104 protein-coding genes, 5 pseudogenes and 2 riboswitches (2 of these 111 running past the window's edge) are annotated in these 115343 nt (G+C 36.8%); of the genes and pseudogenes, 31 read left to right on the top strand and 78 right to left on the bottom strand.

What is annotated here, in order from left to right; all coding sequences use genetic code 11:
- The 21 genes from DFR56_RS02740 to DFR56_RS02635 all read right to left on the bottom strand — a co-directional run.
- Window positions 1-631 carry the 5' portion of a PucR family transcriptional regulator gene (locus DFR56_RS02740; protein WP_110393867.1) on the bottom strand. The gene continues 614 nt to the left of window position 1, outside the view, so the window shows 631 of its 1245 coding nt (coding positions 1-631); the start codon lies at window positions 629-631; the stop codon falls past the left edge of the window.
- A gap of 293 nt (window positions 632-924) precedes the next feature.
- On the bottom strand, window positions 925-2043 hold the full coding sequence (locus tag DFR56_RS02735; RefSeq protein ID WP_110393866.1) for a CamS family sex pheromone protein: 1119 nt from the start codon (window positions 2041-2043) through the stop codon (window positions 925-927).
- Entirely contained in the window at window positions 2040-4052 is a 2013-nt protein-coding gene (gene ligA, locus DFR56_RS02730) for an NAD-dependent DNA ligase LigA (RefSeq protein ID WP_110393865.1), read from the bottom strand. Before ligA ends, DFR56_RS02735 begins: the two co-directional genes overlap by 4 nt.
- A 12-nt stretch (window positions 4053-4064) precedes the next feature.
- Window positions 4065-6314, bottom strand: a complete 2250-nt coding sequence (pcrA, locus tag DFR56_RS02725) for a DNA helicase PcrA (protein ID WP_242694430.1) — start codon at window positions 6312-6314, stop codon at window positions 4065-4067.
- A gap of 34 nt (window positions 6315-6348) precedes the next feature.
- Window positions 6349-7044, bottom strand: coding sequence for a heptaprenylglyceryl phosphate synthase (gene pcrB / locus DFR56_RS02720; RefSeq protein ID WP_110393863.1), 696 nt, complete (start codon window positions 7042-7044; stop codon window positions 6349-6351).
- Window positions 7045-7692: 648 nt separating this feature from the next.
- The gene (locus DFR56_RS02715) at window positions 7693-7986 is read right to left on the bottom strand and encodes a YerC/YecD family TrpR-related protein (RefSeq protein ID WP_110393862.1); all 294 of its coding nucleotides are present in this window, start codon (window positions 7984-7986) and stop codon (window positions 7693-7695) included.
- A gap of 12 nt (window positions 7987-7998) precedes the next feature.
- Window positions 7999-9048, bottom strand: a complete 1050-nt coding sequence (locus tag DFR56_RS02710; protein ID WP_110393861.1) for a DUF3048 domain-containing protein — start codon at window positions 9046-9048, stop codon at window positions 7999-8001.
- Window positions 9049-9072: 24 nt separating this feature from the next.
- A complete protein-coding gene (locus DFR56_RS02705) occupies window positions 9073-10815 on the bottom strand; it encodes an adenine deaminase C-terminal domain-containing protein (protein WP_110393860.1) in 1743 nt (580 codons plus the stop codon).
- Window positions 10816-11619: 804 nt separating this feature from the next.
- On the bottom strand, window positions 11620-12048 hold the full coding sequence (locus DFR56_RS02695) for a hypothetical protein (protein WP_110393858.1): 429 nt from the start codon (window positions 12046-12048) through the stop codon (window positions 11620-11622).
- 402 nt (window positions 12049-12450) lie between these two features.
- A complete protein-coding gene (locus tag DFR56_RS02690; protein WP_242694429.1) occupies window positions 12451-12603 on the bottom strand; it encodes a hypothetical protein in 153 nt (50 codons plus the stop codon).
- Window positions 12604-13005: 402 nt separating this feature from the next.
- Window positions 13006-14259, bottom strand: coding sequence for a phosphoribosylamine--glycine ligase (gene purD, locus DFR56_RS02685; protein ID WP_110393857.1), 1254 nt, complete (start codon window positions 14257-14259; stop codon window positions 13006-13008).
- Between the two features lie 21 nt (window positions 14260-14280).
- Window positions 14281-15813 carry a bifunctional phosphoribosylaminoimidazolecarboxamide formyltransferase/IMP cyclohydrolase gene (gene purH, locus DFR56_RS02680; RefSeq protein WP_110393856.1) on the bottom strand — a complete coding sequence of 511 codons (1533 nt, stop codon included), beginning with the start codon at window positions 15811-15813 and terminating at the stop codon, window positions 14281-14283.
- 173 nt (window positions 15814-15986) lie between these two features.
- Window positions 15987-16559 (bottom strand): phosphoribosylglycinamide formyltransferase, encoded by a 573-nt coding sequence (gene purN / locus DFR56_RS02675; RefSeq protein WP_110393855.1) that lies wholly within the window; start codon window positions 16557-16559, stop codon window positions 15987-15989.
- Entirely contained in the window at window positions 16556-17572 is a 1017-nt protein-coding gene (gene purM, locus DFR56_RS02670; RefSeq protein WP_110393854.1) for a phosphoribosylformylglycinamidine cyclo-ligase, read from the bottom strand. The genes purN and purM overlap by 4 nt, the downstream gene beginning before the upstream one ends.
- Before the next feature lie 500 nt (window positions 17573-18072).
- Entirely contained in the window at window positions 18073-19449 is a 1377-nt protein-coding gene (gene purF, locus DFR56_RS02665; RefSeq protein WP_110393853.1) for an amidophosphoribosyltransferase, read from the bottom strand.
- 16 nt (window positions 19450-19465) lie between these two features.
- A complete protein-coding gene (gene purL, locus DFR56_RS02660) occupies window positions 19466-21676 on the bottom strand; it encodes a phosphoribosylformylglycinamidine synthase subunit PurL (protein WP_110393852.1) in 2211 nt (736 codons plus the stop codon).
- Window positions 21677-22202: 526 nt separating this feature from the next.
- Window positions 22203-23501: an adenylosuccinate lyase gene (purB, locus tag DFR56_RS02655; RefSeq protein WP_110393851.1), complete on the bottom strand. Its 1299-nt coding sequence runs from the start codon at window positions 23499-23501 to the stop codon at window positions 22203-22205.
- Window positions 23494-24621 (bottom strand): 5-(carboxyamino)imidazole ribonucleotide synthase, encoded by a 1128-nt coding sequence (gene purK / locus DFR56_RS02650; protein WP_110393957.1) that lies wholly within the window; start codon window positions 24619-24621, stop codon window positions 23494-23496. The genes purB and purK overlap by 8 nt, the downstream gene beginning before the upstream one ends.
- A 4-nt stretch (window positions 24622-24625) precedes the next feature.
- A complete protein-coding gene (gene purE / locus DFR56_RS02645; RefSeq protein ID WP_110393850.1) occupies window positions 24626-25117 on the bottom strand; it encodes a 5-(carboxyamino)imidazole ribonucleotide mutase in 492 nt (163 codons plus the stop codon).
- Between the two features lie 392 nt (window positions 25118-25509).
- Window positions 25510-25610: riboswitch (purine riboswitch) on the bottom strand.
- A 70-nt stretch (window positions 25611-25680) separates the two neighbouring features.
- Window positions 25681-26379, bottom strand: coding sequence for a DUF2179 domain-containing protein (locus tag DFR56_RS02640; protein WP_110393849.1), 699 nt, complete (start codon window positions 26377-26379; stop codon window positions 25681-25683).
- Between the two features lie 309 nt (window positions 26380-26688).
- Window positions 26689-27396: an MOSC domain-containing protein gene (locus tag DFR56_RS02635; RefSeq protein ID WP_110393848.1), complete on the bottom strand. Its 708-nt coding sequence runs from the start codon at window positions 27394-27396 to the stop codon at window positions 26689-26691.
- Window positions 27397-27513: 117 nt separating this feature from the next.
- Between DFR56_RS02635 and DFR56_RS02630 the strand changes: the two genes are divergently transcribed.
- Window positions 27514-28695, top strand: coding sequence for an MFS transporter (locus DFR56_RS02630; RefSeq protein WP_110393847.1), 1182 nt, complete (start codon window positions 27514-27516; stop codon window positions 28693-28695).
- A gap of 532 nt (window positions 28696-29227) precedes the next feature.
- On the opposite strand, the gene DFR56_RS02625 is transcribed toward DFR56_RS02630, so the two are convergent.
- From DFR56_RS02625 to DFR56_RS02610, 5 genes and pseudogenes are all read right to left on the bottom strand, one after another.
- Window positions 29228-30559, bottom strand: coding sequence for an NCS2 family permease (locus DFR56_RS02625; protein WP_110393846.1), 1332 nt, complete (start codon window positions 30557-30559; stop codon window positions 29228-29230).
- Between the two features lie 192 nt (window positions 30560-30751).
- Window positions 30752-30852, bottom strand: a riboswitch (purine riboswitch).
- A 96-nt stretch (window positions 30853-30948) separates the two neighbouring features.
- A complete protein-coding gene (locus tag DFR56_RS22775; RefSeq protein ID WP_158525474.1) occupies window positions 30949-31110 on the bottom strand; it encodes a hypothetical protein in 162 nt (53 codons plus the stop codon).
- Window positions 31110-33065, bottom strand: a pseudogene (locus DFR56_RS02620) (aconitate hydratase). The gene DFR56_RS22775 and the pseudogene DFR56_RS02620 overlap by 1 nt, the downstream one beginning before the upstream one ends.
- Before the next feature lie 1091 nt (window positions 33066-34156).
- A complete protein-coding gene (locus DFR56_RS02615; protein WP_146214236.1) occupies window positions 34157-34996 on the bottom strand; it encodes an alpha/beta fold hydrolase in 840 nt (279 codons plus the stop codon).
- A 611-nt stretch (window positions 34997-35607) separates the two neighbouring features.
- Window positions 35608-36411 (bottom strand): helix-turn-helix domain-containing protein, encoded by an 804-nt coding sequence (locus DFR56_RS02610; protein WP_244916401.1) that lies wholly within the window; start codon window positions 36409-36411, stop codon window positions 35608-35610.
- A 164-nt stretch (window positions 36412-36575) separates the two neighbouring features.
- Here DFR56_RS02610 and DFR56_RS02605 point away from each other — a divergent pair, with 164 nt between their 5' ends.
- Complete coding sequence (locus DFR56_RS02605; protein WP_110393844.1) at window positions 36576-37025, top strand: SRPBCC domain-containing protein; 450 nt, start codon at window positions 36576-36578, stop codon at window positions 37023-37025.
- A 366-nt stretch (window positions 37026-37391) separates the two neighbouring features.
- On the opposite strand, the pseudogene DFR56_RS23930 reads toward DFR56_RS02605, so the two are convergent.
- A pseudogene (locus tag DFR56_RS23930) lies at window positions 37392-37525 on the bottom strand (IS3-like element ISDha7 family transposase); the annotation flags it as partial.
- Between the two features lie 673 nt (window positions 37526-38198).
- Between DFR56_RS23930 and DFR56_RS02600 the strand changes: the two are divergent.
- Window positions 38199-38693, top strand: a complete 495-nt coding sequence (locus tag DFR56_RS02600; RefSeq protein WP_110393843.1) for a small multi-drug export protein — start codon at window positions 38199-38201, stop codon at window positions 38691-38693.
- A 713-nt stretch (window positions 38694-39406) separates the two neighbouring features.
- Window positions 39407-39787: a hypothetical protein gene (locus DFR56_RS02595; protein ID WP_110393842.1), complete on the top strand. Its 381-nt coding sequence runs from the start codon at window positions 39407-39409 to the stop codon at window positions 39785-39787.
- Window positions 39788-40445: 658 nt separating this feature from the next.
- On the opposite strand, the gene DFR56_RS02590 is transcribed toward DFR56_RS02595, so the two are convergent.
- Window positions 40446-41309, bottom strand: coding sequence for a LysR family transcriptional regulator (locus tag DFR56_RS02590; RefSeq protein ID WP_110393841.1), 864 nt, complete (start codon window positions 41307-41309; stop codon window positions 40446-40448).
- Between the two features lie 112 nt (window positions 41310-41421).
- Between DFR56_RS02590 and DFR56_RS02585 the strand changes: the two genes are divergently transcribed.
- Window positions 41422-42408, top strand: a complete 987-nt coding sequence (locus DFR56_RS02585) for an AEC family transporter (protein WP_158525473.1) — start codon at window positions 41422-41424, stop codon at window positions 42406-42408.
- Window positions 42409-42602: 194 nt separating this feature from the next.
- Here DFR56_RS02585 and DFR56_RS02580 read toward each other — a convergent pair whose 3' ends face one another.
- From DFR56_RS02580 to DFR56_RS02570, 3 genes are all read right to left on the bottom strand, one after another.
- Entirely contained in the window at window positions 42603-43097 is a 495-nt protein-coding gene (locus DFR56_RS02580; RefSeq protein ID WP_110393839.1) for a DUF3830 family protein, read from the bottom strand.
- A 388-nt stretch (window positions 43098-43485) separates the two neighbouring features.
- Window positions 43486-43986 (bottom strand): hypothetical protein, encoded by a 501-nt coding sequence (locus DFR56_RS02575; RefSeq protein ID WP_146214235.1) that lies wholly within the window; start codon window positions 43984-43986, stop codon window positions 43486-43488.
- Window positions 43987-44441: 455 nt separating this feature from the next.
- Entirely contained in the window at window positions 44442-45335 is an 894-nt protein-coding gene (locus DFR56_RS02570; RefSeq protein ID WP_158525472.1) for a DNA-3-methyladenine glycosylase family protein, read from the bottom strand.
- Window positions 45336-45592: 257 nt separating this feature from the next.
- Between DFR56_RS02570 and DFR56_RS02565 the strand changes: the two genes are divergently transcribed.
- Window positions 45593-46162, top strand: a complete 570-nt coding sequence (locus tag DFR56_RS02565; RefSeq protein WP_110393836.1) for a bifunctional transcriptional activator/DNA repair enzyme AdaA — start codon at window positions 45593-45595, stop codon at window positions 46160-46162.
- A complete protein-coding gene (locus tag DFR56_RS23665) occupies window positions 46155-46670 on the top strand; it encodes a methylated-DNA--[protein]-cysteine S-methyltransferase (protein ID WP_110393835.1) in 516 nt (171 codons plus the stop codon). Before DFR56_RS02565 ends, DFR56_RS23665 begins: the two co-directional genes overlap by 8 nt.
- 349 nt (window positions 46671-47019) lie before the next feature.
- Here DFR56_RS23665 and DFR56_RS23390 read toward each other — a convergent pair.
- From DFR56_RS23390 to DFR56_RS02485, 13 genes and pseudogenes are all read right to left on the bottom strand, one after another.
- Window positions 47020-47412 (bottom strand): annotated as a pseudogene (locus tag DFR56_RS23390) (amidohydrolase family protein).
- Between the two features lie 358 nt (window positions 47413-47770).
- Window positions 47771-47953 carry a hypothetical protein gene (locus DFR56_RS02545; protein WP_110393832.1) on the bottom strand — a complete coding sequence of 61 codons (183 nt, stop codon included), beginning with the start codon at window positions 47951-47953 and terminating at the stop codon, window positions 47771-47773.
- Between the two features lie 15 nt (window positions 47954-47968).
- Window positions 47969-48793 carry a carbohydrate ABC transporter permease gene (locus DFR56_RS02540; RefSeq protein WP_211320593.1) on the bottom strand — a complete coding sequence of 275 codons (825 nt, stop codon included), beginning with the start codon at window positions 48791-48793 and terminating at the stop codon, window positions 47969-47971.
- Between the two features lie 12 nt (window positions 48794-48805).
- Window positions 48806-49726, bottom strand: a complete 921-nt coding sequence (locus DFR56_RS02535; RefSeq protein WP_110393830.1) for a carbohydrate ABC transporter permease — start codon at window positions 49724-49726, stop codon at window positions 48806-48808.
- A gap of 79 nt (window positions 49727-49805) precedes the next feature.
- Window positions 49806-51089 carry an extracellular solute-binding protein gene (locus DFR56_RS02530; RefSeq protein ID WP_158525471.1) on the bottom strand — a complete coding sequence of 428 codons (1284 nt, stop codon included), beginning with the start codon at window positions 51087-51089 and terminating at the stop codon, window positions 49806-49808.
- A gap of 344 nt (window positions 51090-51433) precedes the next feature.
- The gene (locus DFR56_RS02525; RefSeq protein WP_158525470.1) at window positions 51434-51979 is read right to left on the bottom strand and encodes a PIG-L family deacetylase; all 546 of its coding nucleotides are present in this window, start codon (window positions 51977-51979) and stop codon (window positions 51434-51436) included.
- On the bottom strand, window positions 51957-52118 hold the full coding sequence (locus tag DFR56_RS23660; protein WP_158525469.1) for a PIG-L deacetylase family protein: 162 nt from the start codon (window positions 52116-52118) through the stop codon (window positions 51957-51959). Before DFR56_RS23660 ends, DFR56_RS02525 begins: the two co-directional genes overlap by 23 nt.
- A 42-nt stretch (window positions 52119-52160) precedes the next feature.
- Entirely contained in the window at window positions 52161-52346 is a 186-nt protein-coding gene (locus DFR56_RS23385) for a DUF1806 family protein (RefSeq protein WP_372442849.1), read from the bottom strand.
- A gap of 240 nt (window positions 52347-52586) precedes the next feature.
- Entirely contained in the window at window positions 52587-53876 is a 1290-nt protein-coding gene (locus DFR56_RS02510; RefSeq protein WP_110393826.1) for a family 4 glycosyl hydrolase, read from the bottom strand.
- A gap of 197 nt (window positions 53877-54073) precedes the next feature.
- Window positions 54074-54260: pseudogene (locus DFR56_RS23925) on the bottom strand (IS5/IS1182 family transposase); the annotation flags it as partial.
- 239 nt (window positions 54261-54499) lie between these two features.
- Window positions 54500-54715 carry an NAD(P)/FAD-dependent oxidoreductase gene (locus tag DFR56_RS02500; protein WP_146214233.1) on the bottom strand — a complete coding sequence of 72 codons (216 nt, stop codon included), beginning with the start codon at window positions 54713-54715 and terminating at the stop codon, window positions 54500-54502.
- Window positions 54716-54775: 60 nt separating this feature from the next.
- A complete protein-coding gene (locus tag DFR56_RS22570; protein WP_146214232.1) occupies window positions 54776-54994 on the bottom strand; it encodes an NAD(P)/FAD-dependent oxidoreductase in 219 nt (72 codons plus the stop codon).
- Between the two features lie 582 nt (window positions 54995-55576).
- Entirely contained in the window at window positions 55577-55807 is a 231-nt protein-coding gene (locus DFR56_RS02485) for a hypothetical protein (RefSeq protein WP_110393821.1), read from the bottom strand.
- Between the two features lie 60 nt (window positions 55808-55867).
- Here DFR56_RS02485 and DFR56_RS02480 point away from each other — a divergent pair, with 60 nt between their 5' ends.
- From DFR56_RS02480 to DFR56_RS23275, 9 genes and pseudogenes are all read left to right on the top strand, one after another.
- On the top strand, window positions 55868-56401 hold the full coding sequence (locus DFR56_RS02480; protein WP_110393820.1) for a TetR/AcrR family transcriptional regulator: 534 nt from the start codon (window positions 55868-55870) through the stop codon (window positions 56399-56401).
- Window positions 56402-56895: 494 nt separating this feature from the next.
- Window positions 56896-57195 (top strand): SIP domain-containing protein, encoded by a 300-nt coding sequence (locus tag DFR56_RS23920; RefSeq protein WP_207518607.1) that lies wholly within the window; start codon window positions 56896-56898, stop codon window positions 57193-57195.
- A gap of 101 nt (window positions 57196-57296) precedes the next feature.
- Window positions 57297-58709 (top strand): DHA2 family efflux MFS transporter permease subunit, encoded by a 1413-nt coding sequence (locus tag DFR56_RS02470; RefSeq protein WP_158525468.1) that lies wholly within the window; start codon window positions 57297-57299, stop codon window positions 58707-58709.
- A gap of 486 nt (window positions 58710-59195) precedes the next feature.
- Window positions 59196-59368: pseudogene (locus DFR56_RS23810) on the top strand (antirestriction protein ArdA); the annotation flags it as partial.
- A 250-nt stretch (window positions 59369-59618) separates the two neighbouring features.
- Window positions 59619-60398 carry an ABC transporter ATP-binding protein gene (locus DFR56_RS02460; RefSeq protein WP_110393817.1) on the top strand — a complete coding sequence of 260 codons (780 nt, stop codon included), beginning with the start codon at window positions 59619-59621 and terminating at the stop codon, window positions 60396-60398.
- On the top strand, window positions 60388-62553 hold the full coding sequence (locus DFR56_RS02455) for an ABC transporter permease (protein ID WP_110393816.1): 2166 nt from the start codon (window positions 60388-60390) through the stop codon (window positions 62551-62553). The genes DFR56_RS02460 and DFR56_RS02455 overlap by 11 nt, the downstream gene beginning before the upstream one ends.
- A gap of 36 nt (window positions 62554-62589) precedes the next feature.
- Entirely contained in the window at window positions 62590-63255 is a 666-nt protein-coding gene (locus DFR56_RS02450; RefSeq protein WP_110393815.1) for a response regulator transcription factor, read from the top strand.
- A gap of 8 nt (window positions 63256-63263) precedes the next feature.
- On the top strand, window positions 63264-64301 hold the full coding sequence (locus DFR56_RS02445; RefSeq protein WP_110393814.1) for a sensor histidine kinase: 1038 nt from the start codon (window positions 63264-63266) through the stop codon (window positions 64299-64301).
- A 473-nt stretch (window positions 64302-64774) separates the two neighbouring features.
- On the top strand, window positions 64775-65098 hold the full coding sequence (locus tag DFR56_RS23275) for an MFS transporter (RefSeq protein WP_211320592.1): 324 nt from the start codon (window positions 64775-64777) through the stop codon (window positions 65096-65098).
- Window positions 65099-65758: 660 nt separating this feature from the next.
- Here the strand turns inward: DFR56_RS23275 and glyA are convergent.
- Complete coding sequence (glyA, locus tag DFR56_RS02435) at window positions 65759-67003, bottom strand: serine hydroxymethyltransferase (RefSeq protein ID WP_110393955.1); 1245 nt, start codon at window positions 67001-67003, stop codon at window positions 65759-65761.
- 231 nt (window positions 67004-67234) lie between these two features.
- On the opposite strand from glyA, the gene pdxR reads away from it, so the two are divergent.
- The gene (pdxR, locus tag DFR56_RS02430; RefSeq protein ID WP_110393813.1) at window positions 67235-68668 is read left to right on the top strand and encodes a MocR-like pyridoxine biosynthesis transcription factor PdxR; all 1434 of its coding nucleotides are present in this window, start codon (window positions 67235-67237) and stop codon (window positions 68666-68668) included.
- Window positions 68669-69000: 332 nt separating this feature from the next.
- Here the strand turns inward: pdxR and DFR56_RS02425 are convergent, their stop codons facing one another.
- A complete protein-coding gene (locus DFR56_RS02425; protein ID WP_170124485.1) occupies window positions 69001-70227 on the bottom strand; it encodes a benzoate/H(+) symporter BenE family transporter in 1227 nt (408 codons plus the stop codon).
- An 804-nt stretch (window positions 70228-71031) separates the two neighbouring features.
- Here DFR56_RS02425 and ppsA point away from each other — a divergent pair.
- Together ppsA and DFR56_RS02415 are read left to right on the top strand one after the other, a co-directional pair.
- Window positions 71032-73647, top strand: a complete 2616-nt coding sequence (gene ppsA / locus DFR56_RS02420) for a phosphoenolpyruvate synthase (protein ID WP_110393812.1) — start codon at window positions 71032-71034, stop codon at window positions 73645-73647.
- A 439-nt stretch (window positions 73648-74086) separates the two neighbouring features.
- Window positions 74087-75049, top strand: a complete 963-nt coding sequence (locus DFR56_RS02415; RefSeq protein ID WP_110393811.1) for an arsenic resistance protein — start codon at window positions 74087-74089, stop codon at window positions 75047-75049.
- 279 nt (window positions 75050-75328) lie between these two features.
- Here the strand turns inward: DFR56_RS02415 and DFR56_RS02410 are convergent, their stop codons facing one another.
- The 6 genes from DFR56_RS02410 to DFR56_RS02385 all read right to left on the bottom strand — a co-directional run bounded on the left by DFR56_RS02410 (window position 75329) and on the right by DFR56_RS02385 (window position 80375).
- A complete protein-coding gene (locus tag DFR56_RS02410; protein ID WP_110393810.1) occupies window positions 75329-75679 on the bottom strand; it encodes a DUF2200 domain-containing protein in 351 nt (116 codons plus the stop codon).
- 241 nt (window positions 75680-75920) lie between these two features.
- Complete coding sequence (locus DFR56_RS02405) at window positions 75921-76322, bottom strand: nuclear transport factor 2 family protein (RefSeq protein ID WP_110393809.1); 402 nt, start codon at window positions 76320-76322, stop codon at window positions 75921-75923.
- A 586-nt stretch (window positions 76323-76908) separates the two neighbouring features.
- Window positions 76909-78072: an MFS transporter gene (locus DFR56_RS02400; protein WP_110393808.1), complete on the bottom strand. Its 1164-nt coding sequence runs from the start codon at window positions 78070-78072 to the stop codon at window positions 76909-76911.
- A gap of 91 nt (window positions 78073-78163) precedes the next feature.
- Window positions 78164-78691, bottom strand: a complete 528-nt coding sequence (locus tag DFR56_RS02395; RefSeq protein ID WP_110393807.1) for a TetR/AcrR family transcriptional regulator — start codon at window positions 78689-78691, stop codon at window positions 78164-78166.
- 424 nt (window positions 78692-79115) lie between these two features.
- Window positions 79116-79286 (bottom strand): hypothetical protein, encoded by a 171-nt coding sequence (locus DFR56_RS22765; RefSeq protein ID WP_158525466.1) that lies wholly within the window; start codon window positions 79284-79286, stop codon window positions 79116-79118.
- A gap of 678 nt (window positions 79287-79964) precedes the next feature.
- Window positions 79965-80375 carry a carboxymuconolactone decarboxylase family protein gene (locus DFR56_RS02385; RefSeq protein ID WP_110393806.1) on the bottom strand — a complete coding sequence of 137 codons (411 nt, stop codon included), beginning with the start codon at window positions 80373-80375 and terminating at the stop codon, window positions 79965-79967.
- 517 nt (window positions 80376-80892) lie between these two features.
- Here DFR56_RS02385 and DFR56_RS02380 point away from each other — a divergent pair.
- The 3 genes from DFR56_RS02380 (at window position 80893) to DFR56_RS02370 (ending at window position 82460) form a co-directional block, all read left to right on the top strand.
- A complete protein-coding gene (locus DFR56_RS02380; RefSeq protein WP_110393805.1) occupies window positions 80893-81294 on the top strand; it encodes an SRPBCC family protein in 402 nt (133 codons plus the stop codon).
- A gap of 40 nt (window positions 81295-81334) precedes the next feature.
- Window positions 81335-81481 carry a helix-turn-helix domain-containing protein gene (locus DFR56_RS02375; protein WP_110393804.1) on the top strand — a complete coding sequence of 49 codons (147 nt, stop codon included), beginning with the start codon at window positions 81335-81337 and terminating at the stop codon, window positions 81479-81481.
- 247 nt (window positions 81482-81728) lie between these two features.
- Window positions 81729-82460, top strand: a complete 732-nt coding sequence (locus tag DFR56_RS02370; protein ID WP_110393803.1) for a GNAT family N-acetyltransferase — start codon at window positions 81729-81731, stop codon at window positions 82458-82460.
- 272 nt (window positions 82461-82732) lie between these two features.
- Here the strand turns inward: DFR56_RS02370 and DFR56_RS23915 are convergent, their stop codons facing one another.
- The 7 genes from DFR56_RS23915 to DFR56_RS02335 form a co-directional block, all read right to left on the bottom strand.
- The gene (locus tag DFR56_RS23915; RefSeq protein WP_372442848.1) at window positions 82733-82849 is read right to left on the bottom strand and encodes a metal-sensing transcriptional repressor; all 117 of its coding nucleotides are present in this window, start codon (window positions 82847-82849) and stop codon (window positions 82733-82735) included.
- 164 nt (window positions 82850-83013) lie between these two features.
- Complete coding sequence (locus DFR56_RS02360; protein ID WP_110393801.1) at window positions 83014-83898, bottom strand: EamA family transporter; 885 nt, start codon at window positions 83896-83898, stop codon at window positions 83014-83016.
- A gap of 322 nt (window positions 83899-84220) precedes the next feature.
- Window positions 84221-84919: a helix-turn-helix domain-containing protein gene (locus DFR56_RS02355; protein ID WP_110393800.1), complete on the bottom strand. Its 699-nt coding sequence runs from the start codon at window positions 84917-84919 to the stop codon at window positions 84221-84223.
- 378 nt (window positions 84920-85297) lie between these two features.
- Window positions 85298-85804 (bottom strand): ferritin, encoded by a 507-nt coding sequence (locus tag DFR56_RS02350; RefSeq protein WP_110393799.1) that lies wholly within the window; start codon window positions 85802-85804, stop codon window positions 85298-85300.
- Window positions 85805-86444: 640 nt separating this feature from the next.
- Entirely contained in the window at window positions 86445-87170 is a 726-nt protein-coding gene (locus DFR56_RS02345; RefSeq protein WP_110393798.1) for a CPBP family intramembrane glutamic endopeptidase, read from the bottom strand.
- 111 nt (window positions 87171-87281) lie between these two features.
- Window positions 87282-88091, bottom strand: a complete 810-nt coding sequence (locus DFR56_RS02340; protein WP_110393797.1) for a MerR family transcriptional regulator — start codon at window positions 88089-88091, stop codon at window positions 87282-87284.
- Between the two features lie 63 nt (window positions 88092-88154).
- Complete coding sequence (locus DFR56_RS02335) at window positions 88155-88715, bottom strand: XRE family transcriptional regulator (RefSeq protein WP_110393796.1); 561 nt, start codon at window positions 88713-88715, stop codon at window positions 88155-88157.
- A 165-nt stretch (window positions 88716-88880) separates the two neighbouring features.
- On the opposite strand from DFR56_RS02335, the gene DFR56_RS02330 reads away from it, so the two are divergent.
- Window positions 88881-89762 carry a DMT family transporter gene (locus DFR56_RS02330; RefSeq protein ID WP_110393795.1) on the top strand — a complete coding sequence of 294 codons (882 nt, stop codon included), beginning with the start codon at window positions 88881-88883 and terminating at the stop codon, window positions 89760-89762.
- 481 nt (window positions 89763-90243) lie between these two features.
- Here DFR56_RS02330 and DFR56_RS02325 read toward each other — a convergent pair whose 3' ends face one another.
- From DFR56_RS02325 to DFR56_RS02300, 6 genes are all read right to left on the bottom strand, one after another.
- Window positions 90244-90990 (bottom strand): MerR family transcriptional regulator, encoded by a 747-nt coding sequence (locus tag DFR56_RS02325; RefSeq protein WP_110393794.1) that lies wholly within the window; start codon window positions 90988-90990, stop codon window positions 90244-90246.
- 67 nt (window positions 90991-91057) lie between these two features.
- Complete coding sequence (locus tag DFR56_RS23910; protein ID WP_110393793.1) at window positions 91058-91432, bottom strand: ABC transporter permease; 375 nt, start codon at window positions 91430-91432, stop codon at window positions 91058-91060.
- Entirely contained in the window at window positions 91381-91809 is a 429-nt protein-coding gene (locus DFR56_RS02315; protein WP_110393792.1) for an ABC transporter permease, read from the bottom strand. Before DFR56_RS02315 ends, DFR56_RS23910 begins: the two co-directional genes overlap by 52 nt.
- Window positions 91809-92342 (bottom strand): AAA family ATPase, encoded by a 534-nt coding sequence (locus tag DFR56_RS02310; protein ID WP_110393791.1) that lies wholly within the window; start codon window positions 92340-92342, stop codon window positions 91809-91811. The genes DFR56_RS02315 and DFR56_RS02310 overlap by 1 nt, the downstream gene beginning before the upstream one ends.
- Window positions 92339-92764, bottom strand: coding sequence for an ATP-binding cassette domain-containing protein (locus DFR56_RS02305; protein ID WP_110393790.1), 426 nt, complete (start codon window positions 92762-92764; stop codon window positions 92339-92341). The genes DFR56_RS02310 and DFR56_RS02305 overlap by 4 nt, the downstream gene beginning before the upstream one ends.
- 307 nt (window positions 92765-93071) lie before the next feature.
- Window positions 93072-93872, bottom strand: a complete 801-nt coding sequence (locus tag DFR56_RS02300) for a sulfite exporter TauE/SafE family protein (protein WP_110393789.1) — start codon at window positions 93870-93872, stop codon at window positions 93072-93074.
- Window positions 93873-95612: 1740 nt separating this feature from the next.
- Between DFR56_RS02300 and DFR56_RS02295 the strand changes: the two genes are divergently transcribed.
- On the top strand, window positions 95613-95852 hold the full coding sequence (locus tag DFR56_RS02295; RefSeq protein WP_110393788.1) for a hypothetical protein: 240 nt from the start codon (window positions 95613-95615) through the stop codon (window positions 95850-95852).
- Between the two features lie 100 nt (window positions 95853-95952).
- Window positions 95953-96768: a lipid II flippase Amj family protein gene (locus DFR56_RS02290; RefSeq protein ID WP_110393787.1), complete on the top strand. Its 816-nt coding sequence runs from the start codon at window positions 95953-95955 to the stop codon at window positions 96766-96768.
- A 339-nt stretch (window positions 96769-97107) separates the two neighbouring features.
- On the opposite strand, the gene DFR56_RS02285 is transcribed toward DFR56_RS02290, so the two are convergent.
- Window positions 97108-97944, bottom strand: coding sequence for a MerR family transcriptional regulator (locus DFR56_RS02285; RefSeq protein ID WP_110393786.1), 837 nt, complete (start codon window positions 97942-97944; stop codon window positions 97108-97110).
- A gap of 318 nt (window positions 97945-98262) precedes the next feature.
- Here DFR56_RS02285 and DFR56_RS02280 point away from each other — a divergent pair, with 318 nt between their 5' ends.
- Window positions 98263-99597: an MATE family efflux transporter gene (locus DFR56_RS02280; RefSeq protein ID WP_110393785.1), complete on the top strand. Its 1335-nt coding sequence runs from the start codon at window positions 98263-98265 to the stop codon at window positions 99595-99597.
- Between the two features lie 238 nt (window positions 99598-99835).
- Here DFR56_RS02280 and DFR56_RS02275 read toward each other — a convergent pair whose 3' ends face one another.
- A complete protein-coding gene (locus tag DFR56_RS02275) occupies window positions 99836-100705 on the bottom strand; it encodes a LysR family transcriptional regulator (RefSeq protein WP_110393784.1) in 870 nt (289 codons plus the stop codon).
- Between the two features lie 91 nt (window positions 100706-100796).
- On the opposite strand from DFR56_RS02275, the gene DFR56_RS02270 reads away from it, so the two are divergent.
- On the top strand, window positions 100797-101984 hold the full coding sequence (locus DFR56_RS02270; RefSeq protein WP_211320591.1) for an MFS transporter: 1188 nt from the start codon (window positions 100797-100799) through the stop codon (window positions 101982-101984).
- A 584-nt stretch (window positions 101985-102568) separates the two neighbouring features.
- On the opposite strand, the gene DFR56_RS02260 is transcribed toward DFR56_RS02270, so the two are convergent.
- On the bottom strand, window positions 102569-103102 hold the full coding sequence (locus tag DFR56_RS02260; RefSeq protein WP_158525464.1) for a winged helix-turn-helix transcriptional regulator: 534 nt from the start codon (window positions 103100-103102) through the stop codon (window positions 102569-102571).
- A gap of 29 nt (window positions 103103-103131) precedes the next feature.
- Window positions 103132-103485, bottom strand: coding sequence for a VOC family protein (locus DFR56_RS02255; RefSeq protein ID WP_110393781.1), 354 nt, complete (start codon window positions 103483-103485; stop codon window positions 103132-103134).
- A gap of 235 nt (window positions 103486-103720) precedes the next feature.
- Between DFR56_RS02255 and DFR56_RS02250 the strand changes: the two genes are divergently transcribed.
- Entirely contained in the window at window positions 103721-103948 is a 228-nt protein-coding gene (locus DFR56_RS02250; protein WP_110393780.1) for a hypothetical protein, read from the top strand.
- A gap of 58 nt (window positions 103949-104006) precedes the next feature.
- On the opposite strand, the gene DFR56_RS02245 is transcribed toward DFR56_RS02250, so the two are convergent.
- The 6 genes from DFR56_RS02245 to DFR56_RS02220 form a co-directional block, all read right to left on the bottom strand.
- Window positions 104007-104765, bottom strand: a complete 759-nt coding sequence (locus DFR56_RS02245) for an ABC transporter permease (protein ID WP_110393779.1) — start codon at window positions 104763-104765, stop codon at window positions 104007-104009.
- Window positions 104762-105511: an ABC transporter permease gene (locus tag DFR56_RS02240; RefSeq protein WP_110393778.1), complete on the bottom strand. Its 750-nt coding sequence runs from the start codon at window positions 105509-105511 to the stop codon at window positions 104762-104764. Before DFR56_RS02240 ends, DFR56_RS02245 begins: the two co-directional genes overlap by 4 nt.
- Window positions 105508-106230, bottom strand: coding sequence for an ABC transporter ATP-binding protein (locus DFR56_RS02235; protein WP_425326633.1), 723 nt, complete (start codon window positions 106228-106230; stop codon window positions 105508-105510). The genes DFR56_RS02240 and DFR56_RS02235 overlap by 4 nt, the downstream gene beginning before the upstream one ends.
- A gap of 83 nt (window positions 106231-106313) precedes the next feature.
- Window positions 106314-107324, bottom strand: a complete 1011-nt coding sequence (locus DFR56_RS02230; protein WP_110393776.1) for a HAMP domain-containing sensor histidine kinase — start codon at window positions 107322-107324, stop codon at window positions 106314-106316.
- The gene (locus DFR56_RS02225; RefSeq protein ID WP_110393775.1) at window positions 107321-107998 is read right to left on the bottom strand and encodes a response regulator transcription factor; all 678 of its coding nucleotides are present in this window, start codon (window positions 107996-107998) and stop codon (window positions 107321-107323) included. Before DFR56_RS02225 ends, DFR56_RS02230 begins: the two co-directional genes overlap by 4 nt.
- A gap of 521 nt (window positions 107999-108519) precedes the next feature.
- Window positions 108520-108963 (bottom strand): Lrp/AsnC family transcriptional regulator, encoded by a 444-nt coding sequence (locus tag DFR56_RS02220; protein WP_110393774.1) that lies wholly within the window; start codon window positions 108961-108963, stop codon window positions 108520-108522.
- A 144-nt stretch (window positions 108964-109107) separates the two neighbouring features.
- On the opposite strand from DFR56_RS02220, the gene DFR56_RS02215 reads away from it, so the two are divergent.
- Together DFR56_RS02215 and DFR56_RS02210 are read left to right on the top strand one after the other, a co-directional pair.
- On the top strand, window positions 109108-110145 hold the full coding sequence (locus DFR56_RS02215) for an oxidoreductase (RefSeq protein WP_110393773.1): 1038 nt from the start codon (window positions 109108-109110) through the stop codon (window positions 110143-110145).
- Window positions 110146-110776: 631 nt separating this feature from the next.
- Window positions 110777-111553: a class I SAM-dependent methyltransferase gene (locus DFR56_RS02210; protein ID WP_110393772.1), complete on the top strand. Its 777-nt coding sequence runs from the start codon at window positions 110777-110779 to the stop codon at window positions 111551-111553.
- A 70-nt stretch (window positions 111554-111623) separates the two neighbouring features.
- Here DFR56_RS02210 and DFR56_RS02205 read toward each other — a convergent pair whose 3' ends face one another.
- On the bottom strand, window positions 111624-111872 hold the full coding sequence (locus DFR56_RS02205; RefSeq protein WP_110393771.1) for a hypothetical protein: 249 nt from the start codon (window positions 111870-111872) through the stop codon (window positions 111624-111626).
- 311 nt (window positions 111873-112183) lie between these two features.
- Window positions 112184-112783 carry a TetR family transcriptional regulator gene (locus DFR56_RS02200; RefSeq protein WP_110393770.1) on the bottom strand — a complete coding sequence of 200 codons (600 nt, stop codon included), beginning with the start codon at window positions 112781-112783 and terminating at the stop codon, window positions 112184-112186.
- A 119-nt stretch (window positions 112784-112902) separates the two neighbouring features.
- On the opposite strand from DFR56_RS02200, the gene DFR56_RS02195 reads away from it, so the two are divergent.
- Window positions 112903-113871 carry a quinone oxidoreductase family protein gene (locus DFR56_RS02195; RefSeq protein WP_110393769.1) on the top strand — a complete coding sequence of 323 codons (969 nt, stop codon included), beginning with the start codon at window positions 112903-112905 and terminating at the stop codon, window positions 113869-113871.
- A 360-nt stretch (window positions 113872-114231) separates the two neighbouring features.
- Here DFR56_RS02195 and DFR56_RS02190 read toward each other — a convergent pair whose 3' ends face one another.
- Window positions 114232-115343, bottom strand: partial view of a DUF6179 domain-containing protein gene (locus tag DFR56_RS02190; RefSeq protein WP_244916400.1) — the 3' portion only. 328 nt of this gene lie beyond the right edge of the window; only the last 1112 of its 1440 coding nucleotides appear in the window; its start codon lies off the right edge, out of view; it ends in the stop codon at window positions 114232-114234.

Below are 115343 nucleotides of genomic sequence, written 5' to 3'. Positions count from 1 at the left end.
CTTTAAAAATCTTTTTCATTTTTTTAAGCAAAAATAAGTAATTTGGATCTTTTACCGAAGCGGCAAAAACGGTAAATTCATTTGGTAATGTATAAGAGACAAGATTAGCTTCTTGGATGATTTCAGCTTTGTTTATAAAGTCATTATTAAGTAATTTCCAAATAACTGATTGTTGGTCATGTTGAACTTCATGCTCTTTTTCATGAATTAATTTTCCTAAATGAGGTGCAATTTTAGTTAAAAAGGAGAAATCTTTTTCTCTAAAAATTTCGTTTGCCTCATAAATCCATAAATATCCGTATAACCGATCTTTGTATTTTAAACTAATGACAACTCGTTGATAAAATCCGATATCTTCCATCGCCTGTAAACGAATTGGTTTGTCTTTTTTTTGTAGTTTTTCTACTATGCCTTCCTTTTTCAATCGTTCGATAATGAATAAAGGACAACGCTTCGTTAAAATTGTTTTTTGCTGAACCGGGTCAAATGAAAATTCATTTGGTGAGCTATATGCAATGAGCTCAAAATGTTTGTTTTCAATAATGATTGCTTTTTGAAACAGACTGCTCAATTGCTCTACTAACTGATGTACATCGCCAGACTGAAAGACTTCTTGCTCAGTTATATCCATCCTCTTCTCCCCTAAATTATTTTCTTTTTACGCCTTGACTTCTTCTTGCTTACGATTGTACTAAGTAAACAAAGGCATGTCTACATAACAGGATTAATTTAGGGAAGAAAATTTCAGTTATATATCAAGTATAAAATGGTTATATGCCTCTTTCAATATTTGTGTCGCATAATAAATTAGTTAATCTATTGTGGAATACCCACAATAGAAATGAGAGAAAATGGAAGGGGACCAAGGGGAATTCAACAAATAAAAGAAAAAACCTGCTATTTTTATCATAACAGGTATGTTCATTATTGAAAAATATGCACTTTTGGATCATCCATTCCGGCATGACGATAAATTAAACTTTCTGTGCCATCACTAGATGTCACCGTTACCTCAATATCATAATGGTTCGGGAAAATTTCTTTTACTAACCCGTACGCATATTGGGTAAAACCAACGATTTCTCCTTTTCCATAAAATTCAATCGGCACTTCAATAGATAAACTTGTTAAATTTTTATCTATATAAAAACCATCACCAGCTACACCGACATAATTTGGAAAATACTCAGCTATTTTTTCACTAAACAATTTCACCTTTTGATAGTCTTCATTATAAGTGTCTTTCGCCCTTTCTGAAGGAAATAGAACATGTTCCTCGTTAATTGTTTCCCATTTATCGATCGAACTATTTCCTTTTCCGACAACTGTTTTTGCAACAAAGTTTCCAGGCACGGGAGAAGATTGTTCTTCTTCCCTAAAGAGGGCGAACATGATTTGCACATCATTTAATCCATCAATTTCTCTCATTTCTTTTAAAATTTTCTCAGCAATTTTCTTTCCTTCTGCCAACATTTCATCTTTCGGGATTTTTTCATAATAATATGGTCCACCAATTTCAGTTTGAAATCTATATACTGACTTTAATGAAATCCCAATCGACACACCGACAAGATCAACTTTATTATCTTTTTTTTCCAAGAAATTTTGTTCTAAAATATGAGAAAAAACTCTTGGGTTATCTCTATGTGCTTTGATTTGCTCATCTTTTCCCCCGCCTTCTTTTACTTTTGGGTTTAATGAATCGATTAAGGAATAGATAAAGTCAGTATTTAAATATTGCCCTTCTTCAAATACATACTTTTTCGGATCAAAAACGGTTGTGGAGTGCCGTCGTAATCCTTGCTCCAATTCGTCAATGTCAACCCGATTTGTTACTTGGTTCGTTATGGCACCCCTTGCTTCACTCGGGCGATACGGTAATAAAATTTTATACTGATCTTCTGATAATGAATAATTTGGGATGATAGAAATTTCTGTATCTCCCTCATTTTCTTCTGGTTGAATAATATCGTCTTGCTTTTGATTTGTACAACTCGAAAGAACAAGGAGTGCACATCCGATTATAACGAGAACTTTTTTCATTTTGACACTCCTTTTACCGCATTTTGCAAGTCTTCTTCATTCCAGATCATGATTCCAAGCTTTGTCGCTTGTTCATATTTTGATCCGGCCGCTTCACCTGCAATGACTAAATCCGTATTTTTACTAACACTACCTGTTACTTTCCCACCATTTGTCTCAATAATTTCTTTTGCCTCTCTACGGGTAAATTGCTCCAATTTCCCTGTTAACACAACAGTTTTATTAGCAAAGATAGCTGTTTTATCTTCAGATCTCTTTGCCCCAGCGAAAGCCATGTTCACACCAAGATCTTCTAAATTTTCAAGTAGTTCTTGTACTTTTTCCTGGGCAAAATAATGGACAATTGCATCCGCCATTTTTTCGCCTATTTCATTGACTTCAACAAGGTCTTCATAGGAAGCATGTTGTAACTTTTCCATTGTTTCAAATTCACTAGCTAAAACTTGGGCAGCTTTTGCACCGATGTGACGAATGCCTAAACCGAATAATAGCTTTTCTAATGAATTTTGCTTTGAAACTTCAATTGCATTCAATAAATTTGTGACGGATTTTTCTCCCATGCGCTCAAGAGGAAGAAGTTCTTCTTTTTTCAATCGGTATAAATCGTCGATTGAATCAACTAATTGTTCACGAAAAAGTTGCTCAACTACTTTTTCTCCTAATCCATCGATATTCATTGCATCACGAGAAACGAAATGAATAAGTCCCTCTTTTAATTGGGCAGGACAATTCGGGTTCAGACACCGAAGCGCTACTTCCTCATCTAAATGAACAAGTTCTGTCTCACATGCTGGACAAATCTTAGGCATTTCATATGGTACTTCATTACCAGTACGCTCTTCCGTTATGACGCGGACAACTTTTGGGATAATATCACCAGCTTTTTTAAGTATGACAGTATCTCCTATGCGAATATCAAGTGCCCGGATTTGATCTGCATTATGAAGTGTTGCCCGACTCACTGTTGAGCCATCAATAAATACTGGTTCCAAAATTGCTGTCGGTGTGACAACCCCGGTTCTTCCGACACTTAATTCCACATCGACTAGTGTCGTGACCGCTTCTGTTGCCGGAAATTTATATGCTATTGCCCATCTTGGTGTGCGAGCTGTAAACCCTAATTGCTCTTGTTGTTCAAGGTCATCGACTTTAATGACGATCCCATCAATATCATACGGTAAATTCCGCCTATTTTCAGTCCAGTAAGCAACATAATCAATCACTTCATCAATCGAAGTGCATGTTCTATATTCCTTGTTAATCTTGAATCCCTGATCTTGTAAAAAGGCTAGTCTTTCACTATGGGACGTAATTTCGTCCACTTCCCACTGTCCATAACCGAATAGAAATAAATCTAAATTTCTCGAAGCAGCTATTTTCGGATCGAGTTGTCTCAATGAACCAGCTGCCGCATTTCGCGGATTGGCAAAAATCATTTCTCCCGACTGTTCCCGTGCTTTATTTAATTGCACAAATGATGTTTGTGGCATATATGCTTCCCCGCGAACTTCAATTGTGCGGGTTTCCTTAATCGAAAGAGGTACACTACGAACAGTACGTAAATTACTCGTAATATCCTCGCCAATTCTTCCATCACCACGAGTAGAACCGAGTACAAAGCGCCCATGTTCATAAGTGAGCGCAACGGCTAACCCATCGATTTTTAATTCACAAACATAGGCTACCTTTTCACTTCCAAGCCCATTTGTCACGCGGCGATGAAAATCACGAAGCTCCCCTTCGTCAAATGCATTTCCGAGGCTTAACATCGGTACTTCATGCTCTACCTTTTTAAATGCATCAAGTGGTTCTGCTCCCACACGTTTAGTCGGTGAATGTTCAGTCACTAGCTCTGGAAATGTGTCTTCAAGTTGTAGTAACTCATTGTAAAGCCTATCATATTCTGCATCTGGTACACTCGGATTATCAAGTACATGATATTCATGTGCATATTTATTGATTCGTTCCATTAAAGCTGCCATTTTCTTTTTCGCTTCTTGTTTATCCATGTTAACACCTTCTTATTGTTTCGTAATCGGTGCAAATTTTGCTAATAACCGTTTAATCCCTGTTGGAGCTGGAAAAGCGACATCCAGTTCAATCGCATCTCCTGACCCTTGAACTTTTACGACCGTTCCAACACCCCATTTATTATGAAGTGCTTTATCTCCCGCTCTCCAACCAACATTTTCGGCACCAGTTGTTGAGATCTTTTCTGTTTTTCGTCGAGATGCTTTTCTATCCGGGCGAAATGTTGGAGTGCCAATGGACGCAGAATTTGCTTCCCTCTCATCAAGAAATGATCCGAACATCGAACGTTTCACCTGGTCGATTCCCTCAATCAATTCTTCAGGAATTTCATGAATAAATCGACTAACTGGATTCATATTTGTTCGTCCGTACAATGTTCGCATGGATGCATGGGTTAAAAATAATTCTTTTTCTGCTCTTGTAATGCCGACATATGCAAGACGTCTTTCTTCTTCCATTTCATCTTCATCAGCAAGTGAGCGACTGTGCGGGAAAATATTTTCTTCCATCCCGATTAAAAAGACGACTGGAAATTCTAAACCTTTTGCTGAATGAAGGGTCATTAACGTTATTTTTTCTTCTGCATCGATCGCTGCTTCATCCATTGAATCGATATCAGCAATTAAGGCTAAATCAGTTAAAAAGGCGACAAGTGATCTGTCATCTTCATTCGTTTTCTCAAAGTCTTTCGTTACAGTCATAAATTCAGCGATATTTTCAAGTCTACTTTCTGCTTCAATCGTTTTCTCCGCTTTTAATATTTGTTCGTATTCTGTTTGTTCTAATACCATTTCCACCATATCTGTCGCTGTTAAAAATTCTTGTTGTTTGATTAAGTTCTCCATCTGATCTTGGAATCTAATCAGTGCTTGTGCCGCCCTTTTTGGCACTCCCGTCATTTCAATTTCTTTAATCGCTTGAAAAAAGGATAAGTCATGTTTAAGTGCATAGTCGCGGAGACGTTCAATGGATGTTGCACCAATCCCACGTTTTGGCACATTGACGATACGCTCAAAACTAATATCATCATCTGGGTTTGTGATAAGTCGTAAATACGCGATAATATCTTTAATTTCTTTACGGTCATAGAACTTTAGGCCACCGATCATTTGATACGAAATATTTGCTTTCATTAACATATCTTCAATCGATCGTGATTGCGCATTTGTTCGATATAAAACCGCAACATCATTCGCCGTATAGGAGCCGTTTTCAAGTAAATCTTGCACCTTTTCTGTGACATAAAGTGCTTCTTCTCTTTCGGTTGCTCCTTGAAAGTACGTAATTTTACTCCCATCCTCATTTTCTGTCCATAATTTTTTCGGCTTTCTCCCTTTATTATGGTTGATCACATGATTTGCCGCTTCCAGAATCGATTTGGTGGAACGATAATTCTGCTCTAGAAAAATCGTTCTTGCAGCAGGGTAATCTTTTTCAAACGATAAAATATTCTCGATATTAGCCCCACGCCAACGATAAATGGACTGATCCGAATCTCCAACAACACATAGATTTTGATAACGGCTTGCTAGTTGTTTTACTAAATAGTATTGGGCATGGTTTGTATCTTGATACTCATCAACATGAATATATTGGAAGCGCCGTTGATAATAGTTTAGCACCTCTGGGACTCGCTTAAATAAATGAATCGTCTCCATGATTAAATCATCAAAATCGAGGGCATGGTTTTTACGAAGCATTTTTTGATAGGCTACATAAATCGACGCCACTTGCCTTTCAAAAAAGTTGTTTGCTTGATCTGTCAATACTTCTGGTGTAATAAGTTCATTTTTTGCATGACTAACTTGCCCGATCATCGCCCGTGGATCGTATTGTTTTGGGTCAATATTTAACTGTTTTAATACTTGTTTCATGACGGTTAACTGATCACTACTATCAATGATCGTAAAATTCCGATTATAACCAATCCGTTCAATATCACGACGCAAAATTCGGACACACATCGAATGAAAGGTTGATACCCACATATATTCACTTTCAGGACCAACTAATTTTTTGACCCGATCTTTCATTTCTCGCGCTGCTTTATTCGTAAACGTAATCGCCAAAATATTGTTTGGTGAAACGGCTTTTTCGTCCATTAAATAAGCGATCCGATGGGTTAGCACGCGAGTTTTTCCACTACCTGCCCCAGCCATAATTAATAAAGGACCTTCCGTATGTTTTACCGCTTCTTGTTGTTCTTTGTTTAATGTATTTAAAAATTCAATTACACTCATCATGCCACCGTCCTAATAAAATCTCTTCAAATCGTTACGTTTTATCCTTTTTTACTGCAGCAACTGTTTGAAGTGCCGCTTTAAAATTCGAATAAATACTATTTCCGACAACGATCACATCTGCATATTGTTTCATTTCTTGTGCTTGTTTAGCTGTCGTAATCCCGCCTCCATAAAAGAAAGTCGTTTCTTCTAATTCACGACTAACTTTATCAACGAGTTGTGGATCACCATACGATCCACTATATTCAAGGTAAAATATCGGTAAATGAAAAATATGTTCTGCCATAAATGCGTAACTAATAACGTCTTCTTCATCAGGCAATGAACAATTTGTTTTTTGATACGCTTTTGCTTCAGGATTTAAAATACAATACCCTTCCATCATTATTTCGTCCCAATTCATCATTTCTTTATATTCTTTAATCGCTTCATGTTGAATATCCATAAGCCATTTTTTTTCTGTACTATTTAAGACCATTGGAATAAAATAATAATCAAATCCAGGTGAAATAGCATCCAGCTCAGAAATTTCTAATACACATGGAATCGCATAACGCCGCACCCGATAAAGCAAATCTAAAATATTGTCGAGCGTAATACCGTCTGTTCCACCTATGATGATGGCATCTGTACCTGATTCACATAACAATTCAAGTTGTTCATCTGTCATCTCTTTTGCAGGATCTAATTTAAATACATGTTCCCACTCGTTTATTTTATAATTCACCGTTCATCCTCCACTATCATTCTCCATTTATTTATTATAGCAAAAAAAGCAAGGTGAACTAGAGTAAAACGAGGTGATTCTTTTCAATAATTGGAGAAGAGATGGCTGAATGACGAAATGAGGGCATTGATTTGCACGATAGGTGCACAGATTTTCACGATGGACGTTTTGATCACGCAATAGGTGTTCGAAATTAAATAAGAGCTTGCTTAAGTAAAATTGTTTCTGTTGAACAAAAACTTGTTTTCAACACTTTCCTGTAAATGCACTTTAGCAATGTTAAGCAACAATTCATCAGTACCTATCTTGGTTTGCAGTACGAATTATTTCTAACGGTTGCTTGCCTGAATGATGCAAACAGTGGCAGTACTTTACCTTTTTTATAAAAAACGGGCTGGGACAAAAGTGTTTTCAGCAAAGAAAAAAACGAACAATGGTAGCGGCATATAACCCGCTTTGGAAATATACTTAGCTTTCCGCGGGCAACGCCTCAACTAATTTCAAACGTTTTATTCAAAACGTTTGAAATGGATTTTCGGCTGTTGCTTTTCCCGCAGGATTCTTCGTATATTTCCTCCGCTAAGGTGATGCATTGTTCGTCTTTAGAGTTGGTCGTTTTAGTTATATCCCAGTCTCACTCTTGTTTTTTTATTTTTTTGGCAGTCTTTCTAACACTTTCCCATAACCGCCACTACCATAGTCTAAGCATCTGCGAACTCGTGAGATTGTTGCAGTTGATGCTTTTGTTTCTTGTTCGATTTCGTTATACGTATTCCCTTCGTTTAACATTTTTGCAACATGTAGTCGTTGTGAGAGAGATTGAATTTCATTCATTGTTGCAACATCATCAAAGAATTGATAACATTCCTCGCGTGTTTTTAAAGATAAAATAGCGTCAAATAATTGATCTAACTGTTTCCCGCGTAATTTATCAATTTGCAAATGGTTCCCTCCTTACATTTCATTGTTTTCGATTTGGACTTGTTCTTTTACTCCTGATTCAGGTACGGACTGGACAAAATTGATCCACGTCTGCCCCGGAACAAATGGGACTACTTGTCCATCTTTTACGGGAGTAATTCTACCATCTCTATTTTCCCATTCAATATGTTGGACTTTTCCACGTTGTAATAAATATGCCGTTCCACCTGAATCGATATCAATTGCTCTTCGCAACTCCTTATCAATCACTTCATGCTCTGTCTCTACGATAAAAACATTGTCAACTTGAATTGGTATTTCCGATTCTAACTCTACTGATTTTTCCTGGTCATTATAACGTGTATATTTTTGGGTAGTTTCGTCGTATTCAAATTCGACGATAGGTTTACCTCCATAATAATCAATTTTCACGTAATTTGCATCTTCACCGTCTATTTCACTATTTTCATCTAGAAAAGATAATGGTTCATACGTAAAACTAGTTTCATAGCCTTCTTCGGCAGCAACATCATATACTGCTCCAAATTGCAAATAAGAGTTATGTGGTGTTTTCCTAAAAGCTTCACGTATAAACAAATGCCCGTCGTTATCATAGGTAGCACCTTGAAGATGTTCAATTTCCCGGGACGTAATCATTTCATTAATAAAATCTGCTGCTCCTTGGTACACATAAATGGCATCATAATTATCAGCCAATGTAAAGAAGTATTCTCTCGCACTTCTAACTGGACCAACAACATCTGGTTCCGTGCTTTGATAGATTGCCATAAATCGGGTAATATTACCTTCTGTTAGCATTTCAAAAACAATATCTGCTTTTGTTAGTCCGGATTGTGGTCTTGCTTGAACTTGGTTACTTACCATGACAGCTACCGCTCGATTCGTAACATCTTCATCCGTTTCAATCCCTGTAAATGGATATATAGTTGGATCCGTTGTTTCTGTTGATTCATTTTTTACTCCATCGTTTGATTTTTCTTGAACTTCCTTTTTTTCCTCTTTGGAACAACCGAAAATAAAAATTGCCAGTACAATTGTAAGTAAGACGGCTAATTTTCTCATACATCCTCCTTAGACCTAGTTGAATTAGCGCATGTTTGCTGGAACGATTGTTTCATGTTTCATCACATCGACAATTCCTTGTTGTGTCACACGAATATAAGGTAAATGGGTCGACGATAAAAACAACAAATTGTAAATAGGATCATTAAATTCATATCCAGATTCAATTAACATTTGTTTACACTTTGTCTCTCTGTCGATTAATGTTTCCATATTTCCTTCATACATCGCCCCTTCTAATTTTAGTGGTAACTCATAAATAATCGTTCCTTCATGAGCAAGGACAATTCCACCACCGATTTCCTTCATTCTGCTCCACGCTAGTTTCATGTCTGATTTTTTCTTTCCAATTAAGATAATATCATCTGTAGTCGAAAAAGTACTACATAAAGCCCCTAATTCTTTTGTAAACCCACTAATAACTGTGTTAACACGCCATTTTCCATAGCGATCAATAAATAATAAAAATGCATCTGGACTATCTTTCGGTAAATAATCAGTAGTAATGTCGATATCAACTGCATAAGGCTTCATAATAACATCGTTAACCATTTTTAAACCGATTGGAATGGAAAATTGAAGATCATCATCATTTAACTCCCAATTAAATGACGCTTCTTTTATATCATGTTTTTTCCAATTCATTCGGTCTTCACGTTCCGTTTCAACACCGTCTTTTAAGATCCACTTTCCTTTTGCCATGACACTTAACGGTGTAGGATCATTTTTCTCATATAAAATATTGATATGGGCGAGTCTACCAGGTGCAATACTTCCAAGTAATTCATCCATCCCATAATATTTTGCTATATTGTATGTTGCCATTCGGTAAGCTTCAGCTAATGGCACCCCTTTTTCAAGCGCAATTTCAATGCATATATTCATTAATCCGCGCTTCGTAAAAGCAGGTGTGGAGCCATCTGTCGTTAACATCATTTGATCATATGCATCAACATTTTCAGCAAGTAATTCATCGAGTATTTTGGGTAAATCTGGTCGAATGGATGAGTAGCGTAAGGCAACATGATACCCTAATTGTAAACGTCTTATCGCCTCTTTGCCTGACATCGCCTCATGATCTGCACTAGCTCCCAAAAGTTTTAGTTTCGTTAACGTTTTTTCAGATGCACCCGGAAAATGTCCCTCTACCCGTTTTTTTAACCGTTTCGTTTCTTGAATCCAATATAATAATCGATCGTCTCCAGCTAAAAGTTGCGGCCATGACGTTAATTCCCCGCCTTGAACTACAGCTGGATGTGACATCCAAGTTAAAATATCATTCGTATTAAATTTCGTATCTTCATCTCGTAACATTGATTGTGAATCATATCTTCCCCACCAAAACATCGATATGGGTAATTGGTGGAGATCATTTATAATCGCAAACGCTTTCTTTTTGTCGAATAAAGAAAGCAAGCGCATGTTGTCATTTATTAATGTCGTCGTCCCGTAGGTTGCCGCATGATAGGCAAGCTCTTCAGGATTGTATACAATAAATGGATGTGCATGTGGTTCAATGTAACCCGGAACTAAATATTGTCCTGTACAATCAATGATTTCAGTACCTTCTGTCTCTTCCGGCATGCGATCTCCGACATAAATTATTCGATCTTTATATATCCAAATATTTGCTTGCAACCATGTTTTCATAAATACGTTTAAATACGTACTATTTTTAAATACGATTGTAGGTGCTAAGTTTCCTTCAACGACAGCCACATGTGCACGTAACTCTCGATTTCTCCAAAATTGTCCTTGTTCTAACATCTCTTTCAACTCTCCAATAAAAATCTATTTATCTTTTCGTTTCTCTTTATGACGACTGTTCAAACGTCACTTGAGTGCGGTTTCATTTACTATTTTATCACAAAACCGTAGTAATTTTGTTGGATATATGTTAAATATTTTATTCTACGTGCAAAAAGTGAACAAATAGGGAACTCTGGTCACGGTCTTTTAAGAGTAAATATTTCAAAACTAAAAATCCCACTCTAAAATAAGAGCAGAATTATGTGTATATAAACTATTACCAATTATAGGGGTATACTAAATGCCATCCAACCATTGAGACAGCACGAAAACTTTATGTTCCGATTTCGAACCAAATAAAACAGTTATTCGAATGAATTTCATAATAGACTACTTCTAGAATAAAGCCGAACAACAAACAAAAGTATAATGTTATCGTTCGTTTTTACATCCTATAAAGTCTTGGCTGGAACGGCAGGTGGTCGACTCCTGTGGGAGAGGAGGAGGCCACTGAAAAAGTCCCTAAGGTTTATGTACATATGTTCCATCCGAATCCACTTCGCTTTCCACGGGGAACGCCTCAACTAATTTCAAACGTTTTATTCCAAACGTTTGAAATGGATTCATTCTATTTGCAAAAAAGGAAACTAGACGAAAACCCTAATTATTATAATCTAAAAATTAATTCATAAGTCCGTATTAATAGGGAAAATATCATCATTTTTGGACTCTTTAGCTACAAAATATTCAGATGCCAAATAACAGTAACCAAATATTAGTAAAATCGACTCTAGAATACTAGATAAATTAAAATTATACCTTTTATCTTGCAGCAAATTTTAATACTTTTTTAAAAACCAAAGAAACGTGAAAAAATAATAAAGAAGCCAAAGTACCTATCACAAATGTTTTCGTTATCAATATATCATCAAGCTTCCCTTCAACGATTAATAGCATCATCAATATTATTCCAATAACTAATAGTCCTCCCACTACATATAAGAGGAATCCAATAATATATTTAAAGAGCCAATTACGAATCGGGATCTTGTAAAAATATATGTCTACGAAATAGGAGTACACCCCTCCACCAATTAAATATATGGGGAACGAATAAATGCAATAGACGAAAATTAGTTCTACGGAAAAATAACCAAGACTATTCACACTTATTTCTTCTACTGCAGCTAATAAAATGGAAAAAATCAATGTAGAAACAACAGAAACAATTATTTTTTCTATAAACTTCATTTGCTCCACCCCCATCCATTCAACGCTAATTATCTAAACTTTCCTTTATCTACAATCCGTTTACAAAAGGAACTTTTACTGTTTTATCCATCCCTCTCTATTACCTGTCCACGTAAACAAGTCCTTGATAACGTGACGGGTATAGCCATTGTCTACGCACCCAATAGAAACTGATAAGGATAAGACATCCTAGGGAAAATTACTCCCTATATCTAGATGATTCTTATAAAAAGCTTGTTTAATGATTCAACATCTTCTATATAGGATTCTGAAAAACGAGCAATTGGTATATGTTGTAGGTAGCACGATACCTTTTAGATGTCTGGCTTCCTCTTGCCAATATCCAGTTTTACAAAGAGTTGATTTTTAAGATTTTTTCCTCAATAATATCAGGATCTGATATTAAATAGAATGATTTTGAGTAAAGATAGAAAGCATCTGAGCAACCATTTGAATAACATAGCCACCAGTTCCTCCCATACCTATTTGTACAATATACGGAAAGATTGCTCCCCTTTTAGAAAATGGTCGTCCTAATTCAAGTAAGTTTATCATTGATCTACTACCTCAACAACACTTAAATCTTCATTTGAGGGTACAGAATGGATATTCAAAAATACTCCAGACATTTAATTTAATATGTTCTTCCATTTTTATATCAAAGTATAATAGTTATATCTAGGGAAAAATTATCCATATTTCCAACGATTGCATATAAATAGGTGCTCTTTCACTTTCATTACCTTGAGACGATGGAATAGCGAGTCTAGAGTGGCGCGAATGAATCGAATTTTGCATCAAACTTCTTCAGATTTCACCTTACAGTGGACACCCTTGCTTTCAGCTAACAGTTCTACTGCCAAGCCTGTAGTGGAATTTTACCACCAAATTATAACCCATGCTAGGCGCACCATTAAAAAAAGCTTGTAAGGATCATCCTCACAAGCTTTCAACCATTCATACTTTTTCGACACCGATATCTGTCCGGTAAAAAAATGCATCGGTATCATCATAGACACGTAAGTTTTCATACGCATTTTTTCTTGCACTTTCTAAATCTTTCCCAATTCCACCAATGAGCAAGACACGCCCACCGTTTGATACGAGTCCTTCCTCTGTTTGTTTTGTTCCAGCTTGAATAATAAATGTATTCTCTACCGTGTTATTTTGGGGTAAAAGAACACCTTTATCATATGTATTGGGATATCCTTTTGATGCGACGACAACACCGACACAAGCTTCCTCTTTCCAAGCAAGATTTGGATCTTTGCCATCCATTACATCGACAATCACTTGGACGAGATCGTTTTCAAGAAGTGGAAGGACGACTTGCGTTTCCGGATCTCCAAAGCGAGTGTTAAATTCAATCACTTTTGTCCCTGTCTCTGTCTGCATTAAACCCGCATACAAAATACCCGTAAATGGCCGACCTTCTTCCATTAAACCGTCAGCCGCTTTTTGTAAAATTTCTTTCGTTGTAAATTGGAGGATGTCTTCGGTAATATCTGGTACTGGGGCAAACACACCCATTCCACCAGTGTTTGGTCCTTCATCATTGTCATATGCCCGTTTATGGTCACGCGCTGCAAGCATTGGAAAAACATGATGCTCATGAACAAAAGCGATAAGTGAAAATTCACGTCCATCCAAAAATTCCTCAATCACGATTTTACGTCCTGCTCCAGAAAAAGCTTCTTCCACCATTAATTTATCGATGGCATCAAGTGCTATCTCGATCGTTTCAGCAACGATGACACCTTTTCCTTCAGCAAGCCCATCTGCTTTGATAACGATTGGTGCCCCTTTTCTTTCTACATATTGTTTCGCTTCTGCAGCGTCAGTAAATGTTTCATATGCAGCTGTCGGAATCCCGTGTTTTATCATAAATTGTTTTGCGAAATCTTTACTTCCTTCTAAAATTGCTGCTTCTTTTATTGGCGCAAAAATGCGCAATCCTGCTTCTTTAAATGCATTGGCGATTCCTGCATTTAGAGGGTTTTCGGGTCCAACGATCGTTAAATCAATCGCATTTTCTTTTGCAAATTGAACAAGTCCACTAATATCCATTTCATCGATTGGAACACAAGTCGCATGTTGTTCAATTCCCCCATTACCTGGGGCAGCGAAAATTTTCTGTACTCGTTCACTTTTTTCCAAATGCATAATGACGCTATGTTCGCGTCCTCCACGCCCAACTACTAAAATATTCATCCAAAAACACCCTTTTATCGATTAATGTTTAAAATGACGCATGTTTGTACATACCATTGCGATTCCGTTTCTATTACAAACATCGATGGAATCCTGATCACGCTTTGATCCACCAGGTTGAATAATCGCTGTCACACCAGCTTTTGCTGCAGCTTCAACTGTATCAGGCATTGGAAAAAATGCATCCGACGCAAGAACCGCCCCACGTGCTTTTTCTCCTGCTTGTTCAATGGCAATAGTTGCTGCCCCAATTCGGTTCATTTGCCCTGCACCAATGCCAATCGTTTGCTTATTTTTACCAAGTACAATCGCATTTGATTTTACATGTTTAACAGCTTTCCAGCTAAATAGTAAATCTTCTAGTTCTTCAGTTGTTGGCTTACGCTCTGTTACGACTTCAAGGTCGCTTTCTTTGACTTTACCATCGTCACTCGTTTGAACGAGGAGTCCGCCTTTTACAGTCGTTAACTTATACGCTTTTTCATCTGTTTGAATCTCCGCTATTTCAAGTAAACGAATGTTTTGTTTCTTTGTTAAAATTGCTAATGCTTCGTCCGTAAATCCTGGTGCCATCACAATTTCTAAAAATATTTCATGCATTTGTTCAGCTGTTTCTTGATCTACTTTACGATTGCAAGCAATAATTCCACCGAAAATAGAAATCGGATCTGCTTCATATGCTCTTGTAAATGCATTATGTAATTCAGCAGCTAGACCAATTCCACATGGATTCATATGTTTAACTGCAACAACTGCAGCCTCATTATATTCCGCAACAATTTCAAGTGCTGCATTGGCATCTTGAATATTGTTAAACGATAGTTCTTTTCCGTGTAACTGTTTTGCCTTCGCTAAACTGACACCATTATGTTGCACATCTTCGTAAAAAGCTGCCTGTTGGTGTGGATTTTCTCCATATCGTAGATCTTGTACTTTTTCATATGTGACCGTGTAGCTTTCAGGAAATGTTTCTTTTGTCGTTTCATTAAAATACCGAGCAATCATCGCATCATAATGAGCGGTATGACGGAATACTTTTGCCGCTAATTTTTTACGGGTTATTTGATCAAGCTCACCTTCTTGTAAAGAAGTGGCAACTTGATCATAGTCAGATGGGTCGACAACGACAATGACATCTTTAAAATTTTTAGCTGCTGCTCTAAGCATTGTCGGGCCACCTATATCGATATTTTCAATTATTTCATCTTCTGTTACATCTTGTTTTGTCACTGTTTCTTTAAATGGATATAAATTTACGACAACCATATCGATCGGAGTAATATTATTTTCGTTCAATGCTGCCATATGTGCTTCGTTCTCACGTTTTGCAAGAAGTCCACCATGAACATTAGGGTGTAATGTTTTCACACGCCCGTCTAAAATTTCTGGAAATCCAGTGATCGTTTCAACAGATTTCGCTTCGATCCCTTCGTCTACAAGAAGTTGAAGCGTTCCTCCTGTTGAAATAATTTCAAATCCTTGCTCAACTAATTTTTTAGCAAAAGATACTAAATTCTCTTTGTTTGATACGCTAATTAACGCTCGTTTTTTCATGCATAATTACTCCTCATGTCTTTTTTTCTTAAGCTCTATTCGTAGTATAGGGAAAAAGCTTTTGCACTTGTGCTAACTCCAATTTACATTGTACGTCGGCGGTTCACTAACTACCTATAAAAGAAGACTCAAGTCGCAGGCTAAGTATACGTTATAACAGCCTTTTCTTACATCTACTGCTTCGTAATTTCATCAATTACACGTGTATAAAGTACATGCTCCACTTGCTGAATCCGTTCTTGAAGCGAGTCCCTCGTATCGTGTGGGAACACGGTGACAGGCTCTTGGGCTATAATTGGACCCGTGTCAACCCCTTCATCTACATAATGAATCGTTACTCCTGAAACCTTCACACCTGCTTCTAGTGCTTGACCTACCGCATCTTTTCCAGGAAAGGACGGAAGGAGTGAAGGGTGAACATTAATCATTTTATTTTCATATGTCTCAAGTAATGTTTCCCCGATAATCCGCATATATCCAGCTAACACTATCCACTGAACATTTGCACGTTTTAATTTACTAATAATTTCTTTTTCATACTCTACTTTTGATGGGAATGTTTTCGGATCAAGAACGACCGTTTCTACTCCAAACCCAGCTGCTTTTCCAATAACATGTGCTTTCGGCTTATCACAAATAAGCATAACAACATCAAAGGATCGATCACTACTCGTCATCATCGCTTCAAAGTTTGTTCCTGTTCCTGATGCAAATACGGCAACCCTTGTACGAACTTCAAAACTCATGCAAAATGCACTCCTTCCTGATCAATTACCTTTCCTATTATATTTGCTTCTTCTCCTAAATCTTGTAAAATAGCAACCGCTTCTTCAGCATCTTCTTTATTTACGACAATTGCCATGCCAATTCCCATATTAAAGACTCCGTACATCTCTTTATCTGAAATTTGCCCTTTTTCTTGGATAAAAGCAAGAACCTCTGGCACTTTCCATTTACTTTCGTCTAGCTTTACCCCGAGACTTTTAGGGATTACACGTGGGAAGTTTTCATAAAAACCTCCTCCAGTAATATGAGAAATACCCTTTATGTCGATTTTTTCTAATACTGCTGCAATTGATTTTGCATAAATTTTTGTTGGGCGAAGTACTGCTTCTCCTAAACTTTCAGACAATCCATCATATTGTTTATGTAAATCTAATCCTTTAATAATTTGCCGCACTAATGAATAACCATTTGAATGGACGCCACTCGATGCAATGCCAATCACAATATCATTTTTTTGAATAGATTCACCTGTTATTAATTTTGATTTTTCAGCAATGCCAACCGCAAAACCTGCTAGATCATACTCTTCTTCATTGTACATACCTGGCATTTCAGCAGTTTCGCCACCAATTAATGCTGCACCAGAAAGCATACAACCTTCACTCACACCAGCTACAATTTGCTCAATAACGGCAGGATCATTTTTCCCACAGCCGATATAATCTAGGAAAAATAATGGCTTTGCACCTTGAGCAACGATATCATTGACACACATGGCAACTAAATCCATTCCGATTGTGTCATGCTTGTCCATTTCAAAAGCAAGCATTAATTTCGTTCCGACACCATCTGTTCCTGAGACGAGTACTGGTTCTTTATAATTCAAGGAAGTTAATTCAAAAAGTCCTGCAAAAGAGCCGATACCACCTAACACTTCTGATCGTGTTGTTTTTTCAATATGCTTTTTCATCCGTTCAACGGCTTCATACCCTTTTTCAACATCGACACCGGCTTTTTTATATACATTTGACATAGATTTTCGCCCCTAGTTTCTGTTTTCTACTAATTATAACGTATTAAGGATGTATATTGAATAAAATTCGACCGTCTTCCAAATGATTCATTCAATTTACATCACTTTTTCTTCTCTTAACTTTAAAAAAAGTGGCAAAAGCTTGATTTAGTATAGTTTGTGTCGATTCTTTTATGTGTCTGAGATCAAGTACATATGCCATGATCACACTATTAATTCCCGCACTGAACTTCAGCTTTTGCGCACTTTCTCATATTTTTCCGCACTTGCTTTAAGGTTTTACGCACTTGCTCAAATTTTTCCGCGCCCGACTTGAGCTTTTACGCGCTTGCTTGAATAGTTCTGCACTAAGCTAGACATATTTCGAGAGGATCGGGAACATGCTATGATGCTCCTAAAACTATAAACATGTGCGTTCTTACACTTTTAAATGTCTAAAACTCCGTAACGTGCCGATTACAAAACAAACATACGCCTAAAATAAACAACTTGCCAACCTTCTAATATTTTCGGTAAAACTCTTTTCGCTGGTCATTTTCAAGAACTGGATAGTTTCCTGTCATACATGCAGCACAAATTCCTTGGTTAATCGTTTTATCCTTCACAATCGCTTTTTCTGTTCCTTCGATTGATAAAAATTCAACCGAATCAGCTTCAATGATGTCTTTGATCTCTTCATTCGTATGGTTAGCAGCAATCAGTTCTTTTTTCGTTAACATATCAATTCCATACAAACATGGATTTTCAATGCGAGGTGATGATATACGCACATGTACTTCTTTTGCCCCTGCTTCTTTTAAGAGTCTGACAATACGTCTGCTCGTCGTTCCCCTAACAATTGAATCATCAATCATGACGACACTTTTTCCTTCTACGACACCACGAACTGGAGATAGCTTCATTTTTACCCCTTGATCGCGTAATTCTTGCGATGGCTGAATAAATGTTCTACCTATATAACGATTTTTAATAACGCCCATTTCATATGGTAATCCACATTGCTCTGCATAACCGATCGCTGCTGAAATACTTGAATCAGGTACACCTGTTACGACATCTGCATCATATACTGGATGTTCTCTGGCAAGTTCAATGCCCATTCGTTTCCGAGAAGTATGGACGTTCACTAAATTCAAATCACTATCTGGACGTGAAAAATAGACATATTCCATTGCACATAATTTCCTAGGTTCACGAAGTAAGAATCGAGTTGATTTTAATCCTTCATTACTAATGGTGAGTAGCTCACCTGGCATGACCTCTCGTTCGAACGTAGCCCCAATAATACTGAATGCACACGTTTCAGATGCGACCACATAGGCATCACCAAGCCTACCAAGTGATAACGGTCGAATCCCACGTGGATCGAGGGCAACATACATCTTATCTTCCGTTAAAATTAAAAATGCATAGGCACCAACTAACTGCTTTAATCCAGCGATAATTGCTTCTTCTGTCGTATTTTTCCCATTCATTTTCTTCATTAAATGTGCTAACACTTCGGTATCAGAAGTTGTTTGAAAAATACTTCCCGCTTCTTCTAAATTGCGCCGAATTTTTTCAGCATTCATAATTCTGCCATTATGTGCAATCGCTGTGCTACTGCTTAATGACCGAAAAACGAGTGGTTGTACATTATCAAAAATGCCATCATCTTGTGTTGCGTTGCGGACATGGCCAATCGCAGCATATCCAGGAAAGTCTGCAAAGTTTACCCGCTTAAAGACATCATTTACTAACCCTACATCTTTATGCAGTTTAAGATTTTCACCATTATTAATAACAATTCCTGCTCCATCTTGTCCACGATGCTGCATAGCATGTAGTCCATAATACGTTATTTCCGCTGCTTTATCGTGACCCCAAATACCAAACATCGTTCATTCCTCATTTTCAATTGGATTTCAGCAACTGCTCTATACTTTCCTTCCACAGTTTTCTGAGTGGCTCTACTTCTTCCTCCAAAATCCGTTTGCCTTCTTTTGAATTAATAACTACTTTTTCCTCTTTTGTAACGACACCAATTCGTTTCGCATCCAATCCACTTTGTTCAAACTGTGCGACATTGGCTTCTCTAACTGTGAGTAAAAAACGTGACTGAGTTTCACTAAATAGTTCAACAGTTGCATCTCCTGTTAACGTGATGTTAACACCAATTCCTTCAGCACGAATGACATTTTCTGCTAGGGCGACAGCAAGTCCACCTTCTGCAATATCTTCTGCTGATGCCACAACTCCCGCTTTAATTGCTTGTAATAGTTTAGCTTGGCGGTCTTTTTCAATGGTTAGATCGATATGAGGTGCTTTTCCTTCATATTTTCCATCTACATGATGTTGGATTTCACTTCCGCCAAATGAATGATCTGCTTCTCCAACCACGTAGACAACATCGCCTTCGTTTTGAAATGAATTCGGAGTAATATGATCAAGTGATTCAAACAATCCGACGACACCGATAATTGGTGTAGGAAAAATTGGCTCCCCGTGTGATTGGTTGTACATCGAGACGTTTCCACTGATGACTGGAACGTCTAGTTCACGACATGCTTCACTAATACCGTCAATACTTTTTTCCATTTGCCAAAATACTTCTTCATTTGTCGGATTACCATAGTTTAATCCGTCTGTAATTCCGACCGGTTTTGCACCTGCAACGACGATATTTCGTAAAGCTTCTGCAACGGCAATTTTACCGCCTACTTCAGGGTCTAAATAAATATAGCGTGAATTACAATCTGTCGAAATGGCAATTGCTTTATTGTGACCTTCTATTTCTACAACTGCCGATCCAGCGCCCGGACCTACCACTGTATTTCCACGAGCTTTCGAGTCAAATTGTTTGTATACCCATTCCTTACTTGCAATCGTCGGGCGTTGCAGTAACTCTTTTAATGTTGCTCCGTAATCTTTAATGACTGGTACCGTTTGTTCTACTTCTTGAAAAGCTTTATAATAACTCGCCTCTTTTGATGGCATATGATAAATTGGTGCATCTTTATCTAGCGCATCAACAGGAATATCTGCCCAAACTTTATTTTGATGCTCAATACGGAATACTTTTTCCTCGATTACCTCACCGACAGCTACTGCATCAATATCATGTTTTGTAAAAAGATCGATTATTTCCCGTTCTCTCCCTTTTTCCACAACGAGTAACATTCTTTCCTGGGTTTCAGAGAGCATCATTTCATAAGCGGACATATTTTCTTCTGCTTGTGGCACTAAATCCAAATTCAGCACCATTCCCGTTCCAGCCTTTGAGGCCATTTCACTTCCAGATGATGTAAGTCCTGCCGCCCCCATATCTTGCATACCAACGAGTGCATCATGATGAATCACTTCTAAACATGCTTCAATGAGTCGTTTTTCAAGATGTGGATTTCCAGCTGCTGGACTTGCATCATCTGACTGTTCATCAACAGAAGAGTGAGTAGCCCCATGAATTCCATCTCTTCCTGTAGGAGCACCAGCATAGATGACTGTATTTCCAACTCCTGCAGCAATTCCTTTTTGAATATCTTCATGATTCAGTAAGCCGACAACCATGGCATTTACGAGTGGACTTTCTTCGTAACAATCATCAAATTGAATTTCCCCACCGACTGTTGGAACACCAACATTGTTTCCGTAATAAGCAATTCCTTTTACGACTTCTTCAAACAAATATTTCGTTCGATCGGATGATAATGGACCAAAACGAAGAGAGTTCATTGCTGCAATTGGACGTGCTCCCATTGAAAATACATCACGTAAAATTCCGCCAACTCCTGTTGCCGCACCTTCAAATGGATTAATTTTAGATGGACTATTATGGCTTTCCATTTTGAATACGACTGCTTGGTTATCCCCAATATCGACGACACCTGCACCTTCACCTGGTCCGACTAAAACTTGAGGGGCTTTTGTCGGGAACTTTTTTAGTAATGGTTTAGACGTTTTATAACTACAATGTTCTGACCACATAACAGAAAAAATACCTGTTTCTGTATAATTTGGGTATCTTTTCGTGATTGATTTGATTCGGTCGTATTCCTCATCAGATAGCCCCATTTTTTGATACTCTTTATCACGTTCAATTTGTTTTGGATCCATATTTTCTGGCATCTTGTTCTTCTCCTTTATCGTAAAAAATGATGTTCACAACCGTGTTCAATTAACAATTTATCTTCCCCTACAATATCTATAAACTAAGCAGTAACATTTAGTGGTGAAAATCCTATCGCTACGGAAATGCACTCCGCTTTCCGTGGGCGGCTGATGAGCCTCCTCACTCGCTTTGCTCGTTGTGGGGTCTCATCTAGGCCTGTCCTCCCACAGGAGTCTCCGTGCATTTCCTTCGCTAAGGTGGGTGTAGTCAATCATTACTGTTATTTGTTTATGGGTGTAATAAAATAATTATCATTCACCTTACGTACAGTTGATTGGAGCGTAGGACAGTAGACTCCTGCGGGAAAAGCAACAACCGAAAATCCCACAGGAAGCGCACTTTGCTTCCGAGGAAGTTGAGGGTTGCCCGCGGAAAGCGACTGTCCGAAGCGCAAATCAACGTTGCTGTGACTAGGTTTGTCGATGAAAATTAAACTAAGTTACTGCACAGTTTCGTTCGAATGCGCATAAGGAAAACATTTTATTATCCTTGTAATCCTAATCGTTCAAAAATTACATCAACATTTTTCAGGTGGTACGTATAGTCAAAGCAATCTTCTAGTTCAGCTTCAGTCAAATTTTCCGCGACAAGTTTATTTTGTTCCAATAATTGTTTAAAATGTGTTTCTGTCTCCCAAGCCTCCATTGCCAGTGGTTGAACGATATTGTATGCATCCTCCCTAGATAATCCTTTTTCGATTAAGGCAAGTAAGACACGTTGTGAAAAAATAACACCATATGTTTTATCTATATTACGCTTCATATTTTCTGGAAAAACAGTTAAATTTTTCACAACATTCATAAAACGATTCAACATATAATTTAGCGCGATCGTTGCATCTGGTAAAATAATTCTTTCAGCAGATGAATGAGAAATATCACGTTCATGCCATAATGAAACATTTTCATAAGCCGTGACCATATAACCACGAATAACACGTGCCATTCCACTCATATTTTCTGAGGCGATTGGATTTCGCTTATGAGGCATAGCCGATGAGCCTGTTTGCCCTTTTCGGAAAAACTCTTCTACCTCACGAGTTTCTGTTTTTTGCAGTCCACGGATTTCTGTTGCAAATTTTTCAATGGACGTTGCGATTAATGCAAGAACAGACATATAAGCTGCATGGCGATCACGTTGCAATGTTTGTGTCGATAATGGTGCAGGAGATAGACTTAGGTTTTCACAAACATATTTCTCTACAAACGGGTCGATATTTGCATAAGTACCAACCGCACCAGACAACTTACCGAATTCTACACGGTTTGCCGCTTCATTGAATCGTTCTAAATTCCGTTTCATCTCCTCGTACCAAAGGGCGATTTTTAATCCAAATGTCGTTGGTTCTGCATGCACTCCATGTGTACGTCCCATCATGACAGTATGCCTATGCTCGATTGCTTTTTGCTTTAATATATCAATAAAGTTTTCTAAATCTTTTCGGATAATATCGTTCGCCTGTTTTAAAAGATAAGATAATGCTGTATCAACCACATCTGTGGACGTTAATCCATAATGAACCCATTTTCTTTCTTCTCCAAGGGACTCGGAAACTGAACGAGTAAATGCAACGACATCATGGCGCGTCTCTTGTTCAATTTCATCAATACGATCGACCGAGAAAGCGGCATTTTTTCGAATTGCTTGGACATCTTTTTTTGGTATCACGCCAAGTTCAGCCCAAGCTTCACATGCTAATATTTCCACCTCAAGCCATGCATTGTATTTATTTTTCTCCGTCCAAATTGCACCCATTTCTTCGCGAGTATATCGTTCAATCATATATATCCCCCTCATATGCCTGTTTTAACTTCTCGACTGCTTGAAAGTCGTCTCCGATAAATGTGACATGACCCATTTTTCGTTTTTCTTTCGCTTCTGCTTTTCCATATAAGTGAACAAAAGCTTCAGGAATCGTTGATAATGCGCGAATTGCTTTTGGCATATCTTCACCGAGCACATTCATCATGATTGCTGCTTGAAACTGTTCCACTTCTTGAAGTGGTAGCCCACAAATGGCGCGAATATGTTGATAAAACTGTGATACATTGCAAGCCTCTATTGTATAATGACCGGAATTATGTGGTCTTGGGGCCATTTCATTAATAAAAATATCCTCCCCTTTTACGAACATTTCAATGGCAAATGTACCAACGATATTTATTTTTTCAGCAAGGATCGTTGCCGCTTCTATTGCCTTCCTTTTCACCTCAGTTGATACCCGAGCAGGAGCAATTGTTTCATATAAAATATGATCTTTATGGTCATTTTCTGCTAACGGGAAAAAGGCGATTTCTCCTGTTTGGCTTCTCGTAAAAATAACCGAAATTTCTCTATCGAATGGAACCCATTGTTCGATAATAAATGTACCACCAGGGTTTGCAAATTCTACTGCCGCCTTCATATCTTTTTCTGATTCTATTTTTAATTGTCCTTTTCCGTCATAGCCACCTTGACACGTTTTAATGACTGCTGGAAGATGGAAGTTTTGCAAAGCTTGCGCACATTCCTCCCTATTATGAACAATGGCAAAACTCGGAATTGGTAATCCCGCTTCTTTTATAATACTTTTTTCTTTTTCACGATTTTGCGTTACTTCAAGTGCATAAGCACCTTGAGGTAGTTTACTTGCTTTTTCAATAAATGTAGCAGCTTCCAAGTCAACATTTTCGAATTCATACGTAATAACATCGCTTTTTTCCGTTAATTTTTTTATTGCATCCATATCATCATAAGCTGCAACGATTTGGCCATCAGCTACTTGTGCAGTCGGACAATTCGGAGTCGGATCTAACACAATCACTTGATAACCCATATATTTTGCTGCAATTGCCATCATACGGCCAAGCTGCCCACCACCAATAATTCCGATCGTTTCTGGTGGTACTATTTTTTGTAACATTTCTTTATTTGCTTGCAAGGTCGTCCCTCATTTCATTGACGTTTTCTTTCATTTTTTTACGATAATTATCCAGTTTGATTTTCGTCGTCGTATCAAATAAGCCGATGATTTGTGTCGCAAAAAGTCCTGCATTTGTTGCGCCTGCTTTGCCAATTGCCATCGTTGCAGTCGGTACTCCTCCTGGCATTTGCACGATCGAAAGAAGGGAATCCATTCCACCTAATGCTTTCGTCTGCACGGGAACCCCTATCACTGGTAATGTCGTTTGGGAAGCTACCATTCCTGGTAAATGAGCCGCACCTCCAGCTCCAGCAATAATCACTTGAAGACCACGTTTTTCAGCCGTTTTTGCATAGTGAAACATGTCATCAGGCGTACGATGTGCAGAAACTACTTCTTTTTCGTACGGAATGTTCATTTCGTCTAAAATATCACAAGCATGTTTCATCGTTTCCCAATCAGAGATACTCCCCATTATAATGCCAACTTTCGCCATATTTAACACACTCCATTTCCTTTGATTAGATAACTAATTTATAGCTTTCCACAAACCATAGAAATATGGGGACATTCGCCGTATAAAAGTGAACTTCGCCATATTAATCTTGAGATGCGCCATATAAACGTGAACACCCGCCATATAACTCCAAAGATGCGCCATATAAATGGAAAGATTCGCCACATTATAGCGAACATTCGCCAGTTTAACACATCATTGTACAAGTTTACAGATCGGCAAAACCAGTAAATAGTCATTTAGCTGATTAAGATAGAACCTATGATGTTCCCTGTAAAAAGTAAAAAAAGTCTATTCTACTCCTTTAAACTAAGGAGAAGATGAATAGACTTGCATTCTAAATATGGTGAACATATACTTTTTTCGCATTTGACCACATCATCCTCCCCCATAGTCGTAGCATTTACGGTGCAACGTAGAAACTTCCGAGCCATATTCTCAAAATTATATGGGGCTTTATTTATTCTTATTTTCAACCTTTTTCAACATGTTTAGTATAACAAACTGCTATTTTATTCGTCAATTAAATATCGAACATTTTATTACAATTTTGGTCTAACGTTCGGCTTTTGGGTTCGTGGCTTCATATTAGGATTGATTGGTATTTGATCATCAATGATTTCTTCTACTACTTCATCATCTTCCATAATTTTTTCTGTTGGAACAATGTCTTTTAATACTTGGTCTTTTGCTTTACCGTTTTTAAACAATTTTCCTCTTCTCACTTGTTTCACCCAGAATCCACCTTGAATATGTTTCGGCTCATAGGCAACCATAAATGCGCGTGGATCTATTTCAGTAATTATTTGATAGAGACGTACTTCCTGCTTCCGCGGTGTTAAGATTTGCATGGATAGTCTATCGCCATCCATTCCAGATGATGTCCAACTTGTAACACCAAAGCCTTCTTCACGAAGTCGCTCTGTAAAATTTAATGTCGGATTAGACGAGATAACATTCACAGTGATGTACCCTAGTGCAAGTCTTTCTTCGATAATTGACCCGGTAATAATACCGAGTGCAAATCCAACCGCATAAGCAATTATATTTTGAATGCCGTCTAAATTATCTAACACGATGCTTAATCCTAAAATATAGACGACCACTTCAGCCGTACTGACAACAGCGGCTAAATAACGACGGCCTTTTAACGTCAATATCATCCTTATCGTCGAAAATGAAACATAGACAATATTAATAACTAAAATAATAATAACAATAGCGTACGCATTCGTTAACAAAACGCTCCCTCCAACTCTATTCAAGTGAGTATGCAAAAAGGCCGATAAAAAGGATCAAGAAGTTCCAGGCGGCACAGCTTTGAGGAACAAGCGTATGCTTTTACATACGTGAGTACCTAAAAAAGCAAGCTTAGAAAACTTGGCTTTTGCTACGCCTTTACTGCGACTGCCTTAGTTGTACTTAGGCAGTTAAGCAAGGATGTATCCTTTCTTAACTGCCAACGCAGAAATTCGACGCGTCCTTTTTGTTGGACTTTTTGAACATCCTATTCAACGTAAAATCATCAAACGATGTGAGAAGATGAAAAACTACTCTTTATTTGCCCCGTATATACGCTTTTCCAAAGATGATTCTTGCCCTCGTAATCTTTTATGTAAAGTTCGTTTCCAGTTTTCTGCAAGCAGCTCACAAGATGCTAAATCATATGCCGCAGCTAGATCCGCTTTGTGAATATGCATCACTTCATTACAAGCAGCAATTGACCACTGTGGAAATGGTCTTTCTAGTAATGTTAGTTCTGTTCCCGCTTCTACATATCCTTCTTTTAAGACTCGATAATACCATCCTGTAAGCCCACTGTTTTGAATCCGTAAAGCAAAATCTAATACATTAAATCGGCGCGCGGGTTTCCAGCAAGGTTGGCGTGGTTGTGAAACTTGAATAATCGCCTCACCAAATTGATATGTATCTCCTATAAACATAGAAAATTCATTTGCCTCTGTTATGACTAGGTTTTCTCCCATTGCACCAGCATCGATTTCCATGTTTAAATCGTTCTTCCAGTACGTATAATGCTGCAACGGATAAGCAAATAAAGCTTTTTCAGGACCACCATGTATTTTCGTATCGGCTACTTCATCTTCCACTAAACCAGTTTTTTGCAGCCACCATTTTCCTTCTCTTTTTTCTTTAAACATTCCCGTTTCCCATGGTCGATCCATCGGTTCTTTGGCGTGTTTTTTTCCTAGTTGTTTTACCTTACCCGTTCGGAGTTCTTTTATAAACGGTACATTCATGAGAAACTCTCCTTCATAATATGTTATAGTTAATATCATATTAAATGCTCTAACCATATTTTACTACATTCATTCTAGCAAATATTATTGATTAATTACATATAGGAGGATTGTTATTTGGTTAAAAAAGAATCGTTAACCTCTTTAAAGTTGCTTATTTTTCATTTTCATGCAACAAACACAATTATTATTAGTTTTTTACCGTTATATTTAAAGTTTAAAGGATTAACAGGAACAGAGATCGGCTGGGTATTAGCGATCGGTCCTTTTGCTTCGATTATTTCACAGCCTTTTTGGGGTTATTTAAGTGATAAATATAAAACAGTGAAACGGATGCTTATTTTATCGACGATTGGTATGTTAATCATTAGTGTCATCTTTTTTCAAATGGATAGCTTACTAACGATATTAATTTTAGGTGCTCTCTTTTTCTTTTTTTCTTCTCCTGTTGGAGCTTTAAGCGATAGTTTAGCACAAAGACAGGCACAACAATTAAAAATTTCATTCGGTTCGATTAGAATGTGGGGTTCTGTTGGTTTTGCCTTTTCTTCCTTAGTCGTTGGCGAAATCTTAACAAAGTTCGGCATTCAAGTTATCGTCTGGCCATATGTCATCATCGGGACTATATTACTTATTATTGCTTTTACGATTTCGGATGTAAAAAGTGAAGAAGAATCTACACCAGTGAACTTAGCAGATATTAGTATGTTGTTAAAAAACAAACCATTTATATTCTTTTTACTTTTTATGATGTTTATTACGATTACTCATCGTGCGAACGATAGTTTTATCGGTATCTACATAACAGAAGTAGGTGGAAGTGAGGGGCTTGTTGGAATTGCCTGGTTTGTTGGAGTTATTAGTGAGGCAGCAGTCTTTGCATTTGCAGGTCTTTGGTTCCGAAAATATAGTCCGATCACTTTTGTCATTATTGCTAGCATTTTATACTGTATACGTTGGTTTATTTACGGTATGGCACCAAGCCCTTATTTTATTATCTCTTTTCAGGTTTTACATGGAGTTACATTCGGAATATTTTATATTGCTGCTTTTGATTACGTCACAAAACTAATTCCAAATTTATTACAATCGACAGGGCATCTCATTTTTTATTCAGTCATGTTCGGTGTATCGGGTATTATCGGATCAATGGCAGGCGGAAAAATGATTGAAGCTTTTGGTGGACAAATTATGTATCTTGGTATGGGATTATTTACACTGCTCGGTATCTTCTGTTTAGTCGGGTATCAAATTTGGATGAAACGGTTAGAAGTAAAAGTAAAAACAGCTGGGACATAATTAATGTGTCCCACACGAAACGATCAAATAGGAAATCCAGAATGTTACCTTTTCAACGGTTGTTTCTTAATGTAGTTGATATAAACTTTGCAGTAACTTAATTTGATATTTTGTCTACAAACATAGTCACAGCAACATTAATTTCCACTACGGGCAGTCCTTTACCGCTAGGTACGGTTTCATCCTCCGAATGACAATGTTTATTGCGACGAGTAATCGCAGTCGCAGGACGTGCTAGTGCAATTTTCTCCGGTGGGGAGAGTAATCGCAGTCCCAGTACCAGGAGTTAATGATTCTCTGCTCCAAACAACCATAAAAATAGTGGAATAAAATTGTGTATTGATGTTTCAGATACGATGGGACATTCACTATTTCGAAGTTACTGCGCGGTTTATTTCTAAATAGCATCAAAGGGTTAGATAAAATAGCTAAAAGAAAAATCCGAGCTAATAAACAAATTCTAATGGAAGAAATTTGAATATAGTTCGGATTTTTCTATGACCAAAACACTTGTTTCTTGACCTCTTAATTTTTAAGTCAAATAGATAAAATAAAGAATGAAGACAGCGGCTAAGACATACATGACCCAATGTACCTCTTTTATTCTTCCCTTCATCATCATCGTAATTGGATAAAAGACAAATCCAACAGCAATTCCAGTCGCAATACTATACGTAAGTGGCATCGCGATAATCGTTAAAAAGGCTGGTACTGCAATTTCAAATTTATCCCACTCGATTCTTTTAAGTGCCGTTGCCATAAGAACACCGACAATAATAAGGGCAGGTGCTGTTACTTCCACCGTTATAACTGCTAGTAATGGTGAGAAAAATAAAGCAAGTAAGAAAAATCCTGCCGTAACAACCGATGCAAACCCAGTTCGTCCACCAACTCCAACACCAGCAGTTGACTCAACATAAGATGTAGTTGTCGATGTACCAACAACTGCCCCAACAACAGTTGCCGAAGAGTCTGCAAATAATGCTTTACCAGCACGAGGTAACTTGTCTTCTTTCATAAGACCCGCTTGTGTTGCAACCGCGACGAGTGTACCCGCCGTATCAAAAAAGTCAACGAATAAAAAGGTTAAAATAACGACTAACATTTGCAATGTAAAAATATCACCAAAATTAATGAATGCTTGTCCAAATGTTGGTGCCACACTAGGTACGGAACTTACGATATCACCAATTCCTTTAGGTGTCGGGATTAAACCAAAAATCATTCCAACGATTGATGTAATAATCATCCCGTAAAAAATGCCCCCACGAACATTTAAACTAAGTAAAATAACAGATATAACAACACCAAAGATTGCGAGTAGTACGTGTGGTGAAGTTAGTTCACCAATAGCAACTAATGTTGCATCATTTCCAACAATAATTCCAGCATTTTGAAAACCGAGAAAGGCAATAAAAAAACCAATACCAGCACCTACTGCCAATTTCAAATTACCTGGAATAAGATTAATAATTTTCTCTCGTAAACCAGTTAAAGTTAATAGAATAAAAATAATTCCAGATGCTAACACTCCAGATAATGCAGTTTCCCACGGAATACCGTAACCTAAAACAACTGTATAAGCAAAAAATGCGTTTAGACCCATTCCTGGTGCTAGTCCTATTGGGTATTTTGCAATAATCCCCATTAATAAGGTACCAACTGCCGCTGCAACTGCTGTTGCTGTAAAAACAGCGCCCTTATCCATTCCCGTAATCCCCGCAGGAAGATCAACACCTTCCAATGATAATGTTGCAGGGTTAACGAATAAAATGTACGCCATCGCTAAAAAAGTGGTCATACCTGCCATAAATTCTGTACGATAATTTGTACCTAATTCTTCGAAGCGAAAATACTTCTTCAATCTTGCTCCTCCTCAAAATAGTTACTTTGCTAATCCGACTTGGGCTAAAAATATATTTTACAATAAAAGCAAAAAAGCACCCTCATCAAGTAAGGAGTGCTACCATCACTATGTCAGAAAAAGTAATGAACGTGAATGAAAGTAATCACTTCAACTCCAATAAAAAATAAAGCGATCACCACAAATCATTATGAACATCACTATTATCTGCGTAGTCAGACTATTTACGGTAGTCCGGTAGAAACTCTAAAGCCTATCCCCTAGATTATACGCAAAGCTTATTATTATTTTCATACATAATGATACTTCTTATTAATCAATTCGTCAATGATCTATTTTTATTGACATGTTTTGCATGCAAACCTGTATTTACTTTTGAAGGAATGATTTTAATCTAATAATCGATTATTTTCATCGACTGCCATAATACGTGCCTCATCTTTATCGATAATTTCTCCAGTTCCGTGACATACACTACATTGATATTGCCAACCTTCATCATCTGCTTGCATACCGGAACCATGACATGCTTTACAAATATCCTCTGCCATTATAGTGCCTCCTTATTTGTTGTTTTCACCCAATTAATTAATCCACCAGCTAAAATAATTTCTATTTGTCTCGGGGATAACAAATGTCGCACATTGATCTTGTTATCTTTCCCTTTTACTTCAATAGAAAATTCATTTCCTTGTTTCATTTTTGTTTTAATATCCTCTAAAATAAGAATGTCATCTTCATGTAGTTGATCATAATCATTACTATCCATAAACGTAAGTGGAAGAACACCAAAGTTAACGAGGTTTTGCCAGTGAATTCGGGCGAAATCTTTTACAAGTGCTACCCTTAAACCAAGGTATCTTGGTGCAAGTGCGGCATGCTCTCTACTTGATCCTTGACCGTAATTAAATCCACCGACAATTGCGTGACCGCCATGGTCAACTGTCTTTTTTCCACGCTCATAGTAAGTAGGATCAATAATTTCAAAAGAAAATTTACTAATTTCAGGTAAGTTACTTCTATATGGCAAAACTCGCGAACCACCTGCCAAAATTTCGTCTGTTGAAATATTATCCCCCATCTTTAGTAAAATAGGCAGTTCTAAATGATTAGGAAGTTCACTCATCTCTGGGATGGACGCAATATTAGGGCCTTTTTGTAACTTCATTTTCTTCGCTTCCTCATATGGTAGCGGTTTTTCTAATAAATGAACATCGACTGACACATTTTTCGGTTCTTTTACTTTTGGTGCACGTTTTCCTAATGTACGTGGATCTGTAATGACTCCTGTTAATGCTGATGCTGCCGCTGTTTCTGGGCTACATAAAAAGACACTATCTTCTTTCGTTCCAGAACGACCTGGGAAATTTCTCGGTGTCGTTCGCAAGCTATTACGTCCCGTTGCGGGAGCCTGCCCCATTCCAATACATCCATTACATCCCGCTTGATGAAGTCTCGCCCCAGCTTGCAAGAAGCTTTTTATATGGCTCGCCTGAACAAGATCTGTTAACATCTGTCTTGAAGTTGGATTGATATCAAGTGAAATTCCTTCTGCAATCTGTTTGCCATCAACAATTTCTGCTGCTACCGCAAAGTCTCTAAAGCCCGGATTTGCCGAAGAACCAATATACGACTGATAAATTGGCGTTCCCGCGACTTCAGTAACAGGGACAACATTTCCTGGACTAGAAGGCTTTGCTATCAACGGCTCAAGAATTGATAAATTAATTTCCTCATCGATATCATACGTAGCACCTTTATCCGCCTTTAATTCGATCCAATCCTCTTCACGCCTTTGCGTTTTTAAAAAGTTCTTTATTTCACCATCTGAAGGAAATACAGTTCCCGTTGCCCCTAGTTCTGCCCCCATATTGGCAATAACATGACGATCCATTGCACTTAAGTGTGCAAGCCCGGGACCATAATATTCAATGACCCTTCCAACGGCACCTTTGACATCATGCCTTCGTAATAATTCTAAAATAACGTCTTTCGCACTTACCCAATCAGGCAACTCTCCCGTTAAATTAATTCCCCACACTTCAGGCATTTTCACATAAAATGGCTTTCCCGCAATCGCCATCGCAACATCGATCCCACCTGCTCCCATCGCGAGCATCCCCATACATCCATTTGCACACGTATGGCTGTCCGAACCGAGCAATGTTTTTCCTGGTTTAGCAAGCCTCTACATATGAACAGGGTGACTTACCCCATTTCCGGGCTTACTATAGTAAAGTCCAAAACGATGTGCCGCACTTTGTAAAAAAAGATGGTCATCGGGATTTTTACTGTCAACTTGAATTAAATTATGATCCACATATTGTGCAGATGCTTCTGTTTGTGCACGTTCAATCCCCATCGCTTCAAGTTCGAGCATAACCATCGTCCCTGTCGCATCTTGAGTTAATGTTTGATCAATTTTTAGTCCAATTTCATTTCCTGGAATCATTTCTCCAAATACTAAATGATCTTTAATCAATTTTTTTGTCACATTTAACGTCATCTTTGTTCCTCCTGGATAAAATTCATCATTGCAACTATTTTTCCCAAGAGTGGAGGAACGATTCATTGAATTTGATTTTTCCCATGGGTCAAATGATCGTTGTATGTCCAGCATTCGGATGTACGAGCCAACATTATTCGTACTATCTCAACATCTTTCTTTCTGAATCAGCATTTTAATTTTTTAAGCAGCATTTATTGGAATATCTCAGCATTCGAGTTTGCAAAACAGCATTATTGAAGGTTGCTATAAATTTTCTGTATAAATGTGCAAAAACAGAATAGATAGCTTTCATTATTTTTTTCATTTCTTCCGGAATAATTTTAATGATGAAGTGATGAATAAGCATCGATTTACTCGTTAGTTCAAAAGAAAGAATAGAGACAAAAAACACTCCTTTCTCATCTAATAAGAGATCGGAGTGCAATTGAGTATTATTTTCAACTATTAGTAGAACGTGAGTAATTAATTTTTCTCCTAAAATAATAAAACAATAGAAGATATAGAACAGGAATCAATATCATCCACCGCATCATAGGAATTCCCGCAAAATAAAAGCTATAAGGAATTGCAAATAGTACACTTAAAACGATAAACATCGAAGAATTCCTTATAAGAGAAATTGCCAGGAACAAGAGTGAAAAAAGGATTGAACTATAAAATAAAATTGTTAACATGTTCCACCCCGCCTTTTAGTAAATAAAAGTCAGCTTATCAGTTTTCTTCATTATACATTATTTCCCTCTCAAATTGGATTAATTTTCTAAATAGTGGGATGAATTTCCAAAAAACAATCCTATTTATTGAAGATAATTTTAGGAATTACTTTACTTTAATTAAAACTCGCCTAATCGTTTTATTGTGATTACAACAGCCATAAAAATGTGCTATTTCTATAAGATTTTTAGTGACAAGATTACCACTTGTTGAATCCGCAGTTACCAATGGAATAACATCAAGGTAGCACGGATTTACACCTTTATAAAAAAGCCTAATTCCTTCTTACCTTTAGGGAGAAATTAGGCTTTTGATACTCAACAAACGCGTCCGTTAATAGAATGCGCAAAACAAGAGCTATACTTTGAGATTCATTAATTATGCTTGAAGCTTTTTAATGCACCAATAAATTTATCTTTTTCTTCGATGAAAGGAAAGTGATTACTATTTTCAAAAATAACAAGAGTGGAGTTTTGTAAAAGATTATGAATTTCTTCTGAAAATTCAATAGGACATTGCACATCATACTTACCACACAATATTAAAGCCGGAACAGGTTTGTTGGTTATTTTTTCTCTAACATCATAATGTCGCAATTCAGAAGTATAGGCTTTCATTCTTGATTTACTAATCCCTACATTTTCCAATTCTTTATAATACTCGTCTATTTTATCTTTTGAATAAAGGCATAATTGAAAGAACTTTTTATTAGCTTCCTCTTTTGATTTCTTACTAAAAAGCGGAAATGCCATTTTAAAAAAGACTTTTATTGCATCTTTTCTGTATTTCCGATCTTCGACATTGAATAAGTTATTTTTGGAATGGTTTATTTCATTTGAGGCTGCTGTGCCACATAAGATAATTTCAGATAACTTTGTTGGATACATATACAGATACGTAAGACCTAAGAACCCTCCAGTCGAATGACCAGCAAATGCCCAACTGCTATATCCTAATTTTTCTCGAATACTCTCTAAATCTTTAACTGCTTCTTCCATCGTTAATTCGTTTTTTGATCTGGCTTTGGATGTAGAACCAGCATTTTTCAAGTTTATCAGAATTACTTTATAGTGTTCACCAATTACCCTTGAATATGGCTCATCGCCAGATAAGAACTCCTGGTATAAATGAGAAATGCAAATCGGTTCTTTTCCTTTTCCTCCGATAAAAACTTCAAATTCTCCCCTATCGGTTTTAATCATTTCTTTTTTCAATTCAGTATCTTCCCCTTTCAATGACCAAACAACACTTAAGAAACGAATATTTTTTGTTCAAGTAATGATCCTGAAACCAATTTTTATTTTACAGTATATGAATTACTTGTTCCACATACTTGGCCCTTGCAGTATAACACTCAAAGATTATATTCCTATAAATTCCTGCACATATGAAGCATTCGTTCGAGATCATGTTTATGTAATGCACCTAGATGCCATTTCAATTCTGAACCATGACAGAAATAATTTTTGAAGTACGCGCGGAAGAAGGCTTCAATAATCCAGCTCCTCCCCAACACTCCAAAGCGACATTCAGTTGATTCCTAGCCCCTTGACTTGTAACTGGAGCAATAACCATATCTACGTCCAACGCTAATTCATAACCAACCATAAAACAAAATCGCTGCTTTGCTTGACGAGATCCCTTTCCTATATATAATTCTGGATGACCTACAAAATCAATGTCATCCTGATTTAATTTCTCAATCTCCTAGGGAGAAACATGACTATAAATTGCCCTCTTGTCTTAGTAAGGTGGAACACCCTGAAACCCAATGAAAGAAAAGCAATATCCAACTCCTGTTTTTTACGCTTCAGGTAACTTTGCACTAATTGTTGTTCTTCGCATATTGCTTCGGAGATTTGCCGATTGCTGCTTTGAAATCTTTGCTAAAGTGAGCTTGGTCAAAATAGCCGAGATCCATCGCCAATTTAGTCATATCCACTCCACGTTCTATTAACTCGATCGCCTCATGCATTCGATAACGCCGAATTACCCATTTAGGGCTCACACCTATATATTGATTGAACCAACGTTGTAATGTCCTCTTGGAAATGCCGAATTGATCAACTAAGTGTTCGACTTTGGTGATGCCAGCATTGTGGATGATTTCATCGATCATTTCATTCAGTAAGTCAACCGTTTTATCATGTTCAGGCATACTTTGCCATAATAACTGTTCAACGATCACAATCTTATCTTCTTTATTCTTACCTGCAAATAGTTGCTCTTCAAAAGCGTTAATATCTAAGCTAAAGTAATCGGATATATTGACGACTTGATCTGTAAGTGTAGAAACAGGCGCTTGGAAATAACAATGAAAAGCTCCAGGTCTAAAAAGAACGCCTACAATCTGTCCTTCATCTTGTAAAACATGTACAGATTTTCCGCTTTCTATTCCGCATATGTACGAATTGCCAGGCTGGAAAACTACGTTTACTCCCGGATGCTGTAAAACTTCTTGGGTATAGGGGGGCTGTCCACGTAAGTCCCACTCGACAAGCCAATAATGCTGTATAAAAAATTGGAGACTGTTGGATGGAGCGTGACGAGTAATTGAAAACTTATTTTTGCCTGTTTCATAATTCAAAATACCCATATTCGGATTGCGATTGTCTTTCAGTTGTTTCACCCCCTGACACGAAAATCTATCTTACATTCATGGTTGGCGCGATTTTACAATAATTAATGTATAAGACATGCTATGATTTCATTATAAACTACCATTAATCCTAACGGAAGGAGCAATATTCATTAAACGAGCAGAAAATTAGTTTATAGATGGAGGAATTAAACATGAAGTTGGAGTATGTATTTTATATCGATACGAATCCTGAGCAAGTGTGGGATGTTTTGGTCAACCCAAAAAAATCGATTAAAGCATTCATGGGTGGAGTTATCCACTCAACATATCAGGTGGGCGATGACATTCAATTTATAGGACCAGGTGCCGATGGAAATGAGACTGTTCACATTTATGGCAAACTACTTCAATATGAACCAAACCGAATTTTAAGCTACACGGATCACCCTGGCCCATCTCACTACGCCGAACATGCTCAGATGGAAAGTCGAGTTACCTTATCTTTAGAATTAGTAGGGGCATGTACAAAACTACATCTTATTAATGATCAATGGACAGACAACAATCCTCTCTTCAGTAAAACAGAGCAATACTGGTGGATGATACTGAGTAATATTAAGACAATTGCGGAAACCGGAAGATCTCTGGATTTAGGTTTCTAGCCAAAGATTGTTACTTTAAACGTTATTTTGCATCTATTTTAAGAAATATTTTGCATCATAAGTGCGTATCAAAAACGCCGATAAAAGAAAACCTGAGAAGTTCCACTGGCTAAAAACACCACGTCCTGGGCCGACCAGGACGTGGGCGAATGTAACGGAAGATCCCTAAAGCTTTTACATACAGGACCTAAAAAAGCAAGCTTAGAAAACTTTGGCTTCCGCTATGCCTTTACTGCGAGGACTAAAGTTATGAAGTAAGAAAGGATTTATCCTTTCTTATCTGCCTATACAAAAATTCGATGTGTCATTTTTGCTGCACTTTTTGAACCACCTCTATAAGTGAAAATAAGAAATGATCTAAACTGGCTTAATCCAAATTGTTACTTCAGATACGCCGTAATCGCTGCTTAAATCCTTAACTGATTGACCAGAATGGTATAGTTCAACAACCATTTACGAAAATCATCATTATATCGTTTACCATTTTTCTTATGTTTCATTGGACACATCCTCCTAATTCTGATTTTAATGACTACTAAGATGTGTCCATGAAACTATACTAGCATCATGAATTATATCCAAACGAAACAATAAAGATTAATGAAAGTAACGATAAAAATATGAAAGCTATATAAATAACAATTGTAAGTATGGTCAAAGTTTTAGGTATGTTATAGCGATTTTTCCAAGTAACAATTAGTAAGAACAGGCTTGCAAAAAGTACTATGACAAAAATAGAAATCAACACATAACGTTCTTTCCCTATCATCCATAGATCCATTTTACACCTCAATTTTATAAATTATCTTCTTCTATATTCATATTATATAGATATTATATAGATATTTCCTCCCTGATAATCCAAAATTACTATCTGTCCATTGCGACAAATTGAAATAGTTGTTATTTTATTAAAAAATTCGGCGAAAAATCTAACAGAATGATCTCTTGTTGTAGATCATTATTCCAATTTTGTTTGAACCTATATAAGTGGTGATTGCTCAGATGGGATCCCTTTTAGGCAAAATACACTGTGTAACACGATTGCAACCGTAAGTTGACAAAGTGCAACACTTGAATGGTAGAACGAAGAGCAATGTTTTTCTAAGATGTAGATGATCATAAGAAAGGAGTATCCTATTTTCAAAAAACAATAAAAAGGAGAGGTATTTCATGTTTCGTGAAATGGTGCAAGAATTTGTCTTTCTGTTATCTGAATTAAACTCGTTTCTACAATATTTAGGTGTTTTCTTTATATCTTTCATTCCATTTGTAGAATCCCCTGGTGGAGCTATAGTTGGTTCCCTTATAGGGGTACCGATTATTTTGGCCGCATTCATTAGTATGATTGGAAACTGGATTTCAATCATGTTCATTATTTTACCTTTTGACGCTTTGCTAATGAAGATTCGTAATCGTAAATCAAAAAAAGAAGGATTTATTCATAATCGAGCAGCCAAAGCGAGAGAAAGATACGACAAATATGGTGTACCGGGGCTTGCGCTTATTTCCCCATTGGTCGCTTCCGCACATATTGCTACATTTACCTCATTAGCTGCCGGTTCGAATAAAAGGAGAGTTATCCTGTGGCATACCGTTAGCATAGTTATTTGGGGAATCATTGGAGTAGTAATAGGAAGTTATTTAAAGTATGATATCATGCACTAAAATTTTAATTGTGTTTGTGCTATCTTTCTTACTATTCTACTGATCATTTTATGCGAGCATGAGAAATAACAGTTAAACAAGTAACGGTTCATGAGGCTGGGACATAACTAAAACGACCATATCGAAAGACGAATAATGCATTACCTTAGCGGAGGAAAGGCATCGGTGAGACCCTTACAGTGCGTCAGCACAAGGAGGCTCACCAGCCGTCCGCGGTAAAGGAGACACTGTGAAAACAAGCGATAGCGCAGGTTGAACAGATGTCGCTCTTATGCCCTGTGGTGAAAGCGAAGTATATGTCCATAGCGGGTTATGCAGCTACCATTGTTCGGGTTTTTCTTTGGTGAAAACACTTTTGTCCCGGCCTCGTCGAAACAATGGATTAAGCTCTATTGAAAAGCAAAAAATTAGACCATGATTACATGTAAAAATACAAATAATTAAACGAACGGGCAAAGAAAAACTGTAAAGTACCCAGTAAAGAACGCTGATTTCATGACAGATGGTGAAGAACATAACTTAACAATTGTTACTGAAGAAGGACTTTATCAAAAACTATTTATTTGGCGTTTTTTTTAAAGAAATACATAAATTGTTAAAATCTAATGATGTGCACGATAAGGTTTTGATTCATACAGATGTTTAAGTTATAATATGATGGGATTAGAAGGTAGAAATTATTTTATATTTAATGACTGTAAGGAGTTTTTGTTATGGGAAAGAGATTTTCTATGGTGTTTTTGACGATGGTATTAGCTATCATTGCTTTATTATTAGCCGCCAAATATCCGACAGGACCTAACACTGTTTCGTTCGATGAACCAGTTGGTTTTTGGCTATCTTTTGGGATGCTAGTAGCGTTGTTTTTACCACCTTTAATTTTATCGCTGTTTAATCATATTGCGGTAAAAATTATCTCTGCTATTTATCAAGCCTTTATCGTTCTTACTTTTTTAGGACTTATTCCGGTAGGTATTATGATTCCTAGTTTTTGGGTAATTATTATTGGAGCTTTAGGTGCTATTGTGAGTATTTGTAGTATCCTCGTTACTATTTTAGTGGGATTGAAAAAGAGAAATTTGGTGACTAATTAGAAATAAATAGGCCTGGAAAAAGGGCTTATCAAAAACACTCATATACTACAAGGAAAAATTACTATATTAAAGGGTAGCATCTGCTACTCTTTTTTATTTTTTCGGTAAAATGATACTTACTGAGGCAGAAAAAATGTGGCATTAGTCAACGGTCAGCGTTTTGTGCCGATCCATTCAACGAGAATTTAAGGAGTTGACTAATTCACCAACCGTGAATCCTCTAGGCTTATCAAAAAATCTATTTTTACATTTGGGTCAATCTCATAAAGGTTATTCCATGGACACTAAAAAAATTTCAATATTCGCGTATTGTCACTTACACCTAATGGGTTGGAACGGCAGGTGGTCGGCTCCTAGTCGGCTAAAAGCTGTCACGTCCTGGGGCTGCGTATTTACTCGCCCCATTGAAGACCTTTGGGACTGCGCTAAGTGCTCGTCCCATCGAAGACCTTTGGGACTGCGATTACTCGTCGCAATAAACATTGTGCGTCGCGGGAGGAAAGGCACTGGTAAGACTAGGAGGGCTTTAGCTCAGACGTTGGCTTGACGGCCATCCGCTAAAAAGCGACCACCTAGAGTGGAAAAACTAGCACCTAATTTTCGTACTTCGGATTTTTAACTGAAATATTGAATGATAAAATTGATTCATTTTAAAAAACTAATGAAATAATTTCTTTGCGATGGTAAGGAATGAAGTTAAAGCTTTAAAGTCCGCACTATCGTTTCTTTTGATAAAAACAGTTTGAATCCTTGAGTATTCCTTTGGCAATTCTATACAGTCAATGAAAGATGTATCAATAATTTCTACTATTCTTTTTGAAACAACCCCAACCCCTAATCCTGCTTTAACACACCCGATTAATCCCTCAAAACTATTGAATTCTATTTTTTTATGGGGGGTAATACCAGTATCTTCTAAGTATTTTTCTGTTTTTTTTCTATAAGTACACCCTTCGCCAAAGACCAATAATTTTTCTTCATTGAGGTTTTGAAAGCTACTAAAATCCTTGTCACTCTTAGAAATAAGCATAATTTTTTCATCTATTAGTGGAATAGATTCAATGTTTTTATGTACTACTGGATCCGTAACAAAGGCTCCATCTAACTCGTATTCTAAAACAGATTGAACCAAATCTGTCGTATAGCCAGTATTTAGGGATAGGTCGACTTTTGGATACTTCTCACTAAACAGGGAGATTACTTCAGGAAGTCTTATTGAAATGGTAATATCAGTTGCTCCGATTCTTAAAGGTCCTGCTACTTCCGTCCCACTTGTAATGACTCTTTTTGATTCCTCCAGTAAATGGATAATTTGATTAGCGTAGGATAATAACGTTTGTCCACTATTCGTCATCGTCACACCTCTACTATGCCTTATAAATAATTTAGTTCCTAACTCATCTTCAAGCTTATTGACACTCCGAGTAATGTTTGATTGTACATAGTTCAGTTCATCAGAAGCTTTAGAAATGCTTTTGTTTTTTGCAACTGATTTTAGTATCATAAGGTCCTTTATATCCACACTATATCCCCTCTTTCATTTTTACTGATGTCTGCCATCTTTAATATTCATTTTATATGATACCTTAAAAAATTTATACTTTAACGAAAGATTATATATGGGAGGTAACAAAATGCAAATATTTATTGATATTATCTTACCAATATTTGCGATTATACTTTGTGGTTACATTGCAGGGAGAACGGGGGTCATTTCGGCTTCGGGGTCAAAAACGTTAAATAGTTACGTGTTTTTTGTTGCTTTACCTGCACTGTTATTTTATGCAGTAGCTAATGCTCCAATTTCACAGTTAACTAATTGGAATTTTCTTTTTGCTAATCTTTTAGGAATACTATCAAGTTTTTTTCTTACCATTCTATTTATCCGCCTTTTTTTAAAAAAGAAATCAGCTGTTTTATCCATTTACGGGATGAATGCATCTTATGGTACAACTGGATATATGGGACTCCCTTTATTAATAGCTGCTTTTGGAGACAAAGCTGCCTTGCCAGCTGCTCTCGCTACATTAATCCATAACATTCCAGTAATAGCAACAGTGATAGTAACGTTCGAGTGGGTAAGAGCAAAAGAAAACAGACACGAGAAAGGCTTGTTGTATTTCTTACAAGATGTAATAAAACCCGTATTATTTCATCCAATAACTTTATCTGTTCTTTTAGGCATTACTTTTTCATTGTTTAATATTACTTTACCTAAATCGTTAGATATTTTTGCGAGCTTTCTATCTGATGCAGCTGGCCCAACTGCTTTATTTGCTATTGGATTGGGACTTACTAATCAAAAAGAACTTTTAAAATGGTCTAGTCTAGTAAACAAAGAGGTTCATTTTCTCCTTTTTATGAAATTGGGATTCCAACCAACTATCACTCTTTTGTTAGTGTTTTGTGTATTTGAATTAGAACCCCTATGGGCACTTACTACCATTTTAATGTCAGCACTTCCAATTGGAGCAGGTGTATTTGTATTTGCCCAAAAATATGACAACTTAACTCAAGAAACATCTACTGGGATAGTTCTGTCTTTGCTTTTATCTGTTTTGACTATTTCTATTCTATTTATATATTTAATAGAACACTATTCGATATCCATTGGAGGCTAGGATTACGATGACATTGGAGGATTAAAAAGCCGAATCCTTTTATAAAACATTTAACTAAAGGAATAGACTGAATGATCTTTTTCCATTCGGCATCAAAGAAAGTAAGCACTATCTTATCAAATCTATTTCCTATCTTATTGCACCTGACAAAAGGAGAAAAATCGTGGACAACTTTTGTCAGGTATAGGAATAAATTATTTTTCATATCGTTCGTACATTAATGTTTCTCCCTTTGCTCCTGAGAACCAAATATCGTTACAACTTTTCGCAAATTCTTCAAGGTTTTCTTCGATCGTAGCAAAAACATTCCCAGGAACAAATCCAATATCGGCATTGATGAGTAGATTATTCCGTCCATAAAACACAGCTAAATCTACTACACCCGGTAGATCATCGATTCCCTTTTCTTCTTTAAACTTTTTATCCAAAACACCGCTTTCAAAATCAAAAAAGCATATATCCCCTGGAATTGGTGTCACAGTCGTATTTTCCATGCCTACTGGCTCCTTATAAAAACGTGGAACCATTGCATAAATTTCATTCCTTGCATATTTAGCATGATATACTTGACCACTCTGGGGTAATGCATTCCAAACTGCTTCACAAGTTTTGGGAGCCTCCACTTCTAGCAGTCTTGCAATACACGAGACATTGCGCTTTTCTAAACTTATTTTAATATATTTTGTCATAAAATAACCACCTTTCTATATGTGTTAGATGTCCAAAAAAGCCGACAATTTTGTTCTTGACAGTTTTGATGATTCATCGTGTAAAATATGTCTCTTTTATACGTAAAAGATTCCCATCTTAATTATACTGTGAACAGTGGGAAAATGACGACTTACAATTTGTAAGAATATTTTTCACTTCATTATTTCAACTTCAACAAAAAAGGTACTTTTTATCGTAAGTGATGAAAAAGAGGGGCATAATCGTTCAATTGTGAACTCTAACTTAAAAATTCAAAAAACCTACTTTTTAAAAGAGTTAAATGGAACGACGACTTTGAATTTTGTTATTTTTAAAACGGTGGATCCATAAATTAAGAAACATTCAAATAAGCTCTTGCATCACCCATTAATCAAATAAGATACTTTCAATCAACTCAGATTCATTTTTATAAATTTTGAACATAAAATACATCAATACCGTGATAGCAAAGAAGATGGACGACTCATCGATATTATATTCCATTAATATCGTTGTTTTAAACGTAAGTTCATTTGCCTTAATGGTAGCAATATGTGTTTGATCTACTTTTACTTCAATTTCCCCGCCCCAATTTTCTTCAATACGTATATTTTGTCCGTCGATATCACCTTCCACACAAAAATAGAGTAGACTATTACCCACTTTATCTCTAAGGGTGTAGGTCTTCCTTTCCGTTTTTATAACATAGGTAGCATGAAGAAAGTTCTTAATACCGCGCTTTTTAATTCCCATCAAAACTGTGCCACCACCGTTATCGGTAAAAGAAAAGACATGTCCTTTCTCGCATCCAGTAATATCCGCCTTTTCGATGATACCGATACGCTCTTTTTCTTCATCTTCTACTGTGAGGGTTTTTCCTTTTTTCATGTATAACACATCATTGAATTGATATCGTTTCAAATTCCTCATTCCTTATCGGATTTATGTATAAATAGATCAAATCCTACTGTCTAGCAAACGAAAGGATTGCCAAAAAAACTGTAATGATAGTACGAATCTCGAACAATTTATATACAACTAACAGTAACTGGAGCGAATCTAGGCAATCTCTCGATGTCCTAGTGTTATATGCTTCTCCAGTTATAGAAAGTATAACATAAACAACGCCCATTCTATGAGATAATTTAATACAACAAGTAGCCATTTTTTTAACATTTCATCATAGTCATCTTTTTTCATGTTTGTTTGAACGCTTTTAATTTAATTTCATCCAATTTCAGCTAGAAATTTTAAAAACAGGGTTAATAAAATCCGTTAATTTTTACAATTTCGAGAATGTCGAAAGTTTTTTCAGCAATCTACTACCAGTATAGTGTTCTCTCTTACTTTGCACTACACCACAAATAGTAGCTTGCATAACTCTTATAAGGTGACCAATCAAGACCTAATTTTTCAACATCTTTTTCTGAAGGGGGTTGTTTTAGTCCCCAAACAGTTTTAATCACTTTCCTTAACGCAATATCTCCTGCAGGTAATATATTTAATCTTCCCATCCCAAAAAGAAGAGTACATTCAATTGTCCATTTACCAATTCCTCTTACGTTTGATAGAATGTGAACGATCTCTTCATCCGTTAATTTCCAAAAATGATCTAAGTTAATTTTCCCCATTACAATACTTTGTGCAAAGTCTATCACATATTCAGCCTTCCTCTGATTAAAAGATATTCTTCTTAATTGGTCGTAGGACAGTCTAGCGATTGATTCTGGTGAAGGAAAAATTGGCAAACAATTCCCTTCCACCTCTACTTCTTCAGCGGTTAGAGTAATTAGTCGATTAAATAGCTCCGCTGCAAAAGTTGTATTTATTTGTTGATAAATCATTAATTTTACAATTGTTTCAAATAAATCTGGCTCCGCCACTAGCCTTAAACCATAAAATTGATGAATCAGTGGCTTTAGATAGGGAGAGCTCGATAAAGAATCATAACACTTTAATAAATCACATTCGGTTGAAAACATGTGGCGAACAAACTGCAATAGTTTCTCATGTTGAAATTGACTAGTGTTAGTAGGGATATGAACTTTTAAAAGTGGATGATTAATATCTCCCTGAAAAGTAACGTATAATAGCATTGGTTGGGAATCTATCGTTACAATTCGTTGAAGAGATAAATTTTTTTCATCAATCAATACATTATTATTTTTTCTTGATGAAATTCTTTTTACTATTTTTTTGAAATCAAAAGGAGCTTTTGGAATAATAGTTTTAAACAATTGTTTATCCCCTTCATTCATATTAAAGCCTTTCATTACCTATTTTAAGTCAGCTTTGTCTCTCCAATGAACATATGCTACACAATTATGCCTGTACGAATGCTTTCCAATAGTGGATTTGTTTTTTACAGTTTCTCCCCCTAACAAATCTGTATCAAAATCATATCATAGTGCGTCTTTCCTATTCTTGCTATCTTATTTTATAGGGCTTTTGATAACGGTAAACGATGAGTATAATAAAAATAGGAGGTGTGATTATGCAGGAATACATGTGGGAAGCCATTATTCAATGTGATAGGTTGTATGATGGAAAATTTTATTATGGACTAACCACAACTAAAATTTTTTGTAGACCTTCTTGTAAGTCCAGAACGCCAAAAAGAGAAAACACTAAAATTTTTTCAAGTGTCAGTGAAGCGAATACTGCTGGTTTTCGGCCATGTAAAAGATGTAAGCCTGAGAAGCTCTATGCTCCTGATAGCGAAATAGTACACAATGTTAAATTGTTTATCCATCATCATTTCAATGAACCTATTACTCTCCATAAAATCGCTGAGGAAATTCATATCAGCCCTTATCATTTACATAGGACTTTTAAGAAAATAGTAGGAACAACAACTTCTGATTATTTATTACAGAAAAGAATGAAAGTAGCAAAAGAATTGTTAAAAACAACAGACAAATCTATAACAGAAATTGCTTTTAAAGTTGGCTATCATAACACGTCCCACTTCTCAACCGTTTTTTCAAATAAAGTAGGAATGAATCCTTCAACCTTTAGAAAGCAATATTCAATAGTAACATTATTAGGAGACGAAGATGAATAGACAAGAAATAGTATACTGGGATAGTTTGATTTATAATAACTGGATTTTTCATTTAGCCGCTACGAAAAATGGTCTTTGTTGTCTCAAGCTGCCCAATGAGCCCATTGAAACGTTAGAGAATTGGGTCGATAAACATATACAACATGCAGAACTAGTTCAAAATACAGAAAAGGTGTCAGGTTACTGTTTACAATTAAAAGAATTTCTCCAAGGTAGAAGAAAAAAATTTCTAATTGACCTTGACCTTCGTGGCACTTTATTCCAAAAATCAGTTTGGTACAGACTGATGAAAATTCCGTATGGAGAAACTAGTACATATTTTCATATTGCTAAGAGTTTACATAATCCAAAGTCAAGTAGAGCTGTTGGAGCTGCTAATGGTTCAAACCCAATTCCAATCATAATACCATGCCACCGAGTTATTGGTAGTGATGGAAAATTGACAGGGTACAGGGGAGGAATTGCATTTAAAAAGACGCTTCTTGCATTAGAACAATTTTATGCTTAATGCAAGATTCACGTTAATTTTAAGTAGATTTGATAGGGTTCTTTAAATTATTGTGGGTATTAATAGTAATATTAGCGGATTCCGAACTATTTTAAACATATTTAAAATAGTCAATTTGGTTTCTTTTAAGGGAGTTTTCCAAGTTATTCACTTCAATAAATAGCTTTTCTTCTATAATAGACTGATTAGGCGCTAATACTTCTTCTAATATTTTTTGTTTAATCTCCATGTAAATAAAATCTATTGCAAATGATGATTATATTTAATTTAGTTGACTCATCATTTATCCTTCTTAACGTTCTATTAAGAAGTTTTTTGATATTCTACGAAAAGCGAAAAAACATCATAATTACAATACTTTTACAGGTAATGCATCTTCCAGTTTTAATATCCTTGCAGCATTACCCCCAAAAAACAATTTCATATCCTTTTTGCTCATTCCAATGTTATTACATGCAACCTCTTGTATATCGAGATACCGTTTGGAAAAGCCACGTGGGAACCGGCATGAATCCGTACCAAAAATCATGCGCTCTGGCCCGATCGTCTCATATGCTTTTTCAAATAAATTTTCCAATGATAGTTTGTATGGCATTCACCTAACCCAGTCATTGGAGCCACTGGAATCAACATAAACATTTGGGCTTGACCATGCTAAATGAAGTAATTCCTGCCAATACCCTGCCCCAAAACGAGGAAAAATAAATGGTATATCAACATACTTTTGAACAACATCTTGCATTGTAAGTGGATTAATATAAGGATGTGTAACGACTCCCCCGGACCTCCTAGTACTCCAAAATGGATTAAACATGGGAGCTTATGCTTATTTAAATACTCCCAAAAAGGTTCCAAGTCTGGAGAATCAAATGGCTTTCTCATTAGGGGGCCAAACCATTTGTAGCCTTTTAAACTGAGCTTTTCAACAGCATCTTTTACCTTTTCATATGCTCCTTCAGATGATAGATCATGGTGGGCAAAGCAATGAACTGATTATTGCTTTTCTTCACAATATCAGCAAGAACTTCATTTCCTCCTCCAGTTACAAAAACAGTTTTTTGAATACGATTTGTTTTTAATTCTTCTTGCCAGCGTTCTGATTATTTTTCATTACCCGGATGATCTGTTTCAGCATGTTCATCTTCAAATTTGAAATTCTCACGCCACTTTTTCCTTAATAGTTGTTGGTAGGCAAGTACCTTTGGATTAACTTTTCGATGTTCATAAAATGGTTCATGTTTAACAGGAAAATGTGCATGAATATCAATAACGTTCTCTATCATATTATTCCCCTTCTTTTATTTTCCACCTGTTAATGAAATTCCTTCCACAATACGCGTTTGAAAAATTAGAAATACAATAATCATCGGTACAACTGCTAATGTACTCATTCCCATAATCGTATTCCATTGAATACCACCAGCATCTGATGTGCCATAAAGCGAAATTCCAACAGGTAATGTTCTCATATCACTTGTTGTTGTGACAATAACAGGCCATAAATACGCATTCCAATTCCCCAAGAATGTTAAAATTCCTAACGCGGATAAAGCCGCTTTTACTTGAGGCATTGCAATTTTCCACCATATGCGGAATTCGCCCATTCCATCAATTCGAGCGGCATCCAATGTATCATTCGGAACACCAGAGAAGAATTGCCTCATTAAAAAGACACCAAACGCCTCAATGATTCCCGGAAACATAATTCCCCAATACGAGTCAATCCAATTTAATTCACTACTAATGACGTACCAAGGAATCACTAACATTTCAGTTGGAATCATCATTGTACTTAAAATGACGACAAACCATATTCTTTTTCCTTTGAAATCAAACTTGGCGAATGTGTATCCAATTAAGCCACAAAAAAGTAAATTTGTAATGGTTACCGTAACTGCTATTAAAAAGCTGTTTGCATACCAACGAACATACTCTGTCTCGGCAAATATATATTTATATGAAGAAATATCCAGTTTTTCTGGTAATAAACCAAATTGATAGAAATCTGGTAAACTTTTAAATGATGATAAAATCATCCATAAAAATGGAAAAGCGACAAAAACAATCCCTATCCACAAAAATAAATGGACAAATATATTCGAAATTTTAACCCGTTTTGTCAACATATCCACCTCCTATAGTTCATAGCTTCTATTTAACACTTTTAATTGTATTAAAGTAACAATTAAAATTAACACGAATAGGACAACAGTAATTGCAGATGCATACTCCAAATTGTACTCTCTAAATCCTGTCTTATACATGTATACTGCAATACTAGACGTACTATTTAATGGACCCCCTAAAGAACCAGAACTACCTCCCGTTAAGTTTGCAATTTGTGTAAATATTTGGAGGGTTTGAATTGCCCCAATAACCGTTAAAAAGACAATCGTTGGATTTAATAAAGGAAATGTTATCTTCCAAAACATCTTCCACTTACTTGCCCCATCAATCTTTGCTGCATCATAAAACTGTTGGGGTATACCTTTTAATCCCGCTAAGAAAATTAACATTGAAAATCCAATCATCTGCCAAATTAGCATTGCACTTACAGAAAGTAATGCTTGTTTAGGATCTGATAACCAGTCTTGTTGTGGTAAGTGTAAGAACTTCAACACTTGGTTTAATACACCATTGTGTGGATCATACATCAATCTCCATACCCAACTTACCGCTACAATCGATGTCATATACGGTAAGAAAAACATAATTCGGTAAAACCACTTAAAATGATTCACACGTTCGATTGCTAGTGCTATTATAAGTCCAATTGCAAGTTGGATTGGAACGGTAATAATAAAGTATAATAACGTATTTACTATTGAACGTATAAATTCTTCATCAGATACTAACTTCACATAATTTTCTATCGTGTAACCTATTTCCCCTCGTACTGTAAACGACATAGAAAATGCGTATAATGTAGGGGAAATTCTTATACCAACAAAAAATAGTATTGGTATAAACAGGAATAAGTAAGCAATAATTGCTTGCCTCGTCTTTAACTTCATAGGGATTCTACTAAAAAAACCTGCCTTATTCTTTTGCCCCATTTACATCCCCCTTTCAAAAAATGTGAATGCTTAATTTTAGATACAATTAAGCATTCAGTTAATTTACTTGATGATGCGATTAATCATCATAAAATTCGTCACGTACTTCTTGAAGTTCTTCCACCATTTGATTAAAGGCCTCTTCAACATCTGTGTTATGTAATGTAACTTTTTCAACTGCATTTATGACGATATCCCGTTCTTTTTCTTCATGAACAAATGGTGTAGCATGGGCTACTTCAAGTCCTTCGAGAAAAACTGCATAAATTGGATCACTTTTAATATCTTCGTCCTCAGCTAAAGAGGCTGCTGCAGGTAATTCACCTACATTTTCAAGCCAATCTCTTTGGGTTTCCTCTGATATTAAAAACTCTAGGAACTTTTGAACTGCTTCTAGTTTCTCACCGCTAACATCCTTCGTAATAGCATTTGTCCAATAAGAGCCAAAGTTTGACTCGAGCCCACCTTCTTCAAGAACTGGTAGGGTAGTCACTCCCCAATCGAAATCCGCATTCTCTTTATAAGCGGAAATGTTAAATGAACCATCAATTACCATTGCAGTTCTCCCTGAACTAAAGCTCGTTACCGGAGTATCCATAAAGTCCGCATCACCAATTTTATGGTCCGTTGTCATATCAATCCAAAATTTAAATGCATCAACACCTTGTGGCTTTTCGTTCCACTGAACAGTGAGCTGATCCTCACTATAAGGCTCGATACCGTATTGACGTAATAATACTTGTGGTATTACATGCTGTCCTTGGGCGGAAATATTCCAAGCAAAGCCAGCTTGTTCGTAACGATCACCATCGCGAATAGTTGTTTTAATACCATTATCAACAAGTTCATCCCAAGTTACTGGCGGTTGTTCAGGATCAAGACCCGCTTCCTCAAATAACTCTTTGTTCCAGAAAAGCGCCAAAGAACGTACTGCAGTTGGTAATGTATAATATTTATCATCAAACTTGGATGTTTGAATCATCGGTAAATAATAATCCTCAATTTCTTCTGTACTCATAAAATCCTCAGGAATAGGTTGAATATAATCCAACTTTACAAAGTTTGGAATCCAACCATAGTAAATGTTTAAAATATCTGGTGCTTTGTTAGCATGCATCGCCGCTGTAATTTTGTCATTATACTGATCATATGGAAAATCCTGTGCCTCTACTTTTATACCCGGGTTTTCTTCCTCAAACTTTTCAATTAACCGGGCAATTTCTTCTACTTTTGCTGGGAATGTATATTGCCAATAAGTAATTGTTACTTCATCTGAATCTGAACTTGCTTCGTCACTTTTACAACCAGCTAATAATAAGACCAAAACAATCATTAAAGCGGTTACAAGCTTTTCAATTCTCATTAAAATATTCCCCCTTGTTTTTAGTATCATCCTGACAACTTAACCAATAAAATCACGCGGTAAAGTTAAAACACCTCCTTAAAAGTGCGTCTTCAAAAAGGTCGATAAAAAGGATCAAGAAGTTCAAGGCGGCGTAGCTCCCGAGGAACGGAGCGTATGCTTTTACATACGCGAGTACCGGAAAAGCAAGCTTAGAAAACTTGCTTTCGCTACGCTTTTACAGCGAATGTCTTAGTTGCACTTATGCAGTAAGAAAGGATTTATCCTTTCTTACCTGCCAACGTAGAAATTCGATGTGTCATTTTTGTTGGACTTTTTGAACATCCTCATAAGATGGAATAGTTTCATATTATTTTATTGTTTACATCATAAATCCAATATTTTTTAACTGAGTATGCCGATAATATCTTATCTTTTTCATTTGGGGTTTTAGCTAACTGTTTATCTAAGCGTTGAAACAAAGCTTCCGTTTGCGACTTGTGTGCACGAATGGCTTTCATTTTGTCATCTAAAAACTTAGAAACTTCTATTTCCAAGTCTGGTTTACCAAGTTTTTCAAAACGGTCTTTCGTTATGGCTGCACAGCGAATTTCTGGACGTTCTTTTTTTGGAAGTTTACTAATCGCTATAACAGTAGCAGCGGATAAAGCATCATGGTCAGGGTGAACCCCATGATTCGGATAAAAAGTATACACTATATTTGGTTTTACATCTTTTATAACACGTAACACTTTGTTAGCAAGCATTGCACGACATCTAAACTGTAATGTTTTATCTTGCATTTTCCATAAGTGAAATTTATGGATTCCAATAATTTCGCATGCATCACGTAACTCAATTTCACGAACTAATGGCAATGTTTCCCGGTTAGCAAAAAAAGGTACTCCCATGCGGCGTCCCATTTTGACCAAGTGTGGCACAAACGAGTGTAATTTTATCACCTGCTTTGACATGTTTTCTCAATGTTCCTGCCCCAATAATTGTTTCATCATCTGGATGAGGATAAATAGCTAATATATTTTTACTCATCAACATCCTCCTTCATTCTTAAATGCTCACATTAAAGCAACATTATTTTCCACATTCGAACGGTTGAAAACTTAAACCTAAAGCTATATTTACATTTCCTTCTTGGTCATGTCCACCCAACAAGAGCTTACCATTACCTGTTAATTCCCAATCTGTAAGACTTTCTGAATAAAGCCATCCGTCCTCAAGTTTTAAACCAATTTGATATATTAGACCATTACCGGTAATTTTCCCTTCAATAAGTTAATTTCCCATTCCGAATATATGCACATGTCACTATTTTTCCAGGCTCTTTTAAGTTCATCCACAAGTTTTGAATTAGTTGGTTTACTCATCGATAATGCAGCAGCAATATTCGAACGAGAATGACCTTCATTTTTTCTTATATAATAAATTTCATATATTGATGATTTGCTTGAATATGTTCAGTCTTCATTGTGCTTCACCTCCTAAAAAGAAATATTGCATTCACTCACTTGTAAATTGAGGTAAATAAGGCCTATTTACTTCCATTAATTCATCATAAATTTTCCGAGCCGCTTCCGCACTTGGTATGTTCGGGTCGGTTAATAGCGCTTGCATTACTAAGTTTCGATCACCATTTACTCCAGCCTCAACAACGAGATGTTGAACATCAATTTGTTGTTTACATAGTGCCGAAATCCCTCTAGGTAACTCACCTAACGCGAGCCCATTTAGCCCTTTACCACTCACGACTGCTGGAACCTCAACGATTGCTTCTTCAGGTAGGTTAGAAATTATCCCGCAATTCGGAATATTAACGGATTCAATTAATTCATTCGTGTTATGAATCATACCGTTAATAATGTTAAAAGCTTTTTCACCAGATGGCTGAATTAACTGCTCATCAACTGTAATATCACCACAAATGACACCATTCAAAACATCAACTACAGCTAGTCTTCGTTTCTCATAACAGTCAAAATCATAGCCTGCAGCAGAAATCATTTCGTGTGCATAAGGAAAAAACTCACCTAGATGCCCATCACCTGATGTCGGGAGAAGTCCATATCGATGAAAGATAAATCGCGACAGCTTCGAATACTCAGGGTTATATGTTTTTTCTTTTTCACGAAAAAGTGGATATAGATCCTCCCCTGTTCGTTTGTCACGAATGTCACTCATCCAAGTGAAATGGTTTATCCCCCAGGCCTTGACATCGATATGTTCCTTTTCAATTCCTGTAATGGTGGAAACAATTTCAATTCCAGCCTTCATTTGATGGCAAAGACCAACTGCTTTTACATTTGTAAATTTATTAATTGCAATACAAAGACGACTCTCTGGGTTAGTAAAGTTTATTAACAATGCATTCGGGCAAATTTTTTCAATGTCCTGACAAATATCTAAGACGATTGGTAAGTTTCTCATTGTGTGAAACACAGCGCCAGGTCCAACATTTTCACCAAGTACATGATTAATTCCATATTTTTTTGGGATTTCAAAGTCCTTTTTCCACATTTTCACTCGATCAATTGCAATGGATAAAATGACAAAGTCTGCCTTTGGTAAAGCTATTGTTCGATCTGTTGTATATGAAATTTTATAGCTTGCATTTAATTCTTCATTCATTTTGCTTGCAGCTAAAGCCATCTTTTTAACTGCTTCTTCATCAATATCAACTAAAACAATTTCGCTTCCCCATAAATCCTTTGTAAAAAAAGCATCTTTTAACATACTTAATCCAAAAATAGCGCTTCCCGCTCCAATAATGACGACTTTCGGTTTATAACTCATTCGGCCTATCCTCCATTGGTATATTGTAGTGTGTATAATTACTTTCCTAAGTTAGTTAACATAACTTACTTACTGATTAAAAAGTATTCTACTATTAATAAATGCCATCACCAACGCTTACATGATGAATATTGGTAATTTTATAAATTGACAGAAAAAATGTTTCGAATTTAAGTTTTCGTTACAAAACGAGTAAAACGTTCAACATACCTTATGAAAGAAGAAATAATCATAGCTGGATAATTCAATGCTTCTGACGCAACGAATCGTGGTTTTTTAATCACTTCATGATAAATCTCATGTATATTTATCTTTGAAATAATGATAGGCCCGTCTCATATAATTCCTGGATCCAAAAGGACTCGATTGTCGTATCATGGTCATAGAGAGCACTCTTCCGGTCTTGTTGGTTGTTTTTGTCAACTACCATTACACTAGATTTTGAGAGGTGCTCCTTTTTTTTCAAATCCCATGTCACGTAAGTGATTTGAGTTATGAAATTCATTCAATTAATAGGGGTTTGCCCCCCTCTTCTTCCCATTTCCCTTGCAATAGTGGTATTAAGTTTTCTTATTTGGTGAGTAAGTGGCAACGCTACTTAAACTCGAGATTTATTTAATAATTTAACGTAACTTTTCGTGACCTGTTGAGAATGTGCCCATCGTTTCTGCATTCGGATTTAAATATTTTTTGGCATGATTGACAGCGATCGGACATTCTGAAAAACCGCCCACAATTAGATTTAATTTGTTTGGGTAGGTTGCAGCGTCCCCCGCTGCAAAGACTCCGGGAAGGCTCGTTTCCATCGTGGCATTTACTACAAAACGTTCGTTTTGCATTCCTAGCCTCCATTTGTCTAATCCGCCAAAGTCACCCTTGTGCCCGTGATTAATAATCACTTAATCAATTTCCACCTGTCGGATTTCCCCTGTTTTTACATGTTTTATAGTTACTTGCTCAATTTGGCTTCCTTGTCCTTGCAAATCTGCCAACACATAAGGTGTCAGGACTAGTGCAGATTCATTCATTTTTACAACATCCCACTCAAATGCTCTGAACTCATCTCTTCTGTAAATAACCGTGACACTCTTGGAAATGGTATGCATTTCATTTGCCAATCTACTGCGGAGTCCCTACCGCCTGAAATCAAGATACGTTTATCTTTAAAGTGATGAAGATCCTTTACTACATAATGTAGACTTCTACCTTCATATCGTTGGGCACCATTCAAATCGAGTCCCAAGGTTCAACGATCCCTATGCCCACAGTCAGGATAATCGTTCGTGTGTAATGAATGTCGCCAGTTGAACATTTCAACAAAAAAGTTCCCTCATTTTGCTTTTGAAGTTCTGATACGACTTGATTATAGACAACAGTTGGTTCAATTGTTGTTATCTGAAACGTAAAGGAGAACCACCTTTATAAAAAGTCGATTCAAATAATAAGAGGCCTTATAGTTGACAACTCCAGAAATCCCCTTTATAGTTGCAGCCGTTTCCAATAGTAAATTTGCGTCTATATCTAGTCGTGTTTGAATAAGAATTTCCTCTATTTTTTTGTTGAAATGGGGTAGTAAAAATCCATTTTTCACTACAACCTTTGGCTGGACAATGTCTTAACCGATTTACTCGCTCTTCCGTGATCTTTTGGTCTACAAAGTAAACGGCAGCATAGATAACTTCTTTTTCTTCGGACACCGATCAAATATTTATATCCTCCACACTCAGACTCGTAGGAATATCCGTTCTCACTGTAAAGCTTGCAATTCCTCTGTCAGGGTAATCGTTTGTCTTTTCCGCTCGCTGTGCAATGGAATCTTTCTCATTTTGCCATGTGTAGTCTTTCACAAAGTTTTTTGTAAAGCTTTCTGTGGCACGATGTCCATAACTAGTGACAATAGATTTGCAAGAGGTACAGGAAACAATTGACAATCGGTAGCGCCCCTGTTATTATTTATTTATTGATCAATAAATAAAAGAGGTGAACAGACCTTGAGCCAAAAGCACGAATCCACCCAGAGCCGCCAACAGCAAATACTCGCCGCCGCCGCACAATTATTTGCAGAGTTCGGATATTATAAGACGACTACCGCTCATATCGCACGCACCGCGGGTGTTACACAACCTTACATTTTCCATTTTTTCAAGTCCAAAGAGGAACTGTATCTCGCTGTTCTAGATCAGGCTACACAGCGCATCAATTACGTATTCACCGAGGTGAACGCTCCCCGGGATATGTTACATATCGAGATGGGGAATGCGTTCAAAGAGCTTCTCGAATCCGATCGTAATGAAATATTGCTGACAATGATGGCGTACACGATTCCAGAACCGACCATCCGGGATACGGCACGAGACATTTTCAGCCTGATTTACGATAGAGTCAAGAGCAAATTGGAGCAGGCCGGCATTCCGAATGCAGACGATGAAGCGAGCCGGTTCATCGGACAGGGATTGACGATCGCACTGGCGGAGACCGTGAACCTACCTGAGCTGCTTCCCTGGTTCGAACATGATAAGAAATAAACGTCGATTGGCAAAGTGATGTATCCAAGCTTTGCCAAATATTTTACCATTTCATTTATTGATCAATAAATAAATAGTGATTCGAATGAAAAAAATACTGCCTCTCGCCGCGTTTCAAAGAACCCGTTGGAAAAGATTTTCTCCAAATATAAGACAGAAGGAATCGTGAGTGAGTTCGAACTGGCCGGTCCAACCATGCGGCGCATCTATATCCGTTCGGAGGCGCTGGGGCAATTGCCGTATAATCCAGCCCAGCATGTGCGTATCCAAATCAACGACCCATCGTCACCGTACGGAATCCTCCGTCCCATGGAGACGCTACGCACGTATACGATCTGGGAATATTCGGTTCAGCCATGCGTCTTCGAACTGAGAATTCATCTTTACGACGGCAATGGTATCGGCTTGAATTGGGCTAATAATGTTAAACCCTGAGATCCCGTTATTTTCCGGGGACCTACGGGCGATTACGTGATAAGCCTGCACCTTATTATGTGTTCGCCTGCGAGGAGACTGGGTCGGTAGCAATCGAAACGATGCTCGGAGCGATGTCGTCGTCAGAAGAAGTATACGGAGTTCTAGAATACAACTCGAAGCACGACGAGATGGCGATTCCAGGCGCACACCGGCTACTACGCGTGCACCGGAACGGCAGCCTCTCCCGTTGCCTCCCAGAAGCTGCTGAAGCCGTGGAAAATCTCGTTCTTCATGATCAGGTAGGCGTTGCGTATGTTACCGGCGAGGCTCAGACTTGCGTCCTAATCAGGAATCATCTGATACATGAACGGGGCTGACCGCGGACTGCGGTGAGAGCAAAGCCGTTTTGGATGCCAGGGAAACGCGGACTACATTAAGCACCACAAGTATGGACAACAAAACAAAAAGGAGTGGAGAAATGTTTACTACTGTACGAATTCGCTTACTCGCCGTAACGTGCGGGGCACTGTTTATGGCAATGCTCGACAATCTTGTTCTTAGCGTCGCTCTTCCTACGATCCAGCAATCGTTGCAAGCCAGCTTTACCGATCTGCAATGGATCATGAATGCTTACATGTTTGCTTTCGCCGTTTTACTGATCCCGTTCAGCATGATGGGAGATCGGTTCGGCAGGAAAAGAGTGTTTCTGATCGGTCTGCTCGTGTTCACCGTTGGTTCTGCGCTGTGCGCTCTAAGTGGCAGTCCGCTACAACTTATTCTGTCACGGGCGATTCAAGGGATTGGTGGCGCCGCGATTGTTCCGCTCAGCTTGACTTTGGTAAACTTAGCATTCCCGAAAAACAAACGAGCCGCCGCTCTCGGCATCTGGTCAGGGGTATCCGGACTCGGGTTATCGATAGGACCGCTCGTTGGAGGATTAATCGTCGAAGGGCTGTCTTGGTCGCTTATTTTCTGGCTCAATGTGCCAGTCGGGTTGTTATCATTCGTGCTCGGTCTCTTCTGGCTAGAGGAATCGAAGGGCGAACAGAAGCCGATTAATTTCCCTGGTGTCGCCCTGCTTGTGATCGGATTGCTGGGCATTGTATACGGTCTGGAAGAAGGCAGTAACGCCGGCTGGGGTGCACAGGGCACGTTACTACCGTTGGTCGCTGGAGGCATATTGCTCGTCCTGTTCTATTTTTGGGAACGCAAGCGTCCAGTCCCGTACATCCGGTTCGAACTGTTCCGCAGCAGCAAGTATACCGCCTATGTGCTCGGCGGCTTCTGGATGCTCGCGGGCATCTTCGGCGCCATTTTTCTGCTTTCACTATTCCTGCAGCAGGCGCAAGGATACTCCGCGCTGGAGGCAGGCATTCGCATGATGGCGTGGACCACCTGCTCAATGATCGCTGCACCGCTCTCCGGCATGGCCGTCACCCGACTTGGTGCCCGGAATGTGCTGATAGTTGGCTTTCTGATGCAGACGCTCGCGCTGGTCGGATTCGCTTGGCTCATCGCCGCGCAGGGTACCGGCTTCCCGTTCGTCCAATCAGCACCGCTCTTGATGCTAGCCGGCACGGGAATGGGTCTCAGCTTTACGCCGCTAGCCCATGGTGTGCTTTCTTCCGTGTCGGACAGCTCTGTAGGCGAAGCGAGTGGCGTCAGTAACGCGTCCCGCGAGCTGGGCGGCGTGTTCGGCATTGCGCTCGTCGGTATTTTCTTTAACGCTGATCCTGCAATTGCTACGCCCGCGGATTACAGCGAGCATATTGTGCCCGTCCTGCAAATGTGCGCCGGGATGCTCGGCCTTGGGCTGATCATCCTGTTTTTCGGCACAAGAGAGCGAGTCGGGCGCAAGGCGGGAGTGCGGACTGCCGGAACTCGCGGATAGAGCGAGACACTGCAGCTACAAGCCTCCTCGGATTTAGTCATAGCCACCAGCTAAGCCGGTGGCTTCCATCATTAGATATTCCATAAATTTGGACTCACATAGTTTAGGTAACATATAGGGGAACTTTCAAGGGGTTCTCCTTATTCAATGAACCTCTATTAACAATGCTCAAAACTAACAAAATCTCTTCTCTTGACATTGACATTAGTGTCAACCCTTAACATAGTGTTATACGAAACAAATATTAGGAGGGATTTTAATTTTTACAAAATATAATGTTGATAAATTTCTGCGTTTCTATTACTTACACAATAACGAATTTATTTACCGTAGGCAATTCTTTTTCTCTAATATATAACTATTTCTCACCTCTGAATCTATGACCTTCTCCTGTTCACTTTTTAATTGATTTGTAGGTAGATGGATTCCTTCCTACCTTATTAATAATAAACGATAATATTTATATATTTTTTTCAAGGCTATTGATTTGATCGTTTGGCAGAATCACTGGAACATCAAGATGACATTATCAGTTATTCCGATTGTAGATATGGAAGATGTTACTCTACTATGTAGAAGAAACTGGGATGCTTGAAGAAGTGCCTGCTGATTTACAATACTACATTAACTATCAAACCCTTGGTCGCGATTTAGAGATTAACCCTAAACTTTTCTTCAAAACTATAACAGGTTTGACTGACAGGTATTTAATGATAGGTAGCTTTGCAAGTGTTAAAAAGATATCATTAGTTTTTGATGATAATGATGAAATGTTAAAAAGAAGGTCATTTTCAATCATTTTTCCTTACATCAATTGTAAGTATTTATTGACTTCTATACTTGTTATGATATTAATAACCCAATTTTCAACCGTTTCACATACTTCACTAAAAAAAGGAGCGTTATATAATGATCAGACGAGGGAAATTATTAGAAGTCCAAGACTTACAAAAAAATTATGGCAAGAAAGACAACATAACAAAAGCTTTAAACGGGATTAGTTTTGACGTTCTTTCAGGAGAATTTTTAGGTATAATGGGTCCAAGTGGCTCTGGTAAAACAACATTATTAAACTGCATTGCAACGATTATAAAGCCAACATCAGGGCGTGTGCTTTTAAATGGAAAAAACATTAGCGCTTTTGATAGTAAGGATTTAGAAGAATATCGAGGAAGTCGAATTGGTTATTTATTTCAAGATTTTGCACTGCTAGATAATTTAACTGGACAAGAAAATATACTACTGCCATTGTCTATTCATGGAATGGATGTAGCAAAAGCACGTGCCAAATTAGAGAAATTAGCAGTTTTTTTAGAGATTACGGATATCCTTCATAAATTCCCATCTCAGATGTCTGGGGGACAAAAGCAAAGGGTAGCCGCTGCACGCAGTTTGATTTCTGATCCAGATATCGTTCTTGCGGATGAACCGACAGGAGCATTAGACACACGCTCTGCAAAAATCTTAATGAATAAGTTGGAAGGGATTAATAGAAGTAGTGGAAGAACGATTTTAATGGTTAGCCACGATCCTAATGCAGCAAGTTTTTGCTCAAGAATCCTTTTTATTCAAGATGGTATCATCTTTCATGAGCTGCGCCGCAAACAAGATGAGTCTCGCGAGAAATTTTATGATAGAATTTTAAAGGTATTAGCTCAGCTTGGGGGAGGAAGCGCAAATGTTCTCTAGGCTGATTTATCGTAATGCGAAACGAAGTCGTAAGGAAAATTTAATCTACTTTACAACACTTATAACAGCAGTAGCCTCATTTTATATCATTCTTTCACTTGGAAGACAAGATGTTATCCTATTCTTAAAAGAATTTGAAAGTGATGCGATCGATAAACTCTTATCCCTAATGCCCATTGTGTATCTATTTGCCTTATTTCTATTGTTTTTCTTGATTTTATTTGCTAATCAGTACCAATTAAATCGGAGAAGCAAAGAGTTTGGGCTCTATCTCATGTTAGGAATGCGTAAAGAGCGTCTTGTTCTTCAACTTGTAGCAGAGGGGCTTTTGACGTCTATTTTGGCACTCATTGGCGGCATTTTAATAGGGGGATTTTTAGCAGAAATCATCAGCTTGACGGTTTCTAAACTAGTCGGACAGGGAATTATCGGTCATCAAATAAGCTTGTCGGTAAGCGCGATAATCTTTACGATCATCGGTTTTTTATTCATCCAGCTCATAGCATTAGTCATACTTGGGGGAAGATTATTTAATCAAGAGGTACATCAATTACTTTATGAGCAAATGGATAAGAAACAAGATATGGGACATTTTAAAGGCAACGTATTCCATATTTTAGTGGGTCTTGTCTTACTAGGTGTTGCCTATTCGATTGTTTTATATCGTTTTATAGATTTTGGAGGACTGCTTCTGTTTGTGGCATTGGCTCTCGGATGTTTAGGAACGATCTTTTTTATGAGGGGATTTGGAAAACTATTTGGCTTATTGGCAAGCTTGTCTGAGCGTAAATCTACGAAAGGTCTGCGCACATTTACATTAAGGCAGTTTCAAGAGAATGTAGCTAATAAATCTACTTCTGTTGCTGTAACATCGATCCTAATCACGTTGTCGATCATTTTGATAACAAATGGTGCTTCAACTATTATAGGTTTCGATAGTGCTATTACTAGGAGTTCCTCGTTATATGATTTTACGGTTAATGGGGATGAGCAAAAGGTTGAGCAATTTCTCACTTCAGAAAAAATGGTACCATATGTAGAGGACTTAAATCTATTAGAAATTGGGAAAATGAAATTTAAGGATGAACGTGAGGAAAATGACTTGCCTGTATCGTTGGTAGACTGGTCTGAATTAAGAGATCAGCTCATTATGGCTCTGCCAAGCAACTATAAAGAGCAGCTTTTATCCGGAGAAATGAAAGGTTACACTATTAGTTCTGAAAACCCTGAAGCACTTAACTTGCTTGGGGTCCTAGAGATTGATACAAAAGCACCTTACCTCATTCCTGAATCATCTTATAATGGACTTTTAGAAGCAATAGGAGAAAAACCACTGAACCTGCATTCAGATGAAATTGCTCTATACTTTAATCCAGACCTTTTGCATATGGATAATCTAGAAAGCATGCCTATACTAGATCGTATTCTTGAAAAGGCTGAAAAAGAAGGGCAAAGTTTAATAAGCATTCATGATCAGGAAATATCTATACGCCCATCAATTCCAAGGAAGGGATTAGTCGCAGACCGTTCGGTAGAAATTCATTCAGCATTTATCGTTCCGGATCAAATGTTTGAACCTTTATTAAATACGGAATCCTATAAATCATATTGGAATTTTCGCATCCCACAAAAGCTGCAGGACGAACAAGGTTTAATGACACCAATGATGGAAGCTAGAGACTTATTAAAATATTCAGGCTTCCAGTTTGAAAGTTATTTGCAAAACTTTGGACGTCAACTCTTCTATGTTGTTGCTGGAAGTTATACGACACTATATGTGGGATTCTTATTCTTACTTATTGCTTGTACGGTATTAGCTTTACAATTTTTGACACAGATGAAGCAGACTGGACAGCGCTATGTAACACTTTCCATGTTGGGAGCAAAACGGAATCAAATGAAAAAGTCGATACATAGACAAGTGTTGTTGACTTTCCTGTTACCTATGTCTCTTGCATGCGTGAGTGCAGCTGTTGGGATAAGAGCGATGATTTCATTTGTGATGATTCGCATCGAAGACAACGCGTTACTTTATCCGATTGCCTTTACCTTTGCATGTGTAGTAATCATCATTTTCGTGATTTATGGAGTAGCTGTTGCCCGTTCAGCAGGTCATGAGATCGATAAATTGCGCTGGAAGCCAAATATAGATTAAAGAACTGTTCCATTTCATATAGAGGGAGGTGCCAAAGTGGCGAGGATTGCTGTTGTTGAAGATGATTCATGGATGCGAGAAGAATTAATGGATATATTGCAAAAAGAAGGGTTTGAAGCAGTAGCAATTACCGACTTTCATGATGTAGTCGTGCAAATTGTCACTTTGGCACCAAACTTAGTCTTATTGGATATCAATTTACCAGGACAATCAGGTTTTGAAATATGTAAAAGTCTAAAATCCAAAGGGATTGGTCCCATATTGATGCTTACATCTAGAGATAAGTTACAAGATGAATTACATGGTCTTCATTTAGGTGCAGATGATTATCTCATAAAACCATGTAATCGAGACCGATTATTGGCACGCATTCAGAACTTGCTAAGAAGGTTTGAAGGACAACCAGACTTGATAGATGGTGGCAGTTTTTCATTAGATCCAAATACCTTTACTTTGTATAAAGGGTTCGAGTCGTTATTATTATCAGCGAATGAAGGTAAATTATTATTGGCTTTAGTACAAAATAGGCCTGATGTTGTATCCAAGTCAACACTGAGTGAACTTTTATGGGGAACAGACCAATATATAGACGAAAATGCCCTTCAAGTCAATCTAACCCGCTTACGAAAAACATTGCGGCAGTTAGGCTTGGAGAATGAAATTGAGACAATCAGGGGTAAAGGTTATCGACTGAGGGGGTAAGAGAAGCCGTGAAATGGATAAAGCAAATCTATGATTGTTTTCATGCCTATAAACAATGGTTTCTTATCTTGATAGCTACCAGCCTCCTTTTTAGTTATTTAGCTTGGTTGGCTTACCCAGAAACCTTTAAGGTGTTAGTAGGGCTCATGATTGTTTTTACGCTAACGATGATATCGTTGTCTGTATTCATGATCATGATAAAGCAAAAAATAATCGAAACTGTCTTTCAAGATTTTTTGTTAGAACCGAATGAAGCGAACGAAGAAAGATTATGCCGGGTATCTCCTAAAACACATTGGTCACTTATCCGTAGAATGGGAAGTGTCATCAGATCATATCAGTCGGAACTGAATGATCAAGTCATTGAACTCGCCGATTATGAAAACTATATAGAAGGATGGGTTCACGAAATTAAAAAGCCGCTTTCATTGATGACATTGGTATTAGATAACCGCAGTGACGAAATGTCTTCGCTTGTTAGACAGCGTATGCTTCATGTCAGAGATCAAATGCTTGGAGACGTTGAGCGAATTTTGTATTTTGCCAGACTTGGGGCTGCTCATAAAGATTATATTTTTGAGTCAATAAACTTGCTCGCATTTTGCAAGCAGACAGTTGAAGACCATCAAACGCTACTAGATGAAGCTGGTTTTCAAATACAGTTTATAGGTGAAGAGATGGGAATTTTATCCGACCGCAAAGGGTTAGCTTTTATATTAGAACAAATCATCTTTAATAGTACGAAATACGTTGCAAAGAATCAGGATCATCCCATTTTGGAATTTGAAACGATTTACGATGAAATGCATGACCAAACCATTTTGCATATTCGTGATAATGGACCTGGTGTCTCTGAAGAAGATTTAGCCTTTATTTTTGATAAGGGCTTTACTGGAGGACGGGGTACTTATACAAGACAAGCAACGGGGATGGGGCTTTTTTTAGTAAGCAAGATGGCGCATGATTTAGCTATTCAATTGGAGGCAACATCAGGGCTTGGTTCAGGGCTGAGCTTATCGTTAATATTTCCGCATGTGAAACAATAAGCAATTAACACATTCATGGGTTAATTGCTAGATAATTAAAATTGGGCTTTGCCGTAAAAGCCACTCCCTCCCCTTCCTCATCCTAAAGGGTTGAACTTTCTCACTCGGGAAATCTGTAAAACTTTTTATGCATTCGTTTTTTCTCCAATACTATTTACTAAGCGCATTTTTTTATAATATTAACCCTTTGTAAATTGTACGTTTTAGCCTTCTTCTCTATCATGAGGAGATGGCTTTTTTCTAATTATATAGGTGTAAGTATATTGATTGTAACCCTTCTTCGTATTTTTCATCTATTTTTCAATTCTTGTGTACTTGCCAATATTACTTAACGATCATTATCACGTACCTTTGCAAATAATTGGCTTGTTATATTTACCCTTGACCGTTAGTATGATTTTGAGAAGTATATTGTTTAAAAAAGTTCAAAAAAAATATCATTACACGTATTATTTATAGCTGTTTTATTTTTAATGCCCTTACTAGTAATATTATTTGGTTTACTACATACCAAATCAATGATCGGATTAAGTATCATATTATTTGGCTATGGCATAACACTAGGATTTTCACCTCCCCTATTTTCAACTATTATTAGTAATGAATACAGCGAAAATAGAGGAACAGCTTTAGGTCTTTTTAATTTCATCCGTTATTTAGGTATGGCAATCGGAGGCATGTTAACAGGGATATTTAAAGTCTTTCCAAGTAGATATGTGTTTATCTTTTTAGGTAGCTTTCTTCTTATGACATTAATCTTACAATATCGGAATGTAAAAATACGTTTTTTATACTAACTATGTTTGAACTGTAAAAAATGCCATGATCCCAGGAGTGGAATGCCCTACATTTTGATATACAATCAAAATAATTATGCTTAGAGTCTGCTGAACAACTATTACTTTCCATCCTGCCGTTGTCTTCTGCGAAATGTGACATGCTTTCCGTGGGACGGCTTCAGCCTCCGACGCACAGGACGTGCTAGTGCGGGTGTTGCGACATGGACGTTGCGTACTTAACCCGCCTCGGAAGAAAACCACTTCCTGCGGGGTCTTCAGACTCGTGGGACTCCGCTAAATGCTCGTCCCATCGAAGACCATTTGCTTTTCCCACTGGAGTCAGTCACTTTTCGCTCCAGACAACTAGATTAGTTCATTACATGTGCAAAGACTTTTTGGTAAACCAGTCAAATCCTTTGCACTTTATATCCAGAAAAACGAGTACAAACTATTGATTTAGATGGGATTTCTGTTTATTCAGTAGACCTTACTTAATATTTCTCCGAAAGAACTGAAGGTCATAACGCCGTTTTTGTAACGGGGCCTTTATAAAATAAAAAATTAATAATGCCCAAGATACAGCATTTAGTATACTCAAACCGAGGAGGGCATTATTAATAATCTAGTTTCAAAATTTATTTTCGCAAAATAGCTGTCCCTAATTTACATAGCATTACATTATTGAAGTCCCTCGTACAAAGGAAACTGATTGGTGATTTCATGTACTTTTCTTAAAACCTGTTCTTTAACAACTGAAGAATTCGGATTTTTTAATACAAGTGCAATAAGAAGGGCAATTTCTTTCATTTCTTTAGGCCCTAATCCTCTCGTCGTCATAGCAGGACTTCCAAATCGAATTCCACTTGTCACAAGCGGGCTCGTCGTATCGTGAGGAATGGAGTTTTTATTCGCCGTAATCCCTACTTCATCAAGAATTTTTTCGGCTTCTTTCCCCGTTAGTCCAATACTACGCAGATCAAGCAACACTATATGATTGTCTGTGCCACCAGAAACGACATTTAATCCTTCACTTATTAATGTCTCTGCCAATACTTTGGCATTTTCAAGAACTTGTTCAATATACGTTTTGAAATCAGGTTGTAACGCCTCCCCTAGCGCAACAGCTTTTGCTGCGATGATATGCATTAACGGGCCACCTTGCAATCCAGGGAATATCGCTTTATCAATTGCTTGCGCCCATGATTTGCGGCACATGATGACACCACCTCTTGGTCCACGCAACGTTTTATGTGTTGTCGTCGTAACAAAGTGTGCATGTGGTAATGGATTAGGATGCAATCCCGCCGCAACAATTCCCGCAATATGTGCCATATCCACAAAAAAGATAGCCCCGACTTCAGCAGCAATTTGAGCAAATAACTTAAATTCGATCGTCCGTGGATATGCGCTAGCACCGGCAACAATCATCCGCGGGCGATGTTTATGAGCAAGTTTGCGCACATGATCATAGTCAATATACCCGGTTTGTTCATCTACTCCGTAAGAGACGAAATTGTAAACTTTTCCGGAAAAATTTACCGGACTCCCATGGGTAAGATGACCACCATGAGATAAATTCATCCCTAAAATAGTGTCCCCAGGCTCTACAGAAGCGAAATAGACCGCCATATTTGCTTGCGCACCTGAGTGGGGCTGAACATTTGCGTGCTCAGCATCAAAAAGATTTTTAACACGTTGAATAGCGAGTTCCTCAACCACATCTACGTAATCACAACCACCATAATATCTTTTTCCCGGATATCCTTCAGCATACTTGTTTGTCAGTACAGTACCCGTTGCTTCCATTACAGTTTGACTAACAAAGTTTTCTGAAGCAATCAGCTCTATTTTATCTCGTTGTCGTGAAAGTTCTTGCCTAATGGCTCCAGCCAATACGGTGTCTTTTTGTTCCAAGTTTTTCATGAAAATATCCCTTTCTGTTTTCTTATTCGTTGCCCGATTCTCTTCATTCAAAGAAATGAATTAGTTTTTCCTTTGATTAGGCATAAAATTCTCCTTTGCCTAATGCTATCGTGTTGCAAAGGCAACTATTTATGTGATAGTATACCAACAAATGGACTGCATAGTAACATCCAAATAATAATTATTTAGCAATCCATATTCTACATGCACCATCATCTGGGAGTGAATGAAATGCTAAAAGTGAACCGAAAAGACAAAAACCCTATATGGCAGCAATTACTGGATCAAGCAATTCATAATATTACAACAGGAAAATGGCCACCAGGTGAGTTACTTCCGCCATCTCGGGAGCTTGCTTTATTAGTCGGTGTTTCACGCTCCACTATTCAAATTGTTTATGAAGAATTATTCAGCCGTGGGTATACTGTGACAAATCGACGTGGTGGAACAAGGATAAGTGAGTGGGGCTATAAAATCAGCTCTTCTGAGGATGTTATATCTAAAGGACCATCCACCCCAGAATTACCATTGTTAAACTCTGCAGTCGATCAGCTGCATAGCTGGTTTAGGGGAAAAGAAAATCATAACGTAGAAATCGATTTCTGTCCCCATGAACCGTATTTGGATGAGCATTTTCAAAAAAGTTGGAGACAATCTTTTTTACAGGCATCAGCAAAAGTAAACCTAGACAGTTGGGGTTACGGTAATCCTTATGGCTTCGTGCCACTACGCGAACAAATTCAACGTTACTTGACATTCGAACGAGGAGTTCATGTCGATATCGACCAAATTATATTAACTTCAGGTGCGCAGCATAGCATCGATTTAATCGCTCAATCCCTATTACAAGAAGGTGAAACGGTTTCTGTTGAAGATCCTGGTTTTCCTGCTGCCTGGATGACGATGAAATATCGAGGCATGAATGTCGCTCCTGTTCCTGTTGACGAGTATGGACTACAAGTAGATCGTATTCATCCACAATCCAAACTTGTTTTTGTTACTCCTTCGCACCAATGTGCAGTTGGAGTCATTATGGCTGAACCCCGCAGGCAACAATTGTTACACATGGCTGTTCAAAATCAATTCTGGATCGTTGAGGACGATTATGATGGTGAATTTAGATATCGTGGTGGTCCACTCCCAACTTTGTTTAGTCAGCAACCACAAAACACATTGTATATGATGAGTTTTTCTAAAATGGTTGCTCCCGGTATTCGAATATCGGCAATCGTTGGACCAAAAGAGGCCATTCGTCAACTTGCCCAAGTACATGAATTGACCTATCGCCATCTTCCAATTATGGAGCAATTGACGCTTGCTCATTTTATCGAGCACGGTCATTTTATGCGCCATATGAGAAGAATAAGAAATGTATATCGCCGTAGACATGAAGCCATGACAAGGGTGATCATTGAAACTAGGCTAGGTGAACAGTTCAAACTTAGCGGTATTGAAACCGGATTGCATATGCTGCTTGAAGCTGAAGAATCGTTTGATGCAGAAGAAGCTGTGACATACCAAGCACTCAAAAAAGGGATACGTGTATATCCGCTTAGCACTTACTGTATGTGTAGCAATCGGAAAGGATGGGTGCTCGGCTTTGCTAAAGTCGATGAACCAGCTATTGAAGAAGGAATTTATCGTCTTGCGAAAATGATTTTATAGTACAAATCTCCATCTCGTATGACATCCGTCAAAAAGACAGCTAAAAGGACTAAATGGCAAGTTAGTTTTTGGATGATGATTGGTCATAGCGAAACTTTTTACATTCGAACTGTAAGATTCCATTTTTAGTTCATAAGTCTCTTTTTAGCTCAAACAATTTTATATTAAACCACACCGCTATAGCTTTTTAATCATATTACTATGCTTATTGAATCGATCTGTCAGCTCAAAAGCAAAACTATGATCTTTCTCTACTATCTAGCATCATAGTTTTGCTCTAAAATAACGTTTCGTCACTGCACAATTACTATATCTTTGTTCGTTTTTTCCTTCTATTTTTGTTTGGCTTGTTGTACGACACTTACACGATGTTGTTTTTTTAGGAATTGTCCATTAATCAATAGATGTGCCCCCAAACCAGCAACAAGTCCCCAAAATGCACCTCCGACACCCAATAATGTAACATTTGCGGCCGTTGCCAAAAAAGTAATGAGCGCGGTTTCGCGTCCGTTCGGATTTGTTAAAGCGTTGGCAAGGCTACTACCAATTGTGCCTAGCAATGCCAATCCCGCTAAAGTCGCAATGAAAGTGGCAGGAAGAATTAAAAACAATGTAGCTAGCGTCACACCAAATATACCGACAATAATATAAAATATACCACAGGCAATTCCTGCAATATAACGTTTCTTAGGATCTTCATGTGTATCTTTCCCTGTACAAATTGCTGCTGTAATAGCCGCTACATTAAAAGCGTGTGATCCGAATGGCGCCGTGATTAGTGAGCCCACCCCTGTTACGACCAAAATCGGATTCGCGCTCGTCTTATATCCATCATTTCGTAACACTAGCATTCCAGGCATGTATTGTCCCGTCAATGTAATAATAAAAAGCGGTAATGCTACACCCAATAATGCGTGAAGCGAAAACTCTGGAACAACAAAGACTGGTGCTGCGATTGCCAATTTAATATTGCTAAAATCTGCTTTCCCCATACCGATCAAAAAAATCAATCCAATTGCCAAAATACCTACAATTGCGTATCGAGATGTAAACCGTCTTAGTATAATATAGGAAGCAAACAGAACAACTACAAGCAAAGGATCAACCTCTGCACCGCCAAAAGCCGAAATACCAAACTGCAATAAAATACCCGCTAGCAGCCCGGAAGCAATACCTGGAGGAATAAGCCGAACAAAACGTTCGAACATTCCTGATACCCCCAAAATAATAAATCCTAACGCAGAGATGATATAGGCTCCAATTGCCTCAGGATAGGGGGTTACCGCTAAAGCTGAAACAAGAAAAGCTACACCCGGTGTTGACCAAGCTGTAATAATTGGTTCACGGTATCGATAACTTAGCCATATACCAGTTACACCTACACCAATAGAAATCGACCATATCCATGAAGCAGTCATTTCGGGACTTAGCCCAGCCACTTTTGCAGCTTGAAACACAAGAATAAAAGTACCTCCATAGTTAACAATGACAGATATAAATGCAGCGATAGTCGGCGATACCAAATCGCGACCACTTAGTGAATTTGATGTTGTATTCATACGTATTTCTTACCTCTTTTCTCATTATCCTAGAGCACCATTTTCATTCCCTTCATGCTCGTCCGGTCATAACGTTGACCAAACGTACTTATGCATCATCGTATGATAGTAGCTCCTTCTTCAATAGAAACTTTAAAATTCTGACATACCCAACAAAAAAATATTCATTCATCCACGCGGGAACCCTTTCTCTCTCCTTTGTGCTTGAAATTGTTTTAACTAAATAACCAAAGCTTTATCCCCTTTCTTCTCATAATCAGCGTTTGTTAATGAATATAAGCATAACCTATTATGGAATGTAAAAAAACATCCAAAAATATAATTTGGGTCAGTCCATAACTTTATGCCAAATAATATTTATCATTTTCCTTACTGTAAATAGTTTTTATTTGATTCAACGAGTGATGAAACTCAGTTGGAGAATAGATAGAATATCGGTGCATGTAAAATCTTCCTTGTATGTTGGTAGATATAAAAAAACGCCACTCTGAAGATAAATGAGAAATAAAAAAAGAGCTATTGTTTTAACACAACACCTCATTTTTGCTTTTCCTTTAACGGAATTTTGGCGGAGAGCCTATTCACTTCTAATTTTTATTCAAATTAAGTTCCATTAAGACGCTGTTAAATCAACGTTTTTGGTTACCAGATTACTGTATGGTAAGATTGAGCTATTTTTTGAATATTGAACTTTGACTCTTCCTAATTTAATTATAGCATATAAAAAATGGCAAATATAGACTGTTTTTTCTCATTCGCTACTGCTAAAATCAATAGAACATGAATGATTAGGAGTGATAAAGAATGAATTCATTTGTTCTCGATTTTCAGGAAATGGAAAAAACACAGCTTTCATTAGTTGGTGGAAAAGGACTAAGATTAGGGGAATTAACAAAAATTCATGATATACAAGTACCAAAAGGATTCTGTGTTACGACAGCAGCTTTTCAAAAGACCCTCAACCAAAACAAAACCTTCCAATTATTGTTGGATCAACTCACACTGTTGAAAGTAGACGATCTGGATCAAATTGCCGAAATCAGTAGGAAGATTCGGAAAATCATTATAGAAGCAGAGATTCCTCCCGATGTTGCAGGTGCTGTTGTTCACTATCTCTCCCAGTTTGGCGATGAACATGCTTATGCTGTGCGTTCTAGTGCAACTGCTGAAGATTTACCACACACCTCATTTGCTGGTCAACAAGACACCTATTTAAATATCATCGGAAAAGAAGCCATTTTACGGCATATCAGCAAATGTTGGGCTTCCCTATTTACGGATCGTGCTGTAATCCACCGTATCCAAAACGGATTTGATCACAGTCAAGTTTACCTATCCGTTATCATTCAACGGATGATTTTCCCACAGGCTTCTGGAATTATATTTACTGCTGATCCGATTACTTCCAATCGAAAGCTGGTATCAATTGACGCCAGTTTTGGACTAGGTGAGGCTCTTGTCTCTGGCTTAGTATCTGCCGATTGTTACAAAGTAAAGGAAGATAAAATTACAAGTAAAATGATAGCAACCAAAAAATTAGCTATCTATGGACGAAAAGAAGGTGGAACAGAGACACGGCCAATAGATCCTATTCAGCAAAAGAGGCAAACACTTACTGAACAACAAATTTTACAACTAGCACGTATAGGAAAACAAATCGAAGCTTACTTTAGATGTCCTCAAGATATCGAATGGTGTTTGGTTAATGATACATTTTATATTGTCCAGAGTCGACCAATCACTATTCTTTTCCCCATCCCCGAAGCAAATGATACGGAAAATCACGTTTACGTATCTGTAGGTCATCAGCAAATGATGACTGAGCCCATGAAACCGCTTGGATTGTCTTTTTACCTATTAACAACTCCAGCTCCTATGCGTAAAGCTGGTGGAAGGTTGTTTGTTGATGTCACAAATCACCTGTCTTCACCTGACAGTAGAGAAATGATCTTAAATACCTTAGGGCAATCCGATCCGCTTATCAAAGACGCACTCATGACCATCATAGAGCGAGAAGATTTTATAAAATCGAAACAACATGCTGAAAAAGTACCGAGTCCCGGTAAAAACAATAAAGGTAGACCATCTATGGATTCTCAAACACTAATCGAAAACGATCCGGCAATCGTTCCTCATTTGATTGAGCGCACCCAATCATCGATAGAAGAGTTGAAACATACCATCAAAACGAAATCAGGAGCAGATTTATTTGATTTTATTTTGGAAGATATCCAGGAATTAAAGAAGATTTTATTTGACCCGCAAAGTTCAAGGGTAATTATGGCTGCTATGGAAGCTTCATCATGGATCAATGAAAAGATGAACAAGTGGCTAGGCGAAAAAAATGCAGCAGATGCACTTTCTCAATCTGTGCCACACAATATTACTTCTGAGATGGGTCTAGAACTGTTGGATGTCGCAGATGTAATTCGGCCTTATCCGGAAGTAATTGATTATTTACAACATGTAAAAGATGATAACTTTTTGGAGGAAATCGTTAAGTTTGATGGTGGACAGGAAACCCAAGACGCAATAGTAGCTTACCTTAACAAATACGGAATGCGATGTATCGGAGAAATCGATATTACTAAAACCCGTTGGAGAGAAAAACCAATTATCCTTATCCCAATGATTCTTAGTAACATCAAAAACTTTGAGCCTGATGCTAGCAAACAAAAATTTGAGCAAGGACGATGTACCGCTTTGAAAAAAGAACAAGAGTTATTAGATCGATTGAAGCAATTACCAGGTGGTGAACAAAAAGCTAAGAAAACGAAACAAAGAATTGATCTAATCAGGAATTTCAGTGGGTTTAGGGAATATCCTAAATACGGCATGATTAATCGCTATTTTATTTACAAGCAGGCTCTAATAAAAGAAGCCGAGCAGCTTGTACAAGCGGGCGTAATTCATGAGAAAGAAGATATATACAATCTCACTTTTGAAGAACTTCGCGAAGTCATATGCACAAACAAACTAGATTACCAGATCATCAATAAGCGAAAAGAAGCGTACAAATTATATGAAAAACTAACTCCCCCACGTGTTATCACGTCTGATGGTGAAATTATTACAGGTGAGTACAAACAAGAAAATCTCCCTACAGAAGCTATTGTAGGTCTACCTGTTTCTTCTGGAGTGATAGAGGGGCGAGCACGTGTCATCTTAAACATGGAAGATGCTGATCTAGAAGATGAAGATATTTTAGTTACAACCTTTACCGACCCTAGCTGGACACCATTGTTTGTGTCCATAAAAGGCCTAGTCACCGAAGTTGGAGGACTGATGACTCATGGAGCAGTTATCGCACGTGAATATGGCTTACCAACAGTTGTTGGGGTGGAAAATGCCACCAAACTGATAAAAGATGGGCAACGAATTCGCGTACATGGAACAGAAGGGTATATCGAAATATTATAATTGTGGAATACCATCCGATGAGATAAATGTTATAGGTAAATTCTTATCTTTAGCCTAATCAGTTTTATATTTTAAGGACTAAGGGGCGCCGTATATAGAATAAAAATCGGCGTCCTATCTTAGGTAAATGTGGTCAAGGAAATAAGCACATTGACTTTCATTGTAGTTAAGTTACAATAATTATACTAGATTTATCAATGCTACGGATTAGGAGTTCTTGCTTACAGGGAGGGCGACAAACTGTTTTTGTTGTTTTAAGCGGCTAAAAAAATACGCCTTCATTATTTTGAAGTGCTTTATACTTAAGCTTATTCAATGTAGCTCCTCCTTCTAAATTCGAAGTCAAGAATTATAATGCTTTTTATAAAACATTCGTGCGCAGTAAAACAAAAGGTATGTTGTGCACAGCTACCCTTATCATTCAAAGGGGACATTCAAATTGAATATAGTAGAGAAATTACAAACAGTCATCATTTTAATTGCTGTCGGTACTGGACTTTTATTAGGACAATTATCATTAGTGGAACAGCATGCAGAAATGTTTATTATCCCATTTTTATTATTAATGTTATACGGACTTTTTCTAACGATTCCATTAACAGGGTTGAAAAATGCATTCAAAAATATAACATTTTTGAGTACGAATATTTTCCTTAACTTTTTATGGACACCGTTATTAGCATGGGGATTAGGAGCTATTTTCTTATCGGAGTATCCTGCCATTTGGTTAGGGTTTATTTTATTATTAGTAACGCCATGTACAGATTGGTATTTAATATTCACTTCAATTGCAAAAGGAAATATACCTCTGTCAACCTCTGTACTACCAGTTAACTTACTGTTACAAATTTTATTATTACCGATCTATTTATTCATCTTTTCCGGAACGATGGAAACCTTTGAGTTATCAACGGTTCTAGAAAATGTCCTATTCGTTTTATTTGTTCCATTTATATTAGCAAGCCTAACACGCTATTTCTTAAAAAAGAAGAAAAAAGTATTGGAAAAGAAAGTAATTCCTTTTTTTGCTTCATCCCAAATTGTATTTTTGTGTTTAACGATTGTCGCAATGTTTGCTTCACAAGGTTCTTATTTATTAAATAACCTTGGGATTATTCTAATTATGTTCCTTCCGCTATTGTTATACTTTAGTATCAACTTTATTGTCGCTCAAACAGCAGGAAAATTACTGAATTTCCGTTATGAAGATACGATAAGTTTAAATATAACTATTATTGCAAGAAATTCACCAGTAGCATTAGCTTTAGTACTTATCGCTTTTCCAGACCAACCATTGATTGCTCTTGCACTGATTATTGGTCCATTAATAGAATTACCTGTGTTAGCAATCATCGCACAGCTTTTATTGAAAATTGGAAAGGTGAAAACAGAAAATATCTAGTCTTTTTAGTCCTTCAACTACGAAATATAAACGAACTATTATGGGACACATATCAAATAACCGTAGATCATACCTTTTTCCAACAGATTTACGGTTCATTCATTTTATTGGTTATATATTTTTGAACATCAAATCCCATCTCAGCAACGTACCTATGTCAAAATCCCCCCTTCTCTTTATAATCGATTAAAAAGAACGGTTACGTCATAACTTATGACAATAACGCCTATTCAACATCATGGAAGTTCTTAACTAATGTAAAATCTGTGCGGTTCGTTTTTATTTTCGCAAAATCTTCTCCATCGTTTTCCCCTTCGCTAACTCATCGATTAGCTTATCCAAATAGCGAATTTCCCGCATCGTTGGCTCTTCGATATCTTCCACTCGAACGCCGCAGATAACACCTTTAATTAAATCCCGAGAAGGATTCATTTGAGGAGCCTCCGCAAAAAAAGTTTCAAAGTCTGTCTGTTTTTCAAATTGTGCTTCTAACTCCTCTTGGCTATAACCTGTCAACCAACGGATAATTTCATCGACTTCTGATTTTGTACGCCCTTTTCTCTCCGCTTTCGTAACATAATGTGGATAAACGCTTGCGACACTCATTGTATAAATCCGGTGTTTAGTCATCATACATCCTTCCTTTATTTTTCGTTAAAAGTTAGTTTTTCATAAGCTGGGGGTTTGTAAACGAAAAAAACTTCTTATTTTAAGTGATGTTCAAAAAGTCCAACAAAGATGACACATCGAATTTCCACGTTGGCTTGCTTTTTCGGTACTCGCGTATGTAAAAGCATACGCTTCGTTCCTCAAAGCTACGCCGCCTTGAACTTCTCAGGTCTTCTTTTATCGACCTTTTTGAACACGCACTTTAAGATATTTTAATAACATACGAAGTAATCGCCTTAATTTTGGCATTTTTAACAGTGCCTCTGAAATTATATACATCACAAAAAGCAACACTTTGCTGGTCATTTAATAATAACGTGCCATTCACAGAACCAGTATTTCCATGTGTTATAATGTTATGGATATGCAATTCCAGAGCTCTACGTCCTTGCATTTGAATCAGTACCTTTTCAAAATTAGCTTTTCCCTGAATCTGTTTATCGCCGATGAGATCCCAAACTACATCATCCGTCATCCAATCCATACAGAAGCTTATTTTATTTTCGGCAAAAGCGATACTAAGCTCTTTAAGTAGCATTTTTTTGGGGGAGTTTCCACAATTCTCGGTGCATTCTACCTTTAGATTATTGGATTGAGTACTCATCTCGTCTCTTTCTCCTTTTTAAGGATACCATTCTCTTTTGTTAACTAGTTTTTTCTACTATACCATAACTTACGATTGCAAATCACGTCGGCGCTACATTCATTAGAAATAAAGAGATAGTGTGGAATAATTTTATTAGTTTAATATTTCTTCAACTATTTCTAGAATAAAGAAGAAATACAGGACATTACATAAGCCAGTAAGACATATTTATTGAGTGCATATTGTAGAATATAAAATTGAAGGAACCTTCTCCATGGAAAACCATACATACTTTTTATATTTTGGAATCATATGGACAATTCTATTTGCTGGCACAAGTTTCTACTGGGCAATTGGTGGATGATTTGGTGTTAAGTCCTTAGGGAGTGCCATCTATGAACTAGCTTTGAATTCACAGCCATCATTCATAATCATTTTTTAATACACCCGATTTCTAACATATACATCTTAGGAGATAACCATTATTCATTGTTTGCATGCCATAAGTATTATGTTTAAAAGTGGTATCCTCATACACGCTCTACCCACAGTTCAGACCACTAGTAGTATACAGATAACTACATATAAATTTTGACTTTTTCTCTTATCCTGTAGGCAGAATCTTATCTTGATCCGATTTATCTTTCATATCATTCGTTTTTATGGGTAAAACTAAGCCAACCAACCCGATCCCTGCGAAGAGAAGGAAACCCGCCGCGTAGGAAACTATTTCAATGATTCCACCTGCTATAAATGAACCAAGAGATTGGCCAATCCCAAGAAATAGAAAGGAAAGGCTGACTGCAACAGAAGGATTATGGATAAAAAGCCGGGTCCCCCATACGATAAAAATGCCTGTCATGAATATATAAGCGATACCAAACAATATCCCCGAGATATAGATCATGGGAACAGAGTGAACTGTAATCAGAGCGATAGAAAAGGCCATTATTACAAGGGTAAATCGGTAAGCCACGGTTAACCCAAACTTTTTAATGCTTCCACCTGCAATCCCACCTAGAATCCCCGAAATCCCCATCATGATCCAAAAAGCAACACTTTCTAAATAGCTCATGTCATATTCAGCCGTCAAATAACTTCTAGAAAACGTCCAATAGATCGAAGAACTTGTGCCTACCAAGAAAGATGCGATTAATAAATAACCACTCTTCTTCCACTGGTTAAACAATTTGTACCCAAAAACGGGTTTTTCATTTTTTCGCGATTCACCTTTCGGAACCGACTTCCAATTCCACAACATAACTCCTATTCCAATCAAAGCAAACAAGCTATAGGATAATCGCCAATGTTCGGTGAATAAAAGGACAATAGGTCCTGATAGAATAAGCCCAAAGCTAGTGCCCGTGTTGATCCATGTATTTCCACGATCACGATCGGATGGCTGCAAGTTACTGACAGCCACTTGGCTTAGTGCCGGTGATGCCCATCCACTACTCAAACCTGCGACTAATACGCCAAATGTCAGTACATAGAGATTCGGTGCAATGGCGATCCCTATCATTCCTACTACAGCACAGAACCCGGCCATTTGTACTACGGTATGTGCCCCAGTTCTATAAATGAATACAGAAGAGGTTAATAAAGCCAGACAATAAGCCAAGTAGGCCAAGGAACTGATAGCTCCTGATGCTGCTTCCGTTAATTCGAGACTTTCAGCTATATCCGGTAAAAACATGCCAAAACTAAAACGGGCGAACGCATAAGATACGCCAATCATTGCGATCCCAGGAAAAACGATTCGATTCATTTAACATCCTCCTTAGATAGAACGTTCATTATATTTTATACAAAAAAATAGATGTAAGATCGATAAAGTCCTTCACTTACATCCGTAACATTTAAAATAAACGCTGCGTCAGATAAATAAGCTCTTTTCCTATCTTATCTACGTCTTCTGTTTCAGCCATTGCCGTTGCCCCTTCAAATAAAAGCGTCAGTTGCATCGCTTGTGTCTCTGTCAAACCCTTTTTTTGAAAAAAACGTAACAAGCCACTCTTATGTTGATTGACAACTTGGACGATTGGGTGGGAAGAATCGGAGCCATACTCTTCCTTTGCCCGCAAAAACAGGCAACCTCTCGTTTCATTCTGCACAAGCCATCGGACATGAGCCTCAGCCAAATGCAAACATATAGACGAAAGGTCTGAACTTTCCTGAAGCTGAACCTGCAGCTGAGCAAAATACCTTTTTTCGCGGCGTTTTAACACTTCCACGATCAATTTATCTTTAGAACTAAAATGATTATACAGCGTCATTACAGCTACATTCGCTTCTTTGATAACACGTTTTAAACCAGTAGAATGAAAGCCATGCTCGTAAAATAATTTTTCGGCGGATTGGACTAAGTCTTCTTTTTTTGTACTCATCGAGACACCCCCCCTAAGATAGAACGTTCATTATAGTATATTCCTATATTAACATTAATGCAAATTTACTGTGAAGAGATTTTACCTTTAATTGCATCTCATAATAAAATTAATTGTATAAGTAATTCCACCAAAATAGCCCGATAAACGAATATCGTTATTCGAATAAAGCACCCAATAATTGAATAATCACGGCTAAAAGTTAACTATCATCATTTAAACGGCAATTTAAATATTCGTTTAAATTGGGATGCCCGGACGAATTGTTTAATATCTTACTAACCCATGAATCTAGTTCAAAACTAAGCACTTTCAAGTCCCAACACCAAGCAATAAGTCCCGTAGGAGTTACATATGTAAATTCTTTAGGATTTTCATGTGTGGCTACATATCCATGATGTTTTAGCTCATTTTCATTTGTCTACTAGTCAACAAAAATAAAACTTGCCCCCTCTCCTTCATGTACACCAATAAAACCTACACCATAACGTTCATTATTAATTGCTGGTAATGGTAATAAATGAATTGCAAGCTCCTTAGATCTTGAAACTAATTCTTCTCTTGTATAATCATTAGATACTGAAATTCCGTACACTTTTAAATTCCAACCTTCATAACTTCATAATTCTATAAAACGAATTGGTCTTTTTTTATCATTACAACTTAATTTAATCAAGCTAACCAGCACCTTTCCAAGGTAAATGCTTTTAATCTATCCTGGCTTCTGTCACCTTGTAACCACAGCCAGTAATAACCATCCGCTACTCTTCACATACATCACTCACTTATTTGCACACATCATCTATGTTCTGTTATTTAATGAACATTCAACCTTTTTAATAAGATCCTCAATCGATTGCTACTCTAATTACATCATCAATTATTTCAAAGATTTTATCGGTAGGTGCAAACTGTGAATGATGAAAACTATCTAGGAAACGGAAGGAATGATACTGATAGAAGTGAGTGTGTTCACTAGACAAATCAACGGCTATTAGGATAACAAATGGTAAGATCTACATTGAACATCTTATGATCATGCAATATACAAAACTCTTTATACGTTCTTCCAAAACTAAATTCTAGATTACTTTTCTCTAAACATCCGAACAACTTAATGTTTATATAGAGCCATGGATAGAATTCTAAAATAAAATGGTTCCAATCATTTAAAAAACTGCTGATCGGAACCATTTTGTTATTGGTGTAGTATCACCAAGTGATTTATTTTCCACCGTTTATCTTTCATTCAATATTTAACCAAGGGACCAAATTATTCATCCGATGCGGATACTGTTACTCCCTCTTCTGCAAATACTTTCTTGGCTGCAGTTAAAGCATTTAAAACACTTGGAAATCCTGTATATGGGATAAGGTGCATAATACAACCCACAATCTCCTCTGGCGTTAAACCAACGGAAAGTCCTGTCTTGATATGCATCTCGATCTGCGGCTTTCCTTGAGCAACAAGAGCTGTAATGGTTGTGAGTACTTTTTGTTTGTTATCCAATCCTGGACGTGAATAGATATCGCCAAAAGCAAATTCAACAACATATTTGCTTAAATCAGGAGCAATTTCCTCAAAACGCTCACCAATATCCATAAAGCCAGTTGGATTTTCGTCGCTTGATGATGTGAGCTCCTTTATTTTTTCTATCCCTTTTTGATAACGATCTTTTGCCATGTTAAGGTCCCCCTTGTTCGTATTTTTACTTTTACGTATCATTTTAGGCAATTCTAAGGATTCGGGTTCATAAAAAGATACCCAATCCTTTTGACAGTGCTAGTATATAGTTTTTATAAAAATAAGTAAAATAAATGCTATGTTTCTATTTTTAGTGATACTTTATTCACTATACGTGAGGAGGTCGGTTTATTAGCTATGAGCGATACGTTTAATCTTTTTCAAATTGCACTGGAGTACGCAGTGTAAAGACTAATAGATCATTTTTATCTGTAATTATTATGCTTCGACTGTTGAGGAAGTATAGGAATAAATAACTTTAGATGCTTAAAACTTCTAATAAAATTAATCCATGTTCATACCCAGTTTGTAAACCTACGCATATTTGGTGAAAAGATTCTCCTTAACCTATTATTGAAGTAGTGCGTAAAAGAAATCGCAAATCGACAGGACAAGAAATGGTGTTATAATTATAGTGATACCATTTGGTGTTAATTAAAACGTGGAGGTATTATTTATGCAAACATGGGAAACACTTCCGGAAATTTGTAAAGTAGTAGTACTCAATGTTCCGATAGAAAAAGTATGGGATGCTATTGCAACTTCAGAGGGTATTGCAGCATGGTGGATGTCAAATACATTTGAACCTGTTTTGGGAAAAGACTTTATTCTTCATGCAGGTCCATACGGTGACTCTCCTTGTAAAATAACTGAACTCGATCCTCCTAATCGTGTCTGCTTTGACTGGGATAAGGAATGGCATCTTACTTTTGAATTGAAAAAATTAGAAGGTGGAAAAACAGAGTTTACCCTTATTCATTCTGGCTGGACAGTAGAAAAATCTAAAGTTCGTGAAACGATGGACGGCGGTTGGGGGAAAATTTTAAAAGAGAACCTACCCGCATATATCGAATCATAAATGGGGAGTATCCTTTTCAAAACGCGATGTATTTCAAGCTATGGCCGACCCTACTCGTCGCAAAATGTTAAAATTACTTGCTACTAAAGAAATGTCGATTGCCTCAATTTTGGAATGTTTCCCAGTGAGCCGTACTACCATGAATAAACATCTGCATGTACTTTTTGATGCTCGCCCTCGTTACTAGGCAGTGATCTGGAAGCTCATGAATTTGCAGCTTTGATATAACGTGTAATTGCATAGGGAATGGTATATTTTTGAGTTGGCCAGTTCCTCTACCCAATCAATCATCCTTTGCACAACATACTTCAATATGTATCGTCTCTTACTTGTATTTTAACGATTGAAAATATAATATTTCGACATTAGTTGCTTCCTAAAATACACAATTAAAGTATGCTAAAATGAGATAGCATACAAAAGGAGGAAGAACAATGACCTTATTTTCACAAACAATTACAGACTTTTGGGGTGAATCATTTAATCATGAAACCTTTTATAGCGATGATCATTTTCACTGTATAATCAACCCTAATTTAGAGGATAATCGCCGAGTAATGGTATTAACGACAGCTGACGACAAAGTTTATGCCGTAATAACACCTGCAATCGCAGCAAAGCTACAGCTTTCAAAGGAACAGCCTTTATCTGAGGTAATTTTCCGTAATAAACTGCATGAAGCAGGTATTCTATTACATGGTGCTGACCATATTTTTTATTATACTAAACAAGAGAAGAGTAAAATATGCTCAGAAACTGTTGCAGAGCATATACGTCAATTAACTGTGCAAGATACAGTAGTATTTTCAAAATTTGAAGACTCAGCATCGGAGCAAGATTTAGATGATGCTTATGTTGAATTAGATCATTGGGCAGTGTTCGGCTCCTTTGCAGAAGGACACTTAGTATGTGCTTCTAGTATGTATCCATGGGGGAGCTCAAAACTTGCTGATCTTGGTGTTTTAACATTACCACCATTTCGTGGACAAGGACACGCTCGTAAAGTGGTACGTGCAATTAGTCAGTATGCTTACGGTAAAGGCTATGAGCCACAATACCGTTGCCAGCTAGACAATACTGCATCCGTTTCTCTAGCAAAAGCCAGTGGATTAACATTGTATGCTCAATGGGAAGTTATTTCACCAGACTCACCAAGTTTATCTTGATTCAGCAAATGTTTTTTACGTAAAAGTGTAGCGTCAGGTACAAAAGCCCCCACTTTTCTATAAAGGAGATGAATGCTTATATCGCCTTTTTCAGCGAGTGTCCAAACTTCTGTTAATATAGGGGAACTTAGCCTAAAACCACACACTCGCGTAACGACTGAGTGATCAACATCGTGTTGGACTTAAAGCCTCCGATGGATGTCACGGATTTTTAGGGGGGGGTGGCAATCTATGTATGAACATTTGTGTCACCCTATCCTACACCAATTTGACTACCGCCCAGAAGATAGAGTATTTCTGTGAAGTAAGAAGAAGCAGAAATTGTCCGATTCCATCACCCTTGAAATTCCTTGAGGCTGTCCTTTAATGCGCTCTACCCTATTTATCATTTGATCATTGTAATTCAATGCTATTCCCTCTTGCATGAACCTGGCTTGATTATATACCTCCTCCGATAGTCGGTGAACTTTTCTGCGTTGGGAGCTAGAAAGTGAGTATGCAAGGAGGTGTTGAAATTAAATGGTACTACTTGAGCTAAATCGTCAAGTATTTTTCAAAAATCAGCCTTCCTATGTTTAGGCTTTCTCGAACTCAAAATTAATAATCCAATGCCGAAAATAAGAAATAAAATCCCGATCCAAGAAGTGATACTTAAATACTCTCCAACTAAAAATACGCCTAATAGAGTAGCAGTTAACGGCTCTCCAAGCGAGAGGGTAACTGCGGTTGATGAAGGTAGGTAGACAAGTCCTCTAGAAAATAAAATATAGGCTATTCCAGTTGCAACAATACCTAAATGAAGGCTTACCACAATTCCGCGCATCTCCATTACCCATGAAAAATCATACATCAATAAAAAAGGGGATAAAAAAATAGCACTAAGTGTAAAAACAACAGCAACAACAGATAATGTGTCATGTTTACTGACCAAATTCCTGTTTACTAACGTATAACACGCAAATGATAAACCGGCTCCAAGTGCAAGCACAATGCCAAATGGATGAACAGTGACCGATTCAGTATTGATAAAAAGCATGAAACAACCAACAATAGAAAGTAAGGTGGAATACCACCATACTTTAGCCGGACTCTTTTTCTGTATGATCCATTCCAGAAATCCAGATAAAATCGGAGCACTGCCAATTGCGACCACGGTCCCAATCGCTACCCCTGTAATGTGTACAGCGGAAAAAAATAATGGTTGGTAAAAAGCCATACATAAGGCAGCAAAAACGATTTCCTTCATCGGCCAATTTTTAACATTAAATTTCCCAACAAGTAAAACGATGAATAATAAAGAAAGTCCTCCAACCGCTAAGCGAATAGTGCCAATAGAAATTGGATGTGCACTTTCAGGTGCAAAAACCTGTGCTGTACCTGTTGTACCCCAAAACATAGCAGCAATTAAAACCCATAAGTAAGAAAATTTCCCTTTCAAGCTATTCCCCCCGATGAACAAAAGCGTTAGCGTCCTTTCAGGCTAAAAGAGCATCACGACCCGCCAGACTTTACGTACATTTAAGGTGAAAGGTGCTATCTTCGCCGTGTAAAATGTTCTCCAATTTCTCCTTGAAAGAGAATCAACTTTTTTAAAAAGATAGTTAGAACTTCACAATCCAATGGTGCGAATCTTGACAAGGTTAGCACAACATTAGGATCTTGAGATCACTATACTCTCTTCACCTTTAAAAAGAACGTATAAGTCTATTTTAGGAGATTTTACATCGTTTTTCTTTACTAGATTTAAGCTTCTTTTTATCTCATTTTAAGTTTCTATATTTTTGCGGAGGACTGCCAACGTATTTGACAAACCAGCGTGTAAAGGAGGAAGAATTTTTAAAGCCTAGCTCCTCACTAATACTTGTGATCGACCAAGTCGTAGAATGTAATAATCGTTTTGCCTCCTCAAGGCGTAGTTCAGAAATATAAGTTTTTGGGCTTTTCCCTGTTTTTTGTTTAAACCATGATGAAAAATATACAGGATGATAATGTTCCAATTTGGCTAATTTTTCGAGTTTAATAGGTTCTTTATAATGTTTTTGAATATAGTCAATCGAAGGAGAGGTTGCTGAAGGCAGCTTTTGAGCGATATAACTAGTAAGATCTCTTAAAGCGTTTGATGCCTTATTCCTGTTGATCGTCTCCTCCAGCAATAAATATCGGATCGAGGACCATTGCCTTTCTAACTGGATATACATGCTTTGGGTTTCACTGGGCAAATAATATTTTGGTATATCTAGGATTAGAAATTCATTCCGATCATTTGAGCGATACGCATGATTAAGTTCAGGGGGTAAGTAAAAACAGTAATCAGATGTAAGATTGATGTTTTGTTCCATTGTCTGTATATGCATAGAGCCATACAATGGAAAGAGAAGTTGACCAAAATCATGGTCATGGGAATTCAATTCTCTTGAGTAGGTTCTTTTTTCGCAAATTATCTTTCTGTTGTCTGTCAATTTTTCACCTTCTAACTTGACTCATTTATTCTTTTGAAGCTTTTTCCTCTCGTTGTTTTACCCCAGCTCATTCATTATCTACTATACCATAAACGACCACATCCCTAACATAGCCATTTTTCGCAGTGCCCCCTCTTTACGCAACACACCTTCTTTTTTTTCAAATCTTGGAAGCTGTGATGAATAATCATTGTTAATTGGATGAAAGTTGAAAATTTCTTACAAGGAAAAAGTGGAACAAAATTAAGCAGTTAATCTCGGTTGGGGGAAATAAGAAAGCACTTGTAGGATAAGAAATGTGGGGTGTTCACGTTTCATCTACAAGCGCTCGTTAAAACTCTATATGTTAAACGCAGAAAAAGGGAGAGTTTGATATACCTAATCTTCATCAGGTGAGAAAACACGTTGGCCAAGTTCTTTTTCATAAAGAAACAGGGCGTTCTTATCTTCACTGATACGCTTCAAATATTCGATATGCGTATCGAACATCGCTTCTTCCTCCACTTGTTCATCTAAAAACCACTTGAGGAAAGAAATTGTCGCGTGTTCTTTCTCCTCCCAAGCAAGGTCCATTAAATCATAGAAGTTTTTCGTCACGCTTTTCTCTTGCTCTAACGCAGTTTCAAACGTGTCCAAAATGGAATCGAAATCGTTCTTCGGCTGAGCTAAGGTTGATATTTCGACCTTCACACCAATGTCATTTAAATATGTATAAATTTTCATTGCATGAAAACGTTCTTCTTCCGCCTGCTGCAAGTAAAAGTGGGCAAATCCGCCATAATTCTCATGCTCACAATAGGCTGCCATCGCCAAATAAGCTTGTGCCGCCGCGAATTCATTGTTTAACTGTGCATTTAGCTTCCCTGCTAATTGTTCACTTACCATGTATACAACTCCTTTACTCCTTATTTGCAAGACTACATTGTATTAAGTACAACATTTTTTCCTAATCCCTCCCCAGTAGACTGGGTAGGAGAACATCATATATGAAAAATTGTGACTTAGGATCAGTTTACGTGTGATTGAGATAGAGTGAAGTAATGAAAAAACGACTATTTCGTCCTCATATCCCCATAGATACCTACTATCACCTAAGTCTAGTTCAAGTAGTGATGAGCTAACCCTATTTTATAAAACAATAGTAGCTAGATCATTATTTTATTAGTTGATTACTTTTTCTAGCTTACTCGCATGAACTTTTAGTCTCAATTTGGAAAGTCAGTTGTACTTAAAAAGAATCTTACATTAACTGATAATCGTTGTCAATTAAAGAATATAGTTATCTCTGAAAAAGACTGAACTGAACTCATCGGGTCAACTCCAATTTTAATCACCTATTTTTTGGGAAGTCGAAAAACAGTGCGCAAGGGGGTAAAAAGAGCCCTCCTACATTGCCTTAGTTAATCGGGGTTTTCATAAAAACGGTTGTTTTTTTAGTCTAAGCGTTTTTACATGATAATCTAAAAGTTGTATTAATTCCCAATGGCTCGATTTAAACAGAATCGAACTAAATTAATTTAAATTCCTACAACAAAGTAATAAGTATTACTACATCTGTAAAGTTACATAAGCAGTGTACTAATATAGCTAATTTTAACGAATCCTTTTTATATACAAAATAATACAATGGTAACAAGGCTATAATCCTTGATAAAATAAGCCAAGGTGACCAAAAATGATAAACTGCAAATAATAGTACATTTAAAATTACACTGCATTTTCCCATCCATTTCATACGGGAAAGTAAATATCCTCTAAAATAAAGCTCCTCAATTATCGGTAAGATCAGTGTAAAAAAGAAGAAGCTTACGAACAGTGAAATGATTATAAAATGCCTATCAAATAAACTCATGTCTTGTACATAATTATAGGAGCTTGGAATCCAACTAAATACAGTATTTAAAATAATATTGGAAAGTGGGTTAAAGGCAGTCATTAGTATTCCTACCACCATAAACAACGATAAAGTGTAAAATAGCATTTCTTTAACCTTCATCTTACTTTGTAACCCTAGTATTTTAAGTATATTGAAACTTCCCACTTCTTTTTTTGCTACATAGAATAAATATCCAAGCTCTAAAGGTATTATTGAAAAAATCCCCGCTAAACCCAATATGACTAACCTAGGATAACCTTCCAAAACTCCCCCCTTCAATAGAAGTATATAAATTGTACTTAACATTATACCAGGAAGTAAATGGAGCATTATAAGCTTCCATACACTTCTGATTTCTTTTTCTTTATTATCCATACCTATTTTCCCTCCTAAATAATAAAAACCAATGGAACATTTTGCACTTGTTCCATTGGTTATCATGCTAAACTACGGTGTTACCCCCACGTCAATAGCTTAGGAAGTACTTTATTTTTCTTCAATTGGAATAAAAATTTCTAAAAAGACTCGCTCCTTATTTTCAAGATAGGTAATGAGACGCGTGTTTACAAAAGCAATCCCTTTTAGTTTATATCCCTGTTCATTTCCCCACTTTAAAGTGGAATCAAATACTTCATATTTAATGTCATTCGTTCCGTTTTGATACCTGCCATCTTCCACAATGGTATAAATGCAGTTAGGATATTGTAAATAACATTCCATTTTTTCTTTTTGCATCGCTGTACACTTTTCAACAATTAACATCTTTGAGTCTAGCAATCCATTTTCATCAACAGTGAATTTCCTCATGATTTTGCTAAGAATATCTTCCTTCGTCAAATTCATCTTTTCTAATATGGTGGGGTACTCTAGAAAAGCATTAAAATCAGAAAACTCCCCTAGTACTTTGTAAGTTGGTAGTTGTCTTATGGAGTATTGATTTAAATGGTCTTTTAATTCCTCACAAAATGTTTTTGTCTCTTTTATTTTTTGAAGCATATATTTTTGATTCCGTATGGTTTCCTCTAATTGCTCAGCTTTTGTTTTTAAAATCGTTTCTAACTCAGCTATTTCACTACCTATCTGTAATTTCCGAACTTCTTTCATCGATAAACTTCTCTTCTTATAAAAGTCCGCCACCATTAATGTATAAATATCATAATCATCATATTGCCTATAATTATTCATTTCATTCTGGTTCGGTTTGACAATTCCTTGTCCTTCATAATACCGAAGTGCGTCTCTTGATACACCTAGAATTTCTACTAATTGACTTGTTCTATATGTATTACGCTCCATTTCAAATTAACCTCCTCTATATATTACCTTCCGTCTATCGCTCTGTCTTAAGACGACCATGATTTAAACGAGTGATGGAGTTAGCACAAATAAAATATGATTCGGTTCATCACTCCTATTTAAAAATCGGTGTTTCACATTTGGTGGAATACGTACGACATCGCCTTCACCTAAAAAATACTCGTTGCCTTCCAGTTCAACATATGCTCTCCCTTTCATGACGACTGCAATTTCCTCTCGATCCTCGTGTGAATAGTAACTTTTCGTAGTACTTGCATGGGCATTTAAATCCATCATTAACATTTCAATACGTGCCTTCATAAAGTCTGGTGTTAACACATCATAGACAATATGGTCACTATTTTCCCGGTAGACTTTCTTTCGATCATCTTTTCTCGAAATGAGCGAATCCGTATCAATTTCATTAATAAAAAGAGTAAAGAGCGGTACATTTAATGCTTGTGCAATCAATTCTAGAACACTTAACGAGGGATTTGCTTGTCCCCTTTCTATTTGGCTAATAAGTGACGTGCTGATTCCTGCATAATCGGCAAATTCTCGAATGGTCATTCCGTTCTTTTTACGATAATTTAATACCGTTTGCCCGAGACGATGATTGTTCATAGCAATGATCCCTTCTATAATAATGTATGTTTAACTTCATTTGTGCTGACATACTAAACATGGAGAATGAACACTTCTTTTAATTACAATTATCTCTTATACTTTTATTATACATTATAATGTAATAGTTCTATTATTATATACAAATGCCTAGGGGGAACAAAATTGAAATCACCACTTATGTCTTACGTGATTTTATTCTTCGGCGTATTTGCTTTGTCTACTTCCGCTATCTTCGTAAAATTAGCAGATGCACCTGCGACAATGATCGCATTCTATCGGATGTTTTTTGCAACGGTCATACTTTTTCCACTTTTATTAGTAAATAGTAAGAATCGTCAAGAATTACGTTTGTTGTCAAAGAAACAATGGGGACTCGGATTATTATCAGGCGTATTCCTAGCGGCCCATTATGTATTGTGGTTTGAATCGTTACATTACACATCTGTAGCAAGCTCGACAGTTATTGTGACATTACAGCCACTCTTTTCGATGGCTGGCGGCTACTTTCTATTTAAAGAACGTTTCAGTAGAGGAGCTATATTGGGCTGTCTCGTGGCGATTGTTGGAAGCATTATTATTGCATGGCAGGATTTTCAAATTAGTGGGCAAGCATTATTTGGCGATATCCTTGCATTTATTGCTGCGGGAATCATTACAGCTTATTTCTTTATTGGACAACATGTTCGTAAAAAGCTATCACTTGTCCCATACTCTATTATTGGTTATGCGAGTAGTGCCTTATTTTTAAGTATTTTTGCTTTTAGTCAGCATTTATCCTTTTTCCATTATTCCATACAAACATGGTGGGCTTTTATTGGACTAGCATTTATCGCAACCATTTTAGGACAAACGATTTTCAATTGGCTATTAAAATGGCTAAGTACTTCCGTTATATCCATAAGTATATTAGGTGAGACGATTGGAACCTGTATTCTCGCTTATTTTATTTTGAATGAGGTCATTTCTTTCCAACAAGGTATAGGAATTTTACTCATCTTAATCGGTTTAGCTGTATTTTTATTAAAACAACGCAATAGCGTATAGAAACAATACACGAACAAAATGCAACATATATCTGAAATAATCTTCAACATCCTTCGAATATTTTTACCTTTTAAACAGGAATTTTAAGCAGTTAAAAGGGATTTGCTCTTTTGAGTTTCATCACTCACTTATATAACATAACACCGTTGTTTGTTTAGAGAAAAATATACAGACAGCTATAGATCAAACGGTGGTTTTGAAAAAATAACAATGCAAAATCGCTGTTTCCCTTTTTGTTTCCTCACAATTAGGTCCATCTGTCGAAGCAATAGATACAGGGTCTGTCAATCCAATTAGTCTACTCCATTCCCATCCCTAACAGCAAGGTTTTCCTATTTTGTAACGGCGGTTTTGAAATTACAATTTTCAAAACCGCTGCTTGTAACCTAGTTATATATCGTTTTCACTCCAACAAACAACAGTTTTTCTTCAATGCCTGTAACGTCTGAAAAATTGATGAATGTCTATTTACTACTCTTTACTATTTAGTATTTTCCAAATAGTTAGCTGCAACCTTGTTTAGAAAATAAGTGTACCCCACTTGCCACTCTTCAAGCATGTTTCTATGAAAGTCGTCAACGATAAAAAGCTCTGTCTGATTCAGAAAATCTTGTGGTGTTGATGGATGACCTATTTTCTCCAAAAAAAGTAAATGTTTTTTTACACGCTCCAAGACTTTGGGATCATTTACAGAAAAACCTTCTTGTAAGAACCAAATCATATCCTCATTAAATGACTGTGCTTCTCTGGCAGAATCGTTCATTGATTCTACATTAATTGGTTGATTCGATAAATCAAAATCATATTCTTTTTTCAAATGTTCTTTTTGGTCTTTTAAGGCTTCTTGCCATTCTTCTTCCGTTTCAAAACCTTTAAACATTGATTCCATATCTAATTCAACTCCCTCTTTAACGCTTTTGATAGAAGTATTGATCGTCTTAATCAATCCTTTAAATCGATCGATTTTTTGTTCTAATAAGTTTTTTTGCTGTATCAAGGTAGTTTCTCTGTCTATTTCTCCATCTAATAATTTTTTAATCTCTTTGAGAGGAAAATCCAGTTCCTTGTAAAAAAGGATTTGCTGTAGTCGTTCTACCCCTTTGTTTCCGTATAAACGATAACCAGCCTCTGTCGTTTGCTTTGGTATCAAAAGACCTATTTTGTGATAATGGTGTAATGTCTTTACTGTTGTATGAGCTAGCTTTGCAACTTCGTGAACGGTGTACATGTCCTTTCCTCCTTTCCATGTTCTTTATATTAAAGTATCCTCTAACGTCAGAGTCAACATATTCCTTTCACTTTTTTCTTTGAACATCATACGTGAATTTACAAAAGAATACAGCCATAAAAAGACTTAAGACAATCAGTAAATAGTAGTTGATTGCTAAGGGATGGTTGAATGCAGATTGTGATGCTCTTACTACCCAGTCAACTGGGTTTATCCGCGATATAATACTTATCCATTTTGGCAATAAATTGCTTGGCATAAAGGCGGATGATAAGAATATCAATGGAAATGATAAAAACTGCATTACCGTAATCATCGTTGAGTGCTTCTTAGTCAGAACAGCAATTCCTATAGAAATAGCTCCGATTACACAAGAGAAAAGCGCTGGTGTCATGAGAAAAATGATTGGATGAACGATTCCTGATGGTAGTTTAAAACCCATAAAAGAGCCACTAATAGTAAAGATTGAATCAATTGGAAAATAAAAATATAAACTAAATCACCAGTAATGAAAACCAGATTACTCTTAGGTGCGATTAAGTATCGGTTAAATATTCCTTCTCTCATATCATCTAACGTGCTCATACCAAGATATATTCCTCCAAATAAAGCATTCATAATCAAAATCCCAGGTAGAATATAAGCTACATAATTTGTATGGTCAAATCCAGAAGCAGAAAAAACACTTGAAAATATCGTCCCAAATAACACAAGAAAAATCAAAGGTTGGAACATTGAAATGAGAATCCCTATAGGATTTTTAATGAATGGTATCAGTCTTTTTTTTGCTAATAATAAAATTAACGATATATTGTTCATTATTTATCCCCTTTCTCTGTGAAATTTGCCAAATAAACATCATTTAAAGTAGCCTGTTTAAGCTCACTAAATTCTATTTCGACTTCATTTCGAATTAAGAACTTAAGTAATTTAGATATAATTTGCTGCCCCTTGCTACTAATAATTGTTAATGATGTTGGTTTGATTTTATGATTAATGACTTCAATCATGTTAGAAACATATTCATCTATTTTTTGAGTCATGGAGGAATTTAATCTGCTATAATGAATTTCAATATGATCAGCTGCAAGTTTATTAATTAGTTCTATTGGTGTTCCAACATCAAGTATTTCTCCGTTATTAATTAATGCAATATCTGTTGCTACATCGTTCAATTCCTCCAGATAATGTGTGGTTACAAAAATGGTCGTTCCTTCCCGATGAGAGATATTTGAAATGATTTGCCACAATATATTTCTAGACTCAGGATCTAAGCCGGTTGTAGGTTCATCTAGAAAAAGAACTTCTGGTTGGTGAAGTAAACTTACAGCAATATCCAGTTTTCTTTTCATTCCCCCGAGTAGGTACCAACTAGATCGTTAGATACCTGATTCAAATGAAACTCCTTTAACAGGTATTCTCCTCTCTCCTTTATTTTCGAAATGTTCATATCATACATTTTTCCCGCTATGAATAAATTGTCCCACGCTGTTCCAGTTGTAAATATCGAAGGGTCTTGGAATGTAATCCCAACTTTTTTTCTCACCTGTTTCACTTGTGAAATAGCATCTAAACCTGAGATCGTTACAGTGCCTCCATCAGGTAAGGACAAAGTAGCTAGTAAATTTGTCAATGTCGACTTACCTGCTCCATTTGGACCAATCAGTCCAAAAATGGAGCCTTTTTTTATTTTGAGAAACACCTTGTCTAACGCTGTTTTTTTGCCGAATGTTTTACTTACATCATGTAAAGTTATTTCATAATGAGCACACATATTGTTTCCTCCTTTATTACTTACAAAAAGAACTATAAACTATCCCTTTAAAGGAGAGTCAATACGAAATAAACGTTCTAAAAAAATTATTTGTCATAAAAAGAGGATACATTTTGCTAACAATCGGTATCAAAGATAAATATACCCATTTTTTAAAATGTCTTAAAAATAAAAAAAGATATCACCTCTATTATCAGTGATACCCTTCACTCCCCAAAGCCCCATACGATTTTTCTGTTTTGGGGGAACCTATTCATTTTTCATGCAATCCATGCAAATTCCAGTTTATTATCTTCAACATCGTCTGTTATTCAATGATCATTGAAATAACCACAATAATAAGTAAAAACAGATAAACCTTAGAAAATAATCGATCAGGCATATGATGAGCTATACGTGTACCAATAGGCACGCCAATAAACCCTCCAGCTACAATACCAATAAAGGCAGGAATATAAACAAAACCTAAAGACCATGAAGGAAGATCTGGTTGTTGTATTCCATTAAATATAGCTGCTATTGTTCCTAGAACTGCTATAGGAATACTTAATGGAGTTGCAAGGGAAACGGCATTGACCATTTTTAAACGACAATTTCGCAAGAATGGGATGACTATCACACTGCCGCCAACACCAAGCAATGTAGCAATAAAACCAATCCCTATCCCAATAAATGATGTTTTTATGCGACTTGGCATCTTTATAGTATTATCTGTAACATGGATAAACGTTTTTCTGATGAGGGATGAAATAATTGTAAAGATAAGAAAGAGAATAAATAAATATTTAAGCATATCCCCCTCGATAAAAGGTGAAAAAAAGCCCCCAATTAAAGCACCAACGGCAATTGTAGGTGCAAGCTGGAAAAATATGAACCATAAGATATGACCTTTACGATGATGAGATATCGTTGAATTTATTGAGTTCACAATCATAATAGCAAGAGATGTTCCTATGGCAATATGCATAACTAATGAATCGGGAACATCTAATTTTGGTAATAACAAATACAATACGGGAATTACAACAAATCCCCCTCCAAAACCGAACATACTTGACAAAAAGCCTATTAATATACCAAACACTAAAAAAGTAACAATTAGATACATAAAATTCCCCCATTTAAAACCTCATAAGATATTCTTCGTTAGACCAAACGAAATGTTAACTGATTTTTGTTTTTATACTCTTCAATAAGTAACTATTAATCTGCCCTAAAAATATACTATTTTTTAGAAAGGCTCTAGCTCTATTCTTTCACTGTTTTGTACTCTATTAATCGGTATATCTGCTTTCCGTCAGGTTATGCTTCCATTACGGAATCCTATAAGAACACTTCAAATGATGATTTTTATCACATTGACTCATTTTACATAATATAAAATACGTTGTAAATCTTTAGCCATTCGTATCTCCCTTTTCCAGAGACACGCCTATAATATATATTTAAAAACAAATATATGGCAGCTCATCATCAACAAAATCTATCTTACTTCTCTAATTGACTGTGTAGTCTATACAGTCAATGGTTTATCCACAAAGCTTGACTCATTTTATCACCTTTGAAAACCTTTTGTAATCAGTTAGTTTCGTGCTAGTGCGACGGTCTCAAATGGTAAGTTCTAGTCTTGATAAGTAGGTAACCATTTTTAGAGGGTATCCTATTCTACCATTCTATTTTCTAATAACAGTCTTAAAAAGTGAAACTGAGAGAGGAGTTGACTTATGGAGTGAAAAAATGATGGTAGCAGATAAGCGGAACAATGTAAGGGGAGAAATGCTAGTAAAGAGTATTGAAATTATGGGACTGCTAATGCAAAAGGCATCTTTGGGAATTGGAAGTTCCAATTAGACAGAGATGAGTCAAATGTTGTCTCATTGGTTTCTCCACTAGCTTTTACTCTATTAGAAGATTTAATCAACAGAGCAAAGCATACTAGTCCTACGGGGGTTGGCTCAAAGTATCTTGCCCGCATAGGTATCCCCTTTTCTTCGGACACCGACCAAATGTTTATATCCCCTACACTCAAACTGGTAGGAATATACACTCTAACGGAATCGGCATTTAAAGCGTGCAATCCCTCTGTCAAGTAGTCATTGATCTTTTTAACCCAATCAAAAACGGAAAAAAGGTATAAATATTTGGTTATTCCGAATTATCTATCGTGTGGAATTAATTTTGTATGTTAAAATGATTAAAAGATTAATTCAAAATACTTTTTATTACATAAACGACCCATTTAATTGAACAACACTCAACAAGTAAGTTATATGCGCTCTTTTTTATGTATCGGTCCATTTTATCGAGTATGAGTTAATTAGAGAAAGAGAGATATTATAATAAGAGCATATAAAGATACAGATATTGATACCTTTGTTGATATTTAGTACAAAGGTTCTTTAAAAGTACACCATTTTATTGATTCTGGTTATTAGAAATCTCAAATTGAAGAGATGAAAAAAAGGATATTCCGATGTCAGAAATGCATGTCATACTAGTCAAACAAAAATAGTTGGGTTCATTTCAATGGTAGATAATTATTTAGCAGCACTCTTATTGATGTAGCATATCAAAATAATGGGGCTAGAAAAGAGTTATTGAACTTTGAAAAAACAAGAAATATGATCCAGTTGAAAAGTATATAAGAAAAATTCATCGGTAGACGTTTTTATAAAAAAATGGTTTTGTTATAAAAAAGAATTAACAGATAAGCAAACTGATAAGCAAGAATGCTTAATGGAGTGGAGTAAAAACTAATTTTGTTCAAAAATCGGGCGCTTATCAGGAATAAATACTGTTCCTGAATTGGCCATTTTGTTATAGCTTAAAGAGAAAGAGAGAGGGTAAAATGAGGACAAGGAAGTTATCAATTACAGTATTTGTATTGAGTCTTATTTCATTGCTTATTTCACTCAAATTATTTTGGAATTTAGGTATTTTTGTTGATGAACATGGTTTCAGCCCTGATATTGTTAATGGTGGGGACTTTTGGTTATCAATGGATTGGTTAAGACTATTGCTATTGTTTTTGCTGTGCATTGTATCTGGAATAGATATTTTAAAAAGTAAACAGAAACAGGAAAATTAAGCAATCGGGCGCAGTGCGGAATAAGTATCGTGCCAGATAATTGACCAGTTTTTTTACACTTTTAGGTATAATAATAAAATGATTAAAAGAAGGTACTATATTGGAAATTGTAACTGAGAAATTAATATACATAGCCATATTCATTTTTATCATTCACTCCATTGAAACGCTCGCTTACGCGGTAAGGCTATCGGGTGCAAGAGTAAAGATGATTGCTTCAGCTTTGTCTCTTTTTAACATAATGGTGATGATTTCAAGATTGGCAAATATGATGCAACAGCCATTTACAGGGAGCTTGATTGATACTGCGCCAAGTATTGATGCACAAGGATTTGTTGCATCGCAATATCGTTTCCTCATAGGTGCGTCAACGGTAGGAACAATTTTTGGGATACTTTTGCTTCCCACCTTTATAGCGCTATTTTCTAGAGCAATCATCCATCTATCTAAAGAGAAGGGTTCTGTCCCCTCTTTATTCAAAAGGCTGTTTTCCATGGAATACATAAAACGTGGTGTAACCCATTTTAGCCTACCAAAATTCTCATACCTAAGAGGCGCTAAAATCAAAGATATTCCAGTTAGATTATTTTTAGTCAATATGATAATAACCGCGATATATACAATCGGTGTGTTATCTGCATTATATGCAGCATTACTAGTACCTGAACGTGCGTCAACCGCTATTATGGCATCAGGTTTAATAAATGGGATGGCAACAATACTGTTAGTTATTTTTGTTGACCCAAAAGTTTCCGTGGTTGCGGATGACGTTGTTAATCAGAGAGGTAGTTATCAAACACTTAAAAACATTTCCTTGATGATGGTTTTTTCAAGATTATTAGGAACAATATTAGCACAATTATTCTTTATACCGGGAGCAAAATATATTGCTTGGTTTACACAATTTATAGTTTAACGTATCTTCAGCAAACAGGCGCGATTGTTGAACAAAAAAAGGATACATATACTAGTTATGTCCCTTTTTATCCATTTTTAAGGGGGAAACTCTTAACTTCTTTCCACACTATTTTCCGATTACCTGTATTTTTTTACTAGAGCAATAAAAGAATTAGCTATAATTAATTGATTTCTAAAATGAATCAATTATTTCAAAGCAATTTCATCTTTAACGTTATATCTGTTTTTCATAAAAGGTATAGCTTCTGATATACTACCAATTTTATGTTTTAGTAATGATTCAAGGTTACGGTAAGTAATTCGGTTACGTATTCAATAAATGAAGTCCAACTGACGATCAGTTGGACTTTTTTGAATGAACTTCAATTAATATTTTCATTATATAATTCGATTCATCATCGCGAATAACCGCATCATAAACGTATTCTTCGTAAGCAAATTCCCCCAAAATATAATTATGTTTTCCCATGTAGTCGAACATTTTTTTATATGTTTTTGAAATATGTTTTACTTCTCCAAAATGATAACCAATACAATAGTCACAAGCTTTTGTGACGAAGTATGGAAGGTCAAATATAGGGGCTGGTTGTTCCATATATAAATAGGAATAGTTTTCGATTTCTCCAGTTTCCATCTGTCCTTTATTTACGATAGCCCCGATTGGATGTCCTGTATCTAATTTTGAGCGATATAGTTCATCGATAAAGTCAGAAACTGCTTCTACGAATTGCTTCTCTGTCGTATTTTTAATTTGTTTACTTAAATATAAGATGCGCTTTGGGCAATGTTTTATAGTGATTTTATTGAAATCTATTTCAGATGCATTTTCGATTCCTTCTATTTTAGTATCAATCATATTTTCAATCAGTTTTAACTCTTTGATTTTCTCTTGTAAAATGAGTTTTTGTTTTCGCATGAGGTTGACAAAGTTTTCGGGAGATTTATTTTCCATATAAGCTTGAATTTCTTTTAGCGACATACCGACCTCTTTTAATAGTTCAATCACACTGAAATAATCATACTGTGCAAGAGAATAATAGCGATACCCTTTGCCATCTTTAATGATTGGAGAGAATAATCCGATTTGGTCATAATAGATAAGCGTTTGTTTATTTACCTTACATAGCTTTGCAAATTCTCCGGTTGTAAAATGTTTTTCGTAATTATTCGACAAAATATAAGCCTCCCTCTTGACTATATAGTTACTATATACATTAAATTATAATTATTCACGATAAAAATTGAAAGGTTTTGGCTCTTACCCCTTTTGTGAAGGAAATTTTTTAAGGTGTTCTTGTTGATGAGCATATTGTAATGAAATTTTTCAGGCTGATATTTGACGTGAAGCGATGCTAGAAGTGCATGCTTTTCGTTAAATAAAGGGCGATAAAATAGCTTGGAATGATGAAAAAAGCGGCTTTATAAAAGTCACCTTTGAGTGCCATGACCGAATTATAATCAAGAATAATAAGAGGAAAGGAAATAGTCGGAGATGGAAAAAGCATTAAAAATTGAAACACGTCCACTTGGGCTGCTGTTTGTATCATATTTATTTCCCGCGATGATTGGAACGTTACTCATGTCGGTAAATATTTTGATTGACGGTATTTTTGTCAGTCAAGGTGTAGGTCCAACTGCTTTAGCTGGTGTCAACATTGCTGTCCCTATTTTTTCAGTATTGCTTTCAATCTCACTGTGGATTGGAATGGGGGGAGCAACATTATATTCAGTCTCTCTTGGAAGAAACGATGTAGAGAAAGCTCGTAAAGTATTTACATTATCTTTTGTACTAATGTTTTTGATTGTTATGATTATAACGACTGTATTATTAATCCAAATGGAGAATATCGCTTATTTATTTGGTGCAAATGATCAAACATATCCTTATGCTAAAGAGTATTTATATATCATTTTGGTGTTCGGTATGATCTATACAATTGAAAACTTATTAAGCATTTTTATCCGTAATGATGGAAACCCGAAACTTGCAATGGCTGGTTTAGTTGTGACTTCGATTTTAAATATTATTTTCAACTACTTCTTTATTTTCGTTTGGGAGTATGGTGTGACAGGGGTTGCGCTTGCGACAGTTCTTTCAACAGTAATCGGTGTAATTGTACTAAGCTCGCACTTTTTTAGAAAGGGAAGTTACTTAAAATTCGTTGGGAAATTTGTAGATAAAAAAGATATTGTAAAAATAGTAGGTATTGGTTTCCCTAGTTTTGTCGTTGAAAGTACAGTAGCGATTATGGTCGTACTTTATAATGTGACATTTCTATATTATTTAGGAACTGAAGGAGTTACAGCCTATGCGATGGTAAACTATTTACATGTAGTATTAATGATGATTTTCTTCGGTATTGGAATGGCTCTTCAACCGTTATCAAGTTACCACTATGGTGCTCGTTTGATGGACCGTGTCGATGGTTTGCTGAAAATTGCAATCAAAACAGGGATTGGCATTGGGCTTGTAATTGCGATCTTTGCATTTTTATTTCCTGGCCCGATTATGTCGGTATTTGGCGGGGATATTAATAAAGGTCGAGGTTTAGCGGTATCTGGTTTTGGTTACTTTGCACTAGGATATATTTTCTTTGGTATTAACATGGTATTAATGGAGTTTTTCCAATCGATTGAAAGAATCCGTATGGCAACAATTATTACGCTTTTAAGAAGTGTTATTTTATTCATTCCTTTATTAATCATCCTTCCAAAACTTTTTGGTCCGACATTGATTTGGTGGGTTTTCCCAATTACTGAAGGAACGACAGTATTGTTAGTCGGAACTTACTTATTAAAAAACAATAAAAGAATAAAGGATGTTTAACACATAAAAATATACAGTTGCAACTGATAAAGAACTAGCGTGTCTATTGAGAAAAATTAATTCTTTAAGCAATACCCTTTCATTATCTTATTATTATTCTTAGACAAATAAAGCACAAAGATAAAAATACCAAGTTACTATAACTGTGGGTGACTTGGGATTTTTATAAAGAATTATATTTCAAATAGTATATTTAGTAGTAAAGTTTTAACATGCTGACTTTCCACCTTTTTTATTTTCAGTGAAAGACGTCTTTTGCAACATGAAGAAATTCCTTTACTGCTGGGGAGGCATTTGCAATAGAATGACAAGCAAGTGCAACTTCACGGCTATTGTTAATATTTAGTTTGCTAACCTTTATATTTTGTTGGGTCTTTAAAAATAGTTCTGGACCAATCGTAACACCAAGTCCTTCTTGTACCATATTAGCGATGGTTGTACAGTCGTGCACTTCAAAAAGAATCGATGGTTTCATTTGTGCTTCTTCAAATAATTCCTCAACATGTGATTGATACATCCCTGTTGGCATAATAAAAGATTCTTCCACTAAATCTTCCATATTCACTGTTTCTTTGTCTAGAAATCTGTGTTCTGGATGAAAAGCTACTACCATGTTATCTCTTATGAGAGGAATCAGATCAAAATCTGGATTCGATTTTCCTTTTACGACAAACCCAATGTCAATAATACCTGAACTCAACCATTCCGTAATCTCTTCATAAGTTCCCTCGAAAAACTTAAATTCGATCTTAGGATGTTTTTTCTGAAATTTTGCGAGCAATTTAGGCAATAAACAAGAAGAAGCACTTGCAAAAGTACCGATACGAATAATACCCGTTTCCAAATTGTTTGTAAACGCAATTTCCTGGTTAATGATTTCCACTCTTTTTAATATCTCTCGAAGATGCGGAAGGATTTTTTGCCCTATCTCTGTAAGTGTGATTCCTTTTTTGCGATCACGAATTAATAAGGAGACACCCCATTCTGACTCTAAACTCGCAACTGCATGACTCACAGCTGATTGAGTCATATTTAATGTTTCAGCAGTTTCTGTAAAGCTTCCTAGCTCGACTACTTTTGCAATGATTTCGTACCGCACAATAGTCATGAGTAATTACTCATCTCCTTCATTAAAAACATCAATTTTACTTATGTTAACACGAGACTTAAAATTAAGACAACGTTTTAACTATAAGGAGATGTACAAAATGAAAAAAAATATAAATCAACTAACAATTATTCTGTTAGCTTTAGGAGCTTTTGTAACAGGAACAGCAGAGTTTGTTGTTTCGGGAATTTTAGAACTGATTTCTTTTGAATTGGATGTTTCTATTTCAATAGCTGGTCAGTTGATCACGATTTATTCTTTATCTTATGCCATTGGAGCATTAGTCTTGGTTATGTTAACGTCTAAGTTTGATCGTAAAAAAGTACTTTTATACGCTATCTTTATTTTTATTCTAGGTAACCTTGTCGCATTTTTTAGTTACAATTATATTTTTCTTATGTTATCAAGAGTCATTATGGCGATGAGTGGAGGGCTATATATCGTTGTTGCAACGAATTACGCTGCTCAAATTGCAGTTCCAGAAAAAAGAGGTAGTGCTATGGCAACAGTGATTACAGGTTTCACTGTTTCCTTAGTACTTGGAGTGCCTATTGGAACATTTTTAGCTGGATATTTTGATTGGCATTATATTTTTTTAATCATTGCGTTTGGCACCGTTTTTTTATTGATAGGACTTTACAAATTATTGCCAGCTATAGAAGGAAACCAACCGATGCCATTTAAACAACAGTTACAAATTATAAAAGATAAACGAGTCCTTACTGGTTTAATGACAACGATTTTTTGGATTTTAGGATATACCATGGTGTTTGCCTATATTGCTCCATTATTAAGTCATACTGCTAGTTTTTCTATAGAAATGACAAGTATCGCTTTATTTGTTTTAGGCACTTTTGCTTTTATTGGTTCACGCTTTGGAGGATATGCGGTAGATAGATGGGGACCTAATCGAACGATATCATTGAGTTTATGTGTTCATATCATTTCTTTGTTTGTACTATCATTTACCCAGTACGGGGCAGTGGGGGTATTTGTCACATTAGCTTTTTGGGGAGTAGCGACATGGACAACGACACCAGCAAAGCAATTTTACTTGATTTCACTAAAACCACAATCCTCTGAAACAGTACTCAGTTTTAATACCGCATTAATGAATGTGGGAATGATGCTAGGCTCTGCATTAGGAGGGATCATTATTCAATATACGAATATAGTAAATTTAAGCTGGATTGGTGGATTATTCATCATACTCGCATTTATTTTTATCAGATATTCTTTCTACTTAAATAAAAATGTTATGGAGGATCACCAATTTTAATGAACTAAAAACAACAACTCGATCCATTGCGATGGAAGACAACCCCTGAACATTTCTAATATAAGAAGAACGATACTTCTTTTTAGATAACGCTAATTGCCATTTTTGAACATGATTTGGGGTCATTTCTGTTACGATTAAGTTATCAACTTTCGCTCTAAGAGAAACATAAATTAGTTACGTTAAGATATCAAAGTCTTCATCAAAACAACGAAATCCCTGTTGAAACTCCTGAAGGGATTTCAAAGTCGTTTATCCAATGCCTTAATTAGTCACACCATCATTTTTTTACATAATTGTGCTTTATCACCAAAACTGCTAGTAGTGACGAACCTTGGCAGGGATGTTTTATGAATATTGGATGACATCTATGAACTTGATTGGGCTGCCGCCTTTCAGTAAGTAATCGAGATGCTTGATGAAGCCATTAAACATACGAATAGTGGAATTCAAAAGTTAATCGAAAGTCAACTACAACAATAGATGGCAAATTCACCTAACTATTTCAATGTATCTATGCCTGTTATCAGCCTGCGAAAGTTGAGTATACAATAAGAAATTCTTTCATTTCGTAAGAGACGAACTTAAAGTAATGCGGACAGATTACTATTTGTACTTCGAATAATCGGCTCCGTATTACTACTTAATGCATACGTATACTTCGGTCTTGGATTTGTAATTAGTGTTTTCTCCAACAAACCTTTTTCATAAAGCTCACCGAGCCGTTTGGAAAGTATACGAGGCGTTACTGTCTGCAATAATTGACGTATAGCATTGAATTCATGATATTGATAATAAAGCGCGATTAACACCGGCCAATTCCAAGCTTTAGCAGCAAGGAATCCTTGATTCAGACGATATTCAGCGTTTGAAATTACCAGGGCAACTTCTTTCATGAAGCGCCCTTTTTCGGTAAGCTCGTATTCCGGAAGCAACGGGTGGTTTCGCTCAAAAGGAGACAAGTGCTGAATAAGCCCCGCTTCTGTCATCGTCTTCAAATTGCTGCTTAGTCTGGATGGAGAAATTTGTAGGGTATTCTTTAATGGTGTGAACCTTCCTCCTGATTTGTCGAGAGACAATAGAATTGGAATGGTCCACCTTCCCGAAAGTTCTTTCATGATGTGTATAACCTGAACTTCTTTTTCCATTATAGTGTTTGAGATAACTCCATGTGATGACCGTCCGGATCTTTGAATGAAATCAACTTAACATATTCTGGAATGGTGGAAACCTCACCGTTAAACACAATCCCCTTCTCCGTCAATTTTTTGACTGCAGCATCAATGTCCTCTACTTCGAATACTGCAGCTGCTGTGGAAGGAACAACTTGCTCAGCTTCTGAAAACCCAATATAACATTCTTTCGTATTCGTATGCACACTTCCCATCCCATTCTCTTTGTCATACGAATCCATTTCAAACCCTAACTTCTCCGTATAAAACTCCAATGTACGTTCAACATCACTGACACTGTACCAAAGTGTAAAACCAGGTTTATACATATTACACCACTCCCTTTTATATTGTTCGATACCGAAAGTATACTCAGTATATTTTCGGATGTCAAGACCGTGGCTATTTAAACCGTCGTTTGGAAAGGGAAGATCATTTTCACTCCAACTTTCAGGGGTCGGTACCACACTGCCAGAAAACGTTTTTTTTTATTGCTGCACGGCAGTATCTTTTGTTGTATAAACATTACAACAGGAATTGTATAACCACATAGTACGTTTTTCTTTGACTGTTTCTGGTCTAATAGGAACAGAATATATATGGCAACACCCTAGCATACAAGTATTTTATGATCTTGTATCGCTATTTGTTGATAAGTTTTTTCACCCAATAATAATACAGTTAATGGCACTAGATGTAGATGAAAAGATGGATGATTTTACTGAAAAAGAGCTGGTATTAATAGAAACTTTGGCAAAGGGCATTAAGAAATCTAGAGAAATGAAGGGATGATTGGTCTCCATCTCAATAAATTCATTTCTTTATCTTATCTAATTGATGAAACTTAAGCTTAGGCGTCTCGTTTACGGTAAAATGCAATAGCTACTATAATAAAGAGCAGTGTCCATAACAGTAAAACACCTGTCCCCTGCATTGGTGTAAGGACATTTATTTCATCAGAGGAAGGCAGCATATACATAGAAGATCCTGCCGTATCCGGAAAATAATTCTTACTACTAGGAAGAAAATCTCTTACCAATGGACTGACAACGAAATAATAACTAAGCAGTACCATTAAAGCAGAAGTAGTTCGTCTTAGAAAAGCACCTATAGCTGCACTAAGAATTGTGGTTAATGTTAAATAGCCTGTTACACCTACTAATGTTTTTATCAATTTGTCTATTTCAATCGCTACTGCTGTGTCTCTCATCATCATAAAAGCATATAGTACACCTGATGCAGCAATAATAAACGCCACGGGAATGGTCATAATTGCCAATGCCATATGCTTCGTGAATAATTGAACCCCCCGCCAAGGTATCGTAGTTAAAGTAGTTCGAATCTGTCCCCCCGTATACTCCGAACAAGTAGCTAAGATACCAAGAATAATGAATCCTGCTTGAAGATATCCCATAGAAGCAAGCCCTGTCTTCAGGATACTTTGCGTACCTGCTCCCCATTGTAGAGCAGCAGAAGTAAAAGCTATGGTTAAAGCCAAATTAATAATGAATGTGCTAATAAGAGTGAGCCATATCACTGGTAATGTAACTAATTTATCCAGTTCAGCGTCAAGGATTTGTGTTATCTTTCTACTAGATGAAACACTCATGATGCAACGTCCCTTCTATGGAATACAATAGCTGCTACAATAAAAAGAACGGCTACCCAAGCAAACATGATTAAACCACCTGTGAATGGGGTGTGAAATCTGTCGCTCGTAAACATAAACATATCAAGACCAGCCATATCTGGTAAGTAAAACGCTAACTTTGTAACCTTAGTAAGGAGGTAAGAGACTGTCACAACAGATGAGTTTATCATGAGCACAGCAAGCGGGATAATGCCACTCTTTGTTAGAATAGTAATCCCAAATGCTAAAAGAGCAGTAAAAGTCCAGTAACAAACCGCGCCGATCAGTTTAGATGCTTCAAATGCTGGTGCATATTCGCCAAGAATAAGGTTTGTTGCTGACACTGTTGTTATAATGGCAACAATAGACAGAAATACGCTGATCACTGTCACAGCACCTGCTTTTGCCAGCAAAAAATGAAATCTGGATGAGATAACAGTTAAACTCGTTGTAATCTGATTCCCTCCACCAGATTCACTGCTCTCTGTCAAATATTCACTACTGACAGCAAGGACACCAAGAATAATGATACCTTGCACACCAAGACCTAATCCTATATAGCCAACTTCCGATAGCCGTGTGCTAGCCCCAGCTATAATATCCTCTTTTTCTGCCATGCTGTCCAAGGTAGCAATGATCGCTGGGGCAAATGCTCCAATAAGAAAGGCAAGCCAAATGCCCGGAAGGGAGAACAATTTAGATAGTTCCGCGTTGAATGCTCTCATACAACACCACCTGCACTTTCAGATGTCAAGGCAAAAAAGGCTTCCTCCAGCGTGGAATGGTTACTTATTACTTCTTCCAGTGTTCCATCTGCAACGACTTTTCCATGATGAATAATCACCACATCATCAACAGTCTCTGCAAGCTCTCCCATTAGATGACTGGATAGTAACACCGTTTTTCCAGACGTAGCACGTTCGCGTAAAAATGTCCGAATCCAACGAATTCCTTCTGGGTCGAGCCCATTTACGGGTTCATCTAAAACTAATATTTTTGGATCACCAAGTAGTGCAGCCGCCATTCCAAGTCTTCTCCCCATACCAAGGGAATAATTTCCGACTCTTTTCCCAGCTGCATGAGTTAGCCCTACTATTTCCAAAACTTCCTCGACACGTGAGCGAGACAATCCTGCGGCACGAGCAATCCAACGTAAGTGTGCTCGTCCTGTTCTCATTCGATGAGCTCCAAATCCATCAAGTGCAGCACCTACTGTTGCTAAAGGATTATGTAATTCTGCAAATGGCTTTCCATCAATTAGTGCACTCCCTGAGGTGGCACGATCTAATCCAAGTAGGATGCGAAGTGTAGAACTTTTACCTGCCCCATTTGGACCTAAAAAACCAGTTACTCTGCCTGGTCTAGCTGTAAAACTGATACCTGATAAGATTTCTTGGGTTCCGCGATGTTTGACTAAGTTATTAATTGTAAGCAACCATAACACTTCCTTTCTGTTATGGTTCTCATTATAAAGAAGCAAAGTTACATCTCGGTTATCATGTTGTTTAATTCTGGGTTAACTTTAGGTTAAGCTCTCCCAATAGCTACTCTTGTGCCATTTTCATTTGATGTAAAGTCAGCTTTCAGCTTCATTTTTTTCAACATATAATTTGAAGTCGATAAACCAATTCCCGCCCCACGCTCATAGGAAGAGTTATCCATACCTGGACCTTTGTCTGCAACAATGATCTGTTCTTTTTCTACATCAACCACAATGTTTGCATATTTTCCATCAGCTGCATGGCGAAGAATATTCTGAAATAGATTATCCAGAACCCGTGTTATCCATTTAGGATCTGCTTTCCAATAAAAAGTCTCCTCTGTCGGTAAATCAACATCCAACTGAATTTCTTTTTCTTCAAATACAGGATACCATGCAGCAACAGATGCTCTTACTAAACGTCCAATATCTGTTGAAGTGGGCCTGAAAGAATGTTTCCCTGATGTAAGCAGTGTATAGGAAAGTAAATCATCCATTAGATCCCCGACTCTTGTAATCGTATGGTTCATTTCTGTTATTGAGTTTTGTCCTTCTAAACTCATTGATTCTTTATTTAATCTGGTGACATGTCCTCTCAAAATGGTAAGTGGTGTTCGTAAGTCGTGAGATAAATTCGCAATGAGTCGATGTCGTAATAATTCCTCTTCATATTCTCGCTTACGACTGTCTTCAAGCTGCTGAATCATCCAATTAAAAGAACTTCCCAACTGGTCTATTTCATCCATACGATCCGTTTGAACAGACACTGGTTTAGGAAATGAGTTATTAGTAGCTGAAAATGACATGACTTCCTGTAAGCGGGTCAGACGTATACGAAGTTTCAAGAAGAAAAGCCAAGATATGACAACAAATGCGACAATAATAAAACCAAACAAAAGTAGTATAATGTAAAAATGATTTAATGTATTCAGATCTTCTTCATTGATATCCGAAAACCCAATGAACGCAAAGAAGAAAATAAGCACAATTGGAGGAAAAAAGATAAATAGAAAATGCCCTACTAGAAAACGACGAAATAATGATCTAGTTTGCTTCATCGTTTCACCCGATAGCCTATTCCCTTCAACGTTTCAATAATCTCTGGGGAATCTGGATTACGTTCCAGTTTTTGACGAAGACGGCGAATATGGACCATTAATGTCTTATCACCAGTCATATAAGGTTCCTCCCAAATTGCTTCAAATATTTGTTCTTTTGGTAAAACTTGATTAGGATGTCTTAAAAAATACATTAAAATTTGATGTTGTTTCCCTGTCAATATAATTTCTTTCTCTGTCTGCTTATCAAATACCATTTGCGCTTCTAGGTCTACTTCAATATGTTCTCCTAATGAAATACGTTTGGTATGTGTTCCACCACTTTGACGGATTAATACTTCCAATCTTGCAACTAATTCATCTGTATGAAATGGCTTCGTCAAATAATCATCCGCAAATTGTAAGCCATCTACCTTATCATCTATCGATGTTCGAGCAGATAGCAGCAAAATAGGAACTGTAGGGGCTGTCTTTTTTAGTCGTTTTCCCACAGTAAACCCGTCTAATCCAGGTAACATTATATCCAAAATAACTATTGCATGCTGATTTACTTCTTTCTCGGCTCCCTCACCAGAAAGTAACCACTGAACTGAAAACTCTCGCTGCTCCAATTCTTCTTTTACCCATTTGCCTATTTTCTCATTATCTTCAATATATAATACGCTTTTTTTCAAGTAACATCCCTCTCTCTAAACTTCAAAATTATCTTATATTATAACATAGTAATCTAATTTCCAAGCGGGGTATTGAGCTTGCTCATCCATATAGAATTGTAAATATATTTGATACTAAAGAGATGAATGAACTCTTTTATATTGAAAAAAAGATCAAAGGTAAATCAAAACATCAATGGGACATCTTAAAAGAAACAAAAAGTTCATTGCCATAACTTCTTAATTTAACGAGAGCCTTAAGGAAAAACTTATAAAAAATAGGTCAACTAGAACTGACTGGCTAAGCCTTTCAATAAGAATGGGCGCAAAAGGAGTAATTGTGCCCGTCCTTTTGAGGCCATTTTATGGAAGAAGGATAAAGATCATCGGCAAGAGGTTGAATTGGTGCAAAAGAGGAAGTAAGTTGGATGAAATACTAGGGGAGACTTTAGTTTTATTAGAAGCCGTAATGTGTGATGGTTGAATAAGCTCGAATATTTTTTCTTGAATCACACATCAACTTCAATGATCTCCTCCTTCTTCTATTTTTCTTCTTTCTTTATAGGAATAATCGGCCGATGCATCATAGGCGAAGACAGTACAACCAATGTTGTCGATTCACCATATTGACCTAAGTCATTAATCGTAATCTCTAAACCCTCAAGTGAGGTGGCAATAATCTTGACTAAAAAATTATATTGCCCACTGATCCGATGAATTTCCAGCACATCTTCCATTTGCTCACAATACTTTACAAACTTATCACAGTGTCTTGCTTGAAATAATAAAAAGGCAGAGACAGGCTTATTAACTTTACTAGGGTTAATCACAGCACTGTACCTTTCTATTACTCCCCGTTCTTCTAGTCTTTTCACCCTTTCTGTAACAGCTGGCTGGGTTAAGGAAACTTCTTTCCCCAACCTTGTCATCGATATTTTGCCATCATTTTGCAGAACCCTTAATATGGAAAAATCAATCTCATCCATAGGACCACCCCTTTTATAAGTAAATGAATTAAAACTTTTATAAATTATAAGCTAAACAGCCTTAATAACTTTATTATTGCATTCCATTATAGAACATTCTCCTCTAACATTAAAGGTAATTATTTTAAGAGAGAGGTGTAGGAAATGAACCTACTATCCCCTGCTTATGTTAATGGATGGAAGTTAAAATCCAAAGTAGTGATGGCGCCAATGACAAGGGGCTTTGCTAATAATGAAACAGGAATTATTCATCCTGATACCGTTGATTATTATAGCCAAAGGGCAAGAGATGGTATAGGGATGATGATGACAGAAGGGATCGCAATTGCTGATGAAGCTAGGGGAACAATTGGAATTCCCGGTATATACACGTCTGAACAAACGGATGCATGGCACAATGTAACAAGCGCCGTCCATAAGGAAGAAGGTATTATCATAGCCCAGCTTTGGCATGTTGGCAGGTTGTCCCATTCTTACTTTACAAAAGGGAAAAAACCATTGGCTCCATCTCCCATTCAGGCAAATGGTTTGACACATAAAGTCCGTTTCCCATATGAAATGCCAAAAGAAATGACCGAGAGTGATATTCAACTCGTTATTAAGCAATTTGTTCATGCTGCTAAAAATGCGATGAAAGCGGGCTTTGATGGAGTTGAAATACATGCAGCTCACGGTTATTTAATCGATCAATTCCTTTCCACACAGACGAATTTCAGAAAGGACGAATATGGAAGGAATAGACATTTGTTTTTAGAAGAAATTTTACTAGCTGTTGGAGAAAAGATTGGGGCGGATAAGATTATTGTGCGTTTTTCTGAACATAAAGATGATTTACCCTTATATGTATGGGAAGATCCAGAAACAGAAGTGCAAAAGTTAATCGATGTATTTCATAGAGCAGACATCAAAATCATTCATCCATCAGCAAATGAATTTTTCTGTCCTTTAACACATCATCCTAGTATTTTACACGGCCTTATTCGAAAGTATTGGAATAAAACTATGATCGGTGTAGGTAATTTATCACCCGAATCGGCAGAGATTGCACTACGAAACGGGATCGTTGATTTGGCCGCGTTTGGACGTCCATTGCTTGCAAATCCAGACTTTGTACATCGCATTAAATCTTCGTCGCCACTAATACCTTATCAACCTAAGATCCATTTAGAACAATTAAATTAGATATATCTTTTGCTAGCATATGACGATGCTACTTTTTCGTAAATTTATTCCATATGCCAGCCAATAAGCTTTTAAAAACAAAATAATGGGCGCAAAAATATATTCTTTCTTGCGCCTGGTTATTTTGTTTTTATCGTTTCCTATCGTCCTTTTATGGATTGAACTTAATTCAAACTTGTCAAACATTATGATGGTATATGAACTAATGGAAACTATCAATAAGCAATTCTTTTTAGATAGGATATACATTTTATTAAATTCAGCTTCTATTTCTGGATTCACGTTCATCCTTTAACATAAATCGGTAAATGGATTTTCGATTCTTTGATAGCATATAATTACTATTGTTACATATTTTTGTTACGTAATATATAATGGATAAATAGACAAAAAATTACTTTTCACACTATGTAACAGAAATTGTTGTTACTGTAGTAGCATAAAGATTCTATTTTTAAATACAGTAATGTTAAAAGCTTAAGTTCTCTATTCCGTAATCGAGCCCGATGTAGTTTAAATAGAGGTAATTTAAACGTGCAAAAAAATTATATATTAAAAGAATCTTGAGATTGAAAAAATCGTTATTTGTTCAACTGATTGATTTGATTGTCATAAACTTTTGGAGGTGTCTATGTTAGATTTCGATAATTTAGAAGGCTATCGTGATGCATACACTTATGACCGATTAAACGGTTTGGGTGAAATAGAAGGCAAGTTTTATTTTGACCTTGCCAACCAACAAGGAGGTCCAATTTTAGATGTTGCTTGTGGGACAGGTAGATTAACCATACCATTAGCGGAGCGTGGATTCGATATTACTGGTCTGGATATAACTCCTGAAATGTTGGAACTTGCAAAGCAAAAGGCCGAACGCTTAAATGTCTCAGTCAATTGGATTCATGCCGATGCAAGACAGTTTGAGTTAAGCCGCAAGTATCGATTTATATTTATTACTGGTAACTCATTTCAGCACTTTTTGGATCGGGAATCAGTGGACGGATTTCTGGGATCCGTCCACAAACATCTTGATGAAGATGGAGTCCTTGCATTCGAAACTAGGAATCCGTCGATTTCGGTTTTGGCTGTAAATGAAGATGTAGAAAAGGATTATGCCGAGTCATGGTTAGATAATGAAGGGTATCATTGTAGTAGCACATATCGACGTTCGTATGATCATAAAAGTCAGTTGGAGCACTATATCTTTACGAATCGTCGCTGGCAGCATGAGTCCAACGTAATGGAAACAGTAGAGCCGTTTGTTCTTCGTTACTTTTTTCCTCAGGAGCTTGAAAGTTTGCTTTATTATAATGGATTTGTACTTGAAAAGATGTATGGAAAATTTGACAAGAGTCCATTTCAAGCGGATAGCCCACTTATGGTCTGCATCTGCCGAAAACAACATAAATAGGGAAACATTCCTCATTGTGGGGTGACAGCATCGCTGGTACTCCCCTATCACTATAACCATCTCTTTTTATTCAATTAAATGGCTCACTTTGTGGTAGTCGGATGCATCTGTAAAAATAATGAAAAGAGCTATCATCCATTTGGCTTTTATCAATGGGTGACAGCTCTCCATATTTGTTTTGATATTGTTTTTCGTGTTTTGACTTGCCTTTCCTTGTCCTTAAATTTGCCAAAGCATAGATACCCCTATTTTTAACAGGATCTCTATAACCTTCTCTGATCAGCTTTTCTCTTATTTTTTTGGCTCTACTTTTCGCCATCGCGATTCTCCTTTTTTTGGTTATTGATGGATTCATTTTATGCTTTCGGTGAAATGACATGTCATGTGACAATATAACCGACTAGTACCGGGGCAACCATAATGAACGCCGGATTTATAAAAATGATCTGTCCTTTTTCTTGGTAATATGCAACAACTGTTATAACCTTTTATAAATATCATCGCCAATATGGGTGATAAATTATCCTTTCAATTCCAGTTTTCTTCCTAAAACCTTCGACAATCATGCCAAATAATAGAATAAAAATCCGGATGCAAATTAGCTTATTTTATAACGAGAATATAAAAGGATTAACCAACAATCATCCGCAGTCCATCATTAAAAAGGTCGTCAATCGTCTTTCCCGCAGAAAAATATTCTTCTATGCCCGCTGCCAGTGTAGGGTGTTCCTCATTGAACGATACAACATGAAAGCCTTGCATCTCCATTTCAGTAACATTTGTTTGTTCTTCAATTACATGACCGAAAGTAAAACGGGTTGCAGTCAGAACGATCAAGCGGGATTGACGCAGGCTCACCCCCGCATTCACCAGGGTATTCATTGCTATCTCAGATAAATCCGCCATCGTTAACGATAGATGTGCCCCTGCAACAACACGTCCTCCATCGGTATGCGAAAGCAATGCCTTACGTAAACGGTTAAACGTCTGTAACATCCAATTTTGCCAAGACTCGTCCTGCTTTCGTCCTTCCAGAACATGAAACTCCATCTGCAAAATAGCCTCAGCCATTTCATTCACCAATGCCTTTTTATTTTTAAAATGCCAGTATAATGCAGGAGCTTGAACATCTAATCTGCTTGCCAGTTTTCTAAGTGTGACTCCTTCAAGCCCGCTTTCATTGAGCAATTCCAATGCCTCTTTTATGATTTGTTGTTTTTTTAGTGCCATGGTATACCCCCTTCATTCCACTGTATGTACTCTTGACATTATATCATAAATGAAGTATAAGTTTACTTAACACCGTTAAATTTAACAGTGTTAAGTAAACTATTTTAGGAGGTTTTATCATGAAAGCAGCGGTATTACACAAAATTGGGGAAATTCCACGGTATGGATATTTCCCAGAACCCTTACCAGGCAACGATGAAACTTTGATTCAGGTGAAAGCAGTAACACTTGAAAATATCGATCAAATGATGGCAAAAGGGGAGCATTTTGCAAGGCATCAATTCCTTTCTGAATTACCAGCCGTCGTCGGAATCAGAGGTGTGGGCGAACGTTCAGATGGTAAACTGGTTGGATTCTCAGGTATGAAGCCTCCATATGGTTCTATGGCTGAAAAAGCAGTCGTTCCCAAAGAATCAACGATCCTAATTCCTGATGGGGTTGATGCTGAAACAGCAGTTGCTCTTCCATCCACGGCATTGACTTCGCTTTTCCCACTTAAATGGGGAGTGAAGATAAAGCCTGGAGAGACCGTGCTTATAAATGGTGCGACCGGTGTTGCCGGTAAGCTTGCCGTCCAAATCGCCAAGCTCCTCGGCGCAGGACGTGTTATTGGAACCGGACGCAACGAGGAATCATTGAAACGAATCAGGGAACTTGGGGCAGATACAATTGTCAATCTTAAACAATCTGAAGAGGAATTATTCACATCCTTCAAAAAGGAGGTAAATAAGGGCATAGACATTATTTTAGATTTTTTATGGGGATATCCAACAGAAACACTCATAAAAGCGTTAGTTCCGCAAGAAATAAGTTTAAACAAACATCGAATTCAACTTGTTCAAATAGGAGAAAAATCAGGATCGAAACTTACACTTCCCGCGAACGCTTTACGGACTTCAGGGCTCGAAGTTTCTGGTGGAACCAAAGGTATCACTCCAGCATTAATACAAGAAGGCACTGATCTGATATGGGAGTGGTTTAAACAAGATAAGCTTCATATGGACATTGAAATAGTTCCACTTCAAGATATCGAGAGTGTTTGGAACTGCTCAGATTTTCAAGGGAAAAGAATCGTAGTTACTCCTTAAGTTGTTACGTTATTAACTTGATAACAAATGGGGAGAGAATGCTTTAATTGGTCGAGGCAGAATAGGTTTAGAAATAAGAATAGACAATCCCCCAATAATCCAAATATCCTATTTTTTAAATGTCATCAGAGGAACAAAACCTGTTAATAAGCAGATACCATTGATCTTCAATTGTCACCCGTGTGAAAATGGTTTCAAATTAACGCTAATCATTGAATATATACTTCATAAAAAGAAGTAGATCAGTTAACATGAAGTCCATCATAATCAATTGCATTACATGAAATTTTTATGTAATGCTATTTTTTTGTGTTAATATCATATAAATATTGGCCGATCTAGTTACTTTATAATCCAATGTTAGTAAAAACTAATTTCTTCATAATCAATATCATTAACATATTTCTTAATGGTACCCTTCCTATTAATATCGATGCTTTTAATAAATTCAATAAAATGGTTCTGCCATTCACTTTCATGTTGCTCTTCCTTGTCATAGAATGATGATAAATCTGTTGAACCATTTCGTAATTCCTCATAGAACACTATTTTTGTCAAAATAGCTAGCTCTACATCACCAAAAGTCTTAAAAAGTTCTTCATATTCATCATCCAATAAACAGTTGGTATTCAGCATATCGATATAATCATGAAGGGAACGAAAATTTGTCCGAATTACATCAACCTTATCCGCTAACTTTTCACAATTCATAACCTTTTCAATCAATAGCCGAAAGCAATTATCACTCATTCTATCGGATGCCTTGAATGTCGTTACAATGGGTTTAGATCTCCATTTCTTTTCCACGATAACCACCATCTCTAGACGGTTTTGGTTTACAACACTTTTAACCCTGTTTACTAGATTCATCCCACATTGTTTTAAATAATTAATCATCTGAGGATCTTTCATATTGAAATGATATCGTAACCGATCCACAGCTTTTAAAATAATGGACTGAACCTGACTATCATTCAACTTATTAAACAAATCATCTAACTGTTTATATTGATTTATTGAGATTGTTATTTGACTGGCGTGTCCTCCTGATAAGATGGAAAAAATCGCATTATTTAATACCAATTCAAATATATTGAATAGTTCTATTCGATAGTCGAAACCGCAAATTCTCCCATAGTTAACCAAAATCTGTTGAAGATCATCTTTGTTAAACAAAAGGCAGAACTGGGTTTCCATTTTTAGATGAGTTAAATATTGCCTAAGGTAATAAACACCTTGAATGCTCATATCGTCGATTGCTAATGGATAATCAATGCTTGCCATTGTATTATGCGCATCGAAAATGATACCATATTTCTTTAGAAACACGGGAATTGATTCATCAATCGTTATATTATATGCTTCCACTGCAACATCTAATTTATTATGATTGATCTCCTTATAGAGTTGTTTTGTTTCCTCAAAACAATGACGGATCAAATCTATACCTTGTTCATATGCTTTTTTTACAT

Origin of the sequence: Pseudogracilibacillus auburnensis, assembly GCF_003201975.1 — a bacterium.
GTDB classification, from domain to species: domain Bacteria; phylum Bacillota; class Bacilli; order Bacillales; family Amphibacillaceae; genus Pseudogracilibacillus; species Pseudogracilibacillus auburnensis.
This window is presented reverse-complemented; position numbering and strand designations above follow the sequence as displayed.

What these genes read in the sequence shown, in the direction of transcription:
- DFR56_RS02735 (WP_110393866.1), bottom strand. Translation starts at nt 2,043, where the DNA reads ATGAAAAAAGTTCTCGTTATAATCGGATGTGCACTCCTTGTTCTTTCG.
- ligA (WP_110393865.1), bottom strand. Translation starts at nt 4,052, where the DNA reads ATGGATAAACAAGAAGCGAAAAAGAAAATGGCAGCTTTAATGGAACGA.
- pcrA (WP_242694430.1), bottom strand. Translation starts at nt 6,314, where the DNA reads ATGAGTGTAATTGAATTTTTAAATACATTAAACAAAGAACAACAAGAA.
- DFR56_RS02710 (WP_110393861.1), bottom strand. Translation starts at nt 9,048, where the DNA reads ATGAGAAAATTAGCCGTCTTACTTACAATTGTACTGGCAATTTTTATT.
- DFR56_RS02705 (WP_110393860.1), bottom strand. Translation starts at nt 10,815, where the DNA reads ATGTTAGAACAAGGACAATTTTGGAGAAATCGAGAGTTACGTGCACAT.
- DFR56_RS02695 (WP_110393858.1), bottom strand. Translation starts at nt 12,048, where the DNA reads ATGAAGTTTATAGAAAAAATAATTGTTTCTGTTGTTTCTACATTGATT.
- DFR56_RS02690 (WP_242694429.1), bottom strand. Translation starts at nt 12,603, where the DNA reads ATGATAAACTTACTTGAATTAGGACGACCATTTTCTAAAAGGGGAGCA.
- purD (WP_110393857.1), bottom strand. Translation starts at nt 14,259, where the DNA reads ATGAATATTTTAGTAGTTGGGCGTGGAGGACGCGAACATAGCGTCATT.
- purH (WP_110393856.1), bottom strand. Translation starts at nt 15,813, where the DNA reads ATGAAAAAACGAGCGTTAATTAGCGTATCAAACAAAGAGAATTTAGTA.
- purN (WP_110393855.1), bottom strand. Translation starts at nt 16,559, where the DNA reads ATGAGTTTTGAAGTTCGTACAAGGGTTGCCGTATTTGCATCAGGAACA.
- purM (WP_110393854.1), bottom strand. Translation starts at nt 17,572, where the DNA reads ATGTCAAATGTATATAAAAAAGCCGGTGTCGATGTTGAAAAAGGGTAT.
- purF (WP_110393853.1), bottom strand. Translation starts at nt 19,449, where the DNA reads ATGTTTGGTATTTGGGGTCACGATAAAGCAGCGGAAATAACGTATTAT.
- purL (WP_110393852.1), bottom strand. Translation starts at nt 21,676, where the DNA reads ATGCCAGAAAATATGGATCCAAAACAAATTGAACGTGATAAAGAGTAT.
- purB (WP_110393851.1), bottom strand. Translation starts at nt 23,501, where the DNA reads ATGATTGAACGATATACTCGCGAAGAAATGGGTGCAATTTGGACGGAG.
- purK (WP_110393957.1), bottom strand. Translation starts at nt 24,621, where the DNA reads ATGTTACAAAAAATAGTACCACCAGAAACGATCGGAATTATTGGTGGT.
- purE (WP_110393850.1), bottom strand. Translation starts at nt 25,117, where the DNA reads ATGGCGAAAGTTGGCATTATAATGGGGAGTATCTCTGATTGGGAAACG.
- DFR56_RS02635 (WP_110393848.1), bottom strand. Translation starts at nt 27,396, where the DNA reads ATGAATGTACCGTTTATAAAAGAACTCCGAACGGGTAAGGTAAAACAA.
- DFR56_RS22775 (WP_158525474.1), bottom strand. Translation starts at nt 31,110, where the DNA reads ATGGCAGAGGATATTTGTAAAGCATGTCATGGTTCCGGTATGCAAGCA.
- DFR56_RS02605 (WP_110393844.1), top strand. Translation starts at nt 36,576, where the DNA reads ATGAAGTTGGAGTATGTATTTTATATCGATACGAATCCTGAGCAAGTG.
- DFR56_RS02600 (WP_110393843.1), top strand. Translation starts at nt 38,199, where the DNA reads ATGTTTCGTGAAATGGTGCAAGAATTTGTCTTTCTGTTATCTGAATTA.
- DFR56_RS02595 (WP_110393842.1), top strand. Translation starts at nt 39,407, where the DNA reads ATGGGAAAGAGATTTTCTATGGTGTTTTTGACGATGGTATTAGCTATC.
- DFR56_RS02585 (WP_158525473.1), top strand. Translation starts at nt 41,422, where the DNA reads ATGCAAATATTTATTGATATTATCTTACCAATATTTGCGATTATACTT.
- DFR56_RS02580 (WP_110393839.1), bottom strand. Translation starts at nt 43,097, where the DNA reads ATGACAAAATATATTAAAATAAGTTTAGAAAAGCGCAATGTCTCGTGT.
- DFR56_RS02575 (WP_146214235.1), bottom strand. Translation starts at nt 43,986, where the DNA reads ATGAAAAAAGGAAAAACCCTCACAGTAGAAGATGAAGAAAAAGAGCGT.
- DFR56_RS02565 (WP_110393836.1), top strand. Translation starts at nt 45,593, where the DNA reads ATGCAGGAATACATGTGGGAAGCCATTATTCAATGTGATAGGTTGTAT.
- DFR56_RS23665 (WP_110393835.1), top strand. Translation starts at nt 46,155, where the DNA reads ATGAATAGACAAGAAATAGTATACTGGGATAGTTTGATTTATAATAAC.
- DFR56_RS02545 (WP_110393832.1), bottom strand. Translation starts at nt 47,953, where the DNA reads ATGATAGAGAACGTTATTGATATTCATGCACATTTTCCTGTTAAACAT.
- DFR56_RS02535 (WP_110393830.1), bottom strand. Translation starts at nt 49,726, where the DNA reads ATGGGGCAAAAGAATAAGGCAGGTTTTTTTAGTAGAATCCCTATGAAG.
- DFR56_RS02530 (WP_158525471.1), bottom strand. Translation starts at nt 51,089, where the DNA reads ATGAGAATTGAAAAGCTTGTAACCGCTTTAATGATTGTTTTGGTCTTA.
- DFR56_RS02525 (WP_158525470.1), bottom strand. Translation starts at nt 51,979, where the DNA reads ATGGGAGTACCTTTTTTTGCTAACCGGGAAACATTGCCATTAGTTCGT.
- DFR56_RS23660 (WP_158525469.1), bottom strand. Translation starts at nt 52,118, where the DNA reads ATGAGTAAAAATATATTAGCTATTTATCCTCATCCAGATGATGAAACA.
- DFR56_RS02510 (WP_110393826.1), bottom strand. Translation starts at nt 53,876, where the DNA reads ATGAGTTATAAACCGAAAGTCGTCATTATTGGAGCGGGAAGCGCTATT.
- DFR56_RS02500 (WP_146214233.1), bottom strand. Translation starts at nt 54,715, where the DNA reads ATGCAAAACGAACGTTTTGTAGTAAATGCCACGATGGAAACGAGCCTT.
- DFR56_RS02470 (WP_158525468.1), top strand. Translation starts at nt 57,297, where the DNA reads ATGTTTACTACTGTACGAATTCGCTTACTCGCCGTAACGTGCGGGGCA.
- DFR56_RS02460 (WP_110393817.1), top strand. Translation starts at nt 59,619, where the DNA reads ATGATCAGACGAGGGAAATTATTAGAAGTCCAAGACTTACAAAAAAAT.
- DFR56_RS02455 (WP_110393816.1), top strand. Translation starts at nt 60,388, where the DNA reads ATGTTCTCTAGGCTGATTTATCGTAATGCGAAACGAAGTCGTAAGGAA.
- DFR56_RS23275 (WP_211320592.1), top strand. Translation starts at nt 64,775, where the DNA reads ATGCCCTTACTAGTAATATTATTTGGTTTACTACATACCAAATCAATG.
- glyA (WP_110393955.1), bottom strand. Translation starts at nt 67,003, where the DNA reads ATGAAAAACTTGGAACAAAAAGACACCGTATTGGCTGGAGCCATTAGG.
- pdxR (WP_110393813.1), top strand. Translation starts at nt 67,235, where the DNA reads ATGCTAAAAGTGAACCGAAAAGACAAAAACCCTATATGGCAGCAATTA.
- DFR56_RS02425 (WP_170124485.1), bottom strand. Translation starts at nt 70,227, where the DNA reads ATGAATACAACATCAAATTCACTAAGTGGTCGCGATTTGGTATCGCCG.
- ppsA (WP_110393812.1), top strand. Translation starts at nt 71,032, where the DNA reads ATGAATTCATTTGTTCTCGATTTTCAGGAAATGGAAAAAACACAGCTT.
- DFR56_RS02410 (WP_110393810.1), bottom strand. Translation starts at nt 75,679, where the DNA reads ATGACTAAACACCGGATTTATACAATGAGTGTCGCAAGCGTTTATCCA.
- DFR56_RS02405 (WP_110393809.1), bottom strand. Translation starts at nt 76,322, where the DNA reads ATGAGTACTCAATCCAATAATCTAAAGGTAGAATGCACCGAGAATTGT.
- DFR56_RS02400 (WP_110393808.1), bottom strand. Translation starts at nt 78,072, where the DNA reads ATGAATCGAATCGTTTTTCCTGGGATCGCAATGATTGGCGTATCTTAT.
- DFR56_RS02395 (WP_110393807.1), bottom strand. Translation starts at nt 78,691, where the DNA reads ATGAGTACAAAAAAAGAAGACTTAGTCCAATCCGCCGAAAAATTATTT.
- DFR56_RS02385 (WP_110393806.1), bottom strand. Translation starts at nt 80,375, where the DNA reads ATGGCAAAAGATCGTTATCAAAAAGGGATAGAAAAAATAAAGGAGCTC.
- DFR56_RS02380 (WP_110393805.1), top strand. Translation starts at nt 80,893, where the DNA reads ATGCAAACATGGGAAACACTTCCGGAAATTTGTAAAGTAGTAGTACTC.
- DFR56_RS02375 (WP_110393804.1), top strand. Translation starts at nt 81,335, where the DNA reads ATGGCCGACCCTACTCGTCGCAAAATGTTAAAATTACTTGCTACTAAA.
- DFR56_RS02370 (WP_110393803.1), top strand. Translation starts at nt 81,729, where the DNA reads ATGACCTTATTTTCACAAACAATTACAGACTTTTGGGGTGAATCATTT.
- DFR56_RS23915 (WP_372442848.1), bottom strand. Translation starts at nt 82,849, where the DNA reads ATGATAAATAGGGTAGAGCGCATTAAAGGACAGCCTCAAGGAATTTCA.
- DFR56_RS02350 (WP_110393799.1), bottom strand. Translation starts at nt 85,804, where the DNA reads ATGGTAAGTGAACAATTAGCAGGGAAGCTAAATGCACAGTTAAACAAT.
- DFR56_RS02345 (WP_110393798.1), bottom strand. Translation starts at nt 87,170, where the DNA reads ATGGATAATAAAGAAAAAGAAATCAGAAGTGTATGGAAGCTTATAATG.
- DFR56_RS02340 (WP_110393797.1), bottom strand. Translation starts at nt 88,091, where the DNA reads ATGGAGCGTAATACATATAGAACAAGTCAATTAGTAGAAATTCTAGGT.
- DFR56_RS02335 (WP_110393796.1), bottom strand. Translation starts at nt 88,715, where the DNA reads ATGAACAATCATCGTCTCGGGCAAACGGTATTAAATTATCGTAAAAAG.
- DFR56_RS02325 (WP_110393794.1), bottom strand. Translation starts at nt 90,990, where the DNA reads ATGTACACCGTTCACGAAGTTGCAAAGCTAGCTCATACAACAGTAAAG.
- DFR56_RS23910 (WP_110393793.1), bottom strand. Translation starts at nt 91,432, where the DNA reads ATGGGTTTTAAACTACCATCAGGAATCGTTCATCCAATCATTTTTCTC.
- DFR56_RS02315 (WP_110393792.1), bottom strand. Translation starts at nt 91,809, where the DNA reads ATGAACAATATATCGTTAATTTTATTATTAGCAAAAAAAAGACTGATA.
- DFR56_RS02310 (WP_110393791.1), bottom strand. Translation starts at nt 92,342, where the DNA reads ATGAAAAGAAAACTGGATATTGCTGTAAGTTTACTTCACCAACCAGAA.
- DFR56_RS02305 (WP_110393790.1), bottom strand. Translation starts at nt 92,764, where the DNA reads ATGTGTGCTCATTATGAAATAACTTTACATGATGTAAGTAAAACATTC.
- DFR56_RS02300 (WP_110393789.1), bottom strand. Translation starts at nt 93,872, where the DNA reads ATGTATCTAATTGTTACTTTTTTAGTGTTTGGTATATTAATAGGCTTT.
- DFR56_RS02295 (WP_110393788.1), top strand. Translation starts at nt 95,613, where the DNA reads ATGAGGACAAGGAAGTTATCAATTACAGTATTTGTATTGAGTCTTATT.
- DFR56_RS02280 (WP_110393785.1), top strand. Translation starts at nt 98,263, where the DNA reads ATGGAAAAAGCATTAAAAATTGAAACACGTCCACTTGGGCTGCTGTTT.
- DFR56_RS02275 (WP_110393784.1), bottom strand. Translation starts at nt 100,705, where the DNA reads ATGACTATTGTGCGGTACGAAATCATTGCAAAAGTAGTCGAGCTAGGA.
- DFR56_RS02270 (WP_211320591.1), top strand. Translation starts at nt 100,797, where the DNA reads ATGTACAAAATGAAAAAAAATATAAATCAACTAACAATTATTCTGTTA.
- DFR56_RS02260 (WP_158525464.1), bottom strand. Translation starts at nt 103,102, where the DNA reads ATGAAAGAACTTTCGGGAAGGTGGACCATTCCAATTCTATTGTCTCTC.
- DFR56_RS02255 (WP_110393781.1), bottom strand. Translation starts at nt 103,485, where the DNA reads ATGTATAAACCTGGTTTTACACTTTGGTACAGTGTCAGTGATGTTGAA.
- DFR56_RS02245 (WP_110393779.1), bottom strand. Translation starts at nt 104,765, where the DNA reads ATGAGTGTTTCATCTAGTAGAAAGATAACACAAATCCTTGACGCTGAA.
- DFR56_RS02240 (WP_110393778.1), bottom strand. Translation starts at nt 105,511, where the DNA reads ATGAGAGCATTCAACGCGGAACTATCTAAATTGTTCTCCCTTCCGGGC.
- DFR56_RS02230 (WP_110393776.1), bottom strand. Translation starts at nt 107,324, where the DNA reads ATGAAGCAAACTAGATCATTATTTCGTCGTTTTCTAGTAGGGCATTTT.
- DFR56_RS02220 (WP_110393774.1), bottom strand. Translation starts at nt 108,963, where the DNA reads ATGGATGAGATTGATTTTTCCATATTAAGGGTTCTGCAAAATGATGGC.
- DFR56_RS02215 (WP_110393773.1), top strand. Translation starts at nt 109,108, where the DNA reads ATGAACCTACTATCCCCTGCTTATGTTAATGGATGGAAGTTAAAATCC.
- DFR56_RS02210 (WP_110393772.1), top strand. Translation starts at nt 110,777, where the DNA reads ATGTTAGATTTCGATAATTTAGAAGGCTATCGTGATGCATACACTTAT.
- DFR56_RS02205 (WP_110393771.1), bottom strand. Translation starts at nt 111,872, where the DNA reads ATGGCGAAAAGTAGAGCCAAAAAAATAAGAGAAAAGCTGATCAGAGAA.
- DFR56_RS02200 (WP_110393770.1), bottom strand. Translation starts at nt 112,783, where the DNA reads ATGGCACTAAAAAAACAACAAATCATAAAAGAGGCATTGGAATTGCTC.
- DFR56_RS02195 (WP_110393769.1), top strand. Translation starts at nt 112,903, where the DNA reads ATGAAAGCAGCGGTATTACACAAAATTGGGGAAATTCCACGGTATGGA.